The sequence below is a fragment of the Psychrobacter sp. T6-5 genome (assembly GCF_052258485.2).
Classification (GTDB): domain Bacteria; phylum Pseudomonadota; class Gammaproteobacteria; order Pseudomonadales; family Moraxellaceae; genus Psychrobacter.
This window is the reverse complement of record NZ_JBQQEY020000001.1, coordinates 3,114,262-3,229,604: the sequence shown is the minus strand read 5'-3', so window position 1 is coordinate 3,229,604 and position 115,343 is coordinate 3,114,262. Positions and strand designations below refer to the sequence as shown.

The following is a 115,343-nucleotide window of genomic DNA, read 5'->3' as shown; positions in this document are numbered from 1 at the left end:
TATTAATAGTCTCATCGTCTGTAGAGAATGCATCGTCTTGCTCGTTATCTGCGGTAGTATCCGTATTATCTTCTGAGGCATTGTCACTTGCTTTGCCTTGGCGGCGGGCCTCTAGTTCAGATTTTGGAATCCAAGCCCAAGTCATCTCTACTACAATCGGGTCGCGGTCACTCTCAGATTCACGGTCATCAATGACGCAAGGAATAACCATTTCACCTTTGGGCGTATTTAAAATCTGCAAGCGCTGCTCATCAGATAGACTGGCTACGGCCGCAATTTGACCTTTTTTAATTGGGCGATAAAAATTAACGGAATAGGATTTAATCAGTAGTACGCGATCAGAGGGTAAGTTTAACCCTAAAATGAAGCCTGTTGCCGTTTCAGCCAGTAAAGTGATGGCTACTGCATGGATTGAGCCAATATGATTCTGTACCCCTTTGACATTGTTTAGACTGACGATGACTTGATTGGGCTCAACCATTTCATAATACACGCCTGTTGTCCCTACGTAGGGTACAACTTTACCAAAGGCTTTTGAGAGAATATTTGAGCGCGCACTGGCAGGTAGATATTTGGTCACAGATAACAGTTTGGTAAATTGATTACTGATTGGTTTTAGCGTGCTGCTGGGTTTTTCGATGGACGATCTTGTGCTGTCAGAGACTTTGGCTGGTTTTTTATTGGTCAGCTTGACGGGCAGTTTTTTTAATAATCCTGACATACAAAATTCCTTAACGTAGATAAATCGAATGTTGTTTTTTGATAGTGGCAAACAGTAAGTGTTAGCAAAGCCATTACAAACACTATGGTACATTAACCGCTGCTTTCCTACTATTATTAGCATGAACTGCTGCGCTTATAAAACAGCAGTCATCTATATTGTGTTGCTAGGACATAGTCTTAAATGATGAAAATGGCTCAATGGTGGTGCATGGATCTGCCTAGTAGACAATCTCTTACTATACCACCGCGCTATAATAGCGTGATGTTGGTACGTCTTATTTTATAAATTTTCAATACTGGATGATGCTATGTCTGATATGTCTACTCACGAGCCGACCAATATTATTTATACTGGCGTCGCGGGTACTGGCAAAACCTATCGATTGCTCCAAATCGCGAAGCAATATACCGATTATCTGCCTGAGATAAATAATGAAGCGCTACTTGGGCAGCTGTTGCAAAGCCTAAGCTGGCGTGAAGTACTGTGTTTGATATTTTTAGACTTACGGGCTGAACAACAGGATTTGGTCAAAGTGCGAGAGCTTGTCGACCATCCTTTTTTTATCACTAAAGCGGCACAAAACTCACGTGAGAAAAACCTAGAGAGCACTGCTTGGTTAGAGCTTCGCAGACATAGTCCTATAGATTCTAAAACCGTCAGTTTTGATAATCGAGCCAGCCAAGCGTACTTTGATAAAGATAACAGCGGCGCATGGTATTTACTGCCTGAGAGTATGGTATTGCTAACAGAGTTGTCACAGCAATTGGCGGAGTTTCAGCAGGCACAGCGTGATAATCATTCTAATCAAAACCAAAGTTCTGGTCAGCAGCGTTTTAGTATGGTGAGCTTTCATCAGGCTTATGGCTACGAAGAGTTTGTCGAAGGTATTCGTCCTGTTATGAGCGGCTCTATCCACGCAAATAACAGTCACTCGAGTAATACCCAGATGAGCTACGCCGTTCAAGATGGGGCCTTTTTAAAGTTATGTCAGCGTGCCGCGCGTGACCCTCAGCATCGTTACGCGATGTTAATTGATGAGATCAATCGCGCCAATGTGTCACGAGTCTTTGGCGAGCTGCTCAGTTTGATCGAGCCAGACAAGCGCGCTGGCAAACCAAATGCGATGACGGTTCATTTGGCGTATTCTGGGCGTGCTTTTAGTGTGCCCGCCAATGTTGATATCTATGCCACCATGAATACCCAAGATCATTCGCTCGCGCCTCTTGATATGGCATTGCGTCGACGTTTCCGCTTTATTGATTGCCCACCGCAGCCTGAATTATTATCAATAATTGGTGATATCGCTAGCGCGACTGATCGTGCAGCAGCAGACACGGTAGATTTAAGCAAATTGCTAACAGGCTTAAACATGCGTATCACACAGACGCTGGGAGCCGAGGCGCAGTTGGGGCATGCTTTTTTATTTTCAGTCGATTGTTTAGATCAATTACAAATGGTGTTGGTCGAACAGATCATCCCGCAGTTGGCGCAAGCTGCGGGCGGTCAAGTGGCTATATTGCAGTATATTTTTAGAGATGAGCAGAAACCGCTAAGCACCCAGTTCATCCGCGACAGCCAAACAATGATAAATAATGATTTGTATGATCCGATGAGTAATAAGCATGCAACGACGCAACATCAAATGTTTGCAGGGCAGGGCGCCTTTCTTGGTCAATCGATGAACGTAGGTAGCTATATGATGAATCCCGACCTTATTGCTAAGACTGGTGAGTTTGGCAAGCCCGCTATCTATCAGCGTTTGTACAAGTAAGGTGGCTGTTTAGTGAGAACTCATAATCAATACTATGCGCAAGGAAACTATATTAATGCAGATAATATTAATGCAAATAGTTTTTATGCTCGTATGCCTCAAAATAAGGCTCCCTCAGCGAAGGTTGTGACGGTATTTGAACATCGACGCCTCACAGCGCACGATTTTCCGCATGTCTCTGACTTTCATTGGCTAATGGCGCAAGAGTTTGCCGTGTTTACCATCAAGCGCAAGCAAGGACAATGGCAGCTCAAGGTTGGGCATCATATAGGAATTATCCTCTTGCCTAGTGGTATGACACTTGAGCTATTGCCAAAGCTGAATCAATCCACTCAATATAATAATATTGCTCAGACTCGTCACTGGGTACAAGGCATGTTATCCGACTTGACCCGTCTCGATACGCTTCAAAGTCGTAAGCTGCCTAGCATGAAAAACCTAGGTCAATTTAGTGATCAGTCAATGCCATTATCTGTAGAGTCTCCGCCGTTGTCAGACTGGCTATTAGAGCAGTTTTTGCAGCGCTTGGTTCGTTATCAGCCAACCCAACACTATCAGGCTCAGATCAATAACCAATCATCGCTACAAGGGCGCTTGCTCATCAAAGAGCAGTTACGATACAACAGTATGCAGCCGCATAAGTTTGTCTGTGAGCGTAGTGTGCTGAGTCAAGATATGTTGGCCAATCGACTGATTAAGAGCGCACTGGTATGGCTGATGCCATTAATGCCTAGATCTATATGTATACCGCTCTTACAGCCATGGCAGCTGTTATCTGGGCTAAACCAGCGTGAACAACAGAGGTTAGAGTCAATATATGCTCAAGCAAAGCAGCAGTTAAGCGTTCTACCATTACAAAAAAAGCAACTGCAAGCCGCGCAGCAGTTGGTAGACCTAGCTTATTGGTTGTTACAGCAGTCAAATGCATCGACAGGTTATGGTATTGATCCCACTCGACCAAACCTACCTCAGCCAAGATTGTGTCTATTGATCGATATGAATCAGGCGTTTGAACAGTGGGCGAGTCAGCGTATCGCGTCGATGTTTCAGCAATTGAGTAGCAATTATCGTCCTTTTTACCAAACCCAAAGTGTGTGGCTCAATGATAGCGAGGGTCAAGCATGCGTATCGATACGACCAGATTTGCTGATATATAAAACGGCTGATAATGATAATGATCAAAATCAGAGTGACGCCGCCGTTATCAAAGAGACGGTAAACGGTTGCTATAGCCATGTCATCGATATCAAATGGAAATATCTGCCTCATGCTGGTGCTATTAGCGCCAATGATGCCTATCAGTTGACCAGCTATGCACAGGCCTATCAAGCAGGGCAAGGTTGGATGGTATATCCTGTATTAGGAGACGAGAGACGACCAGTTGCGCTTAAGCAGCAGATTTATCGTGACAGTGGTGATAAAAGTAACCTTAGCGATGATACCAAAAGTGACCACTCAAACCATGCGGATTTATGGTTGATACCGTTTGATGTGCTGACAGGTATGGTCAACGGTGATTTGCCTACGAATTTGAATTAAGTATAGTGATTTCATCAATCATGATTAACAAAGGTTTTAAGGGTGCTGTTTTTATGAGAATGCCTTTTTTTGAAAGAATTTAGAGATTATTTAAAATTAATCGAAAATAGGTGTTGACACAATCGCCTTTACCCCTTAATATGTGCACCTCGATAGCGAGGAACATTAACAAATTAGCGGCATTGCCAACAACGAGTTAATCAACAAACTATCGTAATAATAGAGAATTTCGGAGTGTGGCGCAGTTTGGTAGCGCATCTGGTTTGGGACCAGAGGGTCGTAGGTTCGAATCCTATCACTCCGACCATCTATTTTAAGAGCCTTACAGGCTTTTTTTTATGTATAATGATTTAGTTTCTGATATAGTAAAAATTATATTATAGACTAGGTTATAGTGTATAAAAGTCCTCTAAGAGCGCCTGTAGCTCAGCTGGATAGAGCATCTCCCTTCTAAGGAGGTGGCCGCAGGTTCGAATCCTGCCAGGCGCGCCATTTAGCCTGCAAATCTTGCCTATTCTTTTGGCAATAGTTATGGCGGTTGTAGCTCAGTTGGTAGAGCCCCGGGTTGTGATCTCGGTTGTCGTGGGTTCGAGTCCCATCAGTCGCCCCATTTTATTCTGCATTATCTGCATATAAATCCTATCTTTATACTAAACCTTATCTAATAAATAGCACTCGCCACTGTTGGCGTTTTTTTGTGTCTGCTTGATTTCTATTTCCCTGTATTATCCTATAATATTAAACGGTTAAAGCTTTCTGAACCTTTAATTGTTTAGTGATTTACTGACTTCTTATTCATATCAATTTTGCGATAGGTTTTTCTTCAAAAACCTAAACTGACTGTACCTGCTCTACTATTGGTTAGTACTGCTTATGAGTGAATAGACATCATGTTTTAAATCGGGCATTATGCTTAGGTCTTGATGCATCCTGCTGATGAAAATATCGTATTGGCTAGATCGAAAAAATTTAAAGCATTTCGGATACACCCCCGCCTTTTTAAGATTTGTTGTTATTGACCCTGTATTATTGAGGAACTGATTGATGGACGCATTGAGCGTATTGCTACAGAATGTGCACTTATTTGAGACCAAGTATTATCGTTTGAATGGTGCTGGCAATTGGTCTTATTCTATGAGTAGAAAAGACACCATTTTATTTTACTTGGTGATGTCCGGTGGTTTTTGTATAGACGTTGGCAATGGCCTACGCGAAGCTCGTGCTGGTGATATGATTATGATCCCGAACGCGCACAAGCACGTGAGCTATGCACTCAATCATCATGGTGACGTGGCTGAACCCCTCGATGAGTTACTGACCAACTGTCAAGATCGCACGCTTGAGATCGATGGAAATGGCGATCCTAATTCCTCGCTGATTTTGATTGAATGTAAATACGACAAAGAGATGATTAGCCCTCTACTATCTGTGCTACCACCGATATTGCCTGAGCTCAATGATGCTGCTGATGGTCGGTTTGAGGTGATTGATGTAGAGATCAAGCTTTTGACCTTGGAGTCTGAGCGCGAACGCATGGGCAAAACGGCTGTGATCAATCACTGGGCAAGCATTATGATGATTGAATGTTTGCGCGTTTATATTGAAAGCTTACCTGAGGCGACTGAGAATTGGCTAAAGGCAATGAAAGATCCGTTTTTGACCAAGGCACTAGCGGCGATGCACGAGGCGCCAAGTCAAAGCTGGACCATTCATAAGCTTGCAGAGGTGGCAGGTATGTCGCGCTCGAGCTTTGCCCAGCGCTTTAAAGATACGGTAGGGATGCCGCCGCTGACTTATTTGATTGATTACCGCTTGCGTTTGGCAGCACGCTATTTGCGCTTGCAGCAAAATAGTATCAGCCGTATCAGTGATATGGTGGGCTATGCGTCAGATTCAACTTTTAGTCAGGCGTTCAAACGCGTTTATGGTGTCTCACCCAAAGCGTACCGTCAACAGTATCAACAGCAAAAGCTTGCATAAGTTATTTTTTGACGTCCTCAGTGTTTATTTATTAAAAGCGTTAAGGCGACCAAGGTATCCTTAGCGCTTTTTTTGATTGATGTATATCTAGTATTTGCCTAGGTAAAATACTTGGCAGTCAACTGGCGCTATTTTGGCTAGGCAAGGCTGACAATACGCTTGTGTTCAGGTACTATGGAATAATGAGTCGTCGAGGTGTGAGCGTTAATATTTGACGCATAATATGTGACTGTATACCAGTAATATAAAAGGATCGAGATGATGTTTATTTTTGCTGCTGATGGTATGTTATGACTGAACCGACCGCAAAGCCAAGTACAGAAGCCAATAGCCACCAAGGTACTACTGCAACTGCTAAAAAAGAACAGAAATCTGATAAAGCTAATGCGCAAGATAACGTGCATACTGGCAAAACGGTGTCAGCTAATACGGCTGAGATGCCTGATAAAGCGGCATTATTAACATTATTTACTTTGTCAGATACCAAAGAGAGCATTGATGAAGTAGGCGCTAGCGAACAGCTTGACACCGATACATCAACCATACAGTCGACTGCCAACGAGTCAAACGTAGCCGCGCAGCGTGTGGCTCTTTATCATACCCAGCACGAACGCACTCGACTGCTATATATGGCATCTGCCAATACGCGCCCCACGTATTTAGTACAAACCCTCAAATCACAATTTGCAGAATATCAGCAGTATTTGCTTGCTCAGCAGCTCGATAAGCGTGGTTTGATGGATACGGAGATGCTTGAACGACTATGGCAGCAGCTGCACGTGGTCGATGATATTATTGCAGATATCGTGCATCATATGCCCGCTCAGCAGCCAGCAGGTTGGCAGCTTACCACGCAGGATGGGCGCAACCCGCTGTGTTTTGCCACTGTCGGTAAGCTAAAACATGGCAAGCCAATCCGCGATCAAGGCAGTCTCAACAGCTACGTGCTAGGTCATTTTGGTGTAAGCAGCTTTACCTATGATCGCGGTTATTATATCGGTCATGTGGTTGGGTATTTATTCAGCTGTTATTTCTGCGCACACTTATCTATCAGTTATGGTGTGGCAGCGCTCGGTCAGCAAGTCGTTGCTGATTATGACTATGCTAGCCTTGAGACGCCGCACATGGTCAGGCTGTTACAAGGTCTGGATGGGTATTGTAAAAAACGTGTCTATCAGCTGGCAGTGATTTGTGCGCGCTTGAGCGTGTTTGCAAGCGATAAACGCATTGAGAGAATGCTGATTGCTGAGGTCAATGATTTTGATAAAAAACTCCAGCAGCAGCATTTGGATGTTTTACTATTACAAGGTTTGATGCCTGACAGTAATGACTCAACCCCACTTTGATAGATACTTTTTATAGACATTGCCCTTGTTGTTAAGCCATACATCCAAACCCCTACCTGTGACTTTTTTAGGATATCTGCTGCTATGCCCGCTTATCATTTTAAAGCGCTTGACGACCAAGGTAGTGTCCAAAAAGGCTTACTAGAAGGGGATTCTGCTCGGCAAGTTCGGCAGCAGCTGCGTGATAAGCAGTGGACACCAGTCGAAGTCAGTGCGGTCAATGACAGACAAAGCCAAAACAAAAGCCGCTATAAAAAACCATCTGCTTATGAGCTTGCATTACTCACACGCCAGTTATCTGTACTACTAGCGGCTGGTATTCCACTTGAAGAAACTTTGGCTGCTGTCGCTAAACAATCACCAAAGACGCATATCAAATCTCTGATGCTGGCGGTACGCTCACATGTCCTCGAAGGCTTAAGCTTAGCACGAGCATTACAACAAGCCGCGAGCTTCCCACCCTTATACATCGCGACGATTGCCGCAGGCGAAAAATCTGGTCACTTAGATCTAATCCTTAATCAGCTAGCCGACTATACCGAAAACCGATTTGCTCTCCAAAAGAAAATCCAAGGTGCGATGGTCTATCCGATTGTACTGATGGTCATGGCGATTGGCGTTATCATGGGGCTGATGAGTTTTGTGGTGCCCAAAATTGTCAAAGTCTTTGAGCAGTCTGAACAGGCCCTGCCATTAATTACTCAAGTCGTTCTGACGTTATCAAATATCATTACGCAGTGGTGGTGGTTAATGCTGCTGGTATTGGCAGGTACTGCGTTTTTGTTTTATCGTTTTGCCCAAACGCAGGCTGGGAAATTGGCAATAGATAGTGTGGTGCTCAAGCTACCGATATTAGCCAGATTGTCTAAGGGATTGAATGCGGCGCGTTTTGCCAGTACGCTTGCGATCTTGGTGCGCTCAGGGGTGCCGTTGATTGAGGCACTACATATTGGTGCGGCAGTGACGACCAATTTGCATATTAAGCAAACGATTTTGACTGCTGCTGATAGGGTCACAGAAGGCTCAAGTTTATCCAGCCAGCTCGAAAAATCCACTTACTTTCCACCGATGATGGTACAAATGATCAAAAGCGGTGAGAATTCAGGCGAGCTTGAAAACATGCTCAGTCGTGCCGCCACGATGCAAGAAGCGGAGGCCACCAATTTTATCAGCACCTTACTATCATTACTTGAGCCTTTGATGCTGGTCTTGATGGGCGTGGTGGTGATGATTATCGTGATGGCAGTGATGCTACCAATCGTTAATATGAATGACTTGGCAGGCTAGTCAATAGTTAACTGACTAGCTGACAAACAGCCGATATGTTCTTCTCAAACTATCAACTATCTGCATTTTTATCCTGTCTTAATTACCTATCTTGCTAAACCCTACGTTAGCTTTCTTAAGATTTGCTTACTGTTGTATATTGTTGACTAAGCAAAATTTTTGCTATGGTAAACCTAAGTGCCACGTTATAGTGAAAGCGGGTTAAAACGATAGTGATAAATCTCGATGATTATTTGGTGACGGCCACTTGCTGATTGTTACTTGTTGCTGATGGTTACTTGGTATTGACTGTAATGACAATCTGAGCACAGCGCTGGATAAAAATAAAACCATGGTTTATAGTGACAATGATTTAGGGTTTTATTGATAAGCTCCTAAATGCATGAGTGCTATTAGAACGCCACTTTTACTATTTACATAACTGTGATGACCAAAGCGATGACTATGACTGACACCCTTCAAGTAAATATTAGCTCAAAAAGTGCCAATACCAAAGATGACAATAATAATATTCAAGCCCATGGTGGCATTGTAAATGACCATCAGAGAGTCCATTCAATGGCACATCGCAGCTCGATAGGCAAGTCTGGACAATCGGGATTTACGCTTATTGAGATTATGGTGGTTATCGTTATTTTGGCTATTCTTGCAGGCTTGGTCGTCCCAAAAGTAGTCGGACAAAGTGACAAAGCACGTGTCAAAACCACTGAAACCGCGCTCGCTACTGTCTCTAATGCGTTAGACATGTATAAAGTTGATAATTCACGCTATCCGACGACAGCGCAAGGTTTAGAGGCGCTTACCACACCGCCTGCGGATGCAAAAAACTATCCTGAAGGTGGCTATATTAAAGGTGGCTATCCAACGGATGGTTGGGAAAATGAGATGCAATATGTTGCGCCAGGTAGTGAAGGGCGACCTTATGACTTGTTTTCCCTAGGTGCAGATGGACAGCAAGGTGGTGAAGGTCAGGATGCGGATCTTTATGCTCAGCTATAAGATTTAGCCTTGTCGGCATCTAGAAAGCCTATACCAATAAAATATCGTTAAATGCACTTGTTATCGTGCAATTAACGGCCTATCAATATCAACCAATAATTCTTTATTGGTTGATATTTTTTATCGATACGTAAAATAAATACCATCCTAATATGAACCTGGTATTGAGGGTCAATAGTTTTATCAGTAGGGGTATGTCCGTACTGCCAGTCACTGGAAGCTAAAATCAAAGGTAATAACTTATGTCAATAAAAATACCAACACTACAATCAGTCGCTATCAATAAACGCGCTACTAAGTTCCATGCGCTTGCGTTTACTGTTGCAACCACCTCGTTGATGACAGCTTTATCAATGACATCAATCAGCGCACAGGCGGCAGGCTTGAACGACTTATTTAATAGCAGTAGCGCATCCCAATCAAAATTTTTACCAGTGGATGAAGCTTTCCAAGTGATCAGTAGCACCAAAGCGACATCTAAGGGCACGCGTTTATCCATCACGTTTGATATCACGCCAGGGCATTATGTCTATAAAGATCAGCTCGCGTTAAGCTTTCCTAAAGGGATAAATGCAACGCCGTTTACTTTTAATCAGGCACCAGTGTCCATTGATGATCCAACCTTTGGTAAAGTTCCTGTATTTACGCAAAGGAGTGTTGTTGCTACCACGATGTTGACGACCAATAATGGTAAAGGCGCAAAAAATGCCCCGATTATTATTGGTTGGCAAGGCTGTGCAAAAGCTGGGCTATGCTATCCGCCCGAAAAGATCAAAACTAAGGTAAATATTGCTGCGACACGTAGATAAGTATTGAGAATGTTGATTCAAATATTGGTAATAACAGGTAGCTATTCATGCCCATGAAGACATCACAACAATCGCCATCATTGACTGCAAATACACATGCAAAAAAATCGTATGTCTTAGCATGTGCGATTGCTAGCGGCTCGCTATTGACAGGGTTGTTAGCGACGTCAACGACGGCGCAAGCGGTAGGATTGGGTGATCTATTCGGCAGCAGTCAGAATACAGCGCAATCGAAATTTTTGCCAGTAGATGAAGCCTTTCAGGTTAGTAGCAGTAGTGCCTCTACCAAGTCAGGTACGCGTCTATCCATTAATTTTGATATCACGCCTGAGCATTATGTCTATAAGAATCAAATCAAACTGACGCTACCTGCGGGCGTGACGGCGGCACCTTTTACCTTTAACCAAAAGCCATATTCAATCGACGATCCGACATTTGGTAAAGTATTGGTTTTTGATCAAGCTAATATGGTCGCAAGTACCATTTTGACCAGTAACAACGGAAAAAGCATCGATGATGCAGCGATTGTCATTGGTTGGCAAGGTTGCGCCAAAGCGGGATTATGCTATCCTCCTGAAAAAATCAAAACCACGGTCAATATCAGAGCAGCATCTTCACAGAGCGCGACAAGTAATGCCAGCACTGAGGCAGAACGTGCATCTGTTGGCGAGACGGCCGCGAGCGACAGTCTGACTGATGCGACAATATCTGCTGGGAATACTGAGACGACATCCGTAACGACTGGTACCAGTAGCACCACGGCGCAAGCAGAACAAGCGCCGATGGATGAGGATGTTATTGATTATGATCTAATCGATGATAGTACTTTGGAGTATGACTCTTTAGATGGTAGCACTGCAACGACCACGATTTCTGGAGCAAATGCTAACGTATCAAGTGACGCGACCAACAGTGAGAATGTAAATGCTAACAACCTTGTCGATGGTGATCCCTTTGGTTTGGCGTCTCATCCTTGGCTCGCATTGGTCTTACTGTTTTTAGCAGGTCTAGGTTTGGCCTTGACGCCATGCGTCCTACCGATGTTACCTATCGTTGCCAATATTGTCGCCCGCGAGCAAAACCCAACGGTCAAACGCGGCGTCATCTTAACCACCAGTTACGCGATTGGTGTGGCGACTGCCTATGGTATTTTGGGTGCTGTAATTGCGGTATTTGGCGAGTCATTAGGTATTATTGGTTGGTTACAAAATCCTATTATTTTGATTAGCTTTGCGGTCGTTTTCGTCTTGTTAGCGCTATATATGCTCGATGCTTTTACTGTACGTTTACCGCAAGCACTCAGCCGAAAAATGCAAGGGCTTAGCCAAGCAGGTGACAGCAAGCTTGGTAGTACAGGCGGTAGTTTGATTGCTGGGTTTTTATCTGCATTAGTCGTATCTCCTTGCGTCTCTGCGCCATTATTCGGTGCGCTATTAGCAGTCTCTACCATTGGTAGTCCGCTCTTGGGTTTCGCCGCCTTATTTATGCTAGGTTTTGGTCTATCAGCACCGCTTATTTTAATCGGTGCCACTCAGGGAAAAATCATGCCAAAGGCAGGAGAGTGGATGAATTGGGTCAAGCAGGGCTTTGCGCTACTATTATTCGCGGTGGCATTGTTATTAGTTGAGCGTGTGTTTATATCGCCAGTGATGCTTATGGTCTGGGCATTATGGTTTATGTTGGTGGCGACATGGGCGTGGAGCTGGATCGGCAGAAGACGCATGTTAACTCAAGCCATGAGTCTGATCGCTGGTATTTGGGCCGCTTGTTTGATCGTGGGTGCGGCATTAGGGAATGATGATAGCCTGCATCCATTAGCCTCGCTAAGCGCTGCGCCGACGATGGTGCAGTCAGCGACTGGTCAGTCGATGGGTAACGATAGTGCGGCGACAGATAAAACGATCACCACACTTGCAGAGCTAGATACGATTGTTGCGGCAAATCCTAATGTCCTTGTCGATTTGACAGCAGATTGGTGTGTTGAGTGCCGTATCATGGATAAAAACTTATTTCATAATCGCCCAGCACAGATGCAAGACTGGCAGTTGGTGAGACTCGACATCACGGATACTACGGAAGATTCCAAAGCCGTTTTGTCACGCTACAAGCTGTTTGGCCCGCCCGCATTACTTTATTATCAAGGTGGTCAATTGGTTAATCAGCAAGTGGGCGAAATCGGTCGCGTGGAGTTTGAGCAAACCTTAACGACGCTAAACAACTGATGGCTCACAACCCGTACTTAATAACCTGAGCAAGTCTTTTGCTAAGGCTTAATAATGAAAAAAAGCCAGCGTACGCCAATAACGGTACGCTGGCTTTTTTAATGCCATTAAATTATTTTAAAAATATCTTCTAAACGTTTGGTTTCACACATAATATGTCTCTTGAAGTAGATTTAATATATCGATAACGCTAGTATAGTGATTATATTTTCATTACAATAAAGTAACAATACTGAAGGGGTATATCCATTTTTCATAACTGCCTCTGATGTTCTTATATTTTCTAGTTTTTTAGCGGCGACGCTAACAGTTATATTAATTAACTCACATACTCTGCTGGCGATAATGCTGGTTAGATAAAGGACATTTATGTTTGCCCACATCACCACTCAGCGTCAATTACAACGTACTCATGTAATCAGTCGTAACGCCAGTAGCCGCACGATACATACTCATTTGAGTATTGCGGTTGCTATCGCGTTGAGTTGTACGGCGGTACAAGTACAAGCAGCTGACAATAACCAAACTTATAACGAACTGCCAGTACCAGAAGCGGCGTTTGAGTATGAAACCGTTGAGATGCCGCAGAGTGTAACCACACAGAGCGGTAAAGTAATCAGCAAAGAATTTATTGCTCAACAAGCAAAGCTATTTTCGGAATGTACGCAAGTGCAGAGTAGTGCTGCTCGTTTGGCTTGTTTTGATAAGGTAGCTGAGCAAGGTAAAACACCAAGCTACACCACGACCAAACAACCAGTTGATTTGGCAAAAACATTTAAGACGACTATTTCGGGTAACCCACAAGTTGTTTTTGTGGAAGAGAACTCGACCAATACTTTCAGTGATGAGAGCGCAACTGCTAATCAACAATCTACTACTAATGGCTTGGATACGGTCGCAGACAATCAGCAAGAGGCTCAAGTTCTAGAAAATGTGGGCGTCACTCAAGCAGATATTGAAAAATATACACCACTCAGTCTGGCATATGATCTCGACCAAAATAGTGAGCGCGGTACTTGGACAGTAAGACCATACCGTCCGACTTATCTGCTGCCATTGTTTTATACTTTTGATCCTAATTTAAATCCAAGCACCCCTTCTCAAGAAATTGAACCTTTTGACTCTAATGACATACGTGAGACGGAGCTAAAATTTCAGTTGTCTTTAAAGAGTAAAGTCGCAGAGGATTTATTCGATACCAGCGCTGATCTGTGGTTTGGTTATACTCAAGAGTCACATTGGCAGGTTTATAACGAAGACAATTCACGACCATTTCGTGCTACCGACTATCAACCTGAAATATTTTTGACTCAGCCTGTGACGGCAGATCTACCTTTTGGTGGACGTCTACGCATGTTAGGCGCTGGTGCTGTGCACCATTCTAATGGACAGGATGATCCATTATCACGTTCGTGGAACCGTGCCTATCTGATGGCAGGGGCCGAGTGGGGTAAGCTGTCAGTCATACCGCGTCTATGGGCTCGAGTGAATGGTGATAGCAGTAGTGACGATGACAACCCTGATATCGAAGATTACATGGGTTATGGCGATATCAAGTTCTTATATGATTTGCCTGCCGAGCAAAGCATTAGCGGTACCTTGCGCTACAATCCAAGCACCAATAAAGGCGCTGCCCAAATCGATTATATCTATCCATTGTCAGAAAACGTCAATGGTATGGTGCAGCTATTCCAAGGTTACGGCGAGTCCATTGTTGATTATAATCATGAGAATACCTCTATTGGTTTCGGTATCGTACTGAATGACTGGAAAGGCCTCTAATATAAGCGAGCCTTACTATATTTATGATAATCAATAGTCTATGCACCGCTTAGTGCCTTATCAAACTGGACTGTGGCTGGCAGAGTATTTAAATGTACGCTGCCAGCTATGCCGTATTTATCGAAGTACAGCACAATCTCAGCTATTGATGCAGCACTCACATGCTAATAGTAATGACGCATCGAGCGAACATTCTGAATTTTCCCTTTCAAGCAATCAATCCTCGTTTGCTCATATTTATCATCAAATCAATCACCGCTTAAGTAGTGGGTTACTCTGCACTTATTGTCATAATAGTATCGCATGGCTACCACAGCCTTTTGATGTTGACATTGCTGCTGGTAGATCCTTATCTATCCAAGTATCTACCTATTATGAGTATCCAATTCGTCAAGCGATTCGAGCGTTTAAGCATCATGAAGACATGACAAAATTGCCATTGTTTTTACATGCATTACGCCAGCTACCTCGGCCACATGGCTGTCATCGTAATAATAGCGTGATTGTTGCCATGCCAACGACCAATCAACGGCTAGTGAAGCGAGGGTTTGATCCTGTCAGTATTTTATCATCACAACTGTCAAAGCATTGGCAAATACCTTTATGGCACGGTGTGGAGCGCATTGATGATACGGTCAGTCAGCAAGGGCTCACACGCGCTGAACGTCTACGCAACCTAGACAATGCTTTTGCACTAACTGAAAAACCTCCGGTAAAACGCTTACTATTGTTCGATGATGTATCTACGACAGGCGCAAGCTTACAAGCCTTAGCACGCGCATTCATCTCATCTGAGCAAACAGCGATCATAAATGATCAAAGCCATAATAACTATGACATCTCTGCCTATGCCTTAGCTCATGGCAGCCAATCATAAATTTTTTTCCTATCTGTTTGAAATCATTAATATATTGCTAATATATCATTGTAACGCTATATTATTAGATACGTATATATCTACTGAACTATCAAATGTGCCTTATTTCTCATTTATATATAACATGAGCAGAATGTTGTGGAACAAAAATTGCATGTTATTAGTTAAGTTAACTATAAAATTATTAGCAAAACTAACAGCAGATTCTAGTTATTTTAAAACAAAAACTGATAAGAGACAGACATTAGCAGTGCTAAATAGGGATTTGATGTGAACGCATCTATGAATAGTCTACCGACCTCGCTACGGACAGCCAGTTCAGGGTTTACCTTGATTGAGCTGATGGTGACAATTGCTGTATTAGCCATCATTGTGAGTATTGCCGCACCGAATATTAGCACACAGCTTGCTAATCAACGTGTTAAGTCGACGACAGTGACGCTAGTTAATGCATTAAAAGAAGCAAAGGCTGAGAGCCTGATTCGCAGGCAGACAATTACCTTGACCTTTGATAACGATGGTACTGATACAGGCACAATCATGATTGACAATACCGCCATCATTGCCAGTTATAGTTACGATGCCAAAAGTACGATTAGCGCCGTTGATAGTGATTCTGCGACTGTGACCAATATTGAATTTAAACCTACTAAAACTGCTGATGAACGAGTTTTTACCATCTGTGATAGCAATACAGTAGCGAGTCCGCGACGAGTAATTGTCAGTGCCCTTGGCAATACGACAAGCCAGATAGCGGGGACATGCTAATGACATACAATCAGCAAGGCGTTGGGTTGGTCGAAGTGCTCGTCGCCGTACTACTATTGTCTGTTGCAGTACTAGGCTTTAGTGCATTACAAATACGCGCCATTAGCGCGACCGATGAGAGTTTAGTACGCACTCAAGCACTCAGCATCGTACGCGGATTAGCAGAAAACATGCGCGCCAACGCTACTGCCCTTGAGAGCTATGAAGAATCTATAAATGGTACTAGCACAGTAACAGGTATAAGTAAGAACAGTTGTAGGGAATTAATAGATACTTGTACTTCAGAGCAGCTTGCAGTCAAAGAGGCAATAGCAGCAAAAGCAAAACTTAGCGAATATGGAGTTAGCGTGAGCATGATTACCTGTCCGGGTACTGCTGATTTTTCTGAAATCAAATGTATCATTGCGGCTTGGGGCGATACGTCACCGTCAATGGGCACAGAGGCGAATACGTGCGCCAATGAAAATGGTATTTATAACCGAGGCAGCACTTGCATCATCGTGGAGGCATACTAATGAAAAACGATATTCCGCAGAATCTAATAGATCAGTATGGCTTCACCCTCATTGAGCTGATGATATCGCTGATGCTTGGCCTGCTTATATCCGCTGCCGTCATGCAAGTGTTTTTGACGAGTCAGCGTGTCGACCGTCTTCAAACAGCAGGCTCTGAGATTCAAGATAAGGCCGTATTTGGTCTACAAAGTATCGAGTCGCAAGTCCGCCTTGCTAACTTAGGCAATGACGGGGTCACTAGCAACGATACCGTCGCGATGGGCGGCATCGTCCTCACCGCTGGTAATTATGATGGCGGTGATAGCGGTGATAGCGGTAATAACGGTAATAACGGTAATAACGGTAATAACGGTAATAACGGTAATAACGGTAATAACGGTAATAACGGCAATAACGGTAATAACGGTAATAACGGTAATAACGGTAATAACGGCAATAACGGCAATAACGGCAATAACGGCAATAACGGCAATAACGGTAATAACGGCAATAACGGCAATAACGGTAATAACGGTAATAACGGTAATAACGGTAATAACGGTAATAACGGTAATAATGACGATAGAAAAGAAAATTTAGAGAAGGAAGCAAAAAAGTTAGAAGATGAAGCAAATGAACTAGAAGCTAGAGCAGATAAATTGCCAATTTGGAAACTTATAACCAAACTCGTCCTAATAGTCGAAGCTGCTGAAAAAAGAGCCGAAGCAGAAAGAAAAAGACAAGAAGCTGCCCAAATAGGTAATAACATTGCTTACAGTTTTAGACCCATGCCAACCCCTGAGTTTCAAAGAGCAGACTTTCGCGTATCTGACTTTCAAACACCTGTTTTTCAAAGAACAGATTTGAAAGGGTTGGGTTTTCAACATATAGGCTTTCAAAGGGTCGCATCATCAAGCACATCAGGACCATATAACGTGATGGTAAAAGGAGGTCTTGACACAGGATACTTGACTCGCAGTAATAGCATGACGTCTGGAGGCAGTGACAATAAATGGGACGGCAGTTTGAGCAATACCAATAAGCCTAGTGATCAGCTGACCATTCAGTATATTAATACCACCGGTCGCTCGTTATATGACTGTGAAGGGTCAGAAATTTTGGAAGGTGAACGTGTTATTACCCGTTATTTTGTCGCTGATGGTGGCGGTACAGGTGATAATGCGAGAAAAAATCTTGATCTTCGTTGTGATGCAGGTCGTATAAAAAGTGATGGTACGCTTGAAGGTTTTACCGATAAGGGCGAAGTCATAATCGAAAATGTTGATCAGTTTAATATCCGTTTGGGTGTGCAGCGTACGTTAGTCAATAATGGTGCTTTGACCTATCAGTATGCGGATATGACGGTTGCAGACTATATGGCACTTGGTAGTGGTAAGCCTGCCATTACCAATATACGTATTGCCATCCTTGCTCGCAGTACGGCCAATAGTCCTGAAGCCAGCGGCGATGATTTTGATATATTTGGTGCGGAGCAGAGCTTAAAGGATCAAGACAATCCGCCGAAATATCTACGCCGTGTTTATGAGTCCAATATTTTACTGCGTAATGCGCGCGTCATGCGTATCATTGAGACGAGCATCGTCTAAACGATAGACAGTCGCTATTAGTATAAACGTTGCCCATGATGCATCTATGATGGATGTATATGAATAAAGGTAGTAAGCCATGAATATCAATAAACCTTCAGCCTATCCTGCAATAGCCTCTAATCAGCGCGGTGCGGTATTGATTGTGGTCTTATTATTTTTGATACTTATTATGCTGGTAGGCGCCATTGCGGTACGCAATAGCACAACGGACTTAAAACTTGCGACTAGTGATCAAATCAATACCGTGCTATTGCAATCCTCAGACAGTGTCAATAATAAGATTGAGCAATCCGTCAATGGCAATCCAGCCGAAGAGCCTTATCAGCAAATCATGAGTTTCACAGGCATTTTTGGTCACTATATTTTAAACGATAGTGCCAACGAGGATATCATCGACTTCTGTTATCGACCGCGTTCAGGGTTTTTTAATATTGATAATGCTGTGATTCGCCGTAGCACCGGCAAGCTTGTCAGTAATGACGAAGGCTATTGCGACCCTGAGCAACTTAGCGACTATACTAGTGCCCGTAATACCACCATGACCCAAGTAATGGTTAAAAATGTTAATAATTCTACAGGAGAAGCCTTTGGGCACATGAACCTAGGCTCAGACTCAGAATCTAAAACGGCAAAAATGTTTACCTTTGAGGTTTATGCAACTTCAGTGTTACCCGCTTACAGTGGCGCAAGTGAAGATGAGATCAAAGATTGCTTTGAAAAAGATGCCTCAAGTAGCACAGATGGCGTCGCCAAATGTATGACGGATAACAATATCCCCAACAAGTTACTGATTGAGCAAGTAGATGTGGCCAATATTCAAAACAGTGAGTTTTGTAACTATTTTGGTACAGGCAATGCTTCAAATACCAGTCCGCTGTGTAGGGACAGTTAACATTCAATGACTACGACGAGATTGGCTCTTATTAATATATTCATATCTATCAACACGTCTATTGTAGCCGTGCTTAGGAGATCACTTCATGACACTCAATAAGCTTAAGCGTTATCCTGTTTTAAAAGGCGAAGATCTGCAAAAAGTTGATAACGCGGCAAACACTAGGTGTAAGCGCCTGCAGATATCATACCTTAGTGCGGCTATCCTTGGTGTAATGTGTATGAGCATGACACAAGCGGCCGTTAATGAAAGGGGCGATGTCAGCCAGATTGGTGACTTGAGCATCTATCAGCCTGCTTCTAGCGCGCGTACCAATCTGATGATGATGATTGATACATCAGGCTCGATGGGTATCAGCTCACTGGTACTGCCCAAAAATAACCCATACGGCAGTCCGGGTGATGTGGATGAACCTTTATGTAAGCGCGTGGGCGTAGGTGAGTATCAAAGCGATAGAAGAAATACCAGTCCCATTTATGAATGGGCTTATAACTTGACTGATGCCTCAACCAACGGCAGAACGTCAATACGAAAAAGCGTCGTAATTGGTGGTCAAACGATTGAATACTACGTCCGTGGGTGCCAAAAAGGTGATGTTAAAGCTTTAGACCGTTTATCGCGATTAAAAGACGCACTTTTACCGCTACTGGCAAGTGAGCAAATCAGCGATCAGGTATATATGGGTTTGGGACACTTTTCATCCAAAACGGGTCTGAGTATTGGCAACGCCAGTAATAAGCTGGTTGATGGGCACTCAGGGCGCATACTGGTGCCCGCTGCACCGCTAACCACGGCTCAGCGTCAAAAAATCGCCAGAGCCTTGGCAGATATCAAATCATTAGACACGACCACAAATGAAGACGGTACTGCCAACGCAAATCTTAAGCTATCAAGTAATAGCTACCCTGATGTGACCAAATCATCGAGCGGCACGCCCACCGCCCATGCCTACGCTGAAGCTGGCGCTTATATGATGGGCACTGGTACAGGCTATGATAATAGCCAGACCAACTCTGGATCGATCAACATCATCTACGATGGATCTATGATTAAACAAAAAGCATCGAGTCAGGATCAGCAGGTTTATTTCGTCTGTGTCGAACTTGGTACGAATAACACCTCAGCCATTGGCGCCACTGTCAAGCAGTGCGTCAATAATTGGCCAGGACATGATAACAGTAGAAAAACCGTAAGCCAAGGCACAGTTAATGGAGGCATCTATCGTCCGACAGCTAATGGCGGTTGGGAAAGAATCTTCAGTCAAGACGACTTCAAAACCAAAGTCAATGCAGCAATGGGAAAAACGGTCACCATGGACAACCTGTGGGACACCTATGACAAGTTACCTGTTGGCTGGCGTTATGGCGGCTGGTTAAAAGTTGCTCAAGAGCCACTTGATATCGAGCCTATCGTTGGAACCGTTTGGGGCTATGGTAGTGGCATTACTGGCCTAGTCTCTTATCGAACCAACCCATTTACGATAAGAGCTGATGAGAGGGAAAATATGGTTGGCGGTTTGAGGTACTCTGCCGCTGATACCAAAAAATCTAATGGTCAAAGCTATATTCAGGGTAGTAGTACTGGTCAATGCGACAGTAATGGCATCTATTTTTTAACCGATGGTGCGCCCAACTCGACTAAAGACAGCATGGCACAGGCCATCATGAACGAGTCATTAACAGGCGGTACGACGATCAAAAATAAGCCATCAGGCACAGGTGTATTAACCTCTCCAGCCTTACAGTCTAATTTGTTCCGCGGTGAAACTGGCGGCTGGGAATATATTGGTGAGTATGCTAAGCGCTTGAATGATAGCACCCAAAATCCTGCCGGTACCAGAATCAGAACTGCCGTAGCAGGCTTTGGGGCATCTTTTGCTGGTATTCCTAAAGACAGCGATGGTAACTATCTTTGTGAGGCTACTGCAGACGCTGAGGGCAATCCACTTAATATAAGCCTTGATGCTAGAAACGCTTGCCGGTGGGGCAGTGCCGACTATGGTGATGGCGGCTTTTTTTATGCCGAGACGTCACTTGATATTGCCAATAGCGTGCAGCAGTTCATTACTGATCTGAATAAAACCATCAATACCATGCCCGCAGGTACAATTAGCGTTCCTGACGACCCCTATCAGACCAGCTCTACACTGCCTTATGCCTATCTACCCATGCTAGAGCCAAAAGTGGGCGACACCTACAAGGTATGGCCGGGGAACCTTAAAAAGTACAAAACCAAGAATGGCACGCTCTATGGTAAAAATAATACTCGGTTATATAATGATGAAAGCGGCGAGCTAAACGGTAGTGCGTCTGATTTATGGCAGACATCTAATCTAAGCTCAGGCAACAATGCAGTTCATACTGGCGGGTTTTATGCTCAGCTCGTCGCGCCAAACCTATCATCGCCTACCAGTACACGTAATGTGTTTGTAGAGAGTTATTCTGATAATACTGCCACAAATGGTGTAGTAAAAATCGGTGTCAATAATGAGGGTATCCCAATTGGGTTTCCTTTAATTAATGACACAGTATATGCTCAAGGACGCACTTTATTGCAATCCAAACGCATCATGTTGAACTTTTTGGGTTATAACATTGACTATAGGGCTGAATCGCCAGGATCTATCGTCAATTTGAATATGAAAAACTATCTACCTACATCACCCATTCGCCATGTGGGCGGCGTGATTCACTCTAAACCTGCATTCGTATCTTATAGTGCTGAAGTGAATGCTGCAGGCAATGTGACTATGGACAACCGAGAAGACTATCTGCTCTTCGGCTCTATGGATGGTGCGCTACATATGGTTGATGCCGATACTGGCGAGGAGCAGTGGTCGCTCATCACACAAGAGATGTTTCGTACACAGTCTGAGGCTCTAGTCAAAGATGCGCAAGGAAAGCTGTCGTTTGGTATTGATGCGCCGTGGCTCGTGAGCGCTAAATACCGCTATAGTGCAAGTGGCGAAGGGGAGGACCGCACGCGTAAAGTGTCTTTATATCAGCCAAAGAGTAGCGATGCTGATGATGCCGTTAATACCAGTAACTTTTTGCCATTATCAGCTTACGGTGGTTTTCGCATGGGCGGCGATGGGCTTTATGGTTTAGATCTGTCTAATAAGACAACACCTAAGATACTTTTTAGCATCACCCCAGATGTTGGTAATACCAATGCTGTCCTACACAAAAATGTCAATGGACGCCAGACGACAAGTACAGGGTCTGACTATAGCAACGTTGGACAGATATGGAACACGGTCACAACCGCGCGTATCAATCATGCAGCAAATGACAGCAAACTGAAAGACGTCATTATTTTTGGTGGCGGCTATGATATGGCGTATGAAGATCCACAGTTTGTCCCTAATAGTAAGCCTAAAGGTAGCTCAATTTATATTACTGATGCCAAGACTGGTGATAGTATTTGGTCGTGGGATAACGCTCAAAACCATAGTATCGTTTCAGGCGTCACAGCCCTTGACCGTAATAATGACGGTTTATTTGATCATTTATACTTTGCTGATCTTGGCGGTAACGTTTTTCGCGCTGACTTTATCAACGAAAAAGAGAAAGCCTTCAAAGAGGTACGCGTCGTACGGATTTTGAGTGCCTCAGAGAAGCGTGGGAAAGGTAACAATGGCATTGGCAATGGCAATGAAAATGAAAATGCCAATCCCGATGCTAATGGTAGTGTCAATGGTAATGGTAGTAATACCAATAGCAATGCCGCCTTAGCCTATCGCTTTTATAACCGCCCGGTGGTTAGCTTTTATCGTGACAATCAAAACAAGATTTTTGCGTTAGTTAATATCGCCTCAGGAGATCGCAGCTCGCCATTGTCTAAGCGACGTGATGATATTGAGAATGCCAACCGTCTTTATGGCATTATTGATAGCGATGTGACGCGATCTGACATTTTAGAGAGTGATGCCAGCCTCGTTATCAATAATTTGACCGAAAGCAGTGACTTGGTTGAATTGGGCGGTAATAAAGTGTCAGGTGGCAAAAACAGTGATTATGATGCGCTCATGGGCAAATACTGTAAGCCAGAAAAAGAAGCAAATGGTGACGACAAAACCAATGAAGATGGCAGTTTTACGTACTCGACGCTTTGCTATCAAAAAATAACTATGATTCATGATCTGATTAATGGCAGTGGTGACAACAAAAAACACGGCTGGTATTATCCATTAACGCGCTTTGCAGGGTTTGAGAACGTCTCAAATGTAAAAGCTGTAGGTGACTACCGCGTGATTAACAACTATTTGTTCATGTCAGTTTATGACCCTAATATGTCTTATGGTGAAAAGAACATCTGTGATGCGCAAACCCTAGGTGGCTCAGAAAGCCAGCTGTACTGTTTGCCTTATGGCGTCTGTATGGAAGACAGCTCAAAAACTGGTACAGGCGGCTTTATGCCATCAGGTGAAGGCATCCAAGAATTGAGCCTTGGTGCTGTGAATGATACCAACTTGAACACTACCGTCTTGTTAGGCACTCGTACCCTAAGTGAGCGTATCCTAGAAGGCAATCGCTTAGAATATGGTAATGATACAGGTAAAGGTAACGCACCATCCAAGCCTTCAGTAGTACCACCCAAGGGAAGTGAGTATGGCGGCGTCACCAAAGACAATGGTGACGGCTCTATGGCAAACCTGCTATTCCGCGATCGTTTTGTACTCAAGCCAACCCAATGGTATGAGGGCAACTGATCATGCCACTAATGGGTAAAAGCAGCCAAGTAAAAAGGCAAAGCCGTGGACAGAGTTTGTGTCATGCCCGCTACAATCAAGGCTTTACGCTCATAGAGCTGATGATTATTGTCATTATCATCGGCATATTGGCGGCCATTGCTATTCCCAGCTATCGCCGCTATGTAGTGATGAACGCTGAGCGCGAGGCTCAAGCCAAAATGCTACAACTGCAGGTTGAGCTTGAGCGCTGGCGATCATCAGCGCTCACTTATAAAGGATTTGCACCGCAAAAGCTAACGACAGTGAGTGGCACGACCACTTCTACTTATGCTTATGACGATCCGCCAACCAATCAAACTATTTACGTGCCGAATGGTAGTAACGCTAGCAATTATCGCTATAAGATTACTCTCATCGATGGTGCCGTCACGACATCAACGGATGACGAAGGAACCACAATCACAACCAGTAGCTCATTAGTCACCCCGCCTTCAACAACGGCTATAAATACAGCAATAGGTCGTAGCTGGAAAATGCTGGCTACGCCCAATAGCACTGGTATCACTAAAGGCGCCCATTATATGCTGCTAACCAATACAGGCACACGTTGTCAAAATACGACCACCGTTACTATTGCCGCTATAACTTGCGGCACTGGACAGGAGACGTGGTAATGCGCATTGACTCTGATAGATCAGTCAATATATCCAAAAAACAGCAAGGCTTCACTCTTATCGAGCTAATGATCGTCGTCGCCATCATCGGTGTGCTTGCTGCAATCGCTTATCCGAGCTACCAGCAATATGTCATCAAGACCAAACGCACCGATATGATGAGTGAGATGCACAATATAGCAGCGCAAATAGAAAGTCGTAAATTGGCTCAGGGTAGTTATTCTAACGCGTTGCTAACAGGTCTGGGCGGCGATTATCCTAGACAAGGTCCAGCATTATATGACGTCACATTCACACCAACTACGCTAACGAGAAAATGGGAAATAAAATCTGAACCGAAAACTGGGATGCAAATGGCGGGTGACGGTGATCTTACCTTGAATTATCAAGGGATCAAATGCCGTGGCAGTGTTTGTGGTACGGGAGATGAATGGAAGTAAAGGGTTGCCTATCAATTTTTCATTCAAATAGTACCTATATTTGATATGAACTGACAAAAATTGTCAGACAAATTACAGAAAAACATCTAAAGGACGATGACTGACAATTTTTAGTAACTAAATAGCAATACTAAATTGTAAGTAGGAGTAATAAAGCAAGTGAATCTACTATATCAAATATTTGTTAGTGATTGCCAATAGTATTAAAGTATAGAGGTATCAAAACTGTCACTTTTAACATAAAGAGCAATGTTTTTTAGAAAAAATAAATGTTTTTAGCGTTTAATAATAAAAAGTTGGCACAGTATCTGCAACAGATATAACAAGAGAAACATTATATTTATAGCTGGCAACTAGATAATAATTCTATTGCCATATTATCCAAAAGGACAAGTCTATGAACACTCAAAAAGGTTTTACCTTAATCGAACTAATGATCGTCGTTGCTATTATCGGTATCCTAGCTGCGATCGCTATTCCTCAGTATCAGAACTATATTGCTAAATCACAAGTATCACGTGTGATGAGTGAAGTAGGCTCAATGCGTACCGCCGCAGAAACTTGTTTAAATGAAGGCAAAGCAGCTGGTGATTGCCAGTTTGGTTGGACAGGAAGTAATCTGTTAGGTGCGGAAGGGGACGGAACGTCTCTACAGACAGGTTTAACGGCTACTTTCGGTGGTCAGGGAGAAGACAGTACTTTATCAGCTACATTCGGTGACAGTGCTGCCACTGCTATTACAGGTAAAAATTTGACGTGGAAACGTACTGGTAATGGGGCATGGACATGTTCTACTACTGTCGATGCAAAATATGCTCCTAGTGGATGTCCTGTTGCTGGAAGTGATAAAGATAAACAAAATGAAGAAAAATCAGACGATGCGCCAGTATAGTAGTAATCGTTAATTAGATTCATTAAGTAAAGAGAAAGAGACTGTTATAGTCTCTTTTTTTATGCCTTAAAACCTATTTTATTGAACACTTATGTTTAAAAACATCAAAAAAAGTGACGTTTTGATTACTATCAGTCTATTATGTATCGTATCGATATTGGGCTATTATTATGTCAACTCACTCGCCCGCGCTAAACTTTGGGTGAAATCCTACCCCATTCGCGCCGAACTGTCTGCCCGTCAAATAACCTGTAGTGATAATAGCCCCACGTGGCTTACTAATATACTGCGATATCAAACTAAGAGTAATAACGCCCCTACCAATCAAATTGCCTATATCGACCCAACTGGTAAACTCTATCACTGCGAAAATGGCTACGTGGGACAGTATCCATTGATATCAGATAATGTCACTGAGTACACGCGTTTTCGCTATGCCAGTGTAACCAAACTATGGACGGCAGATGCCATTCTATCTTTGGTTAGAGATGGTAACCTATCATTAGACACTAAGCTCGCCGATATCATAACGGATATCAATAATCCAAAAGATACACGCATTAACGACATCACCATTCGCCAGTTATTATCGCACCGAGCAGGATTTGATCGCTATAGCGTTTTTGGGCAGGATATGTTTGGTATTGGCAAGGATATTTGTCCCAATCATTTACAGGCACTTAATGAGATTACACTTGGATTTACCCCAGACAGCAAAACCAGTTACTCTAATCTAGGGTATTGTCTACTGGGTGAGGTGATCAGCAGGCTAAATGGAGATAGGTCTTATGCAGAAATTATCGAGCAGCAGTACCATTTTGTAGATACTGATTTGCATTTTATATCAAATGTAGCGATGGATGATGAAGTATTTTATAACCACGTCGAAACTGGCATTACTGGCGTTGCCAATATTTATACAGCATTTGATTATAAAGGTCTGGCCTCAGCAGCAGGATTATCTGGGAATGCTGTTGAACTTGCTCAGCAAGTACATGGAATGGCTGCTAAGCCATCACCAAACATATTATCTATAGACAAAAAAGAACAGTGCGATTTTACGAAAATAGCAGAGTGCTACGGATATGCGATGATACCTTATCAGCCAAAGTTAGACGCGCCAATGGTATATTATCGAGACGGTAGTCTATTAGGACTATCATCTTTGGTCGCTATAGATAAGCGTGGTAGCGTAATAGCATTACTTAGTAATGGCACGCCAGATAATGGCATAATAGGTAATAATAAAGTGAAGATGATAATATACGATCAGCTGGCGAAAAATGAGTGAGTTAGAAAGGTTTGAGTCTAATTAAAGATTGTTATGGCATAGATTATGCTTGGTGGAAATACATTATTTTAGAGTTTGCTAAAAATGACTGCATATCGTTCTCAGACTGGCTTTACTTTAATCGAGATGATGTTTGTTATCGCTATTGTTGGAATTTTAGCAGCGATTGCCATTCCACAGTATCAAATCTATGTATGTAAAACGCAAGCTACCAGAGTGATTAATGAGCTAGGTCAGTTAAGACTAACAGTAGAAGAATGTATACAGACAGGTAGAACAATTATTGGATTAGGTGCTAACGAGTGTGATCCACGAGCTTCGGCTTCCAACTTGACAGTTGGTGGCTCGCAGGTAGATGTTGTCTTACCCAGTAATACGGGTGTAGCACAACTGAGTAATCCACTGACATTGACGACTAGTATTACTGCCATTGTATCTAATCAAGTGAATCCAAAACTATCGGGTAAAAAGATAGAGTGGCTACGCAAAAGTAACGGGTCATGGAGTTGTCGCAGTAATATAGAGGCTCTTTATTTACCCCAATCGTGTGCTTATGATGCTAATTTATAGCTAATAAAAAACCACCTAACCGCATATCGCCGTTAAGTGGTTTTTTATTATCTCAATATAAATATATCGAGTTGATTTTAAAAAGTTTATCTACTTCTCTAAATACTGAATCTTACCTTCCACGCCATCCCACTTTTCAGCTTCTGGCATTTGTCCTTTCATCTCTGTAATGTTAGGCCATTTTTGTGCCAGCTCTTCATTGAGCTGCGTGAACATCTCTTGTCCTTTGGGTACTTCATCTTCTGAGAAGATCGCATTGGCCGGACATTCAGGCTCACATAGTGCGCAGTCGATACACTCATCAGGATCGATGACAAGGAAGTTTGGGCCTTCATAAAAGCAGTCCACAGGACAGACTTCTACACAGTCGGTGTATTTGCAAAGAATGCAGTTATCTGTAACGACAAAGGTCATAGTAATGTCTACCTGTTATTGATTTGGCTTTTGGCTAAATAGAATAGTCGAAAATAAAGCGTATTTTAGCGCCTTTACTACGATTTGACAATTCCCTTTAATGACCAATGATTTTCTTCAAATGATAGATTAAATCATGCGCTTGTTTAGGGGTCAGGCTATCAGGATCAATGGCGCTCAATTCGTCCTCTATGCTAAATAACTGATTTTGCTTTAGATTATCCACTATATTTGGTGATTGTATCGCGTAACTACTTTGTGGTTCTAGAACAACATCATTATTAGACTCTCGCTGTTTATCCGTTACTGACTTAGCTAAGTCATTTTTATCATCAATAGCTTCTTCACTTTCTGCTTTTAGATTGTCTATTAAGTAACGTTTGGCATCATTTAATACTTGAGTGGGGATACCCGCCATTTTGGCAACATGCAATCCAAAACTAGAACTTGCTGCGCCCTCACAGATCTGATGTAGTAGCAGTAACTGACCATCAATTTCACTGGCGGCGACGTGGACGTTACGAATATCGTCACTTCTCTGTCCCAATTGCGTCAGCTCAAAATAATGAGTGGCAAATAACGTCAGGCAACCAATCTCGACTAGACGGTTGACACAGGCGTGAGCGATTGCCAAACCATCAGTGGTGGCGGTGCCGCGTCCGACCTCGTCCATTAATACCAGTGATTTGTTCGTTGCTTGGTTTAAAATATTGGCCGTCTCTATCATCTCAACCATAAAGGTAGATTTGCCACCAGCCAAATCATCCGCTGAGCCGATACGGGTAAATATACGATCTATATCACCAATATGTGCATGCTCAGCGGGCACAAAGCTGCCGCAATGAGCGAGCAAAACAATCAGCGCCGTTTGACGCATATAGGTAGACTTACCACCCATATTAGGGCCAGTGATGAGGAGTAATCTTTCAGGATGTCCTTCATCAGCATTGGCACTACCCAGCACACAGTCGTTCGCGACAAAATGGTTTGTACTTGATGCAGCACCGTTCCGATTGTTCGCGTTCGCTTGATTTAACGCCGCTTCGACCACGACATGACGACCTTGGCGGATATCAATATGGGTCTGATTTTTAGCTATAGATTTATTTTGATTTTCTGAACCTCCTCCCATAACTGGGCGTTGCCAATGATAAATTGTCGCAAGCTGCGCCCAATTGCTGAGGACATCTATTTGAGCAATCGCAGCACTCAGCTGTTGTAGCTCAGCCAAGTTCTCGTTTAGTTGGTTGAGCAGCGCTTGGTACAGCGTTTTCTCGCGAGCCAATGCCAAAGATTGCGCACTCAGATATTCTGTCTCGACTTCTTTTAATTCATCAGTAATAAAACGCTCACTACTCTTGAGCGTTTGCCGACGAATAAAGTGAGCAGGAGCATTTTTTGCTTGCATCTTGGGCAATTCAAAGTAAAAGCCACTGACTTTATTAAAGCCGACTTTTAGACTAGGGAGTTGGTTATCTTGACGCGCTCGCTCTACCATTTCGTCCAATGTCACTTGAATGTTGTCATGGAGATGAGTGAGGCGGTCGAACTCGTCATCATAGCCCGCTGCCAACATACCACCATCACGGATATGTGCAGGTGGCTCAATGACAATAGCGCGCTCGATTAACTCGGCGACAGATTGAACAGCAGGTAGTTGAGCGGGCAATTGCTGCATCAACATCGGCAATAATCCAGCGTCTTCATGGCTGATACCTGACGCTGTCAATAAAGTAGTCAAATGGGCGCTGCTAGCGATACCATCGGCAAGCTTGCGTAAATCACGAGGTTTGGCACTCATCAGCCCAATACGGCTGCTGATTCGCTCAATATCGCCAATGGTGTTTAGCGTATCGCGTAAACGTGTAACCAGTGAGCTATTTTCTGAATTTTGATTCGAATTACCATCCGCATTCAATAGGGACGTTATCGCGTCTAGACGCATATTGATGCGCGCATGCTGACGCAGTGGACGCTTCATTTGCTGTACGAGCAGTCGCTTGCCCATCGGAGTCTGACAATGATTCAGTACGGATATTAGGGAAGTACCGCTACTACTGACTGGACTAAATAACTCAAGGTTTTGCTGACTATTGGCATCGATAATCAAATAATCGTCACTGTATTCAACGATCAGCTGATTGACTTGTGGCACATGGCGCTGCTGAGTTTGCCGTGCATAATGAATAAGCGCAGCACAGCTAGTTTGCGCCAGCAGGTTATCTGCAATGCCCAAACCATCAAGACGTTTTACCTCAAACTGCTGACAAAGCGTGTCACTGGCGTGCTCACGATGAAAGTCATTGGCAGCGACTTCTATGATGGGGCAGTCCAGATGTTGCCGTAACCACAGCATCCACTCTGCATCAGTGCCATCAATGTTATCGCTGAGTGCTTCGCTAATGATACATTCACTAGGCGCAAAACGTGCAAGTACCGTCAGCATTTGAGTTTGCAACCCATCTATATCGTTTTTATCTGCTATTAGCGTCTGGGTGGTCAATGTGCCTGCAGCTAGATCCATTTGGCTAACAGCTGCTTGTAACGTCTGGCTATTATCTTGCGTTTTTAAATGAGCAATATCGATGGCAACGACAGTTGGCGTATGATTAGGTGCGATTAATGCATCATCGGTAATAGTACCTGCCGTCAGCGTTTTGACCACTTCACGGCGCATAATGCTACCAGCTGCCGATTTACTTTTGTCTTTTTTTTGCTTGTCGCCCATTGCAGGGACGTTAGACTTATTATTAGCACTGCCAGCATTGGTATTTGTCGACTCGTCAATTTGTTCACAGACGACGACCGTTTGCCCAGCCGCGATGAGGCGTGCCATATAGCTATCGGCTGCATGAAAAGGTACGCCCGCCATCGCTATCGTGTTGCCTGCTTTATCCGTACCACGACGCGTCAGAGTAATATCTAATATTTGCGCCGCCCGCTTAGCATCATCAAAGAACAGCTCATAAAAGTCACCCATCCGGTATAGCAGCAATGCTTGTGGATAGTTGGCTTTCATGGTTAGATATTGCACCATCATTGGCGTATGATCCGCTAAGTTATAGACGGTATCGCCGATGCTTAAACAGTCAGATGTATTTTGTTTTGATAAGGCATTATCTGATTGAGTAGAAATAGATGAATGATTTTGGACGGACGGCTTTACAGTCATGCAGAGTCTCTTATTGTGTTTCGATAGGTTTTTATTAAATAGCATTTGCGGCAGCTGGTTTCGGATTAGCGACCGTTTTATAGATTGTTTTGGTACGATAGAGTTGATATAACAAATGCGACTGGTACGTACCGAAGAAGGACATAGCTATTAGGTTTAGGCTAGATTATATCGACAGCGTCACATGACAGTTAACTCATAGCAATCACATGCAGGCGCTAAAAAAGCTAAGAAATTTAATAGAGTAAGCGCTATTTTAACACGTCTTGCTCGGCTTTTGCCTTGGCAAATATCTACTCGCTGCCCTTGTATCCATCAGCGCCATAACCATATATAATGACGGCACACTTAATTGGGCGATACTAAATTAGGTAGTACTTAGTCGGGTAATGACAAGGCAGCGAGCTAAGCTTTGGCTAATGCGCACTAATTATCGAATATTCCATAGGTCAAAAAATTATGTTATCAAAGATTGTAGGCAGTGTGGTTGGCACCAAAAATGACCGCGAACTAAAACGCATGCGTAAAGTGGTCAGCAAGATCAACGCACGAGAGGCTGAAATACAAGCCCTGTCTGATGAGCAACTACAACAAAAAACCGAAGAGTTTAAGGCGCGTCATCAAAAAGGCGAAAGCTTAGATGCGCTATTACCAGAGGCATTTGCCGTCTGCCGCGAGGCCTCATTGCGTGTCAATGGTATGCGCCACTATGATGTGCAGCTGATCGGTGGTATCACCTTGCATGAAGGCAAAATCGCTGAGATGAAAACAGGTGAAGGTAAAACCCTAATGGGAACCTTGGCCATGTACCTCAATGCCATCAGTGGTAAAGGCGTTCATTTGGTCACGGTCAACGACTATCTAGCTGCCCGTGATGCGGAGTTGAACCGTCCGTTGTTTGGCTTTTTAGGTATGACAGTTGGCGTTATTTACTCACAGCAGCCGCCATTAGAAAAAATCGCAGCGTATCAAGCAGATATCACTTATGGTACCAACAATGAGTACGGTTTTGACTATCTGCGTGACAACATGGTCTTTAGTCTAAAAGAGAAAAAACAGCGTCCGCTGAATTTCTGTATTATCGATGAAATTGACTCAATCTTGATTGATGAAGCTCGTACGCCGCTTATCATTTCGGGACAAGCCGAAGACTCATCACGCATGTACGCGCTGATTAATACGATTATTCCTGTGCTGATTCGTTCAAAAGATGAAGAAGCAAACAAGAATAATGAAGAAGAAGATTTCTGGATTGATGAAAAAAATCGCCAGATTGAAATCAGTGAAAAAGGTTACGAAAAAATTGAGCGCTTCTTAATCGAAGTGGGCGAGCTGGGCGCAAACGAAAGTTTATATAGCCCAAGTCGTCTACCGTTGTTGGCTCACGTTCAAGCCGCCATTCGTGCGCATCATGTATTTGTCAAAAACGTTCACTATATCGTCGATGAAGGCGAAGTGGTCATCGTTGATGAAAACACGGGCCGTACCATGCCTGGTCGTCGCTGGTCAGAAGGTCTGCATCAAGCAGTAGAAGCCAAAGAAAATGTTGAAATCCAAGCAGAAAACCAAACGCTTGCAACCACCACATTCCAGAACTACTTCCGTCTTTATGACAAACTGTCTGGCATGACGGGTACTGCTGATACTGAAGCAGCCGAGTTCAAATCTACTTATGATCTAGATGTCATCGTCATTCCAACGCATGAGCCGATTGCTCGTATCGATATGGATGATCAGATTTTCTTAACCAAGTTAGGCAAATACAAAGGCATCATTCGCGAGATTAAAGAGATTCAAGCCAAAGGTGCGCCAGTATTGGTCGGTACGGCGACGATTGAAGCCAGTGAAGAGTTGTCTTATTTGCTCGATCAAGAAGGCGTGAAGCATAACGTTCTAAACGCCAAGCAGCATGAGCGTGAAGCTGAGATTATCGCACAGGCTGGTAGCCCAAAATCAGTGACTATCGCGACCAACATGGCAGGTCGTGGTACGGATATTATTCTTGGTGGTAACTGGCAGTCATTTATTGAAGATATTGATGGCGTCAGTGCTGAGGAGATGCAGCGCCTAAAGTCTCAGTGGCAAGTGAAGCATGACCAAGTTGTTGCGGCTGGCGGTCTACATATCATTGGCTCTGAGCGTCATGAATCACGCCGTATCGATAACCAGTTACGTGGTCGTGCTGGTCGTCAGGGTGATCCTGGGATGTCACGCTTTTTCTTATCGCTCGAAGATGATTTGATGCGTATCTTCGCAGGCGATCGCGTCGTCAATATGATGCGTGCAATGGGTCTCAAAGAAGATGAAGCCATCGAGCATAAAATGGTCTCAAAATCGATCGAAAACGCGCAAGGTAAAGTAGAGAGCCGCGATTTTGATGCGCGTAAGAACCTGTTGAAATACGATGACGTTGCCAATGAGCAGCGTAAAGTTATCTATGGTCAGCGTGATGATTTGCTTGCCGAAATGGACTTATTAGAAGCCATTGAAGTGATGCATCATGAAGTGTATAACGCAATGATCAACCAGTTCATTCCACCTGGCTCTATCGATGATCAGTGGAACATTGACGGATTAGAAGATGAGCTTGAAGACGAGTTCAAAATTTCAATGCCGATCAACGATTGGCTAGATGAAGACCGCCGTCTAGATGAAGAAGGGCTGCGTGCTAAAATTATCCAAACAGCCATAGACCGTTATCATAGCCGCCGTGAGCAGATGGGTGAGCAAGACGCCGCCCAGCTTGAGCGTCACTTTATGCTACAGAGTCTAGACAAGCACTGGAAAGAGCATTTGACACAGATGGATCAGCTACGTAAGGGTATTCATCTACGCGGCTATGCGCAGAAAAACCCTGAGCAAGAATACAAGCGTGAATCGTTTGAATTGTTCCAAATGATGCTAGGCGCCATCAAATCTGAAACCGTACAAGATTTATCACGTGTTCATATCCCAACCAAAGAAGAGCTAGAAGCGTTGGAAGCTCAGCAACGTGAGAATGCTGCGCATATGCAAATGCAGTTTGAACATGATGACGTAGACAATTTGGATAGTAACGTAAACAGTGCAGCCGCTCAGCCGCAACCACAAAACCGCAGTCTTAGTGGTACGGCAGCAGCTGGCGTTGCTATGGCAGCCAGTGGTAGCAATGCCAATGAGCCAAACCCGTATGCTGGTATGAATATCAGTCGTAACGCCCCTTGTCCTTGTGGTTCAGGGCTCAAGTACAAACAGTGTCACGGCAAAATCTAATCACTCTTGTCTTTTAATCATTAACAATTATGGTTAGAGTCTGTAGACTGCCAAATAATAAGCCCTTATCTCAACCAGATAGGGGCTTTTTTATATCTTATAAATGCTGCTTGTTCTATAATTTACCGTTCTATAGCAGATGAACACTTTGTATTGATTGCTTACAAATTCAGCATAGGCGTGAATTTATGGACACGCTATAGTGTTTAGCATATCTATTTGGGAGAGCGTTATGAGTTTAGAATTATTAAAAAAATTGCGTACCTCAGTCGCATTGACGGGGTTGCTCGCTGGTGCATTAACGATCAGTGCCTGTCAGCAACAATCAGAACCAGAGTCAAGTATGGAAGATGGTGTCACTGCTGAAGAATCTGTACCAATGTCAGCTGAGCCTGCTGAGCCAAGTGATGTTGTTGTAAATACTGAAGATGCCTCACTTAATGAAGTAGAGGGTGATACGGTCGCGTCGGTAAACAGCGGTGTGACGCAGGTATCATATCTGTGTTCACCTGAGCTAAAAGTTGAAGCAACTTATAAAGAAGACGCTAACCAAGTCGTCGTCGCGACTGATATGGGTACAGTGACATTAAATCAGACCAATGAAGGCAGTAATCCAGAAGTGTTTGAAGTCGCAACCGCAATGGATGGTGGTCAAGGTTTTACTCAGTGGCGTGTGGCGCATGAAGAACGCGAAACTGGCGTCATGCGTACGGCGGGTGCGGATGAGTCAACCGTGAATACTTTTGAATGTAATAAAGTATAAAAGTTTGACTACTATGTACCATATAAAAAAAGCAACGCTGGTTTGGCGTTGCTTTTTTTTGTCAGTGATTTATTTATGCTGGTGATTAAAGCACCAGTATTTCATCTATTTTGGTTGAGTAGTATTAGTCTCATGCGCCAAATACCCTTCTTCAGTCACATCTAACTCTTCATGCTTAAGCTCTACTGAGATACTATCGGTATGGATATGGGTGCTCTTATTGACCTCAATTTCTTGGATGGCATAGGTGTCTTTGGTAATAGTCGCCACTTGGCGTGATAAGACGATTTCAATCGGATCATCACCAATCTCTATTTGTTTACCATTGACGGTCACCACAGCTTTACTATCAAGTGAGGGCTCAACATGACGTAATATGTCTTTTTCGTCGTAATGGCCAGACAGCAAATCTTGACTCTCTGCATCATGGTATTCAGTACGAATCGTGATGTACTCTTCTACTAATTCAATAGGGACGTCGATAGTTTTGGTGCGGGCGTGCTTGGTGACAGTCACTTTACCAACGTCTAGGCGCTCTTTATTGATGACAGGTCGTTCTTCTAATAGTTCCAAATGTCCAACATTGACGACATTGGAGTTTTCATCAGTTAGTGTACTTTTTTGGTTTTCCAAATCGTCTTGGTATAAGTTTTCTGTATGGTCAGTAGTCATTTTTATTTCCTTATAATTATAAAATGATGAATCGGGCAAGAAGAAGTATTAACGAGTGACATTGAACTTATTACTATCATTAATCATTACTATAATAACTCACATCCCCATATTATCGATACAAAAAAGACCAGAGACATGCTCTGGTCTTAATCTGCTAAACCAAAATGCTTAGCTGCCTATTACTATCACATCTCATGATGACATTACAATGTCATTAAAAGATGCAAAGTATCAGTATATTACATACCACGAGCACGGCGTACGTCTTCAGCGGTGATGTCATCACGGTTTACTAAGTTGCCTTCACGGTCGACTACATTACCATCGTTGTCAACGTCTAGCTCTTCGCGCTGAATAGTCTCAACGATAGTTTCAGTATGACGTTCTGTTGTTTTGCCAACATTCACTTCTTCAGAGACATAAGTATCTTTACCGACGCGAGCACGTTCTGCTTCTAGTTCAACTTCAACTGTATCGTTGACATCCATATCACCAATGCGACGATCTGTTGGACGATCAACGCTGGTACGCTGGATATCAGCATGTTCTTCTTCTAGCTCGACATCGACATTGCGCTCTTCAGTGACAACGTGCTTACCAACTTTTACAAGACCTGCAACGATACGGTCTTTATTGACAGTTAAGCGCTCTTCTAAAAGCTCTAGTGTATTTGGTGCATCATAAGAATGATCTGCAATATCTACGCGCTCTTCAGCTGGCAAGGTGTCAGCAGTAAATGCTTGACGGTCTTTCTCATATTGCTCTTTATAGCTGTACTGGTAATCATGGTCATATACTTCCATGGCTTCTACCTGTGACTTGGTCAAGCTATCGAAGAATACATCATCACCAACGATACGAGCAAGGCCCGCTGGTACTAATACTTCTTTTGAGCTAAACCAGCCGCCTGCATCGACGATTAAGTAACGAATACGGCCAGTGGTATCTTCTACTAGTGCACCTTCGATTTTACCGATCTTTTCTTCGTTCACACCGTAAGCAGTTTTGTCTGTTGGATCGTAATAGTCATCACCGATTAGGTCACGGTGAGTGGCTTGAATATCTTTTAAACGAATTAGTTGACTCATTATTTTAATTCCTTTTCTATAATTTATTAGTTGTTTATTTTCTTTTACTTATCATTAAATAGACTTTGGAAAATCCATCTAAATATCATGTTGATAGCGACGTGTCAATTTTTCTTACTTACTATCCCAACTTGTATTCATCGTAACACCATGATTTTCGATGAGATACATGCTCAAGGTAGCAAAATGTGAGCTTGCAGTAATTGCGTGTAATAGGGTGTAAAGTCCACAACATAGAGGGGGTGTAAAGTGAACATCTTTTTACAGAAGAAGACGATAGATAAAGACGAGCAGACGATAAACAAAAAACCGCAGCACCATTCGCGCTGCGGTTTTAAAAAATAATGAGTGATAAAAAATTAAACTGCAAATTGTCTCTAAAACTACTGTTTTAAAAATAATTGATAATTAAGGAAGCTCAATAGCAACGGCAACTGCTTCGCCGCCACCAATACAAAGTGTCGCAACGCCTTTTTTGCCGCCGGTACGCTTGAGAGAATTAATGAGCGTCACTAAGATTCGCGCACCTGAACAGCCTACTGGATGACCAAGCGCACAAGCGCCACCTTCAACGTTAACTTTGGCGTGGTCGATGTTTAGCTCATCCATAGCAGCCATAGTGACCATCGCAAAGGCTTCGTTAATTTCCCATAGATCTACATTAGCGACTGACCAGCCAGCATTTGCTAGTACTTTTTCGATAGCACCGATCGGAGCGATGGTGAATTCACTTGGGTGACGAGAGTTCGAAGCAGTGGCAACGATGCGAGCTTGATAATCTAGACCTTCAGCCTTTGCTTGTGACTCTTTCATGACGACGACGGCAGCAGCACCGTCTGAGATTGAGCTGGCATTGGCTGCAGTGATTGTACCGTCTTTTGCAAATGCTGGGCGTAAGCTTGGGATACGATCAGCATTCGCTAGGCCTGGTTGCTCATCAGTATCGACCGTTTGCTCGCCTTTACGAGTTTCAAACGTTACAGGCTCAATTTCATCTTTGAAGTGATTATCTTTGATAGCGGTTAGCGCACGATTGAGTGATTCGATGGCAAATTCATCCATCTTCTCACGTGTATAGCCTTTTTCATCCGCCATTTCTTGAGCGAACATGCCCATGAGCTTACCAGTCTCAGCATCTTCTAGACCATCTAAGAACATATGATCTTTGACTTCTTTGTGACCCATACGGTAGCCACCACGCGACCCTGGCATCAGATACGGTGCATTGGTCATTGACTCCATACCACCAGCCACAGCAACATTGAAGCTACCAGCTTTGATACCATCATGTGCTTGCATGACGGCTTTTAGACCTGAGCCGCATAGCTTGTTGATGGTGACAGCGCCAGTCGCGTCAGACAATCCAGCTTTACGCATGGCTTGACGGGCAGGGCCTTGACCCAAACCTGCAGTCAAGATACAACCCATGATTACTTCATCAATATTATCGACACTAACGCCTGAGCGTTCGACAGCGGCTTTGATTGCAGCAGCGCCCAAATCGCTAGCACTCATGTCTTTGAGTACGCCTTGGAAGCCGCCCATTGGTGTACGTGCGCCGTTTAAGATTACAATTGCATCATTTGACATCGTTATTATTCCTTATTTACGTATTTTAAATGAAAGTGCCTCACAGAGAGGCAAGGGCTGGTTCGCCATTACCCTTTATCGGTTAGCATTTGCCTAGCTCACTGATAAAGGGGGTGACAAACGTGGCTTGCTAAAATTATGTTTTAAGCCAGCTCATCTAAGCGAATGCGTACTACTTTATCAGTAATGGTGTCTAATTTTTCAATTTTTTCGATAGCGAGATTCATCTGACTCTCAACCACAGGTAGGGTTAAGATAATGACGGGTACTTGACCAACTTTATGCGCAGGTTTCTGTAGAATGGCATCGATATTGATACCTGCATCGCTTAGGATGCGAGTGATGTCCGCTAAAACACCTGGGCTATCATAAGCATGTACACGTAAGTAGTAACCAGTAATCATCTGCTCAGCACGTAATATCGGCGTGTCTGAGAGTTGCTCAGGGATAAATGCTAAGTGTGGTACATGATGCCCATGATTGCTTTGCTCGCTGCTGTTTTGCTCGTCGCCACTTTTGCTACCTAATACACGGACGAGATCCATGACGTCGGCCATCACTGCCGAAGCAGTAGCACCAGCACCAGCGCCATCACCGCAGTAGAGCGTTTGCCCAAGCGGATGTGAGTTGACCAGTACCGCGTTTTTTACGCCGTTGACATTGGCAAGCAACGCGTCTTGTGGAATAAGCGTTGGATGTACACGCAACTCAACGCCAGCGTCATCACTGTTGCCTTGACCATCACGGCGTACCGCAAATCCTAAATGTTTGATACGATAGCCAAGCTCTTCAGCGTAGTTGACATCTTGTAGTGTGATACCAGTGATGCCTTCACAGTAGACTTTGTCAAGCTGTAGCGGGATACCAAATGCAATAGAGGCAAGCAAGGCTAGTTTGTGCGCCGCATCAATGCCTTCCACATCAAAAGTTGGATCTGCTTCTGCATAACCCAGCTCTTGCGCCTCTTCTAGTACATCGGCAAATGGGCGACCTTTGTCACGCATTTCGGTCATGATAAAGTTGCCAGTACCGTTAATGATACCTGCGAGCCAATCAATTTTATTGGCAGCAAGTGCTTCACGCATCACCTTGATGATTGGGATACCGCCTGCCACCGCTGCTTCATAAGCAACATGGACATTATTCTCTTCAGCGAATGCAAAAATCTCATTGCCGTGTTCAGCCAATAGCGCTTTATTTGCAGTTACGACATGCTTACCGTTTTTGATAGCCTGCATGATGACGTCTTTAGCTAAGGTCGTACCACCAATCACTTCGATAACGATATCGACATTGTCGCTTGCCGCAATTGCCATCAAGTCACTGTTTTGCATGATGCTGGTATCAATATCATCACGCTGACGGCGCGTACCCACTTCGGTAATGATAATATCGCGTCCACTACGGCGTTTTAGCTCATCTAAATTGTCATTGATTAGGTTGATCACACCTGTTCCGACGGTGCCTAAACCAAGTATCGCTAGTTTGATGGAATTGCTCACAGTATCCTCAAGAGGTTAAATATAATGAAGCGGGCATAACGCTGGGGCAATATCAAATGAGTCTGCGGCATGACACCGGCAGTCTATAGGCATTTTCTAGTGCTACTTTGCATACATACTTCATTATAGTTGAATAAAAAATGCTCAGATAAAAGGGTATTGCTAATTTTGCATCGCGCTTTATCGTATCATACCGACAAGCAGTTGTGACGTCTACACAATGTCGATAAGGTTATATAGGGTATAGATTATAGAATAACTATCGTGCTCATCTGTACTTGGCATACTAAGGTATTGCTCAAGTGGCGCTGTCTTACATTTAAATCCATTCATATAAATAATAGATATTGGAATACGTCAAAAATATCACATCTTAGAATTAAGTATTAGTTTGCACCGACAGCTTGCGCCAACTGTGCTGCAGGTAAGTAGCCACCTACTTGCTCGCCTGCTTCAGTAAAGATGGCAGGAGTACCACGCACACCCAGTCTTGACCCTAGGGCCATATGCGCTTGCACAGGGGTGGCACAGCTAGGTGCTTGCACATTGGCACCCATTTTTGCTTGATCCATCGCTGCGTTACGATCCTGACTACACCAAATCGCTTCCATTTTTGGCACAGACTCTTGACTGCGTGGCCATGCTAGATATCGCACTTCGATACCGCGCGCATTGATGTCATCCATCTCTTCATGCAGTTTACGGCAGTAGCCACAGTCGGCGTCAGTAAAGGCGTAGACGACCGCTTTGGTCTCACCTTTTGCTGGATAAATAATCATCTCTTTTTTATCGACTGCTTTTAACGCTTCTTGCGCGGTACTGGCCGCCAAAGCAGCACTGATATCCACTGGCGCAGCACCGCCAACGGCAACTATCTGTCCTTGGATAATATGCTTACCCGACTTATCGGTAAAGAAAGAGGGGAGCCCTTCAGCAGTCACCCAATAAATACCATCCATATCTGTTGGTACCGCTGAGACGATGGTTTCGTCGATACCAGAGGCCTTTAGGTTTGCTTGTAATGCACTAACCACTGCAGAGTCACTATCAGCTGACACTTTGGCTGGCGCATCCTTGGTCTGCGCCGCGTTGACAACACTGGTGTTACTGGTTGCATCCGCTGCATTGTTTGAGCAGCCAGCAGCAATACCTACTAGCAAGGCACTCATCACAAAACGAGATAGGGTAGTACGAGAGAAAAAATTATTCGTCGTGGTATTTTTGCTAATGGATGACAGCATATGGATTTTCCTATAGGCATCGCGCCTAGACATGAGTTCGTTATATACAAAGCGTTGTGGATTACAATATATAGTAAGGTGTCTGAGTAGTGTTTTAAAGGTTTAATTTTACAGAAGTTTTTATAAATTATTGATAATAAAGATAAGCGGTAAAGTCGCTATATTACCATATTTATGAATAATAACAGCTCAAATGCATCGTCTAATAAATGCAAATAATCCCAACTTTTAAGAATAGCTGACAACACAAATTCAAAAAATAAGATACATTTGTACTATGTAATATATAGGCGTGCCCTTGTAATCTACTGCTAACAGCATTGTTTTTATAAGAGTTTTAATAAAATACTTTGTTTTAATGATTTCAGCACGACTTACTTCAACAAATTTGCTTTAAGGAGCACACATGGCAGGTGCCAGTTTATTAACCTTACTTGATGATATCAGTGTGATATTGGATGACGTCTCCGTCATGACCAAAGTCGCTGCCAAAAAAACCGCTGGCGTGTTAGGCGATGATTTGGCCCTGAACGCTGAACAAGTTACTGGTGTCAAAGCCAATCGCGAACTTCCCGTTGTCTGGGCAGTAGCCAAGGGCTCACTGATCAATAAGCTCATTTTGGTGCCAGCAGCGTTATTGATTAGTGCGATTTATCCACCGCTTGTCACGTTTTTATTAATGTGTGGCGGTCTGTTCCTAGTTTATGAAGGGGCAGAAAAAGTTATACATCGATTTTGGCCACATGCATTGCCACATGACGAAGAACAAAATGCCCGCCGAAAAGCCAATGCGGATGAAACAATCGATTTAGTGGCATTTGAAAAAGAAAAGATCAAAGGTGCGATACGTACAGATTTTATCTTATCAGCTGAGATTATCGTGATTGCACTAGGCGCAACGGCAAGTGCTACTTTGCTAGAACGCAGTTTAGTGCTGTCTATTTTAGCAATTGGTATTACGATTGGGATTTATGGTTTGGTCGCTGGTATCGTCAAAATTGATGATGCAGGCCTACATTTGATGGAGCAAGAAAGCACGTTCAAGCAAAAAGTAGGTAAGGTGATGTTTGCTGCTGCGCCAAAGCTCATGAAGTTCTTATCTATTGCGGGTACGTTGGCCATGTTCTTAGTGGGTGGTGGTATCTTAGTACATGGTATTGGCTTTTTGCATCATGGCGTAGAAGATATCGCGCATCTCACTGGTATTTTTGAAGGGGTAACAACTACCGTATTAAATGGTATTATTGGTTTTATTATCGGTGCGGCAGTTGTGGCATTGCTTACCACTATTGATAAAGTTCGCGGCAAAGATGATAAGGCTTCTTCTGCTCATTAAGCTGGCCTATGTTTTTATCTTACTATCAAACTTTTTTCTAAATGAATAATTAAGCTTTGTCCTACCAAAACAAAAAGCCCCAAAGCTATTAGTAGCTTTGGGGCTTTTATATTTCTGCTTCTATATATTAGCTTTCGCTATCGGTATCATCAGACGCAAGCTTCTCAGCTTGGGTCGGTTTTTTATGATCCGTTTTAGGCTTGCGACTGCGTGCCTTTGGAACCTTTGGCGTCGTCAGATTAAACATGCCTGTCTGTGGCAGCAATTGCTCAGCCACATTTTCGATCATATTTTTATAGCTGGCGATGGTGGTCTTAGACTTAGCTGCCTGACTGTCATCTTTGCCCGTTTCTTTAGTAGATTCTTCTACTTTAGATTCGGTTGTTTGCTCAGCCTCTTCTGCATCAGACTTTTCTACATCCGCCTGCGTTGCATCAGCTTCCGTCGTATTGGTTTCTCGTCCTTCACCGGCTTGAGCTTCTGCACTGTTAGCAGCTGATTGCGCTTGCTCGACTTCTAGCAGTTTTTCGCTATCAGAGCTGACATGGTCTGTCTGCGCTTGATTCGCCAGTGCTGTCGCTTCAAGGTTATGTGCATCCACTTCGCTATTGTTTTGCTTAGTGTTTACTAACGATGCTTCATTGCTCGAAGTCTGCTCTGTAGGAACACTCAACACAGCTGGCTCTTGGTAGTCAGGATGCTGACCGCGTGGATCATTGTTGGCACGTTTGCCAATAGCTCGTGGTTCAACGGCTGTTTTGCCTTGAGCTGCTGCAAATTGACTGACAGCTTGCGTCATCGCTGCGAAGCGTGCCAAGTAATCTGCTGCTAATGGCTGGTAGCCATAGTTGCTAAAGTCAAAACTCTGATTGACCATATCGTTGCTATGATTGTCATCAACAGCGCTCTCGACGTTGGTGCTATTATCAGAAGATTGCGCTTGCTCGTTATACAAGGCAATTGTCTCGATAAAGCAGCTGATAACGCCATTTTCTGCTAAGCGAGTTTGCGCGTCTGGCAGCGTAGTACGAATAAACTCACCAACGGTACCACGTATCGCTGCTGTACTTACAATAGTAGCTTCGACTTGAGGTGTTGTTTTCGTTACTTTTGCTTGCTGAGCACGTACCACGCGTGGGTCGTTGCTAGCTTGACCAAATTTCTCAGCAGTCACGTAACGTTCGCCAAACAGTGATTCATGTGTTAGCTCAAGTGCTGAGTTACTCATACCTTTATCATTCGCACCACTGTCATTAGCTGGAACTTTTTTAGCTTCTTCAGCCTTGCTGACATTATCAGTGGTACCAATATCAGTGGTCTCAGTTTTCTGATGCTCGGGCTTGGCTTTGGCCTGCTCTGCATCAGCCGTTTTTGGGCTAATTGACTGGCTGTCTGTGTCGCCAGCAGAGGTTGGTTGGTCGCTAGAAGAGGCTGGTTGCGCTTGTTCTGACTGATTTTTATCGTCAGTGCTCTGCTTACGGTCAGGTGCATTGTTTTGCACCTTAGCGTTAGTAGTCGCCTCTTGATTGTCTTGAGTCTGATTTTTAGACGTCTCTACCGTACCCTTTTTATTGTCACCTTTCTGGTCAGTATTTTTCTCACTGTCACTAGGCTTGTTGGCAGTTTGCTGAGCAGCGTGATCTTTTGTGCTCTCGTTCTTTGCCGTGCCATTTGTTGAGCGTTGCTTATCGCTAGATTGAGGCTTAGCAGGCGAGGACTTGCTATCATCTAAAGATAAGTGCACAACTTCTGACGCCTTGAGCTTGGTCGGTGCTTCATTGACTTGTAGCACGACTTCGTTAGGGTCCTGACTACGACGTGTGCTAGATTGGTTTTTACCATTGGCGTCGTCGTTATTTTTACCATTTTGCTGCTTGTTTTGCTTAACATCGTCAGCCGTTAGCGTTTCACCGCGCTCTAGCTTTCCGCGTGAGCCACGTTGGCTATGCGATTTACGCTTAGCGCGGACTTGCTCGTCAGCTTTTTGGCCAGTTTCGTTGTCTGCGTCATTACGATCATTTGCTTTTTGGTTATTGTCTTGACGATTGCTGCTGTCTTGACGGTTATTACGATTGCGATCGTTCGTGCGTCTGTTTTCCTGTTGACGCTTGTCTTGCTGTTGTTGGCCTTGCGTGTCAGACGATTTCTCATCAGCGCTGTTGTCCGTGCTGCTATTGGCATTGTTAGTCGTCTCATCAGTCGCCTCTTTTCTTTGACGCGGCTTTGAGTTTCTTGACTTACGTGGTTTACGTCTTCTTCTGTCTTCATTATTGCTGTCATCAGTATCGCTATCATTACGACGCGCCTGTTGACGATTAGCGTTGTTATCTGACTGTTGGCTGTCGTTTTTCTGACTATTGTTTTGTTGATTTGGCCGCTCACTATTTGAAGCGGCACTATTCAATGCATTGCTATCAACTTGGCCAAATGAGCCTAAGCTTTGTGCGCCAGTATTTACCAAGGCCTCGATCGCTTCAGCGGCATCGCGACTACTGACACTAGGTGTGGTAGTGGCTTGCGGCGCTTGAGCAAACAGATTTGATAACCAAGCGACTGCTTTTGGTTGAGCAGTGGCTTCAATATTTTGAGTCTGCGCTACGACTGGTGCTGCAACGTTTTGAGGTTGACTGGCTTGTGGTGCGCGTGCTGGCGCAGCGTCATTAGCATTTTTATGATTACGACGATCATTGCTATGATTTACGGTATCGTTCTGCGTGGCTGCGCTCTGCTTGTTGTTATCATTTGATGGCTTACGAGGCTGGCGAGTAGGCTGCTGCTCAGGGCGCTCTTTTTCAGCCGTTTGCCAGTCGACATTGTAGCCAAGGTCACTGTGCTCTTGTTGCTGGGTATCAGTGATACGCTCGTAGCTCGATGGGGCAAAGCCATCGCGGTTAAAGTGCAGCTTAAAGTTCGGTGACTCTAAATGGGCGTGCGGCAAAATCGTGATACGCGTGCCACTGTCTTGCTCAAGATAAACCAAGCTATCGCGTTTCTCATTTAGTAAAAATGCTGCGATGTCGGTTGGGACTTCTGCCTGTACTTCACCTTGGCGTTCTTTGAGCGCAATTTGTTCAATTTGACGCATGATAGATAGCGACAATGAACGCAGGTCGCGAATCATACCGTTACCATGGCAACGCGGGCAGATATAGCCTGTTGACTCTTCTAGGGACGGGCGTAGACGCTGACGGCTCATTTCCATCAGACCAAATTTAGAAATATCACCAAACTGGACGCGAGCACGATCGTATTTGGTCGCATCGATTAGACGCTTTTCTACTTCCTTTTGATGCTTATTGTCATTCATGTCAATGAAGTCAATAACGATCAAACCGCCCATATCACGTAGACGAAGTTGACGAGCAATCTCATCAGCCGCTTCTAGGTTGGTATGGTAAGCGGTCTCAGCGACGTCTGAACCTTTGGTCGACTTAGCAGAGTTGATATCGATAGAGACCAAGGCTTCTGTTTGGTCGATGACGATTGAGCCACCTGATGGCAGACGCACTTCGCGCTGATAGGCCGTTTCGATTTGTTTTTCGATATTGAAACGAGAGAACATCGGCTCATAATCGGTATATTTGCGTAGCTTTTCGGCTTGTTTTGGCATCACTGCATCAATAAAGCCTGCCGCTTCGATATAAGCGTTTTCGTTATCAATCCAAATCTCAGCAATATCATCACGCAGATAGTCACGGACAGCACGTGTAACGACACCTGCTTCTTGATGGACGAGGCGTGGTGACGGGTATTTTTGGTTTTGTTCTTGGATGGCCTGCCAGATATTGAGCAAATGGTTAAGATCATGCTGTAAGTCTTCTTGCGTTTTGCCAATACCCGCCGTACGAATGATAACGCTCATGCCTTTTGGCAAATCAAGATTGCTCAGCATACGTTTCATATCTTCGCGCAGCTTGCCTGAGATTTGGCGTGAGATACCGCCACCACGAGGATTATTTGGCATGAGTACCAGATAGCGACCAGCCAAAGAGACATACGTCGATAAGGCAGCGCCTTTATTACCACGCTCTTCTTTTTCTACTTGGACGATTAGCTCGTCGCCTTCTTTAATCAGTTTTTTGATGTTTTCATCACGTGGGTTACCGCTTAGATATTCGGCAGAGATTTCACGAATCGGCAAAAAACCTTGGCGCTGAGAGCCGTATTCGACAAATACCGCTTCAAGCGATGGCTCAACACGGGTCACATGGCCCTTATAAATGTTAGATTTTTTTTGCTCGCGGGTACGATTTTCTAAGTCGAAATCGTATAGATGATTGCCTGTACATAAGGCGACACGAATTTCTTCGTTTTGAGTTGCGTTGATCAAAATGCGTTTCATATTTATATCCTATGAGTACGCATAACAACGATAAGACAGTCTTTAGAAGATAGTGGCAAGTGTGGCTAATATGACATTAGCATTTGTAGATATCAGTGAACAGTAGAACGTAAATCGTGGGTTTCGTAAAGCACGTGGGCTTTTTCAATGGCTTCTTTTTTACCTGAAGTGATGAGCGCTGCTCACATTAATATAAATAATATAGGGTGTAAGGCTATGATACTTATATTCTATTATCAATAAACTTGGTACATATATGAATATGTCAGCGAATAAAAACTCTCTTAATGTCAGTACGTTCTATTGGTAGTGATGTTGGCGCACGTTGTAAGCGTGGGCGACGGTCAGTTACGGGTCTAAAAAATACTGATATTAAAAAGGCATATTGCGATAGCCATTCATCCTTCAAAGTCTAACAATAATATCGCGGTCGTGATTGCTACTATATATCGTAGCGTCAGTCAGCGGCTATCTATTCAGGCAAAGCGATTGGTTACTCTTTATTTATCGTTCTTTATATATCGTCAATAATATCTTGGGTGTCTCAAGGTTAGGTATCACAGCTTTGGTTATCAGCGGGGCGTACTTGGCAAACAGAGTAATGGACCAGCTTGTCAGCATGGTATCGTATTTACCTCTTTATCGTCATCTGTTTGACCACCAATACTCAGGCAGCTATCGAATTATTTTTCGATCCTAACGCTAAACGACCCATACTTGCTCAACTATGCTGGTATAAAAGACCATCAGATAAGTAATCATTAAATAATAAATAGTTATCAAAAAAAGTCGTTGTCATGCAGTTAGTGAGTCAATGTGGTGTTGTCATCCGTTAATAAATAGACTGATCGTCAAAGTTATTAACGCGATGGTATTTAGTGTCACTATTTGTTTTATGGTACCGAGTAAAATTCGATACAGTGTTTTAATTTATAGGGCTGTGTTTGGTAACGAATACCTTTAAATGCTAATGCCTTTAAACGACTGGCCCTACAATTAGATGAAACGTTTCATAGCAGCAGGGTAAATAGCATAGACCTCTTTACTAGCAATCAGTAAGCACTGGAAAGTAATAAAACAGTAACCAGCTATCTGAAACAACAATGATTATTGCTGTCGCCTCTGCTTAATTGTCGCTCAACATGCTAAACTATAACAAATCTTTGTGTAAATACCTAACTAAAAATGACAAACTCAAAAATGACTGATGACGCTCCTACCCATAAAGCCCCTGCTATTTTCAATAGCAAAACACGCCCACAAAGCGCTGACGATGAGATTAGTAACTTCGGCAAGGTAAACTACCTTGAAGTGACGCGACATCAGCACGACCAGCGTTTGGATAACTTTTTGCTGAACCGTTTAAAGGGTTTGCCAAAATCGCACATCTATAAAATGATTCGCTCAGATGAAGTGCGCGTCAACAATAAACGCTGCAAGGCACATGATAGAGTGCAGCGTGAAGACGTTGTACGTATCGCACCTGTGGAGTTGGCGACACGTGACAAACCTATCATCAGTACTGAGTTCGCCAAAAGCTTGCTAGCACGTGTGGTCTATGAAGATGAGGGTCTGCTAGTGCTGAATAAGCCTTCTGGCATTGCGGTGCATGGCGGTAGTGGCTTGGACTTTGGTGTCATCGAAGCCATGCGTGAAGTGACAGGTAAGAAGTATCTAGAACTGATACATCGCATCGACAAAGATACCTCAGGTCTACTGATGATTTCCAAAAAACGCTCAACGCTTAAAGTGTTGCAGCAACATTTGGTAGATAAGACTATTCAAAAGCACTATCTATGTCTGGCTAAAGGACAGCCTGCGCTTAATGAACAACGTATCAATGCACCGTTACTGCGTTATACCCTTGCTAGCGGTGAGCGCCGTGTCAAAGTAGACGCACAAGACTCACAAGCGAAAGAAAGCCAAACCGATATCATCGTTCATGATCGTTTTATGATTAATGGTCAGCCAGTAAGCCTCATCGAAGCCAAGCCACTAACCGGACGCACGCATCAAATCCGTGTGCATTTGGCTCACATCGGTCATGCTATCTTGGGTGATGATAAGTATAACGTGCATGATAAATCAGGCGTTCATCGTCTGTGTCTGCACGCGTGGCGCTTAGATATTCCGGGTTATGACCCTATTACCGCACCATTGCCAGACGACATGGCGGATTGGCTTCCAGAGACAACCAAATTGCCTGAATAGGTCTAAATATAATCATCTTGGTCTAAAAATTTAGACCTTTATAGAAACATGAAAACGTCACGATACCTTATTTTTATGAATAAGCCACCGTGACGTTTTCGTATCTGTTATTTACTATTGTTATTCGTTAAGGTGAATCCATGACTGCATCATTTACCACTGATACGCCAGAACTTACTCAACACTCTCAGCCCGCAGATGAGCATCGTCTATCTGATAAGACACTAATTATTTTTGACTGGGACGGCACGCTGATGGATTCTATCGGCTTAATTGTGGATTCCATGCACGTGGCTGGAGAAGCACATGGATTTGAGACGACCGATAAAGCGGTGAAAGACATCATTGGTCTGAGTTTAATGAATGGTATCGAGATTTTATATCCTCATGCAAATGAGTCGCAGACGCTCGCCATTCAGCAGACTTATGCAGAGTACTATATTGCTAATAGCCACTATACGCCACTCTTTGAGCCGATAGAGCATATCTTGCAGACTTTGCAGGAGCAGGGCAAAAAGCTTGCTGTTGCAACTGGTAAAAAAAGAAAAGGCCTAGATCGTGTATTGGATGCCTCTGATAGTCGCGATTATTTTGTCATGACACGCTGTGCTGATGAGTCAGGCTCAAAACCTGATCCGCAGATGTTGACTGATATCTTGAATTACACGCAGCAGCAAATATCTGATGCCGTGTTCATCGGTGACAGTATCTATGATATTCAAATGGCAACCAAACTGGGTATGACCAGTATCGCGGTCAACTATGGCACGGCAACAAGTGCAGAGCTTGCTGCTCAGCAGCCGACATATCAGGTTGATACGCCGCAAGCATTGGCTAAGCTATTATGTGCTTAAATAAAAGTCTTTTTAACTTATATAAAAAAGGGGGTCATCGATATTAACGATAAACCCCTTTTTTTATTTGATACCATAATATCTATTTATTTTCTTCCTGACCGCTTTCTTTTTCAATGGCGTCTTCTAACTCATCGCCTTCTAATAATGCAAAAGACGATTCAATGATTTTGTCATTATCCAGTTGATAGTCGTACCATCTACCCATGACACCAGCCAGCTCATCAAGACCTTCTTTTCTCAAGGCTGAAAATAACTGGATAGTACAGTTTAAGCCGAGTTTTTTGAGTCTTTTGCGGGTATTGAGCAAGGCATTTTTAGACGCACCATACTTAAGCTTATCCGCTTTGGTCAGCAAGATGTGTACGGGTAGGTCACCATCTTTTGCCCAATGCAGCATCTGCTCGTCAAAAAACTTGAGTGGATGACGAATGTCTGTCATAAGCACTAGGCCGGCAAGGCTTGAGCGCGATACTAGATACTCTTCTAGTTCGACCTGCCATTCTTTTTTCATCTCAAGTGGTACAGCGGCATAGCCGTAACCTGGCAAATCAACCAGTCGTCTATCAGTGTTACCGATACTAAAAAAGTTAATCATTTGCGTGCGTCCAGGTGTTTTGGACGAGCGTGCAAGCTGGCGCTGATTGGTCAAAGCGTTGATGGCTGAGGATTTACCAGCGTTCGAGCGTCCTGCAAAAGCAACTTCTAATCCCATATCAGGTGGGCAAAGCTTAAAGGTGGGCGCTGATGTCATAAATTCAGTCTGCTGAATTTTCTGACGGGATTTGGTGTTGAACAGCGCATGTTCGGCAGCAACATCGGTAAACGGGGTATTCATAAATGGCTCATTAATCTTAAAAAATTAGATACGGGTATAAAATTCTGGTTAGCTGGTAGTTGGCTTAAGCCATGATTTCAATTCAGCAAATATGCAAAAAGTGGTAAGAGGCTCTTCTTTATCAGCGCTTATACCTTATAAAGTTAGCGATTTGATATTATCCGCTATTCTATACTATTACCTGTCTTACTTATTGAAATAACTGCGATTAGCATCATATAAATAGTAGGATAACATTAAAGTTAATTGTTGATTAGAATAAGTGTTTAGTGTTAACAAAGCTGAATATAATTTATCTATGTTTGTATGACATATATTGTTACAATGTTTAATGAAAGACGTTTAATAGAACGATTGATGAGACACGTGAAATCTCACGAGGAGGTGCTCTATGTTTTCAATCAATAGACTTCTTAGTAAGGGCTATTATGCTCTAACAGTTGGCAGTACTGCCTTATTACTAAGTGGCATCATGATCAGTAGCGCAGGTGCGGCTGATATTGCTACTACTTATGATAACTCATGTGCAGCCTGTCATGATAGTGGCGCACTAAATGCTATCAAAAAAGGCGACAGTGCCAAATGGCAGAAACTTATTGAGCAAAAGGGTATGCCGACACTCATTAAGTCTATCAAAAGTGGCATGATTCAAATGCCAGCAGGCGGTCTCTGTGATACCTGTAGCGATGATGACTATCGCAAGCTTATCGAGTATATGAGCAAGTAGTCCATTTAGAAATGGAGCTTGAAGCGATAAAATAGGGCGCTGGGTTTACAACCTGAATGCGCTTTTTATTTTTGCCCTGTACTTTAGGCTATGCTCACCAGAAAACTGATGAATACTACGATTAAGTAGGCAAATGATACAAAGTCTTGCTATAATAATCGAAAATAAACCCTGATGTTAGTAAGTACTTTCAGACTGCTTGTGTCCAAGACCTCAAAATATATGCCACGCCTATGATTAAAGAGGCGACTATATTGGGTATCTTATCAGTGCAATCACTCTAAATAATGCTTACGCCGAGCTAGTAGGATTTGTATCAATGAAAAAGTTAATCGCTGCTGCCAGCTTATGCGTTGCAAGTTTCAGCGTACAAGCTGCTATTATTGTTCCTGAGTATGACGTCGATGCAGGTCAGAAAATTGCAGAAACCGTTTGTGCTGCTTGTCATGGTCTTAATGGGGTCAGTATTGTTCCTGCGCAGCCAAACCTTGGCGGCCAAAACGTAAAGTATCTTTATAAACAGTTAGTTAACTTTAAAGCAGGCTATCGCAAAAACGGTATCATGCAGTCACAGGTTGCTAATTTGTCTCAGCAGGATTTAGCCAACGTGGCGGGTTACTACTCTAGCCAAGCACCTTGGGGTGTTGGATACGGCAACCCTGCGACTAACCAAGAAGCCACCAAACTATTCTTGGGTGGTGATAAGTCACGCGGTGTGATTGGTTGTGCTGGTTGTCATGGTCCGGACGCTGCAGGTAACCCTTGGGCGGCGTTTCCAAAATTAGGCGGACAGCATGCTCAATACATTGCCACTCAGCTAAAACTATTCCGCGCCGCTGGACGTGCTGATGATATCGATAGCGATGATCAAAAACGTGTCAATGATGCTGCGAAAGAAGGTGAGATGGGCATGATGCAAACTGTTGCATCGAAATTATCAGATCGTGACATTCGTATCTTGTCAGACTATGTGAGTGCTATTCACTAATTAAACAGCACTGATGATCAATGTCTGATACGCACGTTGTAGATAGAATTACTGAGCACCTTGCACATATTGATCATGTCTGAACTACTAAACCCCGATTTCGGGGTTTTTTTATAACTGTTTGTCCCTTATATTGAAAAGACAATGTACAGCTGAATTCCTTTACAGAGGCAACTCATTGCTCTGTATAATTATAAATTACCGTTATTCACTTTATACCATACTCAAAAATGCGATTAGCTGTATCGAACTCGTTTTACTTGCTACTGTCGTTTTTGTGAATGGTATTAGATCGTTTGGATTGAGATTATGATGATCCGTTATGCTTCTTATTTTATCGCGGTACTGTTACCGTTATTATTATTTCGCTGGTTCGCCCCTGCATCAATCGGTGAGATCGATTTTTGGTTATTATGGCTGTTAGCAATGGTGTTGGTCGCGTTGCCAGTCGTTTATGCTGAGATAGCTTTGGCTTATCGTAGTGTCGAGGGACCTTTGGCTGGTATGCAAAAGCTCACTCGCGAATCAGATGCAAGCCCAATATGGCGCAGCTTTGGTTGGCTGGCTGCATTGGTTTCTATTGTGATTGCAGCATTGATCATATCAGGTGCCAGCACAGGGATATTAACTGCCTTGACTGAGCTTAATAGTGCCCCTGATGTGCCAAGTTTTGCGGTTGCCGCAGGGTTGATGGTTATCACTGTCTTATTAAGTCTGCTTGGGGTCGCGCCTTTGCCTATTGGCCTCGGATTGATGGTCGTTGGATTAATATTGGGCATCGCAAATGGTGTGCCTAATATTAGTTTTGCTATGACGGATATCAGCTTGGTTGAATGGGCACGGGCAGTGGCGCTAGCATTGGTCAGTGTTGGTGCAGGTACAGGATTATACTGGTTCGGGCAAAACTTGGTCAGTAAGCAGACGCTCACCGCCGTGGAAGCAAACAGCCAACAAGCGCAAAATAAGGCTGCCCGTGATTATCGCGCCACTAAATTGGTATTACCGATTTGGATTTTGCAGTTATTGGTAGGGGTCGTCGCGTTATTTATCAGTGGTATGTCGTTACCACCGATTGGGCAACTACTCTATTGGGCTGGCGTACTATTCGTCGTTAGCTATTTGCTGCATTACAGTACTCAGCAGTTAACGCATAAGTTTGGGCTATTAGTCAGCTTAATAATAACTTTTGCCTTAGCGTTGCTACTGGTGGTTGCGATTCCAACGACTTGGCTGGTAGGCATTCTAGTTATAGTGAGTAGCATAGCTGTACTACTATTATCAGTATTTGCAGGATGGCAGATGAAGATCAGTCATTTACGCAAATCATTGAACTTTAGCAGCGAAGCATTCTATAACTTATGGCGAGTCGCGATACGTCTCGTTGTACCGCTGGCATTGCTATTGGCGTTGATAGGTTGGGTGATACAGTGGTTGAGCTAACAAGTGAGGGCAGTAAGCATAGCAATAGTAATGCGCTGCAATCGGAGTTAATGACAGTCTATCTGGCGTATGCGGAAGATGCGCAGCGCCAGCATTATCTGGCTTTGCAGGTTACTCAAGGTACGAGTCTATACGAAGCACTAGGTCAAGCTGGCTGGCTTGAAAAATTTGCAGCGCTGGCAAAATGGTGTGAGCAAGCAGTAAACATTACAACGCCAACCGCTAAACGTTGGCATGTGGGCATCTATGCACAAAAACAGCCGCTGAATTATCTATTGCAGCCTTTTGACCGTATCGAGGTATATCGCAGTTTAAGCGCTGATCCAATGTCTCAGCGCAAAAATAAATCTCGCGGTTAAGCTATTATTTATTTTAACTGTTAGTCATTCAAGCTGATAAATCGTACTGATTACGATGCTGGTAAGCTCTCGATACCTTCGATGCGAGTGACTAAACCATTATCATCAAAGTAAACGACTAAGTGTTGGCTTGCATTTTTGACATCAGCAATGCCTTTACGGCGGCCTTCGGTGCCTGCTTGGTAGTCGTAAATGTAATCCCAGCGCTTAGGTTCAAGAGTATCTCTAATCGCAGGACTGCCAAGGATATAAAGTACTTGGTTCTGATTCATCCCTACTTTTAGTTTTTGTGCTTGGGTTTGAGTAATCGCTGTGCCTTGAGGCAAATCAATCTTATAAACGCTCAATAGTGAGCAGCCAGACATAGCGACAGTAGCGCTCAGCATACTGGTGATGACAATGTTACGTAGCACACTGGCATGGCTTAACGGACGAAAATTTAATGTCTTTATCATGGTAAGATGACTCATAAGAAATGAATTAGGCGCGGCCAAAGTTAGATGGTGCGAGTCTGACCGACAATCTTGGACAAATGATACGTCATTTACTTGCAATTGCCTACCACTTACGACATTATTTACCAAACACCACCTGAATGGTTTCATTATTTATATTTTAAATTCATAGGCTTGCACTGCGGTTATTCAGGCAATTATAAAGCAGTTCGTCACCTCATCAGCACTGTTTTGAGGATGTTAAAACCACTTATATTTAATAAAGAATAATCATCAACGATTATTTATCTCATATTTTTTAGTTTTTCATTTGCTAAGACTGTCACAGTCAGAAGGGATATTATGGCTTCTTTTACCAATCAAGATTTACGTAGAGCAGGATTGAAAGTTACGTTACCTCGTATCAAGATTTTAGAGCTGCTAGAAAGCGCCGAGTTACACCATATGAGTGCAGAAGAAGTATACAAAGCGCTCATCGAACAAGGTGAAGATGTTGGTCTTGCCACAGTCTATCGTGTACTCACTCAATTTGAGCAGGCAGGTATTGTAGAACGTCACAACTTCGAAAATAATCTGTCAGTGTTTGAGATCACCCAAGAAGAGCATCACGACCATCTGGTCTGTGATGTTTGTGGCAAAATCATTGAGTTCCATAATGAGATGATCGAGGAAGAACAGCTTAAAGTCGCAGAAAAGCACGGCTTTAAACTATCGGGTCATTCGTTGGTCTTATATGGTATCTGTGCTGACCAAGCTTGCAGAGACAGTGCCAAGTAACGACTTTGGTTATCAATTAAAGTTTTATTTTTATACATGACTCTAAGATCTCTCATATTAAAAAGCCCTCATTATCAATAATGAGGGCTTTTTTGAGTTTAATTTTTCAGTATGTACTGACATCACTCTCAATAACTTAACTGATGTCTAACGATAAACTATCCACACCTTCATCTAAATTAGCCTTACCGTTTTTGCTACTGAGCTTAATTTTCAGACGTAAGTCATTAGGGGAGTCAGCATGCAAAATTGCTTCTTTGTAAGTGATCTCTCCTTGTTCATACAAGTCAAAAAGCGCTTGATCAAAGGTTTGCATACCGCTGTCTCGCGAGCGTGTCATGACATCTTTGATTTCATGCACCTCACCTTTACGGATATAGTCGCTAATCAGCTGTGAGTTTAACAAAATCTCAATGGCAGCACGGCGTCCTTTGCCATCAGGAGTTGGAATGAGTTGCTGAGCAATAATGGCCTGCAAGTTCAGTGACAAATCCATAAATAGCTGATTATGACGACTGGTTTCGAAGAAATGAATAATACGGTCAATCGCTTGGTTGGCATTATTGGCATGCAAGGTTGCAAATACCAAATGCCCTGTCTCAGCGTACTGGATCGCGTAGCTCATGACCTCGCGGTTACGAATCTCACCAATCAAGATGACATCTGGTGCTTGGCGTAGTGTATTTTTTAGTCCTGCTTCAAATGAATGAGTGTCGATACCGACTTCACGCTGAGTGATGATACAACCACGATGTTTATGGACAAACTCGATAGGGTCTTCTATGGTAATGATATGCCCATGAGAGTTTTGGTTACGATGTCCAATCATAGCCGCGAGCGTAGAGGATTTACCTGTGCCAGTCGCACCGACCAGCAAGATAATGCCACGCTTTTTCATGGCCAGTTCTTTGAGTGCTGGCGGTAGGCGTAGTTCCTCAACAGTTGGGATTTTATTCTCAATTTTCCGTAAAATCATTCCTGCCATATCGCGCTGTATGAATGCACTGACCCGAAAACGTGCTTGCTGTGCTTCATCAGAGATGGCAAATTGACACTCGTTCGTCTCTTTAAATTCTTTTTGCTGGCTAGGGGTCATCACTCCTTTGACTAACATCATGGTTTGATCAGCGGTCAAAGGGGTTTTACCGACAGGTAAAATTTTTCCATTTACTTTCATGGAAGGCGCTACATCAGCAGTAATAAAAAGGTCAGAGCCATTTTTATTAATCATCAACTGCAATAATTTATCAATGTCCATATCGTACCTGCATTCGATGTAAGTCGATTAAAAGTTATTTAAAATCAATTGTTAAAGGTCATTTATAGAGACTAATAACAATCTAGCACCATTCACGCTTTTTTGTGATTTGGTTGAGACTATAAAAATGCCTCAGGTTGCTTGGCATAAGGACGAGCCACATCTTTACTAATGGTGCCTTTGCCAACCAAGTTTTTTAGCGTCTGATCGAGTGTAATCATGCCTTCGCCTGCCCCCGTTTGGATGGCAGAATACATCTGAGCAATTTTGTTTTCACGTATTAAGTTACGGATAGCGGGTGTACCCAGCATGATCTCATGAGCTGCTACACGTCCACCAGCTTGACGACGCAATAGTGTTTGTGAAATAACTGCTTGTAGTGACTCCGATAGCATCGCACGAATCATGTCTTTTTCGGCGGCAGGGAATACGTCGATGACACGGTCAATCGTCTTAGCGGCTGAGCTAGTATGCAGAGTGCCGAATACTAAGTGCCCTGTTTCTGCTGCTGTCAAGGCCAAACGAATGGTCTCAAGGTCACGTAATTCACCAACCAAGATGACATCTGGATCTTCTCGTAATGCTGAACGTAATGCAGGCTCAAAACCTAAGGTATCACGATGCACTTCACGCTGGTTAATCAGACTTTTTTTCGATTCATGGACAAATTCAATCGGATCTTCAATCGTTAAAATGTGCTCTTTACGGGTTTCGTTAATATAATCAATCATGGCCGCTAGCGTTGTTGATTTGCCTGAACCAGTTGGGCCGGTAACCAATACCACGCCACGTTTGAAGTCTGAGACACGTTTGAACACGTCGCCCATGCCTAAGTCTTCCATATTCAATACTTTGGAAGGGATGGTACGGAATACCGCGCCTGCGCCGCGATTTTGATTGAACGCATTGACTCGAAAACGTGCCAAGTTTGGAATTTCAAAAGAAAAATCTGTCTCAAAAAATTCTTCAAAATCAGCGCGCTGCTTGTCATTCATAATGTCATAAATGAGCTGATGAACCACTTGGTGCGTCATCGCAGGCATATTGATGCGTGTCATCTCACCATCGGTACGAATCATCGCAGGCATGCCAGCTGAAATATGTAAATCCGATGCTTTATGTTTGACCGTAAAACGTAGCAAGTCTTCGATACTTAAGGTGTTTTTTTCAGCCATAATCCGATATTCCTATCAATTAGTCAGGGTAAGACAAAAGAGCATAAAGGCACGTGGTAAACTATCCATCAATCGTTTTGTTCAAGCGTAAAATATTGAAGAGTGAACCAGCATGCAGTCTTTACCACCGCTATCATATTCAGTAGCATATGTTAAAGCATGTAACAATATCATAACAAGACTGTGAGTATTTAACCATCTACTCCTTTAAGAAAATATGAAATTCGTCATTTTCGAGCTAATTTTATACATGAATAATGGGTTATTTTTTATTAAAAACATTCAATTCAAGCAGTCTTAGCCATAAACTTTTTATAAAATCTATTAAAAATTAAGTAAACTTTGAGGGCCCTATATATGACTGATATGAAAGAGACAAATCAAAGTATTGATAATCAGACGCTTGTCGCTAATTGGCAGCAAGTCAAAGAGCAAATGACCCAAGCCTATGAACAGGCATCTGAGCGATATAGTAGATCTACCAATACTACAATTTTGCTAGCAGTGTCAAAAACTAAGCCTGCCAATATGATTGCTACTTTGGCGAATGAAGGACAGCAGCACTTTGGCGAGAACTATCTACAAGAAGCCATTGAGAAAATAAATACGCTAAAATCGAATCCTGCATGCGCGGATATCGTCTGGCATTATATCGGCAGTATTCAGCGTAATAAGACACGTGATATTGCCGAGCATTTTGATTGGGTGCAAACTCTTGAGCGCGATATTATTGCCAAACGTTTGAACGATCAACGCCCAGATGAGCTCCCAGCATTGAACGTACTGATTCAGGTAAATATTGACAATGAAGACAGCAAGTCAGGTTGCTTACCAGCAGAACTGCCAGCATTGGTCACAGCGATTAAAGGCTATGAGCGTCTGCAACTGCGCGGGTTGATGATTATCCCTGCCAAAGCAGATACAGATGCCTTTGCTCGAACCAAGGCGTTATTTGACGATATCAAAGCCAGCCATCCAGAGTTGAATGCTTGGGATACGCTTAGTATGGGGATGAGTGGTGATATGGCAGAGGCGATAGACAATGGCTCTACCATGGTACGTGTTGGTACGGCTATCTTTGGTGCGCGAGACTAGTTTTGTGCGCAAGGCTAAAATGCTGCGTTCTAGGCCAATTGAATAAATTATTAATTGGCCAATCAATCAAACCGTATCTTCTCGTTTGGTCACTAGCATTTGAGTGATTTTCAGATTATCGGTGGCAATGATTTCAAACCGATAATTGGCATACTCGATCGTATCGGTCTTCTTAGGGATTTTGCGAAGCATATACATCATAAAGCCGCTGATGGTCTCATAGTTCTCACTGCGTGGTAAGTCGACGATATCTAATGCACGAATGACATCTTCAATAGGGGTCATACCATCGATCAACCATGAGTTGTCTGTACGCTGGACAATAGGTTGTTCCTCAAGCGTTACCAGCTCACCCATCACGATACTCATGACGTCTTTGAGTGTGATAACCCCAACCACGAGCCCATACTCATTTACAATTACCGCAAAGTCTGCACCAGTAGACTTAAACATCTCGAGCACTTCAAACAAAGACAACGTATCAGGTACAAAGAGCGCAGGCTTTAGCAGAGATTTGTTTGTCAGGCTCACCTCTTGCTGGTTTAGAACCAACGCCAGAAAACTGCGAGACTCTACGTAGCCAACGATATGTTCTAAATCGTCATCATGGCAGACCAAAAATTTATTATGCGGCTGCTCAATCATGACCTCTACGACAGCTTCGGTACTGGTTTTGGTATCAAAATACACGATATTTTCGCGTGGGTTCATCACCGAGGTGACGGTACGCTCTTGCATATCAAAGATATTTTCGATCAGATGATGTTCTTGTTTTTTGATCACGCCCGCTTCAGCACCCGCATCCATGACGGCATAGATATCCTCTGGAGTCATATCGTCTTGGCGTATGGTCGAGATACCAAAAAACTTAAAGAGGATATTTGCAGCACCATCGAACACCCATATGATCGGCTTTAATACAAAAATTAATAGCATCATAGGGCGTACCAGTCGCACCGCTATCATCTCAGCATTCGACATCGCCAAACGTCTGGGCATTAGATCGGCAAGTAGTGAAAACAAGCTGGTGATGAGTACAAATGATATGACCGATGCGATCGCTTCACTATTGAATAACTGCTCTAGATAAGGACTGATGGCTGATTCACCCACGGCACCAGCCGAGATAGCAACCGCATTTAGTACTATTTGTACCACGGTGATAAAACTACCGGGATGCTCCTGCATGTTGAGGACATCAAGTGCGCGAACATCACCTTCTTTTGCCATGATTTGAAGTTTGATTTTACGCCCTGCGGCAATGGCAATTTCAGCGGCAGAGACAAAGGTACTCAAGGCAAGTAGAAGGAAAAGAAAAACACTGGCAGTTAGCAAGCTCATGACATACTCGAAAAAGAAGTAAAGGTAATTAAGTCAAAAATATTGGGTAGGTTTATATGGGAAAAATAGGAATATTTATAAATTGTTTGGTGAATAAAAACCAAAAAAGCTGGGCAAGCACCCAGCTAATAGGAAAAATTTGACGTTTTGTCAAACGACCTGACTTGCACCTTTCAACTCATAAATTCATAAACCATATAAGCTGAAAGGCAAGTGCGATTTAGCCTTTAATTGACCACTTATTGACCAATGGATAGCGGCGTTCACGTCCAAAAGCTTTGTGGCTGATCTTTGTACCGATTGGCGATTGCAAGCGTTTATATTCGCTATTGTCTACCATCTTGATGACTTTTGCGACCATCTCAGCATCAAAGCCTTTATCGATAATTTCCTGATAGCCCATGTCTTCATCGATATAAGACATCAAGATACCGTCCAATACATCATAATCAGGCAAGCTGTCCTGATCTTTTTGATCTGGACGTAGCTCAGCTGACGGTGGACGAGTAATAACGCGCTCAGGGATGACAGGCGTGTCTTCTAGGCGATTGCGGTAGCTTGCTAATTTATACACTTGTGATTTATACACGTCTTTTAGTACGTCAAAACCGCCAGCCATATCGCCATACAATGTTGAGTAACCAACCGCTAATTCTGATTTGTTACCTGTCGTGATGACCAAATGACCAAACTTGTTGGACAGTGCCATCAAGACAACACCGCGAGCACGGGCTTGGATGTTTTCTTCGGTCGTATCAGCTGGTGACTTATTAAATAGAGGCGCTAATGTATGACGGATACCTTCAACTGCATCGAAAATAGGACACACGGTATAAGAGACATTTAAGCGACGTGCTTGTGCTTGTGCATCTTCTAGACTGATCTGAGAGGTGTACTCGTACGGCATCATGACGGCATAGACCTTGTCAGCGCCCAATGCATCAACCGCGATACAGAGTGTCAGTGCTGAGTCAATACCACCTGACAATCCGACGATAATGCCAGAGAATCCTGAGTGATTGACATAGTCGCGTAGACCGACGACTAACGCTTGATACATCTCTGACTCACGGCTTAGGGTCAATGGCGCTTTGGCTTGGTTGTTGAATTTAGCTGTTTTGACATCTAAAGTGGCCAATAATAACTGATTCATAAAGCGCGGTGCTTCATGGGCCACGCTGCCGTCCGCTTGTACGGCCATAGAGCCGCCATCAAACACAAGATCGTCCTGACCGCCAACCGCATTGACATAGACGATAGGCAAGTTGTTTTCACGGCTGCGTTTGGCAAGCATGGCTTTACGGTTGTCTTGCTTTTCAATCTCAAAAGGCGAGGCGTTTAAACTAACAATGAGGTCAGCACCTTGTTTTTTGAGTTCAGCAATCGGGTTTTTGTCCCATAAATCTTCACAGATGAGCAGACCAATCGTAATGCCTTTATAGTCAAATAAGACTTGATTGCGACCTTTATCAAAATAACGGCGCTCATCAAATACACCATAGTTTGGCAACATCTGCTTGTGATAGAAGCCCTTTTGATGACCGTTATGTAGGATAGCAGCGGAGTTAAAAGTACCATGATGATCGACATGCGGATAGCCGACAATCATGACGATATCGTCGATGTCACTCAAAGTAGATAAGGCGCTTTTGACACGGCCTGATAGGCTTGGACGTAGTAATAAATCTTGCGGAGGGTAGCCTAGTAGCGCCAGCTCTGGAAATACGATAACGTCAGCACCTTGTTCGCGAGCTTGTAATGCAAGCGTGCGCATTTTTTCAACGTTGGTTGCGATATCGCCTACCAAAAAATGTGACTGCGCTAAAGCAAAAGTGACCGTATCTTGTGGTTTATTGGTCTTGCTGGCTTCATGTGAGGGGTTAAGATTGGGATTATCAGTGTCTTTTGACATTGTTATTGTTCCTATCGATATATTATTAAAATTTGGTGAGTCTGTATTGATTTAAAATAAAATCAAAGTAAGTCCGAAATTCATTCAAAACTGCGCGCTTGCTTATCAAGCTCGAATGTTGAGTTGATATGACAAGCCTAAATCCTACATAAGCGCTGAGACAATGCTTAAAAGCATGATTGCTTATGTCTCTTATCCCAAATGCTCGTGCCATCTTAAAATGAGATCTTATGATAGTCTAGAAGAAGACGATACAAGAGGGTCTGGAATCTGCTTTGATAGATGCGATGTTTATGCAACGACAAAAATAAAAGCGTACAAATGCACTTAACTATATTGAAAAGCTTAAAATAATTGCTTTAGTATAACATCAATTGTCGTGACAAATAGAACGCACCAGTGAATTCCCTGATAAGATCGCAGTTTAATATCTGAACATAAAATCAGCTGCGATGGCACTGTTTTTCACAGTAAATCCATGCATTATGCGCTAGTCATTCCGGTCATCATCTAGTAAGCTTGCATAGACAAAGTTGTAAGTAAAGATTACAACATAGCGTTATATAATTATCACAATCTATTGCATAATGGAGCGTAATAGCTGCGTTTTTCGCGATGTTATTTATCAGAGTGATAGTTTGTAAATACGCTGTATTGTCATGTGATTTAATGGGTTTGACACTGTTTTTTCTTTATATACTTATAATCTACCATCCTCGCTAATGGATACAGTTTATGGACAGCGTCTATAAGCTGATGTTCATCACACATTTATAAACTTGCCAGCAAAATTATCGTTTGCTGTCCGCTCTTGGTTTATACGCTATGATTGAAAATTGGACAAAAGAATTTATTATCCAGCGCTTGCTTGCGATTACTTTGTTGGTTGCGCTGTTCGTATTATGCTTTCAAGTGGTGCAGTTTTTTATTGTGCCGGCATTGTGGGCGGCAATTTTGGCGTATGTGACGTTCCCTATTTATGAGTTTTTTCACGAAAAAGTTAAACTGAGTCCAGATTTTAGCGCTGCCATTATGACCGTGAGCATCTCCTTGATAATAGGTGTGCCATTGGTTATTGGTGTATTTATTTTGCAGCAAGAAGCGTTAAGCTTAATCAGTAATTTGGTCTATCGTATTAAAGTGGGCTATCTAGATGTGCCTGACTCATTCAAAGACTTACCGATTATCGGTCAGCAAATCAAAGACGTATTATGGCGAATCAATAAAAACCCAGAAGGCACGCTAGAAGCCTTTCGTCTTTGGGTTCAGTCGCACTTGTATTATGGCAAGGTAGCATTTGACGTAGTTTTCAGTGGTCTGGCCAAGCTTGGCATGGCGTTGATGACACTATTCTTTTTTTATCGTGATGGCACCAGTCTGGTTCGCCAGATTCGTCAAGCGCTGCGTAACATCATTGGCAATCGCATCGATGGTTACATCGATTCTGTGGGTACAACCACACGTGCGGTAGTGTACGGCATCGGGCTGACGGCATTGGCTCAGGCGTTATTGGCGGGTATCGGCTATTACTTCGCTGGTGCGCCAAGTCCTATCTTATTGACCATTGTCACATTTATTATTGCGTTGATTCCCTTTGGTACGCCATTCGTTTGGGGCGGTGTGTCTATTTGGCTACTGAGTCAGGGACATACTGCAGAAGGGATTGGTTTGGCACTATGGGGCGTGTTTGTTATTAGCTGGGTGGATAATCTTATTCGTCCTATTGTTATTAGTGGTGCAACCAAAATCCCATTTATTATTATTTTTATCGGTGTATTGGGTGGTCTGACTGCGTTTGGTTTTGTTGGATTGTTCATCGGCCCTGTGGTATTGGCTATCGGTCTGGCTGTATGGCGCGAGTGGATATCGCAGCATAAGAACGAGATATTTGCGCCGCAAGACGTCACGCTCTCTGACTCAAATGCCATAGCACCAGTACATAATCCGGAACAAGACACAGTCGGTGGAAACGAGTCTATATAGAAAACCCTTATCGATAGAGAAAATTGCCAATGACAAACAATAATAGTATCGCAGATGCTATGGACAATAAAATAGATACGATGAATATGGCTAAAGATATTACAATCGTTGCGGATAGCAATATCGCTAGCCTGAATGATTTTTTTAATGAGGTTACATTAGGTGAATTGACCGAGCAGACAGTCAATATTATTACTGTCGCTGGTCGTGATATTGATGCAAAACTGCTGTCTGAAGTACAGCCAGATATTTTATTAATACGCTCGGTCACACAAGTCAATGAGGCGCTGTTGGCTGAAAATCATAGCGTGCAATTTGTTGGCTCAGCGACTATCGGTACAGATCATGTTGACCAAGACTATTTAGCGATGCACAACGTTACTTTTGCCAATGCCGCTGGTTGTAGCAAGCACTCGGTGGCTCAGTACGTATTGACAGCTATCTTGACCATACGTCCAAACTATTGGCAGCAGCCCGTGACACTCGGTATTATCGGCCTTGGTAATATTGGCGGTACGCTTGCTCAATATGCCAATGACTTGGGCTGGCAGGTACTTGGATACGATCCATTATTGCCAAGCTCTACTATTAATAATGCTAGCCTTAAACAGGTGCTCTCTCAAAGTAACGCGGTGAGTTTGCATGTGCCTTTGACAATCGAGAAAGTTGATACTGATTCTAAAGGCAGTGACTATCCAACGCATCATCTCATCAATGCAGATACATTGGCCATGATGCCTGCTGATACCATATTGATTAATAGCGCGCGCGGCCCTGTGATTCATGAAAATGATCTCAAGAACGATATTGCTCATACTGGGCGACAAGTGGTTTTGGACGTGTTTGAGCATGAGCCAACGGTTGCTGATAGCCTCCTGTCTAAGCTCACAATCGCTACACCCCATATCGCTGGCTACACATTAGAAGGCAAACTACGGGGTACACAAATCATCTATGATGCCTTGTGTGAGAAGCTAGGGATCATACCTGCCCAGTCTATGTCCGACCTGCTACCACTCAACCTGTTTTTGTGGTCTGAGTTAAAAGCACACCCAGACAGACTGCCAAAATTTTATGACATTATGCAAGATGATGCCTCATTGCGAAGTAAAATATCGGGTGAAAGTTCTGACAAAGAAGTGAATGGCGCTGACTTTGACGGTTTGAGACGTGATTACCACTTGCGCCGTGAGTGGCAATCCTAATCTAGCAATTTAAAAACACTATTCTTAAAAACATAAATAATCTACGTCATTAAAGCATTATTATTTATGAATCACGGTAGACAGTCATGAGCCAATCAAGCAGTACATCTAGTCATAAACCTAACTATGCACCAACCATGACACTGGCAATGGCACAGCAACGCGCCAAGTTTATCGGTGATATTCGGCAGTTTTTTACCAGTCGCCAAGTACTTGAAGTGCAGACGCCGCTTCTATCGCAAGCGGGGAATACTGATACTTTTTTGCAGTCAGTAGCAGCAAATGTGACCTATCAAGATCGTCCTCGTACCTATTATTTACATACGTCTCCTGAGTTTGCGATGAAGCGTTTACTGGCGAGCTGGCAAGTGCCTATTTATCAAATTTGTCCTGTCTTTCGGGATAATGAGATAGGCGTGCGTCATAATATCGAATTTACAATGTTAGAGTGGTACCAGCCCAATTACAGTCTCGACGATATGGCAGGTGAGCTTAATGAGTTGCTTACGGCGCTGTATGGTCATTCAATGGTGATGAGTCATTATCGCTATGTCGATGCTTTTATGGATTTTGTTGGTATACATCCACTGACAGCGAGCCTATCTGCGCTCCAAGCTGTAGCAGAAGATAGAGGGTTGATAGGATTTGATTTTAATGATGCTGATGATAGCGAAGAAAACCGTCGTCAGAACTGGTTAGACTTACTATTTAGTCATGCAGTAGAACCCAATCTTGGACATGATTTGCCGACACTGATCATAGAATATCCGCCTGCGACAGCCGCATTGGCAAAGACGGCGCTGGATAAGGAAGGCAATAAAATAGCGAAACGCTTCGAGCTGTATATCAACGGGATTGAGATTGCCAACGCTTATGATGAGCTGGCAGATGGTCCAGCGTTGCGAGCACGTTTTGAACAAGACAATCAACTACGTCAGCGTCATGGGTTGCCACAGATGCCGATAGATGAGCATTTAATTGCTGCATCTGATGACTTGATCCCTTGTAGTGGTATTGCGGTCGGTGTTGATAGATTGCTCATGGTCATGACAGGCGCAAAGAGTTTGGAGGAAGTGATTGCTTTTCCCAGTGGTCAAGCATAATGAGATAGATAGCTTTTATTCATAGCAGCAGGAAAAAAGGTCGTCACCAATTTACCAATCGAATATTGGCGAATCGATAACGACCTTTTTTGTAATTCAATTCTGAAATGTTACGTACGTAGTTACATCTCGGTAGTCAAACTCATCTAAACAGTAGTGGCTTACACAGTAGCAATGGCTTCATTGATGTCTATGTCACCATTATGCATGTTAAATACTTTTCCTATTGTATTCTCAGCGGTTAGGACGGCTGCTAGTGTCGTAGCAACGTCTTCGATAGCATTTTCACCAGAGCTGGTATCATTGATAGTGATTTTGCCTGTACCGTCACGCTCCTTCAGTGCGCCCGGCTGTACGATTGTGTAGTCGAGCGAGCTGTTATTCACTAACCAATGATCAGCATAGTGCTTAGAGATATAGTAGTCTTTTAGATCTGCAATGTTAGGATTATTGTCCCATTTCTCAGTCTCTAGCGAGAATACAGAGCTGAGCATAATATAGCGTTTGATACCTTTGTCCTGCGCAGCTTGCATGGTCTTTACTGCACCATGTAAGTCAACTTCTAATACATTTTTACCACCAGATCCTGCGACAAAGTAGACAGCATCAATGTCTTGATCCAGCTGTTTTTCGATAGACTCTTTGCTAGCAGTAATATCCAAATCTAGCTGGCTATAGCTATCATTATCAAACAGTTTTTCTTCTTGGCGAGTCGTACCAATTATTTGGTGTTCGTCAGCTAATAGTTGCTTAACCAAGTTACTACCGACACGACCACTTGCACCAACGACTAAAATTTTCATAATCATTCCTATTTTTATTTGAATTCTGTTATGTGAGGCATTCAGTGAATGTATTTATCTCAAAAACTGAATGTATCTTAACAAAGATAGGCAACACGCTTCGTTATAAAGCGTGCTGATTGAATAGGTTTTGGTTATAGAGTGTATACGGTTTGCAAGGAGGCATACGTTACTTAGAAGACATCATCTAATAGTTGGTAAGCAGGTCAGTGTCAGACGGAATGATAAGGCCTACTAACGAACCAAGCGATTGAGACCGTCGGCAAAGGCTTTTTTATCGCGGTCGCCGTAGGGTTTTTGACCGCTCATCTCTTGCAGCTCTAGGACACCCGTGCCGCGCATGGTATCCATAAAATCGCGCATATTGAGCTTTTGCTTGATATTATTCTTGTCATAGACCACGCCGCGGGTTGTCAGTACTAGGCCGCCTTTATCCAAAATATCATTGGCTAAAGGTATATCGCTCGTAATCGCCAAATCGCCAGCCTGTATCTGCTCGACGATATAATCATCAGCCTTGTCAAAGCCTGATGGTACAACCGTCATAACGAGCAGAGGAGATTTGCGTAGTTTGATTGGCTGGTTGGCGACGAATATCGCCATTGTCTTGGTACGTTCAGCCGTTTTGATAATCAAATCTTTGGCAATCAATGGTACGGAGTCGGCATCCACCCAAATTTGCATTATTTTTTGGCCTTCTCTGTCTTTGGCGACAATGCTGCTTCAGCACCGTTATCTTCTAAGACGTCGTTTTTAGCTGCGATATCTGCGGTGTTAGATTGAGTATCGATATTTCCATACTCTTTGTCCAAACCTACTTTATTTGGCAATACGGCAACCAACTTTGCCATGGCTGATTCTAAGTCAGTCACATCATTGGGCATCAAGGTGATGTGAGCAATCTTGCGATCGTCACGCTCGGCTTTATGATAGCTATGATAGTGAGCGCCATCGATATTTAACACGGCACTGATATCAGGATATTGGCCAAGTACGTTGACCATAATCGCCGGATGGACATTGTCTGTATCGCCTAATGGCAAGTTGACCACAGCACGGATATGATTTTCAAACTGGCTAGTAACCGCGCCTTCGATGCTCCAGTGTCCAGAGTTATGCACACGCGGGGCAATCTCATTAGCCAGTATCGTGGTATGACCGCGAGCATCTTTGGTGACAAACAGCTCAAGTGCCATAACACCCACATAGTCTAGATGGTTCATGATTTTTGTGATGGCGTCTGTTGCCTGCTGGAGCAGGTGGCTGGTACCGACCGCAGGAGCTTGAGTTTTTGCCAAAATACCGTGATGATGATGGTTTTCGACCAAATCATAACAGCGTACCTGACCGTTTTGTGCTCTTGCTGCAATGATAGAGACTTCACGATTAAAATTAATGAAGCCTTCGGCAATCAGTGGCGCAGGCGTTGGCGTGAGTGAACTTTTACCACTGACGGCATCTTTTAGCTCAAGCCAAGCTGCTTTAATATCATTGTCTTGTTTGATCACGAACTGACCTTTACCATCATAACCACCGCGACTGGTCTTCAACACGATAGGCAAGCCCAACGCTTCACAAGCTTGTTTTAACTCAGCTTCAGAATTAACTTCCATGAATGGCACGGTTGCAATATCAAGCGCATTGAACATCTGCTTTTCTTTCAGACGGTCTTGGGCGACATCAAGCGCAATCAGTGGTGGGAACATGCCTTGCTTGTTACCAGACTTTGACAAGCTCGTTAATTGTTCGACCGTAGACGTTGGCGTGTTCTCGAACTCTAAGGTAAAGACATCAGCGGCTGCGATAAAGTCTGCTAATTGATCGCTATGAAACACGCGACCATATAGGCTGGCAGGGCATTCTGAATTGTCTTCTAAAAACACGCATTGATAGCCGAGTGGCATCGCGGCTTCGGCAAGCATCATACCAAGCTGACCACCGCCTAAAATACCGATGGTACGAATGGTTTGGGTAACAGGATAAGCGTTTGCTGTAGTCATGAAAGGCTCTTTGAATAAAAGTGAATGAGGTCTGTGTTGTATTAAAATTTAAAACGCAATGGGCGAAAATAGGAAAAGGTGCACTATAGGCACCTTATATCTAGTATGACTTACTTAAAAATAAAAAGTGATAGCTTTTGTTTTTAGGCGATCAGTATAAAAGACCATGCTAAAAATACTGGTTACTCTATATTTATTTAAGGATTCATAATACCGGGTGTTGGGCTAGCAAGAATGGTCTCGGTTTGAGTCTGACGCATCTGATCCAGCTTAGTAGCAATCGTATCATCATGCAAGGCCAAGACTTGAATCGCAAGTAGAGCAGCGTTATAAGCGCCAGCGGTACCAATCGCCAATGTCCCAACAGCAACCCCTTTCGGCATTTGTACAATAGACAACAGACTGTCCCAACCACTTAGCATAGAGGATTTTACAGGGACGCCAAATACAGGTAGTGGGGTTTGGCTCGCGCACATACCAGGTAGATGAGCAGCACCGCCTGCACCAGCGATGATCACTTGTAGACCGTTGTCTTTTGCACTTTTGGCGTAATCAAATAATCTGTCAGGCGTACGGTGGGCAGAAACCACTTCACACTCAAAGGCAATATCAAAGTCTGCTAGCAATTGCGCAGCGGCACTCATGGTCGCCCAATCAGACTGCGAACCCATGATAATGCCGACTTTTGGTTGACCAGCAGGGGAGGTGATTGGACCGTTCTGGTTAGCCGCAGTATTGGTGGTGCTCATGATTGGATATCCTCAAAAAGACCATCATACAAAAATTTTGCTACACTCGTAAAGCCAAGTTTGACTTTTAATAATGATATGGTGTTAATAGCGTTTATATCACTGGTTTATCTCTGCTTTTTTGTCATGATAATGCTGCACAAAGCGAGAAGCTGTCAGTGGTAATGGCTGTTCGGTATCAAGCTGATAGCAAGTCAAGTAGCCACTATCTACCGCTGCCGAATAATCAGTACAGGCAACTTGTGGACTGAGTGGCTCAGGTGTGCCGGTGAGCCAATAGTGACCGACAAATACAGGTTTATGTGTTTGTAGCGCAAAGTCAATATTTTCAGCTAATGCATCAGGCGGTATTTGTGCCAGTGCGGAGGACGGAGCGCGAGCGACCTCGCGAAGCGTGCGCTGATTCAACTTATCAAGCCACCAACGCACCCGCACTCGTCTGCGTTCAGTTCCTTCTTTATCTACCATGATGATGCCATCAGGTAACCTTGTCTCAACCCCTTTTAATACTCGTTCTAAAGCATCAAAGGCGATGGTATCTTCTTTAGCAGTTGCGATTAGACCTTCAGGAGTCAGGCAGTTATTATCCGTCAGCAGTGGCTTTAGAACCGCCATGCTATCTATATCCCAACAAGCATGCACAAAACACGCATAATCCGTCTCAATCCACAGAGGTATCTCATATAAGCGCTGCAACCAGTATTCGTGCTGCTCTGAGCCGAACGGTATCTCTGCCAAGAACGCTTCATGTTGGCGTTTATGTACCGCATTATGTGAGCGCAGATATTGGCTAGAATCCTCAGGATCGAGCGTAGCATAAGCCAAGGCATTATATTCATGATTGCCCATCACCGCATCGGCCACGTCTGCGTCTAACATCGCAAAGACAATCTCTAATGTGGCTAATTGCTGCGACCCACGGTCAATCAAATCGCCAATGAATAACGCCCTGTGACCTGCCGGTGGCACAAAATGCTGACCGTTATGCTCGTAGCCTAATTGGTTTAACAAACCAACGAGCTTGTCTGCATAACCATGAATATCACCGATAATATCTATAATCATAATGAATTATTAAATCTCAAACGTAAAAGTAAGCAACTTGCTTAATTGTCCTGATTCAAAGAATTTCTATTTGAGAAAACAGTTTAAAAACCAGGAGACAATAAAGCATTTATAAAATGGGGTAGTACTTTAGGTTCTAAAATAATCGTAGCAATGACGCCAAATGCGCCGCCCCACATATGTGCCATATGATTGATATTTGAGCCACCGCGTTTGTCCGCATAAATACTATAAAACACGTAAGCGACGGCGAACAGTATCGCAGGAATAGGAATAATGGCAAATAAGTAAATTCGCTCCCACGGTGCTAGCAAAATAAAGGCAAATAAGACCGCTGACACACCGCCCGATGCCCCAAGACTTAAGTAACTGGCATTGTTTTTATTTTTAAGATAGCTTGGAACCATGGCAACAACAATAGCCAACACATAAAAAACCACAAAACCATAGCCGAACAAAAATGAACGATATAGCCCTTCAATAGCTCGGCCAAAGAAGTATAACGTAAACATGTTGAATAGCAGATGCATACTGTCAGCATGAATAAAGCCATGCGTGACAAAACGATCCCATTGTCCGTTATTGACGGCGGGTGGATAAAAGATAAGACGGTTGAGCAATTTCTTGTTTTGCCATGCCGCTAAGCTGACAATAACAGTAATGATGATAATAAGGGTCGTATGGTTTAACAAAGGAAAATCCTTAGGCCGCGCCTGATAGGTGACAATGCAATAAATGGCAATGCGATAAATGACAATGTTCAAAGCCTAAGCGTTAGGGCTGAGTAAAAACAAATATGACCATTAATTAATATATTGATACTAAGTTCGAGTTGCTCGTAACGTAATTAGTTAATACTAACAGCAGTTATGCTGATACAAATATCTATTATGTGACAAAACGATGCATTTTTATGCTTTTATAGTGAGTAGTGTAGCAGTGTATCATGTGAGATAAGTGAAACCGCTATATAGACGTCGATGCTGCTAAGAAACGCTGGACAGTTTTAGGGCAAGTAGCCGTATATACAACGAACAATAAGTGCTTAATTTTTGCGGATTTAAAAAGTCGAGAGAGGCAGTGATCCATGAGTATTATCGATCAATTAGAACAGACCGTCACCCCCGCTATATTGGGCGAGCATAATCGCAGTGATAGCGTGGCTTATATCAGCTTGCTTGAGCAGTTTTATGCCATTTTAGCCACGCGCTTAGCGGTGCCACAGGTCTACTCGCAACTACTTCGTAACGATCAGGTAATGGCTAATGACAGTATTGCCGAGCGGCCTTTATTTGAGCAGCTATGGCAAGACCAAATACTACAAAAAACGATTATCCAAGAGCTGTCAGCCGCGCATCATATTGATGAGTCGATCACTGCTCAATTGCTAATTAATGCAACATCCTTAGCCTATCGTGAGCTAAAGGTTTTAGCCAATGGGCAGTTTTTGCCAGCATTCTTGCAAGGAGAGCAGTCGACGCTACGCCCATATTTACCTATATGGTCAGCGTCCGTTATCACTGCTACTCAAGGCGCTGGACACGAATCAACGTCAAACTTTGTCGCAGATAGTGGTATCGTGCCATTGAGTGATACCGTACCGAATAAACTTAATGAGCCTGATCTAAGCACCAGCGCAATCGCTGCAACGACAGCCGCTACAGCCGCTTATGTGGAAAACGCTAATATAAGCGCTACTGACGGATTAAATGACGATGAGCATTTTGGTGACAGTAATGACGCTATCCATGCCAGTCCAGCAGCTCATCACTTGGCAGAAAATAGCAACATCAAGCGAGAGAAAGTGCGCACTCGCAATCAGCGGAACGACTTACTGGTACGGGTGTTTTTATTAATAGTAGCGCTTGCTGCGATGGCACTGGCTGCTTGGGCATTATTAATAAAACCCAAAAGTGACATACCAGTAGAACCTGTTGCTGTCGCGCCTGTGGTCACTCCAGCTCCGCCACCAGCACCAACGATGACGCCCATCGAGTTCATCGTTGGCGTAGATGATAGTGGCAACCTCTATACTTGTAGCGCGACGGTCGGTGATGCAGCGCTACAAAGCTCGTTACAACAGGCACTCAATACGAGCTTTGGTGAGCAGGCGAGTATATGTGAATTGACCGTGCAGGATGGAGTAGCAACTACTATCGCAAATATGCCTGCGGAGATATTGCCCAATGTCCTGACCATGCTCAGATCGACACCGTTTGCCCGTCTACATTTACAAAACGATCGTCTGACAGTAGAGGCGCCGGATGACATGCTACTACAACAATTGGTCACAAACGTACGTAGTTTAGCACCAACCATGGCAGTCGATAGTACTGCGCCATTGCCACTACCTAACAATAGCAATGGTGATACGACATATGATATGGCAGGCACTAATGGACTAAACAATCAATTCGGTGATGGAGCAGGCGCTAATAACCAATACAGTAATGACGGTATGAGCAATGGCACTGGAGAATATCAAGCCGCTGATGATGAAACAGGTGATCGCGTGATACCTGCGCCACTACCTAACAATAATGGTGGATTTAATAATAATTCCAACAACGTACCTGCCAATGTTCCAAGTACTATTCCTAGCAACGTCCCTTCTAGTAATAGAACGAGCAGGCCTTCAGGCCCTATTTCTGAATCAGAAGTAGATGACATGGCGAGCAGTGTCATCGTTGCTGAACCAGCACAAGTCAGGTAGTGAGTCGTATAAAGTACATTCAAATCGACTTAGTTTAAATGTACTTTTAGAACTCGTTCAAAAGTTAAGCAAGGGAGCGGTATGAATTTGTCATACCGCTTTTTTGATTTTAACTGTTGCTTAGCTTACGTATTTGAGATCTGAGTACCAAAAACGGTTACGTGCTAGGTAGGAAGCAGATTTGCGTAGCTGAGTATCAGAATTTTATTAGCTGGTACTCAAATGCCTGTTGAGTTATGGGTGTATAGTTACGTGTGCCAACTGAAACATTACTTAACGTATCATTTGCACAACAACGTATCGACTGTGAACACACCTTTAACAATTCTATAATATCCAAAACCAAATATAGTGGCCTGATAAATCTGACTTTATAGAGTAAATGATAGAGTAAACAGTCGCCGCGTTATTAGATGATTTTGTGCTTTGAATAATCGAACAATATAAATAAAAATTAAGGGGAGAGTTGTATTATGGATATTATCAGTCATTTGACACGCACAGTCAGCCCAGCCGTATTAGCAGACGATCATAGTCCTGCTAAGCAAAATCTACTTGAGCAATTTTATGCAATTTTTGCTGCTCGCCTCGCGAATAATGATACCTATAGCCGTTTTGCTAATGAGAATATTGCTCGTGATGATAGTGCTTTTTATGATCGTGTATGGACAGAAGGGGCCCACCGTGACCAAATCTCTCGTGAGCTCGCTAATGCACATGGTGTCGATGAGACAGCTTCTCGTGGTCTGATTACTATGGCAGCGCCGCTTGCTTTTCATGAAATCAAAAGCTTGGCTGGGACCACCCCTGTACCGCAGTTTCTCAATGACAATCTCAACAGTTATCAGCATCATATCCCTGCATGGGCGGCGGCTGTCTTACCTGCGAGTGCTATTGCGGCCACTCCTGCTGCGGCACCTATATCCGATACGGTCAGTACCGCACCACTGCAGAAAGAAGAAGAGCCGCAAGGCAGCTTTATGAAAGCGTTGTTACCGATTATTGGTCTGATTATTTTGGGTGCATTGGCTTGGGCCTTATTAAGAGGCTGTCAAGAGAACCCTGAGCCTGTTGCTACGCCGATGGCTACCGCGCAGCAAGACGAGCAAGGTAATAAGCAAGCAGTAGTGGCAACTGATATCGAGCCTGCCTCACTCCGTATTGCCACTGGCGAAAATGGTGAGCTATACGCTTGCCGTATGAGCGTAGGCAACGAGACGCTACAGACCAATGTAATGAATGCACTAACTGGCGCGTTCGGCGATGAAGCCAATAAGTGCCGCGCTGATGTCGATGATAATTTTGCCATAGATATGCCAGCCGCTGCACAGCTTGCCACTATATTACCGATTGTCAAAAATGTACCGAATGCTAGCATGGTGATTAAAGGCGATACCATCACGGTCAATGCACCTGATGATGCGGCATTGGCCCAATTGGTGACTGATCTACAAGCTGCTGCACCTGCGATGATGGTAGAAGCTGAAGGTCCATTAGATTTGCAAGGTGAGATTGACGAGAGTGTGGCTGCTGCAGATGCTGCTATGACCAATCTTGATGACGATCCAGACCCACGTGATGTCGCGCGTGCCTTGAGCCTTCAAGTTATCAACTTCCAAGTGGATGAAGCCGTTATCCCTGATGTCAATAAAGCCATTCTTGATCGTGCTGCAAAAATCATCAACGAAGTGCCTGATATGAACCTGATGATTATCGGTCATACAGATAGCCAAGCGTCGGATGCTTATAACATGGAGTTGTCTCGTGAGCGTGCTGAGTCAGTAAAAGAGTATCTGGTGGCTCAAGGTGTCGATGCGAGCAAACTTAGTACAAAAGGTATGGGTGAGACAGATCCTATCGCCGATAACTCAACTGAGCAGGGGCGTTTCCGTAACCGCCGGATTGAATTTATGGTCAATGACAAAATGGTCGATCCAAATGATGGTATGATCATCAACAGCGACTCGCTTGATCCAGATTTGAATCCGCTAGACAGTAATAATGATGATTTGTTGCCTGATGGTGATGATGCGACTCAAGGTACTGCAGTAGATCCAACGAATTAATCAAAAAATATCTAATTTAGTAGCAGTCAAGTCTAAAAAACCGCACCTTAATGATGCGGTTTTTTATTTGCCAAATTTTTCAAATGTTCTGTATGAATATAAAGCTACTTATAGTCAGTAGGGTCTTTTGACTCATTGGCAGGTTCATCAACTTGTGTATCAGACTCAACGTTAAAAAAGGTCTGAGTAACATTGTTCTTTGCTTGTTGCCAATAATCAAACTGCTGGCAAGTAGACTCAAAATCACCTTGCCACTTTGGTATATTACCGCACATGGTTTTGATACGCTTCTGGTTAGGATAGGGTAGTTCTTGCGCTGCTGCTGCCGCTTCATGAGCGGCAACGCGATCGTTACACACCAGTGCAATATCGCAACCAGCTTCAATGGCAGCTTTTACGCGCGCGCTGACATCGCCAGCAGCTTGTGCCCCTGCCATCGATAAATCATCAGAAAAAAGCACACCGTTAAACGCTAGCTGATCACGAATGATGTCTTTTAGCCAAATTTTAGAAAATCCTGCGGGTTTGTTATCTACTTGCGAAAAAATCACATGCGCTGGCATCAGAGCATCAAGCAGTGACAGCGTTTGCGCAAAAGGTTGCATGTCACTATTGATGATCTCGTCCAAGCTACGTGTATCGATGGCCTCTGATACATGAGAGTCAGGAGCGATAGCACCATGACCAGGGAAATGCTTGCCAGTGGTGGCCATACCAGCCGCTTTCATGCCGCGCATAAACTGCGTGGCTAGGGCAACGATCGCTTGTGGCTCCTGATGAAAGCTACGGTCACCGATAACTTGGCTGATACCATTTCGATCCAGCACGGGCGCAAAGCTCAAATCAATACCTACTGCCAGTACTTCGGCTGCCATCAGATAGCCGCAGTCATATGCGCAGCTGAGCGCACGACTTGGGTCGTGATTGAATAACTCACCAAGCCTACCCATAGCAGGTAGCTGTGTAAACCCTTCACGCAGCCGTGCGACTCGTCCGCCTTCTTGATCGACACCGATAAGTATATCCTGATTGTGATACCGGATATCATCACACAACGCGCGTACTTGGGCCGCATCGGCGACGTTACGTCCAAACAGTATGACCCCGCCAATTTGTGCTTGTTTGATCAAGCTGACGTCTTCTGCGGTCAGTGCGGTATTGTCGATATCAATCATTAAAACGCCGTACATTGCGTAATCCTTATTTTTTTGTGTATTGTTATATTATGGGGTTGACCGATCATCGATGTCCAATCGCTTAGCAGTCATTACTCATGCACTTTATTATGACAGTTATTATCAATTGAGCCTAATGTGGCAGATTATTGGTATCAAATCAATTTGTGGATAGTCGGCGAATTAATGCTAATAGCCTTCAGTCGCTATGTGTGATAAAAGTGATAGAAAGTTTGGTATGTGCAGGCGTTGCGTGTAAGATTGCTTATACAGTTTGAGACAGTTCAGTATTTATGCGCATGATAATATTGATTTTTGACTATATATCAGGATTCGATAATAAGCGTCAGAATCTATATATAAAGGCGACGGAATAATAAAGCTATAGCGTTGTAAGCTCATAGTGATAAGTAAGCTAAGGCAAAGTAAGACAGACATTCAGCAAAACAGACGACAGTCATGGGCAATAACACATTCAGCAGTTTTTAATTTTTATAACACAAATAATATCACTAACTTCAAATAACTAGGTACATATGATGAAAAAACAACCAGCACAGTGGTTACTCAGTGCAGCGTCAGTGGGCATCGCCGGTATTATCCTGACACAAAGCTACGGTACTGCCGTAGCAGAAACCAATACGGGGAGTTTTGTTCAGACACCTGAGCAAAAGGTCACTACTCGCCAAGTTGCCGCTTTGCTGGATCGCAGTCATTACCTTAATCAGCCATTAGATAGTAAAACCGGTAGCGAAATCTTATCAATGTACATTGATAGTCTTGATCCAAATCATACTTTATTTTTGCAGTCTGATGTCGATGAGCTTAAGAAAAAGCATGCCGATGATTTTGGCGCTCGCCTCAAGCAAGGCGACCTATCCGCAGGGGTAGAAGTTTTCGATCGTTATCGCAAACGCTCAAACGAATATTTTGCCATGGCGACCAAGATGCTCAAGAAAGATATTGATTTGACCGGTGATGACACCATCATTCTTGATCGCGAAAAGCTCGGACATTTCAAAACCAAAAAAGAGCAGCGCGACTATTGGGAACGTCAGCTAAAGTTTCAGCTGATGAGTATCACGCTGGGCCAAGAAGACGAAAAAGCCAAAGAAAAAGTATTTTTAAGCAATCCAGATATCACTCGTGGACAAGACTTGGTACGTAACGATGAACGTACGCCAAATGAGATTTTGCAAAATCGTTTATCACGTCAGCAAGAGCAGTTTAAGCGTCTCAAAGATGACGAAATCATGGAGACTATCTTAAACACGGCGATGCTCACTTATGATCCGCACAGTAACTACTACGCGCCGATTCAAGCAACTGAACTACAGATTCAGTCTAGTCTACAATTAGAAGGCATCGGTGTTTCTATCCGTCCTGATCGTAAAAACCCAGATTACACCCGTATCGTGACCTTAGTTGATGGTGGTCCAGCGGCCAAATCAGGACAAATCAAGCCCAATGACTTGATCGTGGGTATCGCAAAAGATGGCGAAACCATGACGGACGTGGTTGGCTGGTCGACGCGTGAGATTGTCGGCTTGATTCGCGGTAAGCGCGGTACGTCTGTCACGCTCAAGCTACGTCAGCCTAATACGCCAGATGCCAGTGCCCGTACGGTCACCGTCGTGCGAGATATTATCCAGCAAGAAGAATCAGGTGTGACTCAGCGCGTGGTAGAGGTACAACGTCCTAATATCGACAAAACACCAAAACGTATTGGCGTACTTGAGATACCGAGCTTTTATCTGAACTATCGTGCCCGCCGTAATGGTGAGGACTATCGTAGTGTCAGTATCGATACCGAAAAAGCCTTAAAAGAATTGAACAAAGAAAATATCGATGGTCTGGTTGTCGACTTACGTAATAACCCTGGCGGCTCATTAGATGAAGTTGCCAAGATGCTAGGACTATTTATCAAGAGTGGACCGCTGGTACAAATTCGTGATAATCGCGGCAATATTCAAGTGTACCGTGATGACGATGGTGGCGAGCAGCTCTATGATGGCAAGATGGTGGTTATTACCAATCTAGCATCGGCCTCAGCCAGCGAAATCTTTGCCGCGGCCATTCAGGATTATGGTCGTGGATTGGTGGTGGGTAGTACGACCACAGGTAAAGGCTCTGCGCAGATTCAACTCGATAGCTTGGCACTAGGTTCTGCGACCTTAACTCAGCGTAAATTTTACCGTATCACAGGTGGTAGTACGCAGAATAAAGGCGTAGTACCTGATGTTGAATTGGTCAATATCTATGATGATGCAACCTTTGGCGAACGCGCGCAGAAAAAAGCCTTGCCTTGGGATACCATCAGAACGGCGCCTTATAAGCCTGAAGGGAAGTTCACTAGCGATACGCTAGCGACGCTCAATCAGCAGTCTAAGATTCGCCAAGAGAAGAACCCACAGTTTACTTATCTGTCGACGCTCAATGATATTCGTAATATGGACGATGAGAAGAAACCAGTTCGTTTAGATATTAACAGCCGCCGAGCCAAAATGCAGCTGATTGAAAAGCGTTCGTTAGAAGCCGAAAACAGACGTCTGATCGCTACTGGTGAACGCCCCTATTCTAATTGGAATACGTATCAGGCCGCGATGGATGCAAAGTTTGAAGAGCGTAGTCGCATGAAAGCTGCTGAGCGTCCAGAGTTGCCAGAAGATGAAGCGTTTATTAACGAAGCCGCTTATCTGATGCTGAGTGCAGAACCCAAAAAATTGCTCAGCCCTGAAGAAAAGCTATAGATTCTCAATTACCTATTACACCCATGTAAGCATATGCTTACATGGATTGACGCTTGAACCACTTACCAATCATAGGTCAATCTGCGACTATAACTGTACGGCACGATTGAACGAAACGGTTCATTGATACTAGGGATTGGTATCTTAAAGGTCGCATCAGGGATAAGTGGTTTGCTGATTAGGGACGATAAGGCTGGATGCCTGTCAGTTATGAGATACCCCGGGATTAGGTATCACGTAACGCTAACATGGATGGTTGGTAATAAAAGCCGCATGACGCTTGTCGTTATGCGGCTTTGTTATGTCTGGAATTTGGTAATATATTTTATCGGATATTTATGAGTAATCTATAAATTGCCTTCTTTATATTGATCTAACCTATGATTTACTATAAAAACTCCATAAAAAAAGACCAGTAACCTGATCAGCTACTGGCCTTTTTGATTAGTCGATTCATTCTTTAATCATTTATCGCCTAATCATTTTCACTATACTCTAGAAGAGATTAGTGCTCAACGCCACCTGCGCCATGTACATGGCCGTGGTTTAGTTCGTCTTCAGTTGCTGCACGTACTTCTTGGATTTCAACATCAAATGTCAAACGCTTACCAGCCAATGGATGGTTTGCATCAACAGTCACTTCTTGGTCGTTTACGTCAGTTACAGTAACTAGCATAACTTGGCCACCAGCTTCTGACTGGAACTGCATACCAGGCTGGATATCATCAACGCCTTGGAAGTTTTCGCGTGGTACGTGCTGTACCGCTTGCTCTTGGTACTCGCCGTAGCCATCAGCAGGTTCAACTACTGCGTTGACTTTTTCGCCAGCAGATTTGCCTTCTAGTTGTGACTCTAGGCCTGGGATGATGTTGCTGTGACCATGTAGATAAGCAAGTGGCTGACCTTCTGGAGACTGGTCAAGGATATTGCCTTCGTCGTCTTTTAATGTGTAATTGAATTTGACGGCAGTGTCTTTTGCGATAGTAGTCATAAAATATCCTAAATATATCTATGTAAAAAATTAAATACGGTTGCAATAAACCTAAAAAAGCCAATCAGCAAGCCAAATAGCCACAGTATTAGTCAATTATCATCAGTTTATTAAAGTAACTTTAGCAGTTAGCATCTTTAATTGAGATGGCGTATATAAGTTTCAAGGCAAAAAACATAAAAAATGCCAATTAATGCCACAATTTACAATAATAACTGTTATTTTCTATAGTTAATCGATAACTACTGGCCACTCAGGGTTTGGGAGTTGCGTTTTTTGGGAAGGACTCCTAACATAACAATAAAATAAGGACGAGAGATACTATGACTGCATTTGCCGATAATACTAATAACCAGCTAACGAGCGACGTTTCAATCAGCCACGATGATATCAATAATATGGCTGATATCAGCTACCAATTCGATTTTACCCGTTTTTCTGAGCATTTGGTTGATGTGTCACTGTCTTTTACGGCAACAGCTGATGCTCCTCAGCTCTGGCTACCAGCATGGATACCAGGAAGTTATCTGATGCGCGAGTTTGCTCGCAACATCACCGCTGTGCATTATCGAATAACAGATCGCCAAATAACAGATAACGACAGTCAGTTTGAGACGTATCGCGCGCAAAAAATAGATAAACATACGTGGCAGCTGCCAACGGTTCAGACAGGGCAGAGGGTAGATGTTGAGTATGAAGTCTACTGTTATGACCTATCGGTACGTACTGCCTATGTCGATCAGCAGCGTCTGTATGGTAATTTTACCTCACTTGCACTCGCGGTCGATGGGCAAGAGCAGATTCCAGTACAAGTCAGCTTGATTGTCCCGGAGTCGTTTTTATTAGATAAAGAAGAAAGTCATGTAATCTTGGCATGTGGTTTGGTATCTACGCATCTGTGTGTTGAGGGTCAGAGCGAAGACAAACGGCACTGTTATCAATTACGGGCAGATAATTATCATGAGCTGATTGATTATCCTTTTGAGATTGCAGCACAGAATAAATTTGATTTTATTATTCATGACAGTCAGCATCAGACACTTCATCACAGTTTTTATCTCTCAGGCAAGCATAGCGCCAACATGGGTAGACTACAGCAAGACGTCACCCAGATTTGCCAGACCTATCTAGATTGGTTGGGAGATGCGCCATTCAACGATTACACCTTTATGACGTTTGCCAGTGGTCAGGACTATGGTGGGCTGGAGCATATCAATTCTACTAGTCTGATTACCCCGCGCCGTGACTTACCGAATGCTGATGAGCCAAAAATACCGAGCACGGATTATCAGCGGTTTTTGGGCTTGTGCAGTCATGAGTATTTTCACTCGTGGTGGGTTAAAACCGTGCGTCCCGATGTCATGATCGATGTTGATCTACGCCGTGAAGCGTTCACTCCAATGCTTTGGGTATTTGAAGGATTTACGTCTTATATCGATGATTTTATGCTGCAAGCATCTGGCGTCATCGATAAGTCAAACTATCTTAGGTTACTAGCGGAACAAATCAATCGCTATTATCAAACGCCTGGACGCGATAACCAAAGTGTCGCCGAGTCGAGTTTTGATGCTTGGATTAAGCTATATCGCAGCGATGAAAACACCGGTAATGCAGGTATCAGCTACTACAATAAAGGCGCATTGGTGGCGCTGTGTCTGGATTTGATGTTGCTAAAAAATACCAACAATCGCTATCGTCTATTTGATGTGGTCAAAGCGTTCTATACCCAAGCAAAGCAAAATGACAGCAAGCGTATCGGCATCAATAGCGCGGATATGGGCGACGTGATTGGGCAGTTTATGCCAATAGTGGAATGGGAAGATTTTGAACGCCGTTACGTCAACGGCGTAGAGGAATTGCCGATTGAGGCGCTGCTGCTCGCAAACGGTGTCAAAATGCAGGTCAATACTAAAGAGACTGCGGATAAGCATGTCCCATGGGGTATGCGCTGCAATGAGACACCCGCTGGACTCAAAATTAATCGCGTGAACCGCGGTAGTGTTGCTGCCAAAGCAGGTATCTCAGCCCATGACGTTATTATCGCGATTGATGGCATCAAGGCGGATAGTAAGCAGCTAGCATCGCTGAGTAATGCAGAGCATCCCGTTGAGTGTCATTTGTTTCGTCGCGATGAGTTGATGTGTGTGCAAGTGCAACCTAGTGAGCTGCAACGGCAAGATAGTGCCGATAGTGAGGAAGTTATCGAAAAAGCGTTTCCTCATAAAGTCAGCCTACACATAGTAAAAGGCGATAAAGCGCTAGAGGACAATGATGATAAAGCGCAAGGAGAGGCAAGTTGGGAGACATGGCTTAATGTCATGAAGCGTCAGCCAGAATAGCGGCAGCGGTTTGTACAGGCAGAAAAGTAAAACCCCTTGATAAACAAACATGTTTATCAAGGGGCTTAGGGCGTGTCATCAATTAACCCATTCAATCATTTAGCGGTCTTAAAATGGCTAAATCTTGTCAAATATCGTCAAAAATCTTGTGAATATACCTATATTCTCTGCAGTTTTTTCCTCATTTAACTACTATTTATCTCATTTTAAGCCTCGCTATCTAAATGATGACACGCCCTAAATCATAGTTGATAGATTGTTTGATACTCTCAATCAATATTTAGTAGGAAGTAATCATACAAACAGTCGATTTTATATTTTTATACTGAGTTGATTGTTACTGCTCTTTGGTTTTATCATCAGGGTCTTCACTGGCAGACTTCTCGTTTGCAGTAGTGTCGCCGTTAGGCTCGACAACTTCAGCATTATCGTTTTCAACATCGCTCGTCGCTTCAAGCGCGGCAATCCAGTTTTGCATGAGTTCAATCTCTACTTGCTGCGTATCGATGATGTGCTGTGCCAGTTGACGCATTTCTTCATCAGTACCATATTCGAGCTCGATTTTTGCCATATCTACGGCGCCAATATGGTGCGGTAGCATGCCACGTGCAAATGCCATATCCGGCATAGGATCAGCAATCCCCAGTGTCATCTCGCCATGCATGCTTTCCATACCCTTAGCATATGCCTGTTGCATAGCAGCGGTATTGGGTTTAGGTTTGGCTGCGTCAGGATGGCTAGCAAGCCATTTGTTTAGGATATCAATCTCAGCTTGCTGCGCCGTGATGATATCTTGGGCAAGCTGGCGCATGGCGTCATCTGTACCGTATTTTAGCTGAATTTTCGCCATATCTATCGCGCCGCGATGATGTCCAAGCATGCCTTTGGCAAACGCAGTATCAGGATCGTTATAACTCATCCCGATCATCATCTCGTCATGCATGCTGGTCATGGACTTTGTGTAGTCTTTGAGCATATCCGTCATCTGAGCGTCATCTGTGATGTTTTCGCTATCTACCGATGTATCGTGGCTCATATTCTCATGCTCAGCATGAGTCATGTCAGTCATTGGCGGGGTGGCTTCTTCTACAGGTGCTGATTGACTATCTGCTGCTGGCTGACACGCACTTAATAGCATTGCAGCAGACATGCTGGTGGCCAACAGAACAAAACGATGAGAAGCAATCATGATATATCCCTACTATAAGAAGACCAAATGATAAATAAATGAGGCCTATTTTACATAACTAATGACGTGCTGAATCTTAACAGATAAACCTTACCCATTCGAGACGCTATGTTTAACGAGACGTAATATATTTACTTTAAATGAAAATATATATCGGTAGCTAAGCGCTTAGACGTGACAAACTAATAGCTAATACCCAACTGCTGATAGTGCTCACTAGCTAAGTGAATACGCACAAACTCGCCAACTGCTATGTTACCCAATTCAAACCCTGCCACCGACCAACGTATCAAACGCAGACAGGGCAACCCAACGTGCGCGGTCATGCGTCTGACTTGACGGTTTTTACCTTCATAAATCGTCAGCATCAACCATGAGTCCGGTACGCTTTTACGCTCACGTATCGGAGGATGACGTTGCCAGAGCGTCATCGGTAGCTCATCTTCACTCACGTGTTTGACTTCAGCAGGCAGAGTTTTGCCATCTTTGAGAACCACGCCACGTCTGAGCTGACCAAGTTGCTCAGCAGTAGGAATGCCCTCAACCTGTACCAAATAAGTCTTACCTTGCTTACGTCCAGCATTGGCTTTTGGCGGATGGGTAATCGCTTTATTGACTCGGCCATCATCGGTCAAAATAAGTAGCCCTTCGGACGTTGCATCAAGCCTACCAGCAACTCGCAAAGACTTATCAGTAAAGTACTGCGATAGAGTGGCGTGGTTATTGTTGCTATCGTCTCTGAACTGACTTTGCACCCCATAAGGCTTATTGAACAAGATGAGACTAGAAGTCGGCATAAAGTGATATTTCCTGAATGTAAATGAGTGATTAGCAGTCTTGGCGTATGTTTGATCAAGCAAAGCCAGTACTAAAAAATAAGAACAGAGATATCGTGTTTGACGTACTCTGTGCGATGTATGTTGCTACAAAAGTAGGACAGCAACCGCGCAAATTTACTGTTACTCTAATTCCATATTTTTGTAGTGGTATTTATATTTTTGATAGTAATAAACCTATCATCTACAAGATAAAATGATTGTCCAGCCCTTTGTTCTATTACTATCAACAAGATAATATATTATAACCCTTCAAAGATTACAGTGTTATAAATGCTGTATTTTATTAATAATATATAAAATGTATATGTGATATTTCTTATTAATTTAGCCAATAACACTGAATTTAATAATGAGCAGTTTCTATACACAGTTTTAGCTTATATTTGCATCAATTCGTACGTTTTTAATTTGAAGCTATTTTTTAGTATCGTTCAATCCAATGCCGTAAGTGTCTCACACATCAGACTTTGTTTAGCCAATAAGCGTCTAGAGCGCGACCATTATAATAGAAAAGCTCGCATAACAAAGTGTTCAGTTCGCTTGCGACGTATAACTACCACTAAGGAGTTTTATCCATGTCATATGATAAGGTCATCGTACCAAGAGACGGCGAAAAAGTAACCGTGAATGCTGATTTGTCGCTAAATGTGCCCAATCATCCGATTATTCCATTCATTGAAGGTGACGGTATTGGGGTGGATATCACACCTGTCATGATAAAGGTGGTCGATGCGGCGGTCGATAAAGCCTACCACGGTAAAAAATCAATTATCTGGATGGAAGCTTACTTGGGCGAAAAAGCAGCCAAAATATATGACGGCGAATATTTACCAAGTGAGACATTAGAGATTTTAAAAGACTACGTCATCAGTATCAAGGGACCGTTGACCACGCCAGTGGGCGGTGGCTTTAGCTCGTTGAATGTGGCTGTACGCCAAAATCTTGATCTGTATGTCTGTCAGCGCCCAGTACGCTGGTTTGAAGGCGTACCGAGCCCAGTACAGCATCCTGAGCTGACCAATATGGTGATCTTTCGTGAAAATACAGAAGATATTTACACAGGTATCGAGTGGAAGGCGGGCAGTGATGATGCCAAAAAAGTCATCAATTTCTTAAGAGAGGAGATGGGTGTGACCAGCATTCGCTTCCCTGAAGACTGCGGCATCGGTATCAAGCCTGTCTCAAAAGAAGGCTCGCAGCGCCTAGTACGTAAAGCCATTCAGCATGCTATCGATAATGACTTGCCAAACGTGACCCTCGTTCATAAAGGCAATATCATGAAATTTACTGAAGGCGCGTTTAAAGATTGGGGATACGAGCTGGCAGCAGAGCGTTTTGATGCTGAGCCATTGGATGGTGGTCCATGGATGACGATGAAAAATCCTAAAACGGGTAATGACATCATCATCAAAGATGTGATCGCTGATGCGTTCTTGCAGCAAATTCTGATGCGTCCGGCAGATTACTCCGTAGTGGCAACACTCAACCTAAACGGTGACTATATCTCTGACGCTCTAGCGGCGGAAGTAGGCGGCATCGGTATTGCCCCGGGTGCTAACAAAGGCGGGGCAATCGCTGTCTATGAAGCGACGCACGGTACTGCGCCTAAATATGCTGGTCAGAATAAAGTAAACCCAGGCTCATTGATATTGTCTGCGGAGATGATGCTGCGTGATATGGGTTGGTGTGAGGCCGCGGATCTCGTCATCAATGGTATTCAAGGCGCGATCGCCAATAAGACGGTCACTTATGACTTTGAGCGTCTGATGCCAGATGCTATCTTGCTCAGTACTTCTGAGTTTGGTAAAGCCATTATCAAGCACATGGATGCGTAATCGCATTAATACCTAGAGTGTTAAAATCCATTAAATTTGTTCAAGGCCACTTACTGATGTAGGTGGTTTTTTTATGTGTTTCAAACGAATAGATAGAGGCAAGTTGTTTGTCGTTATTTTGAGATAGGCACAAAAAAACACCTCAACGTTCTAAGACGACTGAGGTGTTTTGTTTACTAAGACTTCAAACTACCTAATCGATCTGTGTATACAAACTAGAGAGATTAGGATTAGTGGTTCAAGAGCAATTGCTTATTACTTATAACGATGCCAAGGTTTCGTTAAACAAAGCGCTTGGACGCATGGCTTTTTTAGCCAACTCTTCATCAGCATAGTAGTAGCCTTTGATGTCTACTGGCTTGCCTTGAGCGTCATTAAGTTCTTTGACAATGGCGTCTTCGTTTTCTTTGAGCTTTTGCGCCAATGGCGTGAACTGTGCTTTTAACTCACTATCTTGATCTTGCGCGGCCAGCTCTTCAGCCCAATATAGCGCTAGATAGAAGTGACTGCCACGGTTATCAAGCTCACCGGTTTTACGTGATGGCGACTTGTCATTAAGCAGCAGTTTTTCTGTCGCTGTATCTAGCGTATCGGCCAAGACTTGAGCTTTAGCATTATTGTCGTTGCTTGCCAAATGCTCCAAAGAGACATTCAAGGCCAAGAACTCACCGAGTGAATCCCAACGTAGATGGTTTTCTTCTGTTAGCTGCTCGACATGCTTTGGTGCAGAACCACCAGCACCTGTCTCAAACAAACCGCCGCCTTTCATGAGTGGTACAACCGACAGCATCTTGGCACTCGTACCAAGCTCTAGGATTGGGAACAAGTCAGTGAGGTAATCACGTAAGATGTTACCAGTCGCAGAGATCGTATCAAGGCCACGAGCGACACGCTCTAAGGTATAACGCATGGCGCGAACCTGAGACATGATTTCGATATGTAGACCATCAGTATCATGATCTTTTAGATACATTTTAACTTTCTTGATGAGCTCGTTCTCATGTGGACGATATGGGTCGAGCCAGAAGATAACAGGCGTATTTGATTCACGTGCACGGCGTACGGCAAGCTTCACCCAATCTTGGATAGGCTCATCTTTAACCTGACACATGCGCCAGATATCACCTTTTTCAACACGCTTTTCGAGCAATACTTCATCGGTATCCACGTCGACGATACGAGCAATACCCGCATCACTCGATTCAAAAGTCTTATCGTGTGAGCCGTACTCTTCCGCTTTTTGTGCCATTAGGCCGACGTTTGGTACTGTGCCCATTGTTTTTGGGTCAAAGTTACCATGCCATTTGCAGAAGTTGATCATTTCTTGGTAAATACGAGCAAAGGTGGACTCTGGCATGACGGCTTTACAGTCATACATTTTGCCATCAGCGCCCCACATTTTACCACCTGAACGAATCATCGCTGGCATAGAGGCATCAACGATCACATCACTTGGTGAATGGAAGTTGGTGATACCTTTGGCAGAATCAACCATAGCCAGACGCGGACGATGCTCTTGACAAGCATGCAGATCACGCTCAATTTCTTCACGTGTTGAAGTTGGTAGCGTCTCAATCTTGTCGTATAGATCCGCCATACCGTTGTTGACGTTGATGCCAAGCTCATCAAAGAGTTCGCCATGTTTTTCAAACGCTTCTTTGTAGTAAATTCGAACCGCATGGCCAAATACGATAGGGTGTGAAACCTTCATCATGGTGGCTTTTACGTGCAATGAGAACAAGATACCAGCTTCGCGACAATCTTCCATCTCTTGCTCATAGAATTCAAGCAAGGCTTGTTTGCTCATGACCATCAGATCGATGACTTCTTTATCAAGCAACGCAATTTTAGGTTTTAATACTTTTTGGGTACCATCGTCAAGTAGCAAGTCCATACGCACGGTACGAGCTTTATCTAACGTCATAGATTGCTCGCCATCGTAGAAATCGCCGCCATGCATGTGTGATACGTGCGTGCTTGACCATTGCTTCCATTCACCCATTGAGTGTGGATGTTTGCGAGCATAGTTTTTGACGGCTTTTGGTGCACGGCGATCTGAGTTACCTTCACGTAGTACTGGATTGACGGCACTGCCTAAGCTTTTACCATAGCGCTTACGTAGCTCTTTTTCTTCATCCGTTTGTGGATCTTCTGGGAAGTTAGGAATGGCATAGCCTTTACCTTGTAGCTCTTTGATAGCGGCTTTTAACTGCTGGACAGAGGCACTGATATTTGGCAGTTTGATGATGTTGGTGTTTGGGTCTTGAGTCAGGCGACCAAGCTCAGCTAGGTTGTCAGGAACACGCTGCTCTTCGGTCAAGTATTCAGGGAATTCAGCTAATATACGTGCCGCAACAGAGATGTCACTGGTTTCAACTTCGACACCTGCGGTCTTAGTGAACGCTTCTACAATAGGTAAAAAAGATAGTGTCGCAAGCGCTGGGGCTTCGTCAGTTTTTGTATAAATAATTTTTGACATTTTATTTAGTTCTTCCTTTAGTTGTCGTTAATAATAATGCTCAAATATAGTGTTGAATATGAGTCAATGATACTATGCAATGCTCAATGATATCGTTCGAACAAGTACGTCGTATGTAGCTGCTTAGCAATATTTAAGTTAGAGATATTCAAGTTTGATAAAACATTTTCTTTTACTGATGTTGACTACAAGGGCATTCTCAGATGGCACGTTGACTGCCCGGTAAAACTGCCAGAAAGCAAGTCGCTGACGGTATATTATAATAAATCCACTATAAATTCGAGAGGATGTCAATCACGTACCATGAACTAAGTATACTGTTTTCGCTCATATCTTAGGATTTCAAATTATACTAAGCTGATAAAGACCTTATTCTAACAGTCATCTGTTGCGATATCATCTTTTCGATATAACGACTATGTTTCATCGGTTTCTGTCATGCTCTAGATATCCAAACAAGCATAATCCTAAAAACCACCAATGTCACTATTGGTGGTTTTTTATTGTGACTCAAAAAACTTTGCAAATTGTGACAGCAAAATAGCAAAAATTTGCTAGGCTAGGTCATCAATAGATAGATTATCTATACACAATATAGTGACGGTAAATATGAGTTTAGAGTATGCGCTGATTAATGATACCAGTTGGCAGAGCCAGACCGCGTGGCAAACGCCAGACACGCCTTTTATGTCATTTGCTTTTTGGCAGGCGCTTGCCGATACGGGCGCGATTGGAGAGCAGGCAGGGTGGCTACCGATATTTATTTTGGTGCATCGTGTCAACGAAGATGCTGAGGATGCCGTACTGCAACCAGTCGCGGTGCTGCCAGTATTTATAAAAGGCCATCATCGCGGTGAGTTTGTATTTGATCACTCATGGGCAGAGGCGTACGCGCGCTACGGACTCGACTACTATCCAAGATTGGTCACCAGCGTGCCATATACACCGATTACAGGTCAGCGTCTTTGGTTGGCAAAAGGCGAGCGCTTAAATGAGGATATCTTCAAAACAGCCATCGCGGGTATCGATGATATCGCTCAGCAAGTCGGCGCCTCAAGTTGGCATGGACTATTTGTCACACCTAATCTAGCATCTGTTGCCACCACATCAATGCCTACTGAGATTGATATAGAGCGTGCGATAGCGGCCCAAGAGAGCGGCGTAGAGTCCGCGCCGATTGAGATGCCGATATTTGAGCGTCAAGGCTGTCAGTTCTTATGGCAAAATAAAGACTTGCTCAATAGCAGCCAACCATTTGCAGAGTTTGATGCGTTTTTGATGACGTTAAAAGCCAAAAAGCGCAAAACCATTCGAGCGGAGCGCCGTAAAGTGGCTGAGCAAGGCATCAGTTGCCAGCGAAAAATCGGCGATGATATCAGCGATGCAGACTGGAAGGCTTTTTATCACTGTTACGTGATGACCTATGCGGTACGCGGACAGCAGCCTTATCTGACGATAGACTTTTTTATGGCATTGGCAGCGAGTATGTCTGAGCACATTATGCTCGCGCAAGCACTTGATGCCAGTGGTGAGATTATCGCCAGTAGCCTATTCTTATATGACACACCTGTCAGTAATAGCGACAACGACAGTATTGATGGCGATGCTAATGATGTTGATAATAATGCGACTTTGTACGGTCGATACTGGGGTGCGCTTGGTGAATATGACAGTTTGCATTTTGAGCTGTGCTATTACCAAGGCATCGAATTTGCCATCGAGCAAGGGCTAGCGTCCTTTGATCCAGGTACGCAAGGCGAGCATAAGTTGGTTCGTGGTTTTATTCCAACGACGACGCACTCGCTTCACCGCATTTATGATCCGCGTTTTGTCCCTGCGATTGGTGATTTTTGTGCTAGAGATCGGATGCATATGGCACAATATCGCAAGCAAGCCCATGAGGCACTACCATTTAACGCAGACAATATGCCAGCCTTTGATACGCTTCATTGATATACACCATTAATGCTGACTATTAATTAATAATAGCGCGCAGGTATTTACTTTACACATTTCACAATTAGCCGTTAACTATGTCCAGTAACTCTCTTACTCCTACCACGTCTCTACCTCCTACTGAACTCGTATCGTGGCTCAATGCCGAAGGTTCGCTCACAGCCATGCTAGAAAAACGAGCAGGGCAGCCGTTACGAGTGGAGCGTAGCTTTGAAGGCTATCGGCTGTTGACGCTGCAACAAAAGCGACAATTGGGTCTACAAGGCTCAGCGCTAAATCGTCCACTGCTGGCGTGGATACGTGAAGTACTGTTATACGGCAATGACAAGCAGCCATGGGTCGGTGCGCAAAGCATCTTTCCGCTATCAAGCCTAAAAGGTAACGCGCGACGCTTGCAGCAGCTAAAAGGTATGCCCATCGGTTATGTATTATTTAAACGTCGCCGTACACTGCCAAACCAGCGATTTGTGCGAAAGACTAGCGAGGGCTGGCAACGGCAAACGCGCTATGACTGGTATGGCCGCTCATTACTTATTAGCGAAACCTTTTTGCCTGCGTTTTTGTCCAGTGGTGCTTAAAAACGTTTTATTTTTATATAAACACAAAAAGGATTATGGTTAAGAATTCGCATTGAGTAAATCCTTTATTTAATTGGCTATTTATCTGTGTTATATCGCCATTTAATTTGCTCATCTTAAGGTGGGCTTTTTTGCGCTCATCGCACAAATTTTCATGTTACACTTACGCTTTCGCGATGATATCGATGCAAATGTATATCGATTTTATTGACGGATCGGTCAAGTTAATGGCAAGCCAATTGCCTGTGTTTATTCTTATTTCAATTTTTGCTAATAGACTCAATTCACAATAATGGTCATACCATAAAACAGCTTGCAGAAAAACAGCGTGCAGAGGTATCCACCATACTTCAAGCGACGTTGACGCAGTGGTCGTTTGGTTGTGAGCAGGCTATCAGCTTCTTTCCAATGAAATTTTTCAATGACAGTCACTACTTAGGACATTACTATGTTTAAAGATATTTCTATCAAAGAGTTTGATCCCGTACTTGCTGAAGCGATGGCCGCAGAAAGCGTTCGTCAAGAAAATCACATCGAGTTGATTGCCTCTGAAAACTACTGTTCACAAGCAGTGATGGAAGCGCAAGGCACTGACCTGACCAACAAATACGCTGAAGGCTATCCTGGTAAGCGTTATTATGGTGGCTGTGAGCATGTAGATGTCATTGAACAATTGGCCATTGACCGTGCAAAAGAGCTGTTCGGTGCTGAGTACGTCAACGTCCAGCCACATTCAGGCAGCCAAGCAAACTCTGCTGTATTTTTGGCATTGCTAGAAGCCAATGACACTGTACTTGGCATGAGCCTAGACGCAGGTGGTCACTTGACGCATGGCGCGCACATCAACTTCTCAGGTCTGAACTACAATGCCGTACAGTACGGATTGGTAGATGGTACTGGTTTGATTGATTATGACCAAGTAGAGAGCTTGGCGCGCGAGCACAAGCCAAAAATGATCATCGCTGGTTTCTCAGCGTATTCACAAGTGGTTGATTGGCAGCGTTTCCGTGACATCGCTGACGAAGTAGGCGCGTATCTACTAGTAGATATGGCACACGTTGCTGGTCTCGTGGCGGGCGGCGTATATCCAAGCCCAATCCCTTTTGCTGATGTAGCTACTACCACCACGCACAAAACCTTACGTGGCCCGCGTTCAGGTATGATCTTGTCGCGTGATGAGAAGCTTGCCAAAAAGCTAAACTCTGCTGTGTTCCCAGGTAACCAAGGTGGCCCGTTGATGCACGTCATCGCGGCAAAAGCGGTTTGCTTTAAAGAAGCGCTAGAAGACAACTTCAAAACCTATCAGCAGCAAGTCGTGAAAAATGCACAAGCAATGGCAAAAGTCATCCAAGAGCGCGGCTACGAAATCATCTCTGGTGGTACTGAAAACCATCTCATGCTGATCAGCCTAGTGAAGCAAGAAATGACCGGCAAAGAAGCGGACAAATGGCTTGGTGATGCACACATCACTGTGAACAAAAACGCCGTGCCAAACGATCCAAAATCACCGTTTGTTACCTCTGGTATCCGTATCGGTACACCAGCTATTACTACTCGCGGCTTCAACGAAGCGCAAGCAGCTGATTTGGCAGGTTGGATCTGTGACGTGCTAGACAGCCGCGGTGATGAAGCGGTTGCAGCTGAAGTACGTGGTAAAGTAGAAGCAATCTGCAAAGAGCTACCAGTGTACGAAAAAAACCAGTAAGTATTAATTGACTCTATTTAAGAGTTGTATAACAAAAACCGCTTAGCTTGTGCTAGGCGGTTTTTATTTTTTGATAAAAGGAGTATTTGATGACGATACGAATCCATGCACTGTACCATGTTGATTTTGAAGAACTCAGCTACATCAAGCAGTGGGCAGATAGTCGGGGCCATCGTATTACGGTTACACGCTTTTATGAGAATGATCCATTACCTGCGCAAGACAGTTTTGATTGGTTAGTCGTTATGGGCGGGCCAATGAGCATTCACGATGAAAGTGACTTTCAGTGGTTAGCTGATGAAAAATCTTTCATTCAGCAAAGTATCAATGATGGAAAAACCGTGATTGGTGTTTGTTTGGGTGCACAACTGATTGCAGATAGCTTGGGGGCAAAAGTTGCGCCATCGGGCATCAAAGAGGTTGGCTGGCTGCCCATTCAATTGACCGAACAGGGGCTTGCGCATCCGTTGCTAGCAGATTTGCCAAGGAATGAATTCACTGTATTTCATTGGCATGGTGATGGTTTTGAGTGCCCCAAAGGCGCGACGCCCATTGCCATGTCACATAGTTGGGCCAATCAAGGGTTTATTTATCAAACACCAAAACATGCCGAGCTAGATACTTGGGTAATTGGTTGGCAATGTCATTTTGAAGTGACCAATAAAAGTATGGTAGATATGGTGTCGCATGGACAGACGTATATACAAGAAGCGATGATTGATCATCCTGACTCTGTGCAAGCGGCTGATAAGATCCTAGCGATAGGGGACACGTACATGGCAGACAACAATGCATGGCTCTCGACCATGCTAGATAAACTGGCCAGATAATTCAGTGTCATGCGGTTAAGAATCTGTAGCAGGTGAAAATCTAGTATAAATAAAGGCGCTAAAATGACAGAGGAACAAACCAGTCAAGATTGTGGGTTTTACTTACATAATACTCGCTATTGATTACTTAACCTGTAGCCTATCTTTTATACAATCTCATTGAACTGAAGAAAGAACCATTTAGCTGATGCTAGGTGGCTTTTATTTTAATAACAGATAAGGAGAATACGATGTCTATTTCTACATCTATGTCATTTTGCTTTTGTAGCGTTCGTGAGGAAAATTTAGCAAGTATGCTTGATGGAGGTATTACGCTGGATGAGCTAAGAGAAAATCGCGACAACCAGTATTTTGATGTCAGAGAAGCGTCTTTTGAACACTATACGGAAGAACTGATTGAGCTGTTGGGAGAAGGGCATTATGCCTTGTGCGATCTATTATTTTTGGCAGACAACAGCACGCCTCTGCATGAGCAGCATGATGGACTACTATATGATTCGGCAGTCGTGCCGAAGATTGTCAAAGCGTTTGCCGCGACAGACTTAAAAAAATTGGTACACGATATGGGTCACCACGAAGCAGAGAGCCAAGAAGTTTTGAATACGTTTCTTGAGAATTTAAATCATGTTCATAAGTTATTTGAGTTTGCAGAAGACAACAAGCTCAATGTGATTGGGTTTACGCTCTAGCAATTAGATGTTATGGATTTAAAAGCGTTCAGCATCTAATAGCTGATATAGGGCTGTGCGTGTCTGAATAGATACGCATGTGATAAAAACCGCTTAGCACTGGCTAGGCGGTTTTTTGCGTTATGACTGTTAAATCATCTTAGAAGGTATCTGTGTTCTTTGTCTATATTCCAAGTGCTTTCTCTATACTCTAAGATAATGACGATATACATTGATAGCTGTTATAAGGGTGATTGGGTTTGACTGTTAGCCTCAAAAGATAATTTGACTTTTGACTAACGAAAGCTTATAAATGTTTTGTTTATTATTTGTTATTGTTATATAGTCAGTGTTAACAATTTATTACTAAGAAGAGTACAAATTGTTAATAAACAATTGCTTGTTTAGTATTGATTTTAATAAAATTTTTGAAAATTCACCTAGAAGTGATTTTTATGACAAGGATGTCTATGAAAAAGCAATCGTTAATCGCTATGGCGCTACTATTCAGCGCCACTCTCTCGCAAGCAGCTGAATCAGGTCTAGAGGCTGAGCAGTCAGCTCTAGCAGCATTTGGTGCAGGTCTCGACAGTTTTATGTCCAGTGCATTTGGATGGTTTGTCGATCTTATCTTCTTTTCAGTGCCACTCGGCGAGACAAGCTTTCCACTTATTGCAGGTTGGTTATTAGTTGCTGCACTCATATTTACGGCCTACTTTGGTCTTATTCAGTTTCGTCAAATAGGGTTGTCTCTGGATATTGTTAGAGGCAAATATACCGATCCTAATCCCGCCGTTAAAGAAGAAGGAGAGGTTAGCCACTTTCAGGCGTTAGCCACTGCTTTATCAGGTACGGTTGGTTTGGGTAATATTGCAGGTGTGGGTGCAGCACTCGCTATTGGTGGACCTGGTGCTACCTTTTGGATGATCATCGTTGGTCTGTTCGGTATGGCTTCCAAGTTTGTAGAGTGTACGTTAGGTGTCAAGTACCGTACGATACTACCCTCTGGTGTGGTCTCAGGTGGACCTATGTACTACCTAAGCCGCGGTATGGCTGAACGTGGTATGGGTGGATTAGGTAAGGTTTTAGCCGTTGGTTTTGCACTCATGTGTATATTGGCGGCTTTTGGCGCTGGTAACATGTTCCAGGGTAACCAAGCCTTTGCGGTCATGAGCTCTACTTTTAGCATTCCTGCTGATTACAGTTTATTCTTCGGTATTGGCTTAGCTGTTTTAGTCGGTTCAGTGATTCTTGGCGGTATGCCTCGCATCGCAACCGTTACTGAAAAAGTCGTGCCTTTTATGGCTTTGTTGTATATCACTATGAGTGTGATCGTACTGGTTGCCAACTTTAATCATATCGGCGCAGCATTTGGAGAGATCTTTACGGGTGCTTTCACGGGTGCTGGCGTAGCTGGTGGGTTTATTGGGGCGTTAATCCAAGGCTTGAAACGTGCGACCTTCTCTAACGAAGCAGGTATTGGTTCAGCCGCTATTGCTCACTCAGCGGTAAAAACGAATGAGCCTGCTACTGAAGGGTTAGTCGCTTTATTAGAGCCGTTTATTGATACCGTCATCATCTGTACTATGACAGCGCTGGTTATTACGATATCTGGCGTGAATACCGTAGCAAACTTACAAACGCAAGCGCTCACTGGTGTGGACCTAACCCGTGCAGCCTTTATGGAAACGGCACCAATTTTCCAGTACTTCTTAGCCGTAGCTGTGGTATTGTTCGCCTTTTCAACCATGATTTCATGGTCATACTATGGTCTAAAAGCTTGGACGTATCTTTTCGGTGAAGGTAAAGTTGGCGAAGTAATATATAAACTCATCTTTCTTATCTTCGTCATTATCGGTACCATCATACAGTTCAGCTTTGTTATCGACTTCTCAGATGCAGCCATCTTCGCGATGTCTATCTTTAACATCATCGGTCTATACTTCTTAATGCCAGTAGTGAAAAAAGAAGTCAATTCCTTTATCGCTCGTGTGAAAAGTGGCGAAATTAAAAAGTATAAATAATGGGTTTGATTGAACACGCTGTTATCACACAAAAAAAACCGCTTAGCATTTGCTAGGCGATTTTTTGTTTTTTTCATTGAATCAAGCTTTACACTATGACAGCAGTAGCTTACATAAACGGTAACTTGGTAAATATCTGCAGTATCGTCGCATTGACGATATCGACGAAGAATGCACCAACCATTGGCACGATTAAGAATGCCTTAGGCGAGGGTAGATAGCGATCAGTGACTGCCTGCATATTAGCAATCGCTGTCGGGGTCGCACCCATACCAAAACCGCAATGACCTGCTGACAATACCGCTGCGTCATAATCTTTGCCCATCACTTTAAAGGTAATAAGGTAGACGTAGATAATCATGATGATGGTCTGTACGATTAATATGACCAATACAGGGCCTGCCAAATCCGTCAATTGCCATAGCTTCAATGACAGCAGTGCCATCGCCAAAAACAGACTCAAAGACGCATTACCAAGTACGTCAATTGAGCGATCAAACATCTCAAAATTAAACACCATCGTTAACACATTGCGAATAATGACGCCACCTGCCAGTGCCCAGACGAACGTCGGCAACTCAAACCATGTGCCCTCAGCCACGAGCGTCATTCCATCAGCAAAAGCCAACGCACCTGCAAATAGCGCCAACGTCTCGATAGTAGAGGATGCCGTGATAAAGCGCATGCTATCGGGTCTCTCGAAGATGTCTTTATTGCTACCTGCAGTCTCCTCGTCATGTTTGGTGCTATATAGAGACTGAGCACTGGCAACTTTTTCAATATCACTAGGATTTGGATCGGCTGGCGTCGGTTTTAGACCCAGTCGGTTAATCAAGCGACGTGCCACAGGACCACCGACGATACCACCTGCGACCAAACCATAAGTCGCAACAGCGATACCCAGTGTGGTCGCACCGACCACACCGTAGTCTTGTTCTAAAGTAATACCCCAAGCACCTGCCGTACCATGACCACCCGTCAGAGCGATAGAGCCTGTCACAAGACCGAGCAGCGGATCAAGCCCCAGCGCACTTGCCATGGCTACGCCAACGACATCTTGTAAGACAATAAATACGGACACCACGATCGTAAAAATCAATAACGGTGTACCACCCGCCTTTAGGCGACTAAAATCAGCACTCAGACCGATAGAAGCAAAGAACATCAGCATGGTGGCGGTCTGCAATCCTTGATGAAAGTTGAAGCTATATCCCCAAACCATATTGAGAACATAGACAGCAACCGCTGCGACCAAACCACCAGCAACGGGTTCTGGAATATTAAAGTCTTCTAAAAATTTAATCCTTTTGACCAAAAAACGCCCCAGTAGTAGCACCAAGGTCGCGAGTATCAGTGTGTAATAACCGTTTAAGGTAATCTCCATAGGTTAATCCTTTGTATAAAATAAATTAACCTGAATTCGGGATAAATATGGCTTTATCTCGAATTCAGGTTTCTATGATGACGAATGATTATTGGTGACTAATTTTTTAACAACGAAACTAGACTTCATCCTCAGATGGCACAATAACCCAAAGTTGTGGTTTGCCAAAATCTCTGTAAGCATCCTCAATGATGCTTTTAAAGATATTGAAGTCTTCTGTGTTTATCCTTTTTACCACCATCAAATCAAGCGTTAGATGCACCACCTCGCTATCTGTCAAACAGTCCCATGCGCTGTCCCAGTTGTGCGAAAAATAACTGGGAAAATCACAGGCGCGGGCCAGACTCGTCAATAGCGTGGTTTTATTGAGGGTGTCACCCACGGATATGGTAACAGCCGTAGGAGGAATATCCGCCACTAGTGCTGTACCGTTTTGGTTAATGTGGTCTTGGTTAACATAGTGGATGGCTTGGCTCTTATCTTTCTGATTCATGGCTTCTTGATTCATATTCGCTTGTTCCATGTTAAGGCACCTGCAGTCTTTGAAAACTATCATAATGATCGACGGTTAAGTAATAGACAGTGGGCGGATAACCGCCTGTGACGATACGCTTTGCGCCGCGATGGGAGATGCCAGGGGTGGGAACGGTGTATTCGCGGTAGTAGCCTTGCGATTGTGCTGGCAATCTACCTTCACGATTGTAAAACGTCGTGCCGTCCTTATTGGGATAAGGATATGGCCCGCCTTGTTGAATCAGCGCAATCGTATTATCGATCTGTGCATCGCCCGTAATGCTAGTGGTCGCTGTGTCAGTCGTGGCGACTTGACTGGTATTGTCAGACGTATACTGAGATAACGTCGAGCTAAAATCGCCAAAGAAGTAGATAGCGACAGCGATAATGGCGATGAGGCTAAATAGGGTAGAACCTAGGCTTCTTTTATTTGAAATATTACTTTGACGGCTGCGGTTTGAGTTGCGACTACTGTGGTGAGTATTTCGTTCGGCATTATTAGGTACATATTTAGATGTGTCTGACGCAGTGTCTTGTTCAAGGCTTAATGAAGATGAGGTGACCTCGGTGGCGCGTAATTGGTTTTTGTCATTGCGTTTGCTATTAAAATAGACGCTTTGTCCAATGCTGACAGGCTGAGACAATCGCACTTTACTCACGTGAAAAAACACATCCTCATCTTGATCATCGACATCGATAAAGCCATAGCCTTTTTCTTGATTCCAGTGTTTAATCTTGCCACTTTGCATGATTGCGCCGTTCCTTATTATGTAGACGTATGTGATTAGCATACTTGTTATTCAAATGCCTATGATTAAAATATTTATTATTCACATGAAAAAACGCCAGCAAAATTGCTGACGTTCCTGATTAATCATTTCGATAGTCGATAAGTACCAAATTAAGCACGAGTTTCGCCATGACCATAGACGATCCATTTTTGCGAAGTCAAACCTTCGAGTCCGACAGGGCCGCGCGCATGGATTTTGTCCGTTGAGATACCAATCTCAGCACCAAGTCCGTATTCAAAGCCATCAGCAAAACGGCTAGAGGCATTAATCATCACGCTTGCTGAGTCTACTTCGCGGATGAAGCGCTGTGACTTGGTATAGTTGTCTGTAATAATGACATCGGTATGATGGCTGCCGTGGGTATTGATATGTTCAATCGCCTCATCAATACCGTCGACGACTTTTACCGCGAGGATAGGCGCTAAGTATTCAGTATCCCAGTCTTCATCAGTCGCCGCAGATAAATGACCGTTTAGAGTAATCACATCGGCTAAGATGCTTTGGGCGCTATCATCCACACGTAGCTGCATCGCGTCATCGGCTTCAATGATGGCGGTGGCAATCTTGGGCAGCAAATCTTTGGCGATAGAGGCATCGACCAGTAGCGTCTCCATCGTATTGCAAGTGCCGTAGCGATGCGTTTTGGCATTGACACTCACTTTGATCGCAATCTCAGGATCTGCATCGCTATCGATAAAGGTATGACAGTTACCATCTAGATGCTTAATCACAGGGACTTTGGCATCGTTGCTGATACGTGCAATCAGACCTTTACCGCCACGTGGCACGATAACATCGACATATTCAGTCATGGTGATGAGCTCACCAACGGCGGCGCGATCGGTCGTTTGCAGTACCTGCACGCTGTGCTCAGAGAGATCCGTCTGACTGAGGCCTTTTATGATGCATTTGGCAATGGCTTGATTGGACTCAAACGCTTCAGAACCACCGCGTAGGATAATGGCATTACCTGATTTGAGTGCTAGTGAAGCAGCTTCTAATGTTACATTAGGGCGCGATTCATAAATCATACCAACGACGCCCAGTGGGACACGCATTTTGCCCAAATGAATACCCGATGGCTGATAAGTCATATCAGTCACTTCACCGATTGGGTCAGGGAGGCCAGCCACGTCTTTAAGACCTTGGAGCATACCGTTAAATCGTGCGTCGTTTAACTCCAAGCGATCAAGGAGAGCGCTATCGAGGTCATTTTTGTGACCATTATCCATATCGATTTTATTGGCTGCCAAAATGTCTTGTTTGGCATTGACTAGCTCATCATGAATGGCCATGAGTGCTGAGTTTTTGTCGCCTGTATTGGCTGCCGCGAGCGCGCGAGAAGCGGCTCTGGCTTGCTTGCCAACAGACTGCATGTAGGTAGTAATATCCGTCGTATTTGCTTGACTCATCAATTATTCTCCTTATGTGGTATCAGTTGTATATAAATAAAAGCGCCTAAAAAGGCGAAAATTTAGCAAAAAAAGAGGTTTTGAATGCCTATTTAAATAGCGATTGGTCATTATGCTATTTAACATAGAGGAGATTGCGGCGATAGTAAAGATGATTTTGTGAATAGAATCTGCTTTACAAAATGCTGATGAGGCTTTATCTCATACAGTCTCATAGAATTTACCCTAAGTTTCTTGATGACTATCTGTTATCAATCGCACACTCTATCTTTACGTGTCTTTAACAGAACTGTGCTGTAAATACTAAGGTAGCCGTAGCACATCATCAGTATAGTAGGCATTAACAAAACAGCGTTGTCAGTAGATAATGCTGCATCACGAAAGAATAAGTAATGGAGAGTGAACATGGCGACTAAAAGCAGTACGTACAAAAACTGGATGACGGTTGGGTTGGTTGCAGGCGTGCTTGCGCTCAGTGCGTGTAGTAAAGACGAGACACCAATGGAGACGCAAGCGGACACGACAGTCGATGCCCAAACCAGCGTTGAAGAGAATGCAACTGCGACTGCGAGCAGCTCTGACGATATCGCTGTTGCTAGCGCCGATGACGGTATGGCTGTCAGTACAGGGGATGATGTGGCAGTGGCAACCGCTGATGATGCAGAAGTGCTGGATGGTACGGAAGATTCAGAGCATGTATCGACATACTAAGTGCTATGGCGCGTTAAACGCTATGATAGTGTGTTAGTCAATATAGCGTTATCAGATAAAACAACGTCCGGTACGCGAAAGTGATAAAATAAAGCCCAGAGCGATAAATGCAGTCTGGGCTTTTTTAGGTCAATTGTTTGTAGCGACGCTATTATTGATGAGTAGCGACTAGTATCGACTAACTGACTGGTTAAACACAAGATTTGCCTTTTTGCTGTGGAATAAGAGACAATATGGCATTTTTTCTTTGCCTACTCAGGCATAGCACTATCACGATAATGCTATAGATGCTGATACTATATAGCCCTTGTTTATAATATACAGCTCTTATTTATTTTTATTCGTGTTTTCACTCATATTTATTGGAAGTCTGCTGAACCATGCTTGATACTGCAAAAAACCCGACTCGGCCTATCGCCTTAGACTTACAAGACATCCATAAAAGCTATGGCTCATTAGAAGTACTCAAAGGGGTATCTCTCACCGCCTATGATGGTGATGTTATCTCTATTTTGGGCTCATCGGGCTCAGGTAAATCAACCTTGCTGCGCTGCATTAATTTGCTTGAAAACCCAAATCAAGGTCGTATCCTGATCGGCAATGAAGAGCTCATGCTAAAACCTGCCAAGTCAGGCGAGTTGCAAGCCGCAGATGTTAAGCAGTTAGAAAGCTTGCGCGCTCGCGTGGGGTTTGTTTTTCAGAATTTTAACTTGTGGCCACATAAGACGATTTTGCAAAATATCATTGAAGGGCCAACGCAGGTGCTTAAGATCAAAAAAGCCCAAGCGATTAGCGATGCCGAAAAACTGCTAGACAAAGTAGGGCTACTCGACAAAAAAGACGCTTATCCAGCCAACTTGTCTGGTGGTCAGCGTCAGCGCGTGGCCATCGCTCGCGCACTTGCCATGCAGCCGCAAGTGCTTTTGTTCGATGAGCCAACCTCGGCGCTAGACCCTGAGCTGGTCAACGAAGTACTTGCGGTAATGCGTGAGCTGGCGGAAGAAGGGCGTACGATGCTTATTGTCACCCATGAGATGCGCTTTGCTCGTGAAGTATCAAGCAAAGTGGTGTTCTTGCACCAAGGGGTGGTTGAAGAAATCGGCACACCTGAGCAAGTCTTTGACAATCCTACCTCTGAGCGCGTCAAAGATTTTATGGCCTCGCATCGTCCGCACTAATCCTGTCCAAACCAGAAATCAGATGGTGGTAGAGCGCTACCAGCTCTATCGCCATTGAATCCTATCAAATATAAAAATCACTATACCGTAACTATTGTTTATCCTTTATTACTCGATAGTCACTGCAAGTATGTAAAACGTTTGTTTTTGATTTTTTACTCAGGTATTATCAAAAGGTTTATAGTCGGTCGATTTTAACGGCTGTCCATTATTCTGCTATCTATATTGCTTGTCTGTCAGGGACGTCAGAGAACAAAGTATCAGAACCCGAAGTCAAAAAATCCTGTCAAAAATTTATGTCAACACCCATCAGAATTTAAGGAACGTATGATGTCGAATTCTCGCCTACTATGGTCATCAATGACCGTCACTGCAGCATTGATGCTGAGTGCTTGTAGCCAACCTGCCAATGAAACTACTGATGCCAACGCTGACGCACCTGCCGCAGAAACGACTGGCAAAACCATCCGCATTGCAACCGAAGGCGCTTACCCTCCGTTTAACTATACCAATGCTGATGGTAGCTTGGCTGGGTTTGACATCGATGTTGCCAATGCTTTGTGTGACCAGATGCAAGCCAAGTGTGAAATCGTTGCTCAGGATTGGGACGGTATTATCCCAGGTCTATTGGCACAAAAATATGATGCCGTTATCGCAGGTATGTCTATCACAGCTGAGCGTCAAGAAAAAGTTGATTTCAGCGAACCGTACTTTGCTAATACGATGGTATGGCTCACCAACACTGATGGCAGCTTTGATCCAATGGCGATCCAAAACGTCACGCTTGGTGGACAGCGTTCTACCACGCCAGGCGCTTATCTACAGGATAACTACGAAGGCAAAGACGGCAATACCGTTCAGCTATATGACAACTATGACAATGCCTACTTGGATCTAAAGTCTGGTCGTAGCGATGCAGTATTGGCCGAAAAAGTCTCTGCCAAATCATGGCTCGCTGACAATAAAGAAGGTTTCGGTATCGTTGGTGATGAGATTGATAACGATGACAATATTGCTATTGCCGTGCGTAAAGGGGATGGACTCAAAGCGGAGTTTGATAAAGCATTGAGCGAAATCCGTAGCAACGGTGAGCTTGCCCGTCTTGAGCAGCAAAACTTTGGTCAATAATGGCTCACTGAAGATTTAGGTTTAACAAAAGCGAGGCTTATCAATATCAAATAAGCATAGCGCTGTTAAGCCTAAATCAGTAAGTAGTGGTTAACGATATGGCTGGTAAATACATTAAGGAATAATAGGTATGACAATTTCAATGACATCACTAATGAAATCATCAATGAGCAAAAAAGCTTTGTGGATTGCGCCGCTCAGCGCAGCGATGCTAATGCTGGCAGGTTGTAACAACAGCTCAGCACCAGCAGAGAATGCTGAAGCCGATACCGCAACTGAAGCACCTATGAACATCAAAATCGCGACAGAATCAAGCTACAAGCCATTTAGTTACACCGATGCTGATGGCAAACTGATCGGCTACGAGATTGAGTTGGTTGACGCATTATGCGCACAAATGAAAGCTGAGTGTGAAGTCATCTCGCAAGATTGGGATGGTCTAATTCCGGGGCTAAATGCACAGAAATTTGATGCTGCCATCGCGGGTATGTCTATCACGCCTGAGCGTAAAGAAGTGGTCGATTTCAGTGACCCTTACTTCCATAGTGGTATCATCCTCATTGGTAAAAAAGGCGATGATTTGAGTGTCGATTCGCTAAAAGGTCAGCCAATCGCTTCACAGCGTTCTACCGTGGCCTCACAGTATCTACAGGACGAGCACGCGGATGCTGATATCAAGCTATATGACACTCAAGACAATGCCTATCTAGACCTAACCTCAGGTCGTGTGCGCGGCATGATGTCTGATAAAGTCACTGGCACTGATTGGCTAAAAACAGAAGCGGGCAGCGGCTATGAGATCAAAGGTCAAGAAATCAGCAGCGACGACGATGCAATGGGTATTGCATTCCGTAAAGGCGATCCATTGGTTGCCAAATTCAATGCGGCATTGGCTGAGCTAAAAGACAACGGCACTTATGATCAAATCACTGGTAGCTATTTTGGTACCAGCTCGACCGCTGCGGCACAAAAAGTAGTCGTGACTGATGGTGTTGATGAAGTCATAGTCGTTGAAGAAGACGCACCAGTTGAAGCAGCAACGAACTAAGACGACGTCTTCTGCATAGACCGTTATTCAAAAGTGTTGTTTACCCAAGAAAACCCAAGGATGACCATGAGCAATCACTGTGTTCCAGCCCGTGCTACGACTGGCAAATCTATTATTAACGCTATGACGACCAGTCGTCTATCTGTGCCATTACTTACGCTAGCGACCATTTTTACCGTCGCTGGCTGTAGCAATAGCCAAGAGAGTACGGCCGATACCAATTCTGATGCGACCGAAACAACGGCAGCAAAGAATGACGTACTGCGTATCGGTACGGAAGGGGCGTATGCTCCTTTTAACTATACCAATGCCGATGGGACACTTGGCGGGTTTGACGTTGAGATAGCCAATGCCATCTGTGCCGATATGCAGGTGACTTGTGAGATTGTGGCGCAAGATTGGGACGGTATTATTCCTGGTCTAAAAGCCGGTAAGTATGATGCAATCGTGGCAGCAATGTCCGTTACTCCAGAGCGTGCAGAGCAGGTTAGCTTCACTGATCCATACTTTAGTAATACCTTGGTTTTTTTGGCCAAAAAAGACAGCAATTTTGACCCTAGCAACCAAAGCGACATCGACGCTCATTCGATTGCCGCGCAGCGTTCGACCATCTCATCACAGTGGTTCGAAGACAAGTATCCAAAAGCCGACATGAAGCTTTATGATACGTTGAGCAATGCATTTTTAGATCTAGGATCAAACCGCGTCGATGCAATGATCTCTGATAAGTTGCCTGCGATAGAGTGGCTGAGCTCTCCTGCTGGTAGTAAATATGCACTAAAAGGTGAAGAGATTGATATCAATGATAACTTTGCGATAGCAGTACGCCCAGGCGATCCGCTACAAGCAAAGATCAATCAATCTTTAGCTAATATTAAAGCCAATGGTACTTACGATAAAATCAATCAAAAGTACTTTGCGGTGCCAGCATCTGCAACGAGTACAGTTGATGAGGACGCAAATACAGATGCAGATATTAGCGAACAACCAGCGACGAAAAACGCTAGTTAATAGCTAACAGTAGTTAAAGATAGCAGTCAAAAAATATTGTTTTGATTAATAAAAGGATATTGCCATGATGGTGATGTCCTTTTTTATTATTCTATAAACGTATCGTACGGTCATGGCGTAGTGATCATTATTCACCATTCGCTTTACTCAAATTTAGTCAGTTCGTTTCAAGCGTATTTGCCCAAGTGTCTGTTTAAGTACGGTTTAGACACAGCTTTTACGCGTCAGGATTAACATCACGGCGAGCGAATATGATAAAATCAGCGCTCATTTCTACTGTGTCAATTATCGCAGCGCCAACCGTATTCCTTTGACGTCATTTTTTGGCGCCGACCATCCTTATTGATTTGGTATAAAATACGGTACATAGCCGCGTTCAGCTATTGATGCTGATTCTTTTAACTCATATTTTGCAAATTGCTAATATAAAGAGACTGAGTGGATAATCGTGTTTGACTTACAAGGATTTGGCGCGCTTTTATTAAGCGGCGCTACCGTCACTATACAGCTTGCCATGACCAGTTTAATTATTGGTCTTGCATTAGGCTTACTCGGCGCAACCGCAAAGATGTCCAATATCTGGTTGCTGCGTAAGCTTGCGACTGTCTATACTGCGACGATGCGCGGTATTCCTGAGCTGCTATTGGTGCTATTCATTTATTATGGCGGCTCTATCTTATTGATGAGCATCCTCAAAAAGTTTGGCTACAATGACTATGTCGAGATTAGCGCTTTTTGGGGCGGTGTCATGGCGCTGTCTATCGCTTTTGGGGCGTATGCGACTGAGATTTTTCGCATGTCGATTCAAGAGATTCCGATAGGGCAGCGAGAAGCGTCGCAAGCGATTGGTATGCGTCCTTTTCAGACCTTTTATCGCATAACCTTGCCGCAAGTATGGCAGATTGCACTACCTGGTCTGGGTAATTTGTTTTTGGTATTGCTCAAAGATACCGCGCTGGTGTCGGTCGTGGGTCTCAAGGACATCATGTATCAGTCGTCGCGTGCGGCGCAGTCGACACAGCAGCCGTTTACCTTTTATATGGCAGCCGCGATTATTTATTTGGGTCTGACCATGTTGATTACTGGCTTTATGATGTGGCTTGAATGGCGTGCTAATCCAGCGGCACGCTATGCCAAAAAGATAAGCCGTCAATCGACTCACCGTCAATCGACCATAGGATAGAGGAGAGAGACTATGGATTGGAATTGGCAGGTCATTTTTGACCATATCCCTGACTTACTAGGCGGCGCGGTATTGACCGTACAGCTGGTGGTCATCTCATGTGTTATCGGGTTGTTTTTTGGTTTGATCTTAGCGCTATTACGGCTGTCTAAGAATTGGTTGGTACAGATACTCCCATTTCTCTATATCTTCTTTTTTCGCGGTACGCCGCTGCTGGTGCAGATATTCCTGATTTATTACGGTTTGGGTCAGTTTGAAGCGGTACGTGATTCGTTCTTATGGGAGCCTGTGCTCAGTCAAGCATACTGGTGCGCCATTATCGCCTTTACGCTTAATACCAGTGCATATTTGGCAGAGATTATACGTGGTGCGATTCAAAACATCCCAGTTGGTGAGCTTGAGGCTGCTGATGCGCTCGGAATGTCAAAATGGCAGAAGTTGACACGCGTGACCTTGCCGCGTGCGTTTGGTATCGTAATACCCGCCTACAGCAACGAAGTTATCTTTATGCTAAAGGGCAGTGCGCTCGCTTCGACCATTGCATTGATGGATATCACTGGTGTTGCTCGTACGATTAGTGCGCGTACCTATACCTTGATGGAGCTGTTCTTTGCTGCCGGTATCGTTTATCTATTATTGTCATGGGTTATCTTATTTAGCTTTAGAATGTTTGAAAGACGCATGAACCGACACGCCAGCTATGTGCCACCAGATGTGGTGACCAATACAATTCCATAGTGAGTTGCTAGCCATGAATGGTCGCCAAAATGACAATAAAGGTGACAGTAGACAATAAAGGTGACAGTAGACAATATAGTAAGGATTGCTGAAAAATATTTATCATTTATAGGGAGAGTCTAGTATGAGCCAATCGCCACATGTGTCATTAGCAAATGCCATTGCTGCTGGCGTCAATGAAGAGCAGAGCATTGATAATCACAATGAGCGCTTACGTGCTTCTATTGGTAAAATCGTCTGTGTGGGTCGTAACTATGTGGCGCATGCTGAAGAGCTCGGTAATGAAGTGCCGTCATCGCCCATACTGTTTATGAAGCCAGCGTCTTCAGTGGTCTCTATTCGTAGTGATGTGGTGCGCCCCAATCCAGAGGTGCTTGGCGAGACGCATTACGAGGCTGAGCTATGTATTCAGCTATCAACTGACCTGTCGATGGCAACGATTGAAGAGGCACAGCAGGCGATTGGCGGGGTGACGTTGGGGCTGGATTTGACCTTGCGTGATTTGCAGAGCACCCTTAAAGAAAAAGGTCATCCATGGGAGCGTGCTAAGTGTTTTGATGGTGCATGCGTACTTGCTGATTGGATCGACCCGCAAGCGTTTGGCAATCTTCAGAACGTACATTACCAGCTCACCATCAATGATAAGCTGGCGCAAGATGGCGATAGTGCTTTGATGTTGTTCCCCGTCTATGAGCTGCTGGTCAACATCAGCCATGCTTTTAGCTTACAGGCAGGTGATGTGATCATGACTGGCACACCAAGCGGTGTGGGTGTACTACAAGCAGGTGATAAGCTCAAACTAACATTGGGTGCTCATGAATGGGTAACACAAGTGCAGTAAGCTTGCGAAATGAACCAGTACTAGTCGTCATAAATATCAAAAAGCTCTGAGCCGTTGCTTGGGGCTTTTATTTTTAGACTTTATATATTTTTTCAAAATTTTTTAATACTTATATCTCTCAATAATTGTTTGTACAGTTATTTGTCATGAGTTTGTCATCTATCGTTCAGCGTGCTGTCATAAAGAGTCAGTAGACTTAAGCGGAATTCGTATTTTTGTGGTTGTAATGTGACGTCGCGACCCACTCTCCGCCAATCTAGCCCAATAGCAAGGTGACTGATAATGACATTATTGAATAAAGAACTAGAGCTCGCTCACGAAATCGTTGAAGATTCAAATCCTACTAATAATACTGATTTTCAGACAGTTATTAATCGCCGTCTGAATCGCCGTAGTATTCTAAAAGGGGGTACAGGGTTGACGGCAGCAGCGTTTTTTGGCGCGCTACCTTTGGTTGGTTGTAGTGATGACGATGACAATATCAGCAGTCCTATCGTCGAAGATGGCAATGATGCTGCTATCCCGGCTCAGGGTGATTTGAAGCGTCCTGAAACCTTGAAGTTTAAGGCTGTAGCGCACTCAACTGCTGAGACGATGACGGTGGCAGAAGGTTACAAGGCAGAGATGATATTGCCACTTGGTACACCGCTGATGCCTGGCCTTGCAGATTGGAAAGACAATCGTGAGCAATCGGCAGAATCATTTGAATGGCGCATGGGCGATAACCACGATGGCATGTGGTTCTTTGGCAAAAAAGGCAATGCATACGATGCCAAAGCCTCAGAGAATGGCTTACTGGTTATGAATCACGAATACGTGAATAGTGAAGAGCTAAGCCCGTTTGGCTATTATGTCATCGAAGATAAAGATGCTGCGCCTTTATTTCAACGCCGCCGCCTTGCCAGCGATATACGCCGTGAAGTCAACTGCCATGGCGTGGCAGTGGTTGAGATGAAGCGCCGCGCAAATGGCATGGGCTATGAGATGGTGCCAAACTCCAAATACAATCGACGTATCACTAGTAGTACGACCGCACAGTTGGCAGGCCCTGTGGCAGGTTCTGATTTGGTCAAAACCAAGTTTGATCCGACGGGTTTTCAGACGCGCGGCATTAATAATAACTGCGGTGCAGGCTTGTCACCTTGGGGCACGTATTTGACCACAGAAGAGAACTTCTTGGGTGTATTTGCGCGCGGACAAGACGCCAGTCAGTTAAGCGCCAGTGATAACTATGGTCGCGAGCGTTACGGCGCACCAGAGAACTCTCCAGGCTCTAGATATCTATGGCACACGCCTGATGCCAAAGATGCCATCATCACAGACGAGTTTTCACGTTGGGATATGACCGCTGTTGGTGCTAGTGCTGCTGATGATTATCGTAATGGCTTCAATACTTTTGGCTATATCACTGAGATTGACCCGTTTGACCAAAACTCTGCGCCGCAAAAACGTACCGCTATGGGTCGATTTGCCCATGAAAACTGTGCCTATGCACCCGTTAAGCAAGGCAAACCTGTGGTATTTTATATGGGTGACGATGCCCGAGGCGAGTATATTTATAAGTTTGTCTCCAAAGCAATGTGGTCGAACTCGGATATCGGTGGCGGTCTAAAAGCTGGTGACAAATACCTGAATGACGGCACGCTATATGTTGCCATATTTAATGAAGATGGCAGCGGTGAGTGGAAAGCACTTGTTCAAGGTCAAAATGGACTAGACGCGTTCAATAGTGCGTTACCATTTAATAGCCAAGATGAAGTGTTGGTCTATGCTCGCGCTGCTGGCGATGCCGCTGGCGCCACTAAGATGGATCGACCAGAATGGGTATCGGTCAGTCCGATCACGGGTGAGGTCTATGTGACATTGACCAACAATAAATATCGCGGTGTACGTGATGACCAACCTTTATCAGCTGCTAACCCACGCAGCTACGATGTCAATGGCAAAGAAAGCGGCAATGACAACGGTCATATCATTCGCTGGGCAGAGACGGGCGGCGATCATGCCGCAACCAGTTTTGAGTGGGATATCTATCTGTTTGGTGCACCAAGTAACTTGTCCGCAGAGAATTTATCGCAGTTAAGTGCTAGCAATGATTTGTCTTCTCCTGATGGTTTGTATTTTGATCCACGTGGTGTATTATGGATTCAAACGGATGATGGTGCGTATACCGACACTACCAGCTGTATGCTGCTTGCGGCATTACCGGGCAGAGTCAGCGATGGTACGACCATCACGACGTCAGCAGGACAGCAAACGCGCATTGGTATGCCGGCTAGTAACGACAACATCAAACGCTTCTTTGTCGGTCCTGAAGGCTGCGAAGTCACCGGTATTACCATGGCACCAGATTTCAAAACACTGTTTATCAATATTCAGCATCCAGGTAATACATGGGGTGCGGTCGCTGGCGGTAGTACTCCGCGCTCAGCAACGGTCATGATTACCAAAGAAGACGGCGATGTCATATTGGCAGAGTCATTTGAGTCGGCTGCCAGCCCGGCATAGCTCGGTAAGCGCTAGATGACGAATCAGTAGAAAGTAAAAATAGTAGAAAGACATATTTACTAATCCCAAGTTTCGGCTTGGGATTTTTTCTTTTGGTACATATATTAGATAATGATTTAACAGTAATAGAGACACCGTTCATCACCCATACGTCTCTTTTGGTCACAAACGAATGCTAAAACTAAATCATTCGCTTCTATTTGCGACTGTTAAAGGATAGTATAGAAAAACCCCCTTTTCGCTAAACGTGCCAATACTATGAGCAGTCAAAATTTGTTTTATAACAACCGTGTTAGTGACAGTAGCGCTCAGAATGATAGCAGTTATACGCGTAATCGCCATGAGCTTGATGCGCATTTTGTCTCAGCTGATAGTGTGCCACGGCATGGTGATTTGTACGAGCAGATAGATCAACTCGAAGCTATCGATATGGATGAGCTGGTCAAGTTATTGGCAGATACAGAAGACAGTGAGGAAACGATAAAAACCCCTGTCTCTTTGGCAGATTTTTTTGAAGGGTTGGCGCAGCTTGCGACCATGGGTGTGGTTGAGGTGACTGAGATTGTGGAGTCCATCCACCGTGAAGTCATCTTGCGTCCCTTAGGTCGGTTCAATGATAAGCATCTCAATAAATGGCAGCGCGGTTTCACTGGGCGCATCTATGGCACGATACGTCATATCATGCTGATGGTTGGTAACAATCTGGCCTCTGTACTACGAATATACAAAAACTTCATCGTGCAAAAAACAGCTCAGCCACTACCTGACTCACTAAAAAAGCTGGTCAATGTCATCAATGGTGTCATGGGCGATCATCTGGTCAACAATCAAAATGCGCTCGCGATTCCGATGATGTTATACACCAAAGATGGTAAGCCCCAAAGTGAGCGGCTATCAGGGCGGATTGCTATTTTGTGCCATGGTCTGTGTATGAGCCACTTAAGCTGGCAGTCACAAGAAGGCAATGATCTGGGCGAGGCGATTCATATCAGCCAGCCTGACACCACCGTTCTATACTTAGATTATAATACAGGTCGACGTATCTCCCGCAGCGGTCGTAAATTCTCGCAACTGCTACAGGACTTGGTCGATAATAACCCAAATATTACTCAGATAGATTTGGTTGGTCATAGTATGGGCGGCTTGGTCGCACGTAGTGCGCTGTTTTATGGTGAGCAAGAGCGCTTAGATTGGATAAAGCGCGTGGGCAATCTCATCACCCTAGGTTCACCGCATCATGGCGCAGTGCTTGAGCGTATCGGTAATTATGTACAAGACATCATCGCCAAGTTACCATTTGCGGGCTCGCTTGCCAAGCTCGGTGATATGCGTAGTGCGGGTATTATTGATCTGCGTCACGGCAGTATTCGTGATGCTGATTGGAAAGCCTTAGAAGGACGCAGCGTATTACCACAAGACTTCCGTCATCCTGCGCGCTTGCCCAGTGGTATCAAAACTTACTTTGTCGCCAGTGCTTTGCTCGAGACGCATTACGAATCTAAGATGACGGATTTGCTAGGGGACAGTTTGGTATCGGTCGCATCAGCGTTAGGTGAAGATGATGCTGAGCATGCATTGTTTGTGCCAGATGGTCATAAAGCGGTGTTTTATGGCGTCAATCATCTTAACTTAATCCATAGCAGGCGAGTGCGTGAGCAAGTCGTTGAATGGCTGCTCGATAATGGTCTAAGCGACTATGCTGGACGTCCGCGCATACATTCTTATCCTAGAAGTTTGGCTGTGGCGGTGTAGAGAGCAGTGGGTATCATTTCGAGTTATCTGCGTTATGTGTACTGCGCAATGACGTTTTTATCATTTCAGAAAGTGCTACTGAGAAATTTGTCTTTGCTATTAGGCAGCGCACTCATAGTTACTAGCTGTGCCAAGCCAAATGTACACGACCCTAATGCTCAAATTAAAGTAGATGTAGAGGGTGACAAATACGTTATTCCCTTAAACCATATTGTCAGACCAGATACGGGTAGTTATGCCAGTTTTGAGACGGATATGGGTCATGGTTATTTCTTTTGGCCAAGTGGTCGAGGCCTCAATAATAATGATAAAGACCCAAATGTCTTTGATTATGACAATAATATTATAGAGTTTTACTGGGCAGCTAAAAACTCAAAAATTGAAGGTGCTGATATACCGACTAGAATAGATAGTATCAAGCAGGAAGAGAATAGAGATTTTGATAAAGATGCTTATGAACTAGAGGCATATATCGGGTCAGGCAATCTTTATGCCATCTACTATATAGGAAATACTTATACAGACGCGCCGATTACGATTCGCTGTATGCCTACAATTGATGAAGACCAAGATAGAATGTGCCAAATGGAATACATGTATCCTGAATACAATAATTATGTAAGACTTCAGTTTTCAAAAAATCATTTAGCTGACTGGCAGGCAATCAACACAATGGCGATTGATTATATGAAAAAATGGCATCAAGACTAAAGGTAGATCAACATAAAAGCAGTCATATACTTTTTAAAATTTCAAAAAAACCCTCAAGTATGACACTTGAGGGTTTTTTTATGAGGGCTGATGCTTAGTGATAAAAAACTAATCAGCAAATACCGCTGCTACATCATCTTTGTTGAATTTATAGACTTCACCGCAGAACCCGCAGTCCATCTCAAACGTACCGCCTTGCTCTTCAACAATGTCTAACGCTTCTGCTTCGCCGATTTGCTCAATTGCCATCTCACACTTCTCGCGTGAGCAGGTGCAACCAAAGGCTAGAGGCGCAGGCTCAGGGGCGACGATGTTTTCTTCATGATACAAGCGATACAGAATCTCGTTAGCATCTAGCGTCGTCAGCTCTTCTGCCTTAACCGTACGCGTCAACACGCTTAGACGTGTCCATAGATCATCGTCAATACCCGCATCTTGGTTTTGCTCAACTTCAGACGTTTCTTCAGCAGTACGCGGTAGCATTTGTACCAAGATGCCACCCGCTTGCAGGCCATCAGATGCCAAGTTAATGAGCGTCGGAATCTGCGCCGATTGCTTTTGATAATGTGCTAAGCAGTCTGCCAAATTGTCATGGCTACGCTCAACAATACCTTGGTATGGCTCACCGCCATCAGGCTGAATATTGATAAACAATACGCCTTGTCCCATCGCACCCAGCTCAGCAAATGCTTCTTTGGCATGAATCATATTGTCCCACGCGTGTATTTGCTCATCCGTCTCACCTTTCCAGCTGGCAAGCGCACGGATGATACCGTCTTGGTCACATTCTGCCATCGCCCAATTCAGCAAGCTGTCGCTGTCTGATGATTGCAACTGGATAGATAGGCGACCGTTAATTTTGACGGTACTGATAAGCAAACTTGCTGCTGTCAGCATCTCACCTAATAAGCGTTTGATGGC

Annotated in this window: 87 protein-coding genes and 3 tRNA genes (2 of these 90 only partly in view); 59 read left to right on the top strand and 31 right to left on the bottom strand. The window is 43.8% G+C overall.

Annotated features, from left to right (window positions below):
- Positions 1-721, bottom strand: partial view of a DUF4442 domain-containing protein gene (locus ACTXGK_RS28490; RefSeq protein WP_443514601.1) — the 5' portion only. 8 nt of this gene lie to the left of the window's left edge; only the first 721 of its 729 coding nucleotides appear in the window; the start codon lies at positions 719-721; its stop codon lies beyond the left edge, outside the window.
- A 310-nt stretch (positions 722-1,031) separates the two neighbouring features.
- Here ACTXGK_RS28490 and ACTXGK_RS28485 point away from each other — a divergent pair, with 310 nt between their 5' ends.
- From ACTXGK_RS28485 to ACTXGK_RS28375, 23 genes are all read left to right on the top strand, one after another.
- The gene (locus ACTXGK_RS28485; protein ID WP_443514600.1) at positions 1,032-2,495 is read left to right on the top strand and encodes an McrB family protein; all 1,464 of its coding nucleotides are present in this window, start codon (positions 1,032-1,034) and stop codon (positions 2,493-2,495) included.
- A gap of 12 nt (positions 2,496-2,507) precedes the next feature.
- On the top strand, positions 2,508-4,034 hold the full coding sequence (locus ACTXGK_RS28480) for an McrC family protein (protein WP_443514599.1): 1,527 nt from the start codon (positions 2,508-2,510) through the stop codon (positions 4,032-4,034).
- 230 nt (positions 4,035-4,264) lie between these two features.
- A tRNA-Pro gene (locus ACTXGK_RS28475) sits at positions 4,265-4,341 on the top strand.
- 108 nt (positions 4,342-4,449) lie between these two features.
- Positions 4,450-4,526: transfer RNA gene (locus tag ACTXGK_RS28470), tRNA-Arg, on the top strand.
- Between the two features lie 42 nt (positions 4,527-4,568).
- Positions 4,569-4,644: transfer RNA gene (locus ACTXGK_RS28465), tRNA-His, on the top strand.
- 434 nt (positions 4,645-5,078) lie between these two features.
- Positions 5,079-6,014, top strand: coding sequence for an AraC family transcriptional regulator (locus ACTXGK_RS28460; protein WP_058025656.1), 936 nt, complete (start codon positions 5,079-5,081; stop codon positions 6,012-6,014).
- A 290-nt stretch (positions 6,015-6,304) separates the two neighbouring features.
- The gene (locus ACTXGK_RS28455; protein WP_443514598.1) at positions 6,305-7,360 is read left to right on the top strand and encodes a hypothetical protein; all 1,056 of its coding nucleotides are present in this window, start codon (positions 6,305-6,307) and stop codon (positions 7,358-7,360) included.
- Between the two features lie 84 nt (positions 7,361-7,444).
- Positions 7,445-8,647: a type II secretion system inner membrane protein GspF gene (gene gspF / locus ACTXGK_RS28450; RefSeq protein ID WP_443514597.1), complete on the top strand. Its 1,203-nt coding sequence runs from the start codon at positions 7,445-7,447 to the stop codon at positions 8,645-8,647.
- Between the two features lie 558 nt (positions 8,648-9,205).
- Entirely contained in the window at positions 9,206-9,646 is a 441-nt protein-coding gene (gene gspG, locus ACTXGK_RS28445) for a type II secretion system major pseudopilin GspG (RefSeq protein WP_443514865.1), read from the top strand.
- 242 nt (positions 9,647-9,888) lie between these two features.
- A complete protein-coding gene (locus ACTXGK_RS28440) occupies positions 9,889-10,455 on the top strand; it encodes a protein-disulfide reductase DsbD domain-containing protein (protein WP_443514596.1) in 567 nt (188 codons plus the stop codon).
- A 47-nt stretch (positions 10,456-10,502) separates the two neighbouring features.
- Positions 10,503-12,677: a cytochrome c biogenesis protein CcdA gene (locus ACTXGK_RS28435; protein WP_443514595.1), complete on the top strand. Its 2,175-nt coding sequence runs from the start codon at positions 10,503-10,505 to the stop codon at positions 12,675-12,677.
- A 369-nt stretch (positions 12,678-13,046) separates the two neighbouring features.
- A complete protein-coding gene (locus ACTXGK_RS28430) occupies positions 13,047-14,459 on the top strand; it encodes a phospholipase A (RefSeq protein WP_443514594.1) in 1,413 nt (470 codons plus the stop codon).
- A 40-nt stretch (positions 14,460-14,499) separates the two neighbouring features.
- A complete protein-coding gene (locus ACTXGK_RS28425; RefSeq protein ID WP_443514593.1) occupies positions 14,500-15,336 on the top strand; it encodes a ComF family protein in 837 nt (278 codons plus the stop codon).
- Between the two features lie 270 nt (positions 15,337-15,606).
- The gene (locus ACTXGK_RS28420) at positions 15,607-16,104 is read left to right on the top strand and encodes a pilus assembly FimT family protein (protein ID WP_443514592.1); all 498 of its coding nucleotides are present in this window, start codon (positions 15,607-15,609) and stop codon (positions 16,102-16,104) included.
- Entirely contained in the window at positions 16,104-16,619 is a 516-nt protein-coding gene (pilV, locus tag ACTXGK_RS28415; RefSeq protein ID WP_443514591.1) for a type IV pilus modification protein PilV, read from the top strand. The genes ACTXGK_RS28420 and pilV overlap by 1 nt, the downstream gene beginning before the upstream one ends.
- The gene (locus tag ACTXGK_RS28410) at positions 16,619-18,205 is read left to right on the top strand and encodes a PilW family protein (protein WP_443514590.1); all 1,587 of its coding nucleotides are present in this window, start codon (positions 16,619-16,621) and stop codon (positions 18,203-18,205) included. Before pilV ends, ACTXGK_RS28410 begins: the two co-directional genes overlap by 1 nt.
- 79 nt (positions 18,206-18,284) lie before the next feature.
- Positions 18,285-19,100, top strand: coding sequence for a PilX N-terminal domain-containing pilus assembly protein (locus ACTXGK_RS28405; RefSeq protein WP_443514589.1), 816 nt, complete (start codon positions 18,285-18,287; stop codon positions 19,098-19,100).
- An 88-nt stretch (positions 19,101-19,188) separates the two neighbouring features.
- Positions 19,189-23,814 (top strand): pilus assembly protein, encoded by a 4,626-nt coding sequence (locus tag ACTXGK_RS28400; RefSeq protein ID WP_443514588.1) that lies wholly within the window; start codon positions 19,189-19,191, stop codon positions 23,812-23,814.
- 2 nt (positions 23,815-23,816) lie between these two features.
- Positions 23,817-24,470 (top strand): prepilin-type N-terminal cleavage/methylation domain-containing protein, encoded by a 654-nt coding sequence (locus ACTXGK_RS28395; protein WP_443514587.1) that lies wholly within the window; start codon positions 23,817-23,819, stop codon positions 24,468-24,470.
- Positions 24,470-24,910: a type IV pilin protein gene (locus ACTXGK_RS28390; RefSeq protein ID WP_443514586.1), complete on the top strand. Its 441-nt coding sequence runs from the start codon at positions 24,470-24,472 to the stop codon at positions 24,908-24,910. The genes ACTXGK_RS28395 and ACTXGK_RS28390 overlap by 1 nt, the downstream gene beginning before the upstream one ends.
- Before the next feature lie 397 nt (positions 24,911-25,307).
- Positions 25,308-25,802 (top strand): pilin, encoded by a 495-nt coding sequence (locus ACTXGK_RS28385; RefSeq protein WP_443514585.1) that lies wholly within the window; start codon positions 25,308-25,310, stop codon positions 25,800-25,802.
- Positions 25,803-25,893: 91 nt separating this feature from the next.
- Positions 25,894-27,093, top strand: a complete 1,200-nt coding sequence (locus ACTXGK_RS28380) for a serine hydrolase domain-containing protein (RefSeq protein WP_443514584.1) — start codon at positions 25,894-25,896, stop codon at positions 27,091-27,093.
- Between the two features lie 84 nt (positions 27,094-27,177).
- On the top strand, positions 27,178-27,663 hold the full coding sequence (locus tag ACTXGK_RS28375; protein ID WP_443514583.1) for a pilin: 486 nt from the start codon (positions 27,178-27,180) through the stop codon (positions 27,661-27,663).
- Positions 27,664-27,753: 90 nt separating this feature from the next.
- Here ACTXGK_RS28375 and fdxA read toward each other — a convergent pair whose 3' ends face one another.
- A complete protein-coding gene (gene fdxA / locus ACTXGK_RS28370; RefSeq protein WP_057758216.1) occupies positions 27,754-28,077 on the bottom strand; it encodes a ferredoxin FdxA in 324 nt (107 codons plus the stop codon).
- A gap of 97 nt (positions 28,078-28,174) precedes the next feature.
- Positions 28,175-31,249, bottom strand: coding sequence for a DNA mismatch repair protein MutS (gene mutS / locus ACTXGK_RS28365; protein ID WP_443514582.1), 3,075 nt, complete (start codon positions 31,247-31,249; stop codon positions 28,175-28,177).
- 459 nt (positions 31,250-31,708) lie between these two features.
- On the opposite strand from mutS, the gene secA reads away from it, so the two are divergent.
- Both secA and ACTXGK_RS28355 read left to right on the top strand, forming a co-directional pair.
- Positions 31,709-34,501 (top strand): preprotein translocase subunit SecA, encoded by a 2,793-nt coding sequence (secA, locus tag ACTXGK_RS28360; RefSeq protein ID WP_443514581.1) that lies wholly within the window; start codon positions 31,709-31,711, stop codon positions 34,499-34,501.
- A 232-nt stretch (positions 34,502-34,733) separates the two neighbouring features.
- Positions 34,734-35,264: a hypothetical protein gene (locus tag ACTXGK_RS28355; RefSeq protein ID WP_443514580.1), complete on the top strand. Its 531-nt coding sequence runs from the start codon at positions 34,734-34,736 to the stop codon at positions 35,262-35,264.
- A gap of 105 nt (positions 35,265-35,369) precedes the next feature.
- On the opposite strand, the gene ACTXGK_RS28350 is transcribed toward ACTXGK_RS28355, so the two are convergent.
- From ACTXGK_RS28350 to ACTXGK_RS28330, 5 genes are all read right to left on the bottom strand, one after another.
- On the bottom strand, positions 35,370-35,936 hold the full coding sequence (locus ACTXGK_RS28350) for a YsnF/AvaK domain-containing protein (RefSeq protein ID WP_201599009.1): 567 nt from the start codon (positions 35,934-35,936) through the stop codon (positions 35,370-35,372).
- 242 nt (positions 35,937-36,178) lie between these two features.
- Positions 36,179-37,027, bottom strand: coding sequence for a DUF2382 domain-containing protein (locus ACTXGK_RS28345; protein ID WP_443514579.1), 849 nt, complete (start codon positions 37,025-37,027; stop codon positions 36,179-36,181).
- Between the two features lie 408 nt (positions 37,028-37,435).
- Complete coding sequence (locus ACTXGK_RS28340) at positions 37,436-38,617, bottom strand: thiolase family protein (protein WP_443514578.1); 1,182 nt, start codon at positions 38,615-38,617, stop codon at positions 37,436-37,438.
- 143 nt (positions 38,618-38,760) lie between these two features.
- Complete coding sequence (locus ACTXGK_RS28335; protein WP_443514577.1) at positions 38,761-40,119, bottom strand: homoserine dehydrogenase; 1,359 nt, start codon at positions 40,117-40,119, stop codon at positions 38,761-38,763.
- A 386-nt stretch (positions 40,120-40,505) separates the two neighbouring features.
- On the bottom strand, positions 40,506-41,360 hold the full coding sequence (locus ACTXGK_RS28330; RefSeq protein WP_443514576.1) for a DsbC family protein: 855 nt from the start codon (positions 41,358-41,360) through the stop codon (positions 40,506-40,508).
- Between the two features lie 406 nt (positions 41,361-41,766).
- On the opposite strand from ACTXGK_RS28330, the gene ACTXGK_RS28325 reads away from it, so the two are divergent.
- A complete protein-coding gene (locus ACTXGK_RS28325) occupies positions 41,767-42,696 on the top strand; it encodes a DUF808 domain-containing protein (protein ID WP_443514575.1) in 930 nt (309 codons plus the stop codon).
- A 127-nt stretch (positions 42,697-42,823) separates the two neighbouring features.
- On the opposite strand, the gene ACTXGK_RS28320 is transcribed toward ACTXGK_RS28325, so the two are convergent.
- Positions 42,824-47,038, bottom strand: coding sequence for an Rne/Rng family ribonuclease (locus ACTXGK_RS28320; protein ID WP_443514574.1), 4,215 nt, complete (start codon positions 47,036-47,038; stop codon positions 42,824-42,826).
- Positions 47,039-48,238: 1,200 nt separating this feature from the next.
- Here ACTXGK_RS28320 and ACTXGK_RS28315 point away from each other — a divergent pair.
- Together ACTXGK_RS28315 and ACTXGK_RS28310 are read left to right on the top strand one after the other, a co-directional pair.
- Positions 48,239-49,249 (top strand): RluA family pseudouridine synthase, encoded by a 1,011-nt coding sequence (locus ACTXGK_RS28315; RefSeq protein WP_443514573.1) that lies wholly within the window; start codon positions 48,239-48,241, stop codon positions 49,247-49,249.
- A 140-nt stretch (positions 49,250-49,389) separates the two neighbouring features.
- Positions 49,390-50,103: an HAD-IA family hydrolase gene (locus tag ACTXGK_RS28310; RefSeq protein ID WP_443514572.1), complete on the top strand. Its 714-nt coding sequence runs from the start codon at positions 49,390-49,392 to the stop codon at positions 50,101-50,103.
- 82 nt (positions 50,104-50,185) lie between these two features.
- Here ACTXGK_RS28310 and yihA read toward each other — a convergent pair whose 3' ends face one another.
- Positions 50,186-50,941: a ribosome biogenesis GTP-binding protein YihA/YsxC gene (gene yihA, locus ACTXGK_RS28305; RefSeq protein ID WP_394210113.1), complete on the bottom strand. Its 756-nt coding sequence runs from the start codon at positions 50,939-50,941 to the stop codon at positions 50,186-50,188.
- Positions 50,942-51,332: 391 nt separating this feature from the next.
- Here yihA and ACTXGK_RS28300 point away from each other — a divergent pair, with 391 nt between their 5' ends.
- The 4 genes from ACTXGK_RS28300 to ACTXGK_RS28285 all read left to right on the top strand — a co-directional run bounded on the left by ACTXGK_RS28300 (position 51,333) and on the right by ACTXGK_RS28285 (position 54,455).
- A complete protein-coding gene (locus ACTXGK_RS28300) occupies positions 51,333-51,668 on the top strand; it encodes a c-type cytochrome (protein WP_443514571.1) in 336 nt (111 codons plus the stop codon).
- Positions 51,669-51,987: 319 nt separating this feature from the next.
- Complete coding sequence (locus ACTXGK_RS28295; protein ID WP_075107765.1) at positions 51,988-52,656, top strand: c-type cytochrome; 669 nt, start codon at positions 51,988-51,990, stop codon at positions 52,654-52,656.
- Between the two features lie 309 nt (positions 52,657-52,965).
- Positions 52,966-54,096, top strand: coding sequence for a hypothetical protein (locus ACTXGK_RS28290; RefSeq protein WP_443514570.1), 1,131 nt, complete (start codon positions 52,966-52,968; stop codon positions 54,094-54,096).
- Complete coding sequence (locus tag ACTXGK_RS28285) at positions 54,084-54,455, top strand: RnfH family protein (protein ID WP_443514569.1); 372 nt, start codon at positions 54,084-54,086, stop codon at positions 54,453-54,455. Before ACTXGK_RS28290 ends, ACTXGK_RS28285 begins: the two co-directional genes overlap by 13 nt.
- Positions 54,456-54,505: 50 nt before the next feature.
- Here the strand turns inward: ACTXGK_RS28285 and ACTXGK_RS28280 are convergent, their stop codons facing one another.
- Complete coding sequence (locus ACTXGK_RS28280) at positions 54,506-54,925, bottom strand: outer membrane protein assembly factor BamE (RefSeq protein WP_058024230.1); 420 nt, start codon at positions 54,923-54,925, stop codon at positions 54,506-54,508.
- Positions 54,926-55,252: 327 nt separating this feature from the next.
- Between ACTXGK_RS28280 and fur the strand changes: the two genes are divergently transcribed.
- Positions 55,253-55,687, top strand: coding sequence for a ferric iron uptake transcriptional regulator (gene fur, locus ACTXGK_RS28275; protein WP_201598980.1), 435 nt, complete (start codon positions 55,253-55,255; stop codon positions 55,685-55,687).
- Positions 55,688-55,823: 136 nt separating this feature from the next.
- Here the strand turns inward: fur and ACTXGK_RS28270 are convergent, their stop codons facing one another.
- Both ACTXGK_RS28270 and ACTXGK_RS28265 read right to left on the bottom strand, forming a co-directional pair.
- Complete coding sequence (locus tag ACTXGK_RS28270; RefSeq protein WP_443514568.1) at positions 55,824-56,945, bottom strand: PilT/PilU family type 4a pilus ATPase; 1,122 nt, start codon at positions 56,943-56,945, stop codon at positions 55,824-55,826.
- A 119-nt stretch (positions 56,946-57,064) separates the two neighbouring features.
- Positions 57,065-58,120, bottom strand: coding sequence for a type IV pilus twitching motility protein PilT (locus ACTXGK_RS28265; protein WP_443514567.1), 1,056 nt, complete (start codon positions 58,118-58,120; stop codon positions 57,065-57,067).
- 366 nt (positions 58,121-58,486) lie between these two features.
- Between ACTXGK_RS28265 and ACTXGK_RS28260 the strand changes: the two genes are divergently transcribed.
- Positions 58,487-59,215 carry a YggS family pyridoxal phosphate-dependent enzyme gene (locus ACTXGK_RS28260; protein WP_443514864.1) on the top strand — a complete coding sequence of 243 codons (729 nt, stop codon included), beginning with the start codon at positions 58,487-58,489 and terminating at the stop codon, positions 59,213-59,215.
- Between the two features lie 66 nt (positions 59,216-59,281).
- Here the strand turns inward: ACTXGK_RS28260 and paeA are convergent, their stop codons facing one another.
- Together paeA and ACTXGK_RS28250 are read right to left on the bottom strand one after the other, a co-directional pair.
- A complete protein-coding gene (paeA, locus tag ACTXGK_RS28255) occupies positions 59,282-60,556 on the bottom strand; it encodes a polyamine export protein PaeA (RefSeq protein ID WP_443514566.1) in 1,275 nt (424 codons plus the stop codon).
- Positions 60,557-60,776: 220 nt separating this feature from the next.
- Complete coding sequence (locus ACTXGK_RS28250; protein WP_058024235.1) at positions 60,777-62,468, bottom strand: NAD+ synthase; 1,692 nt, start codon at positions 62,466-62,468, stop codon at positions 60,777-60,779.
- An 825-nt stretch (positions 62,469-63,293) separates the two neighbouring features.
- Here ACTXGK_RS28250 and ACTXGK_RS28245 point away from each other — a divergent pair.
- The 3 genes from ACTXGK_RS28245 (at position 63,294) to epmA (ending at position 66,759) form a co-directional block, all read left to right on the top strand.
- Positions 63,294-64,451 (top strand): AI-2E family transporter, encoded by a 1,158-nt coding sequence (locus ACTXGK_RS28245; protein ID WP_443514565.1) that lies wholly within the window; start codon positions 63,294-63,296, stop codon positions 64,449-64,451.
- A gap of 86 nt (positions 64,452-64,537) precedes the next feature.
- Positions 64,538-65,656: a 4-phosphoerythronate dehydrogenase gene (locus ACTXGK_RS28240; RefSeq protein WP_443514863.1), complete on the top strand. Its 1,119-nt coding sequence runs from the start codon at positions 64,538-64,540 to the stop codon at positions 65,654-65,656.
- Between the two features lie 86 nt (positions 65,657-65,742).
- Positions 65,743-66,759, top strand: coding sequence for an EF-P lysine aminoacylase EpmA (gene epmA / locus ACTXGK_RS28235; protein ID WP_443514564.1), 1,017 nt, complete (start codon positions 65,743-65,745; stop codon positions 66,757-66,759).
- 161 nt (positions 66,760-66,920) lie between these two features.
- On the opposite strand, the gene ACTXGK_RS28230 is transcribed toward epmA, so the two are convergent.
- From ACTXGK_RS28230 to ACTXGK_RS28205, 6 genes are all read right to left on the bottom strand, one after another.
- Positions 66,921-67,562 (bottom strand): SDR family oxidoreductase, encoded by a 642-nt coding sequence (locus ACTXGK_RS28230; protein WP_443514563.1) that lies wholly within the window; start codon positions 67,560-67,562, stop codon positions 66,921-66,923.
- 234 nt (positions 67,563-67,796) lie between these two features.
- A complete protein-coding gene (locus ACTXGK_RS28225; RefSeq protein ID WP_093067583.1) occupies positions 67,797-68,246 on the bottom strand; it encodes a YaiI/YqxD family protein in 450 nt (149 codons plus the stop codon).
- Complete coding sequence (locus ACTXGK_RS28220; RefSeq protein ID WP_443514562.1) at positions 68,246-69,562, bottom strand: 5-(carboxyamino)imidazole ribonucleotide synthase; 1,317 nt, start codon at positions 69,560-69,562, stop codon at positions 68,246-68,248. Before ACTXGK_RS28220 ends, ACTXGK_RS28225 begins: the two co-directional genes overlap by 1 nt.
- 197 nt (positions 69,563-69,759) lie before the next feature.
- The gene (gene purE, locus ACTXGK_RS28215; RefSeq protein ID WP_443514561.1) at positions 69,760-70,311 is read right to left on the bottom strand and encodes a 5-(carboxyamino)imidazole ribonucleotide mutase; all 552 of its coding nucleotides are present in this window, start codon (positions 70,309-70,311) and stop codon (positions 69,760-69,762) included.
- 99 nt (positions 70,312-70,410) lie between these two features.
- Entirely contained in the window at positions 70,411-71,376 is a 966-nt protein-coding gene (locus ACTXGK_RS28210; protein ID WP_443514560.1) for a metallophosphoesterase, read from the bottom strand.
- A gap of 83 nt (positions 71,377-71,459) precedes the next feature.
- Positions 71,460-72,068, bottom strand: a complete 609-nt coding sequence (locus ACTXGK_RS28205; RefSeq protein ID WP_371531523.1) for a rhomboid family intramembrane serine protease — start codon at positions 72,066-72,068, stop codon at positions 71,460-71,462.
- Positions 72,069-72,463: 395 nt separating this feature from the next.
- Between ACTXGK_RS28205 and ACTXGK_RS28200 the strand changes: the two genes are divergently transcribed.
- Positions 72,464-74,089 (top strand): hypothetical protein, encoded by a 1,626-nt coding sequence (locus ACTXGK_RS28200; protein WP_443514559.1) that lies wholly within the window; start codon positions 72,464-72,466, stop codon positions 74,087-74,089.
- Positions 74,090-74,562: 473 nt separating this feature from the next.
- The gene (locus ACTXGK_RS28195) at positions 74,563-76,155 is read left to right on the top strand and encodes an OmpA family protein (protein ID WP_443514558.1); all 1,593 of its coding nucleotides are present in this window, start codon (positions 74,563-74,565) and stop codon (positions 76,153-76,155) included.
- A 104-nt stretch (positions 76,156-76,259) separates the two neighbouring features.
- On the opposite strand, the gene nagZ is transcribed toward ACTXGK_RS28195, so the two are convergent.
- Positions 76,260-77,345 carry a beta-N-acetylhexosaminidase gene (nagZ, locus tag ACTXGK_RS28190; RefSeq protein ID WP_443514557.1) on the bottom strand — a complete coding sequence of 362 codons (1,086 nt, stop codon included), beginning with the start codon at positions 77,343-77,345 and terminating at the stop codon, positions 76,260-76,262.
- A gap of 524 nt (positions 77,346-77,869) precedes the next feature.
- On the opposite strand from nagZ, the gene ACTXGK_RS28185 reads away from it, so the two are divergent.
- Entirely contained in the window at positions 77,870-80,080 is a 2,211-nt protein-coding gene (locus tag ACTXGK_RS28185) for a carboxy terminal-processing peptidase (protein WP_394210338.1), read from the top strand.
- A 505-nt stretch (positions 80,081-80,585) separates the two neighbouring features.
- On the opposite strand, the gene ACTXGK_RS28180 is transcribed toward ACTXGK_RS28185, so the two are convergent.
- Positions 80,586-81,071 (bottom strand): FKBP-type peptidyl-prolyl cis-trans isomerase, encoded by a 486-nt coding sequence (locus ACTXGK_RS28180; RefSeq protein WP_201598934.1) that lies wholly within the window; start codon positions 81,069-81,071, stop codon positions 80,586-80,588.
- A gap of 323 nt (positions 81,072-81,394) precedes the next feature.
- On the opposite strand from ACTXGK_RS28180, the gene ACTXGK_RS28175 reads away from it, so the two are divergent.
- The gene (locus ACTXGK_RS28175; RefSeq protein ID WP_443514556.1) at positions 81,395-83,410 is read left to right on the top strand and encodes a M61 family metallopeptidase; all 2,016 of its coding nucleotides are present in this window, start codon (positions 81,395-81,397) and stop codon (positions 83,408-83,410) included.
- A gap of 337 nt (positions 83,411-83,747) precedes the next feature.
- Here the strand turns inward: ACTXGK_RS28175 and copM are convergent, their stop codons facing one another.
- Positions 83,748-84,599, bottom strand: a complete 852-nt coding sequence (gene copM / locus ACTXGK_RS28170) for a CopM family metallochaperone (RefSeq protein ID WP_443514555.1) — start codon at positions 84,597-84,599, stop codon at positions 83,748-83,750.
- Between the two features lie 182 nt (positions 84,600-84,781).
- Complete coding sequence (locus ACTXGK_RS28165) at positions 84,782-85,396, bottom strand: pseudouridine synthase (RefSeq protein ID WP_443514554.1); 615 nt, start codon at positions 85,394-85,396, stop codon at positions 84,782-84,784.
- A 617-nt stretch (positions 85,397-86,013) separates the two neighbouring features.
- Here ACTXGK_RS28165 and icd point away from each other — a divergent pair.
- Positions 86,014-87,273 (top strand): NADP-dependent isocitrate dehydrogenase, encoded by a 1,260-nt coding sequence (gene icd / locus ACTXGK_RS28160; protein WP_443514553.1) that lies wholly within the window; start codon positions 86,014-86,016, stop codon positions 87,271-87,273.
- Positions 87,274-87,532: 259 nt separating this feature from the next.
- Here icd and ACTXGK_RS28155 read toward each other — a convergent pair whose 3' ends face one another.
- Positions 87,533-89,752 (bottom strand): NADP-dependent isocitrate dehydrogenase, encoded by a 2,220-nt coding sequence (locus ACTXGK_RS28155; RefSeq protein WP_443514552.1) that lies wholly within the window; start codon positions 89,750-89,752, stop codon positions 87,533-87,535.
- A 609-nt stretch (positions 89,753-90,361) separates the two neighbouring features.
- Between ACTXGK_RS28155 and ACTXGK_RS28150 the strand changes: the two genes are divergently transcribed.
- The 6 genes from ACTXGK_RS28150 to ACTXGK_RS28125 all read left to right on the top strand — a co-directional run bounded on the left by ACTXGK_RS28150 (position 90,362) and on the right by ACTXGK_RS28125 (position 97,513).
- The gene (locus tag ACTXGK_RS28150) at positions 90,362-91,705 is read left to right on the top strand and encodes a GNAT family N-acetyltransferase (protein WP_443514551.1); all 1,344 of its coding nucleotides are present in this window, start codon (positions 90,362-90,364) and stop codon (positions 91,703-91,705) included.
- Between the two features lie 80 nt (positions 91,706-91,785).
- Positions 91,786-92,286 (top strand): chorismate--pyruvate lyase family protein, encoded by a 501-nt coding sequence (locus tag ACTXGK_RS28145; protein ID WP_443514550.1) that lies wholly within the window; start codon positions 91,786-91,788, stop codon positions 92,284-92,286.
- Positions 92,287-92,734: 448 nt separating this feature from the next.
- Positions 92,735-93,991, top strand: coding sequence for a serine hydroxymethyltransferase (glyA, locus tag ACTXGK_RS28140; RefSeq protein ID WP_371531512.1), 1,257 nt, complete (start codon positions 92,735-92,737; stop codon positions 93,989-93,991).
- 89 nt (positions 93,992-94,080) lie between these two features.
- Positions 94,081-94,821, top strand: coding sequence for a type 1 glutamine amidotransferase (locus tag ACTXGK_RS28135; RefSeq protein WP_443514549.1), 741 nt, complete (start codon positions 94,081-94,083; stop codon positions 94,819-94,821).
- A 230-nt stretch (positions 94,822-95,051) separates the two neighbouring features.
- Positions 95,052-95,510 (top strand): hypothetical protein, encoded by a 459-nt coding sequence (locus tag ACTXGK_RS28130; protein WP_443514548.1) that lies wholly within the window; start codon positions 95,052-95,054, stop codon positions 95,508-95,510.
- 449 nt (positions 95,511-95,959) lie between these two features.
- Positions 95,960-97,513 carry an alanine/glycine:cation symporter family protein gene (locus tag ACTXGK_RS28125; RefSeq protein WP_201598915.1) on the top strand — a complete coding sequence of 518 codons (1,554 nt, stop codon included), beginning with the start codon at positions 95,960-95,962 and terminating at the stop codon, positions 97,511-97,513.
- 109 nt (positions 97,514-97,622) lie between these two features.
- On the opposite strand, the gene gltS is transcribed toward ACTXGK_RS28125, so the two are convergent.
- From gltS to ACTXGK_RS28105, 4 genes are all read right to left on the bottom strand, one after another.
- Entirely contained in the window at positions 97,623-98,897 is a 1,275-nt protein-coding gene (gltS, locus tag ACTXGK_RS28120; RefSeq protein WP_201598910.1) for a sodium/glutamate symporter, read from the bottom strand.
- Positions 98,898-99,015: 118 nt separating this feature from the next.
- Positions 99,016-99,420 carry a barstar family protein gene (locus tag ACTXGK_RS28115; protein ID WP_443514547.1) on the bottom strand — a complete coding sequence of 135 codons (405 nt, stop codon included), beginning with the start codon at positions 99,418-99,420 and terminating at the stop codon, positions 99,016-99,018.
- Position 99,421: 1 nt separating this feature from the next.
- Entirely contained in the window at positions 99,422-100,159 is a 738-nt protein-coding gene (locus ACTXGK_RS28110) for a ribonuclease domain-containing protein (protein WP_443514546.1), read from the bottom strand.
- Positions 100,160-100,311: 152 nt separating this feature from the next.
- Positions 100,312-101,613, bottom strand: coding sequence for a glutamate-5-semialdehyde dehydrogenase (locus ACTXGK_RS28105; protein ID WP_443514545.1), 1,302 nt, complete (start codon positions 101,611-101,613; stop codon positions 100,312-100,314).
- A 405-nt stretch (positions 101,614-102,018) separates the two neighbouring features.
- Here ACTXGK_RS28105 and ACTXGK_RS28100 point away from each other — a divergent pair, with 405 nt between their 5' ends.
- From ACTXGK_RS28100 to ACTXGK_RS28050, 11 genes are all read left to right on the top strand, one after another.
- On the top strand, positions 102,019-102,324 hold the full coding sequence (locus ACTXGK_RS28100) for a hypothetical protein (protein WP_201598894.1): 306 nt from the start codon (positions 102,019-102,021) through the stop codon (positions 102,322-102,324).
- Positions 102,325-102,704: 380 nt separating this feature from the next.
- A complete protein-coding gene (locus tag ACTXGK_RS28095) occupies positions 102,705-103,502 on the top strand; it encodes an ABC transporter ATP-binding protein (RefSeq protein ID WP_201598892.1) in 798 nt (265 codons plus the stop codon).
- 327 nt (positions 103,503-103,829) lie between these two features.
- A complete protein-coding gene (locus ACTXGK_RS28090; protein WP_201598889.1) occupies positions 103,830-104,630 on the top strand; it encodes a transporter substrate-binding domain-containing protein in 801 nt (266 codons plus the stop codon).
- Positions 104,631-104,760: 130 nt separating this feature from the next.
- Complete coding sequence (locus ACTXGK_RS28085) at positions 104,761-105,678, top strand: transporter substrate-binding domain-containing protein (RefSeq protein WP_443514544.1); 918 nt, start codon at positions 104,761-104,763, stop codon at positions 105,676-105,678.
- A gap of 66 nt (positions 105,679-105,744) precedes the next feature.
- Positions 105,745-106,689, top strand: coding sequence for an ABC transporter substrate-binding protein (locus ACTXGK_RS28080; RefSeq protein ID WP_443514543.1), 945 nt, complete (start codon positions 105,745-105,747; stop codon positions 106,687-106,689).
- A gap of 448 nt (positions 106,690-107,137) precedes the next feature.
- Positions 107,138-107,872: an ABC transporter permease gene (locus tag ACTXGK_RS28075; RefSeq protein ID WP_201598887.1), complete on the top strand. Its 735-nt coding sequence runs from the start codon at positions 107,138-107,140 to the stop codon at positions 107,870-107,872.
- Positions 107,873-107,884: 12 nt separating this feature from the next.
- Entirely contained in the window at positions 107,885-108,610 is a 726-nt protein-coding gene (locus tag ACTXGK_RS28070; RefSeq protein WP_371531502.1) for an ABC transporter permease, read from the top strand.
- A 124-nt stretch (positions 108,611-108,734) separates the two neighbouring features.
- Positions 108,735-109,451, top strand: coding sequence for a fumarylacetoacetate hydrolase family protein (locus ACTXGK_RS28065; RefSeq protein ID WP_443514542.1), 717 nt, complete (start codon positions 108,735-108,737; stop codon positions 109,449-109,451).
- 282 nt (positions 109,452-109,733) lie between these two features.
- Positions 109,734-111,959 carry a PhoX family protein gene (locus ACTXGK_RS28060; protein WP_443514541.1) on the top strand — a complete coding sequence of 742 codons (2,226 nt, stop codon included), beginning with the start codon at positions 109,734-109,736 and terminating at the stop codon, positions 111,957-111,959.
- A 258-nt stretch (positions 111,960-112,217) separates the two neighbouring features.
- Positions 112,218-113,711 (top strand): alpha/beta fold hydrolase, encoded by a 1,494-nt coding sequence (locus ACTXGK_RS28055; protein WP_443514540.1) that lies wholly within the window; start codon positions 112,218-112,220, stop codon positions 113,709-113,711.
- Positions 113,712-113,759: 48 nt separating this feature from the next.
- A complete protein-coding gene (locus ACTXGK_RS28050) occupies positions 113,760-114,422 on the top strand; it encodes a hypothetical protein (RefSeq protein WP_443514539.1) in 663 nt (220 codons plus the stop codon).
- A 108-nt stretch (positions 114,423-114,530) separates the two neighbouring features.
- Here the strand turns inward: ACTXGK_RS28050 and hslO are convergent, their stop codons facing one another.
- A protein-coding gene (gene hslO, locus ACTXGK_RS28045) for an Hsp33 family molecular chaperone HslO (RefSeq protein ID WP_443514538.1) crosses the window boundary here: on the bottom strand, positions 114,531-115,343 show its 3' portion. It continues 168 nt past the right edge of the window; 813 of the gene's 981 nt are visible here — the last part of the coding sequence; its start codon lies off the right edge, out of view; its stop codon occupies positions 114,531-114,533.

What these genes read in the sequence shown, in the direction of transcription:
- ACTXGK_RS28460 (WP_058025656.1), top strand. Translation starts at nt 5,079, where the DNA reads ATGGACGCATTGAGCGTATTGCTACAGAATGTGCACTTATTTGAGACC.
- ACTXGK_RS28115 (WP_443514547.1), bottom strand. Translation starts at nt 99,420, where the DNA reads ATGGAACAAGCGAATATGAATCAAGAAGCCATGAATCAGAAAGATAAG.
- ACTXGK_RS28355 (WP_443514580.1), top strand. Translation starts at nt 34,734, where the DNA reads ATGAGTTTAGAATTATTAAAAAAATTGCGTACCTCAGTCGCATTGACG.
- ACTXGK_RS28425 (WP_443514593.1), top strand. Translation starts at nt 14,500, where the DNA reads ATGCACCGCTTAGTGCCTTATCAAACTGGACTGTGGCTGGCAGAGTAT.
- ACTXGK_RS28280 (WP_058024230.1), bottom strand. Translation starts at nt 54,925, where the DNA reads ATGAGTCATCTTACCATGATAAAGACATTAAATTTTCGTCCGTTAAGC.
- ACTXGK_RS28145 (WP_443514550.1), top strand. Translation starts at nt 91,786, where the DNA reads ATGTCCAGTAACTCTCTTACTCCTACCACGTCTCTACCTCCTACTGAA.
- epmA (WP_443514564.1), top strand. Translation starts at nt 65,743, where the DNA reads ATGAGCCAATCAAGCAGTACATCTAGTCATAAACCTAACTATGCACCA.
- ACTXGK_RS28200 (WP_443514559.1), top strand. Translation starts at nt 72,464, where the DNA reads ATGAGTATTATCGATCAATTAGAACAGACCGTCACCCCCGCTATATTG.
- ACTXGK_RS28250 (WP_058024235.1), bottom strand. Translation starts at nt 62,468, where the DNA reads ATGTCAAAAGACACTGATAATCCCAATCTTAACCCCTCACATGAAGCC.
- ACTXGK_RS28135 (WP_443514549.1), top strand. Translation starts at nt 94,081, where the DNA reads ATGACGATACGAATCCATGCACTGTACCATGTTGATTTTGAAGAACTC.
- gspG (WP_443514865.1), top strand. Translation starts at nt 9,206, where the DNA reads ATGGCACATCGCAGCTCGATAGGCAAGTCTGGACAATCGGGATTTACG.
- ACTXGK_RS28055 (WP_443514540.1), top strand. Translation starts at nt 112,218, where the DNA reads ATGAGCAGTCAAAATTTGTTTTATAACAACCGTGTTAGTGACAGTAGC.
- ACTXGK_RS28165 (WP_443514554.1), bottom strand. Translation starts at nt 85,396, where the DNA reads ATGCCGACTTCTAGTCTCATCTTGTTCAATAAGCCTTATGGGGTGCAA.
- ACTXGK_RS28095 (WP_201598892.1), top strand. Translation starts at nt 102,705, where the DNA reads ATGCTTGATACTGCAAAAAACCCGACTCGGCCTATCGCCTTAGACTTA.
- ACTXGK_RS28210 (WP_443514560.1), bottom strand. Translation starts at nt 71,376, where the DNA reads ATGATTATAGATATTATCGGTGATATTCATGGTTATGCAGACAAGCTC.
- ACTXGK_RS28330 (WP_443514576.1), bottom strand. Translation starts at nt 41,360, where the DNA reads ATGCTGTCATCCATTAGCAAAAATACCACGACGAATAATTTTTTCTCT.
- ACTXGK_RS28405 (WP_443514589.1), top strand. Translation starts at nt 18,285, where the DNA reads ATGAATATCAATAAACCTTCAGCCTATCCTGCAATAGCCTCTAATCAG.
- ACTXGK_RS28390 (WP_443514586.1), top strand. Translation starts at nt 24,470, where the DNA reads ATGCGCATTGACTCTGATAGATCAGTCAATATATCCAAAAAACAGCAA.
- ACTXGK_RS28350 (WP_201599009.1), bottom strand. Translation starts at nt 35,936, where the DNA reads ATGACTACTGACCATACAGAAAACTTATACCAAGACGATTTGGAAAAC.
- ACTXGK_RS28295 (WP_075107765.1), top strand. Translation starts at nt 51,988, where the DNA reads ATGAAAAAGTTAATCGCTGCTGCCAGCTTATGCGTTGCAAGTTTCAGC.
- ACTXGK_RS28325 (WP_443514575.1), top strand. Translation starts at nt 41,767, where the DNA reads ATGGCAGGTGCCAGTTTATTAACCTTACTTGATGATATCAGTGTGATA.
- secA (WP_443514581.1), top strand. Translation starts at nt 31,709, where the DNA reads ATGTTATCAAAGATTGTAGGCAGTGTGGTTGGCACCAAAAATGACCGC.
- ACTXGK_RS28070 (WP_371531502.1), top strand. Translation starts at nt 107,885, where the DNA reads ATGGATTGGAATTGGCAGGTCATTTTTGACCATATCCCTGACTTACTA.
- ACTXGK_RS28185 (WP_394210338.1), top strand. Translation starts at nt 77,870, where the DNA reads ATGAAAAAACAACCAGCACAGTGGTTACTCAGTGCAGCGTCAGTGGGC.
- ACTXGK_RS28410 (WP_443514590.1), top strand. Translation starts at nt 16,619, where the DNA reads ATGAAAAACGATATTCCGCAGAATCTAATAGATCAGTATGGCTTCACC.
- ACTXGK_RS28315 (WP_443514573.1), top strand. Translation starts at nt 48,239, where the DNA reads ATGACTGATGACGCTCCTACCCATAAAGCCCCTGCTATTTTCAATAGC.
- ACTXGK_RS28380 (WP_443514584.1), top strand. Translation starts at nt 25,894, where the DNA reads ATGTTTAAAAACATCAAAAAAAGTGACGTTTTGATTACTATCAGTCTA.
- ACTXGK_RS28310 (WP_443514572.1), top strand. Translation starts at nt 49,390, where the DNA reads ATGACTGCATCATTTACCACTGATACGCCAGAACTTACTCAACACTCT.
- fdxA (WP_057758216.1), bottom strand. Translation starts at nt 28,077, where the DNA reads ATGACCTTTGTCGTTACAGATAACTGCATTCTTTGCAAATACACCGAC.
- mutS (WP_443514582.1), bottom strand. Translation starts at nt 31,249, where the DNA reads ATGACTGTAAAGCCGTCCGTCCAAAATCATTCATCTATTTCTACTCAA.
- ACTXGK_RS28375 (WP_443514583.1), top strand. Translation starts at nt 27,178, where the DNA reads ATGACTGCATATCGTTCTCAGACTGGCTTTACTTTAATCGAGATGATG.
- gltS (WP_201598910.1), bottom strand. Translation starts at nt 98,897, where the DNA reads ATGGAGATTACCTTAAACGGTTATTACACACTGATACTCGCGACCTTG.
- ACTXGK_RS28220 (WP_443514562.1), bottom strand. Translation starts at nt 69,562, where the DNA reads ATGACTACAGCAAACGCTTATCCTGTTACCCAAACCATTCGTACCATC.
- ACTXGK_RS28180 (WP_201598934.1), bottom strand. Translation starts at nt 81,071, where the DNA reads ATGACTACTATCGCAAAAGACACTGCCGTCAAATTCAATTACACATTA.
- ACTXGK_RS28395 (WP_443514587.1), top strand. Translation starts at nt 23,817, where the DNA reads ATGCCACTAATGGGTAAAAGCAGCCAAGTAAAAAGGCAAAGCCGTGGA.
- ACTXGK_RS28085 (WP_443514544.1), top strand. Translation starts at nt 104,761, where the DNA reads ATGACAATTTCAATGACATCACTAATGAAATCATCAATGAGCAAAAAA.
- ACTXGK_RS28125 (WP_201598915.1), top strand. Translation starts at nt 95,960, where the DNA reads ATGAAAAAGCAATCGTTAATCGCTATGGCGCTACTATTCAGCGCCACT.
- ACTXGK_RS28060 (WP_443514541.1), top strand. Translation starts at nt 109,734, where the DNA reads ATGACATTATTGAATAAAGAACTAGAGCTCGCTCACGAAATCGTTGAA.
- ACTXGK_RS28265 (WP_443514567.1), bottom strand. Translation starts at nt 58,120, where the DNA reads ATGGCTGAAAAAAACACCTTAAGTATCGAAGACTTGCTACGTTTTACG.
- icd (WP_443514553.1), top strand. Translation starts at nt 86,014, where the DNA reads ATGTCATATGATAAGGTCATCGTACCAAGAGACGGCGAAAAAGTAACC.
- ACTXGK_RS28080 (WP_443514543.1), top strand. Translation starts at nt 105,745, where the DNA reads ATGAGCAATCACTGTGTTCCAGCCCGTGCTACGACTGGCAAATCTATT.
- ACTXGK_RS28270 (WP_443514568.1), bottom strand. Translation starts at nt 56,945, where the DNA reads ATGGACATTGATAAATTATTGCAGTTGATGATTAATAAAAATGGCTCT.
- ACTXGK_RS28065 (WP_443514542.1), top strand. Translation starts at nt 108,735, where the DNA reads ATGAGCCAATCGCCACATGTGTCATTAGCAAATGCCATTGCTGCTGGC.
- ACTXGK_RS28130 (WP_443514548.1), top strand. Translation starts at nt 95,052, where the DNA reads ATGTCTATTTCTACATCTATGTCATTTTGCTTTTGTAGCGTTCGTGAG.
- ACTXGK_RS28345 (WP_443514579.1), bottom strand. Translation starts at nt 37,027, where the DNA reads ATGAGTCAACTAATTCGTTTAAAAGATATTCAAGCCACTCACCGTGAC.
- ACTXGK_RS28195 (WP_443514558.1), top strand. Translation starts at nt 74,563, where the DNA reads ATGGATATTATCAGTCATTTGACACGCACAGTCAGCCCAGCCGTATTA.
- paeA (WP_443514566.1), bottom strand. Translation starts at nt 60,556, where the DNA reads ATGAGCTTGCTAACTGCCAGTGTTTTTCTTTTCCTTCTACTTGCCTTG.
- ACTXGK_RS28150 (WP_443514551.1), top strand. Translation starts at nt 90,362, where the DNA reads ATGAGTTTAGAGTATGCGCTGATTAATGATACCAGTTGGCAGAGCCAG.
- ACTXGK_RS28105 (WP_443514545.1), bottom strand. Translation starts at nt 101,613, where the DNA reads ATGAGTCAAGCAAATACGACGGATATTACTACCTACATGCAGTCTGTT.
- ACTXGK_RS28385 (WP_443514585.1), top strand. Translation starts at nt 25,308, where the DNA reads ATGAACACTCAAAAAGGTTTTACCTTAATCGAACTAATGATCGTCGTT.
- ACTXGK_RS28300 (WP_443514571.1), top strand. Translation starts at nt 51,333, where the DNA reads ATGTTTTCAATCAATAGACTTCTTAGTAAGGGCTATTATGCTCTAACA.
- ACTXGK_RS28455 (WP_443514598.1), top strand. Translation starts at nt 6,305, where the DNA reads ATGACTGAACCGACCGCAAAGCCAAGTACAGAAGCCAATAGCCACCAA.
- ACTXGK_RS28290 (WP_443514570.1), top strand. Translation starts at nt 52,966, where the DNA reads ATGATGATCCGTTATGCTTCTTATTTTATCGCGGTACTGTTACCGTTA.
- ACTXGK_RS28155 (WP_443514552.1), bottom strand. Translation starts at nt 89,752, where the DNA reads ATGTCAAAAATTATTTATACAAAAACTGACGAAGCCCCAGCGCTTGCG.
- gspF (WP_443514597.1), top strand. Translation starts at nt 7,445, where the DNA reads ATGCCCGCTTATCATTTTAAAGCGCTTGACGACCAAGGTAGTGTCCAA.
- ACTXGK_RS28100 (WP_201598894.1), top strand. Translation starts at nt 102,019, where the DNA reads ATGGCGACTAAAAGCAGTACGTACAAAAACTGGATGACGGTTGGGTTG.
- copM (WP_443514555.1), bottom strand. Translation starts at nt 84,599, where the DNA reads ATGATTGCTTCTCATCGTTTTGTTCTGTTGGCCACCAGCATGTCTGCT.
- ACTXGK_RS28175 (WP_443514556.1), top strand. Translation starts at nt 81,395, where the DNA reads ATGACTGCATTTGCCGATAATACTAATAACCAGCTAACGAGCGACGTT.
- ACTXGK_RS28090 (WP_201598889.1), top strand. Translation starts at nt 103,830, where the DNA reads ATGATGTCGAATTCTCGCCTACTATGGTCATCAATGACCGTCACTGCA.
- pilV (WP_443514591.1), top strand. Translation starts at nt 16,104, where the DNA reads ATGACATACAATCAGCAAGGCGTTGGGTTGGTCGAAGTGCTCGTCGCC.
- ACTXGK_RS28400 (WP_443514588.1), top strand. Translation starts at nt 19,189, where the DNA reads ATGACACTCAATAAGCTTAAGCGTTATCCTGTTTTAAAAGGCGAAGAT.
- ACTXGK_RS28225 (WP_093067583.1), bottom strand. Translation starts at nt 68,246, where the DNA reads ATGCAAATTTGGGTGGATGCCGACTCCGTACCATTGATTGCCAAAGAT.
- glyA (WP_371531512.1), top strand. Translation starts at nt 92,735, where the DNA reads ATGTTTAAAGATATTTCTATCAAAGAGTTTGATCCCGTACTTGCTGAA.
- purE (WP_443514561.1), bottom strand. Translation starts at nt 70,311, where the DNA reads ATGAGCACCACCAATACTGCGGCTAACCAGAACGGTCCAATCACCTCC.
- ACTXGK_RS28485 (WP_443514600.1), top strand. Translation starts at nt 1,032, where the DNA reads ATGTCTGATATGTCTACTCACGAGCCGACCAATATTATTTATACTGGC.
- ACTXGK_RS28320 (WP_443514574.1), bottom strand. Translation starts at nt 47,038, where the DNA reads ATGAAACGCATTTTGATCAACGCAACTCAAAACGAAGAAATTCGTGTC.
- ACTXGK_RS28240 (WP_443514863.1), top strand. Translation starts at nt 64,538, where the DNA reads ATGGCTAAAGATATTACAATCGTTGCGGATAGCAATATCGCTAGCCTG.
- ACTXGK_RS28340 (WP_443514578.1), bottom strand. Translation starts at nt 38,617, where the DNA reads ATGTCAAATGATGCAATTGTAATCTTAAACGGCGCACGTACACCAATG.
- yihA (WP_394210113.1), bottom strand. Translation starts at nt 50,941, where the DNA reads ATGAATACCCCGTTTACCGATGTTGCTGCCGAACATGCGCTGTTCAAC.
- ACTXGK_RS28050 (WP_443514539.1), top strand. Translation starts at nt 113,760, where the DNA reads ATGACGTTTTTATCATTTCAGAAAGTGCTACTGAGAAATTTGTCTTTG.
- ACTXGK_RS28245 (WP_443514565.1), top strand. Translation starts at nt 63,294, where the DNA reads ATGATTGAAAATTGGACAAAAGAATTTATTATCCAGCGCTTGCTTGCG.
- nagZ (WP_443514557.1), bottom strand. Translation starts at nt 77,345, where the DNA reads ATGTACGGCGTTTTAATGATTGATATCGACAATACCGCACTGACCGCA.
- ACTXGK_RS28110 (WP_443514546.1), bottom strand. Translation starts at nt 100,159, where the DNA reads ATGCAAAGTGGCAAGATTAAACACTGGAATCAAGAAAAAGGCTATGGC.
- ACTXGK_RS28230 (WP_443514563.1), bottom strand. Translation starts at nt 67,562, where the DNA reads ATGAAAATTTTAGTCGTTGGTGCAAGTGGTCGTGTCGGTAGTAACTTG.
- ACTXGK_RS28430 (WP_443514594.1), top strand. Translation starts at nt 13,047, where the DNA reads ATGTTTGCCCACATCACCACTCAGCGTCAATTACAACGTACTCATGTA.
- ACTXGK_RS28260 (WP_443514864.1), top strand. Translation starts at nt 58,487, where the DNA reads ATGAAAGAGACAAATCAAAGTATTGATAATCAGACGCTTGTCGCTAAT.
- ACTXGK_RS28440 (WP_443514596.1), top strand. Translation starts at nt 9,889, where the DNA reads ATGTCAATAAAAATACCAACACTACAATCAGTCGCTATCAATAAACGC.
- ACTXGK_RS28435 (WP_443514595.1), top strand. Translation starts at nt 10,503, where the DNA reads ATGCCCATGAAGACATCACAACAATCGCCATCATTGACTGCAAATACA.
- fur (WP_201598980.1), top strand. Translation starts at nt 55,253, where the DNA reads ATGGCTTCTTTTACCAATCAAGATTTACGTAGAGCAGGATTGAAAGTT.